Source organism: Streptomyces sp. NRRL F-5630 (assembly GCF_000719475.1).
Taxonomy (GTDB): domain Bacteria; phylum Actinomycetota; class Actinomycetes; order Streptomycetales; family Streptomycetaceae; genus Streptomyces.
In genome coordinates this window covers 1-83,861 of sequence record NZ_JOGO01000033.1, presented here as the reverse complement: position 1 = coordinate 83,861, position 83,861 = coordinate 1, and the positions used below count along the sequence as shown (strand labels likewise).

Below are 83,861 nucleotides of genomic sequence, written 5' to 3'. Positions count from 1 at the left end.
GGAGAGTGGCGCCGTGTTGGTGGGTGGTGCGGGTGCGGGTGCCGGGGTGGTGGGCGGAGGGGACGCTGGTGTCGGGGCGGTCGGCGGCACGGGGGAGGGGGACGGTGCGGTGGGAAAACGTGTTGTCGCGCTGCTCGTCGAGGGGCTCGCGCCCGGGAGCGCGGGGGCGGCGGCGCGACGGCGGATCGCTCAGGCGCTGGCGGAGATCCCGGGCGACGCCGCGACGCGGGTCCTTGTCGGGCTCACGCGGGACGAGGACCGGGGGGTGGCGGTCACGGCGGCGTACGGGGTGGGGCGGCGGGGGGAGTGAGGGGGATGACCGGTCGGGGAGGAGCGGGGCCCTTGGCCGCCGGGGGCGGCGACGGGGTGACCGGGGACATGGAGTGCGGAGGCGGCGACGGGGAGGCAGGCCTCTCGCGCCAGGGGCAGGGGGCAGGGGGCTGCTCCACCGGGCCCGACGTGAGCGTCGAGCGGACAGCCCTCTCCCGCCCGGATGCGGCTCCCGAGGCCCGCAGCGAGTGGTGAGCGGACATCCCCCTCCCGCCCGGGGGGCGACCCCTATACCAGTCTCCCAAACCCCCACCCCCGCCCCCCGACCTCCCGCGACATCTGTGGATAACTTCGCCGAACCCGCTCAACCCCTCACCGGAACGAGTGAGAGGGTGCGCGCGTTCACGGAAGTTATCCACAGCCGCGACGAGGTGGGCGAGCGCCCGCTCATGCCCGCCGACGAACTACCGTCCGTCTCGCCGGCCGCGACGAGGCAGACGAGCGCCCGCTCACCCCGCCGACGGACTACCGTCCGCCCCGGCCACACCGGAGGACCGCCGCCCGTCTCGCCTCCCGCCGCCCGTCCCACCCCGCCGAGGGCGAGCAGCGCCACCCCTCCCCTCCCGTCGAGGGCTCACTCCCCGTCTCGCCACGGCCGAGGGGGAGCCGTGCCGCCCCTCGCGCCCCGCCCGAGGGGGAGCCGCACAGCCCCTCGCCCCCGCCCGAGGACTCGCCGCCCCCTCACCCCGCCGAGGGCTCGCCCCCCGCCCCGCCCCGGTCCGCGTACTCGAAAATGCTTCCGTCCTGGTGCAGCGCCACCAACGTGCGCCCCGCAGGTGAGCCGATCGGCCCGGCCAGCACGCGCCCGCCCGAGGCCAGCAGCGCGACCGCCGCCTCCTCCACGTCGGGAACGGCCAGCGTCGCCCGCACCTGCCGCAGCACCTCGATCTCGGCCGCCGGGCCGCTCATCAGCAGGAAGCAGCCCACGGCGGCCACCGAGACGTTCCCGCGGTCGAAACGCTCGGCGGGCCTGCCGACGAGCCGTTCGTAGAACGGGACGGTGCGGTCCAGGTCGTCGACACAGACACGGAGCGTGGTACCCAGAATCTCCATGGGCCTGAGCCTAGTTGGCCCGCCCGCGCGAGGTGATCGTTTCCGGCCGCGAAGCGCTCCGCCGGGCCCCGGCCGGCTCGCCGCGCTCGGTGTTCCGCGTCGCTTTCCCGGCCGAGGGGCGCTCGCCGTGCGCGATGGCGCCGCCCTTTCCATACTGGGGGAATTGGGGGAAACGGCCCCGGACACACGTTTGCCCGTCGTACCCCCGGGGACTCGAAGAGCCGCGCTCGTGCACGACTCGTGCACCCCGCGTACGAAAGCGTACGAAAGGAGTCACCATGCCGAGTGAAACCGGCACTGCCACGCCGCTCGACCCGGAGAACCTCGACGCCCTCGCGGAACTGGGTCAGCAGTTGCGGGTGGACTCGGTGCGCGCGACCGACGCCGCGGGGTCCGGGCACGCGACCTCGTCGATGTCCGCGGCGGACCTCGTCGCCGTGCTTTTCGCCCGGCACCTGCGCTACGACTTCGACGCCCCCGACCTGGCGACGAACGACCGCTTCGTGCTCTCCAAGGGCCACGCCTCACCGGTCCTCTACGCGGCCTTCAAGGCGGCCGGTGCGGTCAGCGACGCCGAACTGCTCACGTTCCGCAAGGAGGACAGCCGTCTCGACGGCCACCCCACCCCGCGCATCCCCTGGGTCGACGTCGCGACGGGCTCGCTCGGCCAGGGCCTCCCAGTCGGCGTGGGCCTCGCGCTCACCGCCCGTGACCTGGACCGCACCGACAGCAGGGTGTGGGTCCTGTGCGGGGACAGCGAGATCGCCGAGGGCTCCGTGTGGGAGGCGGCCGAGGCCGCGGGCGCCGCCCACCTCGACCACCTCACCGCGATCATCGATGTCAACCGCCTCGGCCAGCGCGGCCCCACGCGCCACGGCCACGACCTCGACTCCTACGCCCGCCGCTTCAGCGCCTTCGGCTGGCACACCATCGAGATCGACGGGCACGACGTCCACGAGATCGACGCCGCCTACCGCGAGGCCGAGTCCACACGCGGCGAGCCCACCGTGATCCTCGCCCGCACCATCAAGGGGCAGGGCGTCCGCGCCTCCGCCGACCACGAGGGCCTGCACGGCAAGCCGCTGAAGGACCCCGAGGGTGCCATCGCCGAACTCGGCGGCGTACGCGACATCCGGGTCTCCGTGCAGAAGCCGAAGGACTCCGCCGGGCAGCGCAATCCCGCCCCCGCCGCGCCCGCCCTGCCGCGCTGGGACAAGGGCGGCGACGAGGTCGCGACGCGCGACGCCTTCGGCAAGGCGCTCACCGCGCTCGGTACCGCCCGCCGCGACGTCGTCGTCCTCGACGGCGAGGTCGGCGACTCGACCCGCGCCGAGTTCTTCGCCAAGGAGCACCCCGAGCGGTACTTCGAGATGTACATCGCCGAGCAGCAGATGGTCGGCGCGGCCGTGGGTATGGCGGCGCGCGGGTGGCGGCCTTTCGCCGCGAGCTTCGCCGCCTTCCTCACCCGCGCCCACGACTTCATCCGCATGGCGGCCGTCAGCCAGGTCAGCCTCGCGCTGTGCGGCTCGCACTCCGGCGTCGCGATCGGCGAGGACGGACCCTCGCAGATGGGCGTCGAAGACCTCGCGATGATGCGTTCCGTGCACGGTTCGACGGTCCTCTACCCGGCCGACGCCAACGCCGCCGCGCACCTGACCGCCGCGATGGCCGACATCGAGGGCATCTCGTACCTGCGCACCACGCGCGGCGCCAGCCCGGTCCTCTACGGGCCCGACGAGGAGTTCCCGGTCGGCGGCTCCAAGACGCTCCGCTCGGGCAGTGAGGACCAGCTCACCGTCGTCGCCGCCGGCCAGACCCTCCACGAGGCCCTGGCCGCCGCCGACCGGCTCGCCGCCGAGGGCATCGCCGTACGGGTCATCGACCTCTACTCGGTCAAGCCCGTGGACCGCGAGACGCTGTGGAAGGCCGCCGAGGAGACCGGCTGCCTGCTCACCGTCGAGGACCACCACCCCGAGGGCGGCATCGGCGACGCCGTCGCGTCCGCCTTCGACGACGGCCGCCCCGCGCCGCGCCTGGTCCGCCTCGCGGTCCGCAACATGCCGGGCTCGGCGACCCCCGCCCAGAGCCTTGCGGCGGCGGGCATCGACGCGGACGCGATCACGGCGTCGGTGCGGATGCTCGTGAACTGAGGTCGTCGCGCGGGGCGCGGGGGCGGCACGGGAACGCGGCCGCCACCGCCCCGCCCCCGGGCCCGGACCGCTCGCCCGAGGACCGGACCGCCTGCCCCTCCCGCTCTCCGCGCCCCCGCCCGGACGGGTCCGCCCTCAGCGCCGCGCCGGCCGCCCCGGTCCCCGCCTCAGACCCGGCACAAGATCTCCCCGTGCAGCACCCCGAACCACGCGTCCGGGCTCCGGCCCCACTCCCGCCACGCCGCCGAGATCGCTTCCAGCCCGGCGGCGTCGGTGTGCCCGCCGCTCGTCGCGCGCTCCGCGTACGCCGAGGCCAGGGTGCGGTCCGCCCACAGGCCGCTCCACCACGCCACCTCGTCCGGCGCCGCGTAGCACCACGTGTCCGCCGTCGAGGTGACGTCGGTGAAGCCCGCCTCGTGCGCCCAGGCACGCAGCCGCCGTCCCGCGTCCGGCTCCCCGCCGTTGCCGCGCGCCACCCGCTCGTACACATCGAGCCAGTCGTCGAGCCCCGGCACCTCGGGGTACCACGTCATCGCCGCGTAGTCCGCGTCCCGTACCGCGACGAAGCCGCCCGGCTTCACGACCCGTCGCAGCTCCCGCAGGACGCCCACCGGATCGCCCACGTGCTGGAGGACCTGGTGCGCGTGCGCGACACAGAAGGTGTCGTCCGGGTACGCGAGCGCGTGCCCGTCCCCGGTCGTGAAGTCCACGTTGCCGAGCCCGCGCCGCTCCGCTTCGGCCGCGGCCTTCGCGAGCACCTCCTTTGAGGAGTCGATCCCGGTGACCCGGCCCTGCGGGACGAGCGCGGCGAGGTCGGCGGTGATCGTGCCGGGACCGCAGCCCAGGTCGAGGACGCGCATGTGCGGCTTGAGGTGCGGCAGCAGGTAGGCCGCCGAGTTCTCGGCGGTGCGCCACCTGTGCGAGCGCAGTACCGACTCGTGGTGGCCGTGCGTGTAGACGGCGGTTTCGGCGGTGGGCGTCTCAGCGGTTTCCGGCATGGCGGAACTCCTTCGGTCCCGGAGGATTCGGTGCGTTCACGCTACGCCGCATGTCGGTGAGTGAGACGGGCGTCTTGTGATACGAGACACGTTCCCTTCCGGGACCGCCGGGCCGCCCTCAGACCTCTATCGGCCGGTACACCGTCAACGCCTCGTGCAGCTTGTCCAGTTCGACCACGCTTCCCGCCTCCGCCACCTCGCCGTCGTGCGCCAGCGGCGTCCCCGGCTCGATGCCCGTGACACGGAGGCGGTGCAGACGACGGGCGGCGTGGAAGGGGGAACGGGTCAGGGGGCCCGCGAGGGCCGCGCCGAGCAGGCGGGCGGAGGGCCGGCCCCCGGCGCGTACCGTCCGGACGTCCAGGAGCCCGTCGGCCAGGTCCGTGCGGCGGCCCGCCGTGAGCCCGGGACGGCCGTACAGGCCGTTGCCGGCGAAGAGGAGCCACAGCGGTTCGCGGTGGCCGCCGATGTCCGCGAGGAGCGGGCGGTCGCGGCGCAGGACGTGCACGGCCGCCGCGACGTCGGCGAGCCGCCCGCCGAGCTTCCCCGACCACTTCTCGCGCTCCTGGACCAGCTCCGGGTACACGCCGAGGCTGAAGGTGTTGAGGAAGAGCCCTGAAACCCAGCCGCCCTCCGCCTCGCGGCACTCGGTGCGCCAGCGCCCCACGTCCACAAGGACCGCCTCACCCAGCTCCACGGCCCGGTAGGCGTCGCGCACATCCTCTATCCCCAGGTCGTACGCGAAGTGGTTGAGCGTCCCGCCGGGCAGGACGACGAGCGGGAGCTTGTGCCGCAGCGCGACCCCGGCGGCCGTGTTGACCGAACCGTCGCCGCCGCTGATCCCGAGCGCCTTCGCCCGCTTCGCGGCCTTCTCCAGCTCGTCCGCGAGCGCCGGGCCCTCGCACTCCACGACCTCCGCCTCGGGCAGCGCGTCGCGCAGGCTCCGTACGCGGTCGGGCGAGCCGGCGCGCGTGTTCACCACGACGACGAGCCCCGCCCCGCGCGGCAGCCGGGGCGCGCCCACCGTGAGGCGCGCGGGCAGCGGCATCTGGGAGCGTGTGGGCACCAGGCCCCGTACGGCGAGTGCCGCGCCGACACCGAGCGCGGCGCCCGCGAGGACGTCGCTCGGGTAGTGGACCCCGGTGTAGACGCGCGAGGCGGCGACGGAGAAGGCGACGGGGGCGACGAGCGCGCCGAGCGCCCGCGACTCCAGCGCCACCCCGGCGGCGAAGGCCGCGGCGGAGGCCGCGTGCCCCGAGGGGAACGAGGTCGTGACGGGCTGGCGCTTGAGCTGCCGTACGAGCGGCACCGCGTCGCGCAGCGGCCGGGCGCGGCGCACCGCGCGCTTGCCGATCGTGTTGACGGTCGCCGAGGCGAGCCCCAGCGAGACGAGGCCGCGCACGGCGGCGCGGCGGGCGCGCGGCGAGCGCGTCGCGTAGAGCCCGGCGCCCGCCGCGAACCACAGCACGCCGTGGTTGGCGGACCGGCTCAGCCGGGGGAGCACCTGCTCGGCGCCGGGCCAGCGGTGGCTCGCGGCGATGCGGAAGACGGTCGAGTCGAGCGAGGTGAGCCGGTCCCGCCAGGGCGATGAGGTGACGTCTGCGGTCATGGCGCACACGTACCCCGGCCGCCCCGCCTCACCCCTGACGACCTGCGCGCGGTGACCGAAATGGGTTTGCCCGGCACCCGGACGGACGCGGACAATGCCCGGCATGGGACATCTCGAAGCAGGGCACGTGGAGTACTTCCTTCCCGACGGGAGGCCGCTGCTCGGGGACGTGTCGTTCCGTATCGGCGAGGGCGTCGTCGCCGCGCTCGTGGGTCCCAACGGCGCGGGCAAGACGACGCTCCTGCGCCTGCTCTCCGGTGAACTCCAGCCGCACGGCGGCGCGGTCACGTCGAGCGGCGGCCTCGGCGTCATGCCGCAGTTCGTCGGCTCCGTCCGCGACGAGTCCACCGTGCGCGACCTGCTCGTCTCCGTGGCGCAGCCCCGGATCCGCGCGGCCGCGCGCGCCGTCGACAAGGCCGAGCACGCGATCATGACCGTCGACGACGAGGCCGCCCAGCTCGCCTACGCGCAGGCCCTGTCCGACTGGGCGGAGGCGCGGGGCTACGAGGCCGAGACCCTGTGGGACGTGTGCACGGTCGCGGCTCTCGGCATCCCGTACGAGCAGGCCCAGTGGCGTCAGGTGCGCACGCTCTCGGGCGGCGAGCAGAAGCGGCTCGTGCTCGAAGCGCTCCTGCGGGGTCCGGACGCCGTCCTCCTCCTCGACGAGCCGGACAACTACCTGGACGTCCCGGGCAAGCGGTGGCTGGAGGAACAGCTCGAACAGACCCGCAAGACCGTCCTCTTCGTGAGCCACGACCGCGAGCTCCTCAGCCGCTCGGCGCAGCGCATCATCAGCGTCGAGCCCGGCCCGGACGGCGCCGAGGTGTGGACGCACGGCACCGGTTTCGCGACCTACCACGAGGCGCGCAAGGAGCGCTTCGAGCGGTACGAGGAGCTGCGGCGCCGCTGGGACGAGAAGCACGCGCAGCTCAAGAAACTCGTCCTGGACATGCGCCAGTACGCCAAGAACAGCGACGCGATGGCCTCGCGCTACGCGGCGGCGCAGACGCGGCTGCGCAAGTTCGAGGAGGCGGGCCCGCCACCCGAGCCGCCGCGCAAGCAGGAGATCACGATGCGGCTGCGCGGCGGGCGCACCGGGGTGCGCTCCGTGACGTGCGAGAAGCTCGAACTCACGGGCCTCATGAAGCCCTTCGACCTGGAGGTGTTCTTCGGCGAGCGCGTCGCGGTGCTCGGCTCCAACGGCTCGGGCAAATCGCACTTCCTGCGCCTCCTCGCGGGCGAGGACGTCGCGCACACGGGCACCTGGAAGCTCGGCGCCCGCGTCGTCCCCGGGCACTTCGCCCAGACCCACGCGCACCCCGAGCTGGAGGGCCGCACGCCCCTCGACATCCTGTGGACCGAGCACGCGAAGGACCGGGGCGCCGCGATGTCGCGGCTGCGCCGCTACGAGCTGACGGGCCAGGCGGAACAGCGCTACGAACGCCTCTCCGGCGGCCAGCAGGCCCGTTTCCAGATCCTCCTGCTCGAACTGGAGGGCGCGACCGCGCTCCTCCTCGACGAGCCGACGGACAACCTGGACCTGGAGAGCGCCGAAGCACTCCAGGAGGGCCTGGAAGCCTTCGAGGGCACGGTCCTCGCCGTCACGCACGACCGCTGGTTCGCGCGCGCCTTCGACCGCTACCTCGTCTTCGGCGAGGACGGCCGCGTCCGCGAGACGCCCGAGCCGGTGTGGGACGAACGACGGGTGGCACGGGCCCGGTGAGATGACCGACCGCCGGGCTCGGGCGGTCCCGGCCGCTCCGGGCGGTCCGGCGGTGCGGCCCCCTCGGCGAGGCGGGACCTCGGCCCCTTCCGCCGGGCCCTCGCCCCGCGCGGCGCACGCGACAGCGACGCTCTCGCAGCGGATCTCGGCGCGCGCCCACCCTTCCCCGTGCGGACGGCCACCCCTTCGCGCCCGCACCCTGACCGGGGGCTGCTCGGCCCCTCGCCCGCCGCACGCGAGGAGGCGCTCACCGCTCCGGACCCCCTCGCGTTGCCGGACCCGCGCCGGGCGCCGAGCATGTTCGAAGCCGTCCCGCACGCGCCCTCGCCGGGGCGGAGCCGCCGCACGCCCCGGAGCCGGGGCACCGGCAGGACGGCACGGGAACGGGCACAGGCACGGACGCGGGAACCGGCACGGGCACCCGCGCCGTGAAGGGAGCGGAATGGACATGGGCCCCCGCGCGAGGTCGGCCGTGAGGTGCGGGGAGAGCGTGCCGCGTACCGGAGGGGTGCCGGGGGCGGGCCGTCCCGACGACGTGGCGCGAGCGGGCGCGGCGGCCCGGTGCTCCGCCGGGACGGGGCCGGGGCGCTCGGCACACGGGGCCGGGGCGCCGGCCGCGGAGCGCGGGGGCCGCGCATGAGCCCCGCGCCGCCGCGCCCCTCGCCATCGCAGGGCCGCCCGGCGGACCCCCCGGCGCCCGCGCCCCGGCCGCTCGGCGAGCGGCGCGTCTGGCCACGGGACTTCAGCGACCGTCTCAGTGCCCCGCTGCCCGGGCTCAGGGCGTACGCGCGTCTGCTCCGCGAGGGAGCGGTACGGCCCGGGCGCGAGGGGCTCGTGGACGTGCCGCGCATTCCGTGCGCGCCCGCCCCGCCGCCGGTGCCACGCCCCGGTGAGCTGGCCGTCACGTGGGCCGGGCACGCGAGCTTCGTCGTGCGGATCGGCGGGCTCACCGTGCTCACGGACCCCGTGTGGTCGCGGCGCATCCTCGGCACGCCCGCTCGCGTCACCCCCGTGGGCGTGCCCTGGGCCTCGCTCGGGCGGGTCGACGCGGTCGTCCTGAGCCACAACCACTACGACCACCTCGACGCCCCCACGCTGCGCCGCCTGCCCCGGAGCACCCCCGTCTTCTGCCCCGCCGGGCTCGCCCCGTGGTTCAGGCGGCGCCGCTTCACGCGGGTCACCGAGCTGGACTGGTGGGAGGCCGCCGTCCTGGACGGCGTCCGCTTCGACTGCGTACCGGCCCACCACTGGTCCAAGCGCGGGCTCGCCGACACCTGCCGCAGCCTGTGGTGCGGCTGGGTCCTCACCGCCCCCGACGAGGGCCCGCGCCTCTACTTCGCGGGCGACACGGGCTACGGCCCCGCCTTCGCCGACATCGGCCGCCGCCTGCCCGGCATCGACCTCGCGCTCCTCCCGGTCGGCGCCTACGATCCGCGCTGGTGCCTGGGGGACGTGCACTGCGACCCCGAGGAGGCGGTACGCGCGGCCGGCGACCTCGGTGCGGCCCGGATGGTCCCCATGCACTGGGGAACCTTCCTGCTCTCCTCCGAGCCCGTGCTCGAACCCCTCCTGCGCACCCGCGCCGCCTGGCACGCGGCCGGGCGGCCCCGCGAGGACCTGTGGGACCTGCCGGTGGGCGCCTCGCGCGTCCTGGAGCGCGGGCGACGCCCGGAGGAGGACACCCGCACAAGGTGAGCCGCCGCAGCGGTCGTTACGCTTTCGTAGCCTCGCGCCCGTACAACCGTGTGAAGACCCCGTGAGTCCCCTGTGTGTACCACGAGGACAGGGGAAGACCATCAATACCGCACGCCGTACGACTCTGGCTGTCGCCACCTCCGCCGCGCTGGCCCTCACCGGGCTCGCCGCCTGCGGCACCGTCGAGAACCTGAGCGCCGCGCAGAAGATCCGGAAGGCCACCGACAAGCTGGGCGAACAGCGCTCGCTCTCCGTCGAGTTCGGGCTCGACGCCGACCCCGGGGTGCTGCGGCGCGCGAGCGAGTCGGACGACCCGGAGGGCGCGCTCTCGCCCACGGCCGCCAAGGCGGTCGGCAAGCTGCGGGTCTCCTTCTCCGTGGAGGCGTCCAAGCCGCTCGCCAAGGCCGGGGAGAAGGACATCGAGGCCGTCGCCTTCTCGGTCGGCTCGGGCAAGGGCTCCGAACTGCTCGACGTGCGGATGGTCGACAAGACCCTCTACCTGAGGGCCGACCTCGACACGTTCGGCAAGACCTTCGACACGCCCATACCCGGTGCCGACGAGCTGCCCCCGGGGATGGGTGGCCTCAAGGACCTGTTCGCGGGCGAGTGGGTCAAGACGGACACCGCCACGCTGGAGGAGCTGGGGGCCGGCAAGGACGCCTCGGGGAAGAACTCCGGCGCCGACACCCTGGACAGCGAGACGCAGCGAAAGCTCAGGACCGACCTCAAGAGCATCCTCGCGCGCCGCGTCACCTTCACCGACAAGGGTGAGAAGGACGGCACCGACCACATCCTCGCCGAGGCCCCGGCCCGCGCCCTGCTGACCGACGTCTTCGGCGCGATCAAGGGCCTCTCCGACAAGATCCCCGCGTGGCGTGCCATGCCCACGGAGAAGGACCTCAAGGACGTCCCGAACAGCAAGCTCGGCGTCGACTTCGCGCTCAAGGACGGCACCCTCTCCGGGATCACCTTCGACGCCACCCAGCTCGCCGAGCCGGGCGACCCGGTCAAGAAGGGCGACAAGTTCGACGTCGTCCTGCGCTTCGACCAGCCCGGGAGGATCACGGCCCCCGCCGGGGCGAAGGAGCTGCCCAAGGGCACCGCCGACGCGCCCTTCGGCATCGACCCGGAGGCCCTGCTGGGCGGCGCCGCCGGGGGCTCGCCGTCGCAGGCGGACCTCGGCGCGGACGGCCCGCTCGACGAGGACGGTCTCCGGAACGACCCGGTCTTCCGCGAGGAGTTCGAGAAGCAGCTCCGCAAGGAGATGGACAAGCAGTTCGGGGCCGACTGGGAGAACGGCCCGATGGGCGACGAGATCGAGAAGCAGATCCAGGAGCAGCTGAAGCTCCAGTCCGGCGACGAGCCGGCCGCCAAGAGCTGAGGGCCCGCCAGGCGGGGGGCGGCCCGGGCGGTGAAGCCCCGGGCCGTCCCGCTCAGGCCCGCGCCCGCCCCTCCTCCGCCTCCCCCGTTCCCGGCCCGCCCTCGTCCTCCGCCTTCCGCTCCCCGCGCAACCGCCGCCACACCGGCGGCACCCCGCTGACCAGCAGTGTGAGCACGACCGCGGCGAGGACGCCCTGCCACGGCTCGGGGAAGAGGGAGCCGCCCAGGACACCGATGAGCTGGTAGGTCAGTGCCCAGGCGAGGCACGCCGGGGCGTTGCCGCGCACGAAGACGCGCAGCGGCATCTCCGCCATGAGGCACGCGAGCATGACCGGGATACGGCCGCCGGGCACGAGCCGCGACAGGACGAGCAGCGGGACACGGCGGTGCTCCAGGCCGCGCCGGGCCTGCGCCAGGCGGTCCGCCGGCGCCCGGTCGCGCAGGGCGTCGAGCCAGCGCGAGCCGTTCTTCGAGCGCATCCCGCGCTGCCCGAGCCAGTACAGGGCCACGTCCCCGAGGAATGCGGCGAGCCCGGCGGTCACGAAGACCAGGAGCAGGTCGAAGGGGTTGTGGTGGAGGGCGACCACCGACGTCGAGCTGACGAGCACGCCGGTGGGGATCACGGGGACGAGCGCGCCGAGCAGCACGAGGAGGAAGAGCGAGGGATAGCCCACCGCCTGCTGCGTCACCCCCGGCACCTTGTCCGCGACGCGCGCCGCCGCCTGCGAGAGCGCTCGCGCGCCCTCCCAGGCCGCGCCCCGCGCGTTCTCCGCGGCCAGGCCCCAGCCCGCCCCGCGCCCGGTCACCGCGCCACCCGCGGGCGCACGCTCTCGCCGTGCCCCAGCAGGTGCACCGCGACCTCGGGCGCGAGCTGTGCCGCCCGCCGTACGAAGTCGACGCCGGGGGAGTGGAACTCGTGCGGGCGCACCGCGTCGAGTCCGATCGGCCAGTACGTGCCGAAGTGCACGGGGACGGCGGCGCTCGGTCGCAGAGCGCTCAGCGCCTGCGCGGCCCGCTCCGGGTCGAGGTGCTCGTGCCCGAGCCCGGGCCCCCAGCCGCCCACCGGGAGCAGCGCGACGTCGACGGGGCCCGTCTCGTGCGCCATCCCGGAGAACAGCCCCGTGTCCCCGGCGAAGTAGGTACGGGCCGTGCCGCTGATGACGTACCCGAGCGCGGGCGCCCGGCGCGGGCCCACCGGGAAGCGCCGCCCGTCGTGCCGGGCGGGGACCGCGCGGATGTCGAGCCCGCCGATCCGCCGCTTGTCACCGGGGGCGACCTCGACGAGTTCGAGCCGCGCGAGCCGCCGCCCGAGCCCCCGCACCGCGCGCAGCGCGCCGCGCGGCAGCAGCACCACCGTGCCCGGCGCGAGGCGCGCGAGCGAGGGCACGTGCAGGTGATCGCTGTGCAGGTGCGAGACGAGGACCCCGTCCGCGCGCAGCGCGACCGGCGCGGGCAGCGCCCCCTGACGGCGGCGCAGGTGGGCGAGGCGCCGCACGAGCACCGGGTCGGTGAGGAGCCGTGTCCCCGCGTCCTCCACGGTGCAGGTCGCATGTCCCCACCAGGTGATCTCCACCGTCGCCGCTCCTCCTCGCCACCGCCGCGGGCCACTTCGCCGTCCGCGGGTTCCCGCTGAGCCTAAGGGCTCCAGTAGAGTCGGCCCTCATGCGGATACGTGCCCGTCCGGGCACTGTCCGTCGCGGAGGCCGGGCCACCGGCCCCGGAGCGGAACGGGGGAGTGCTGTGAACGGGCACCGCGCGGTGGCGATCGCCGCCCTCGTACCCCTGGAAGAACTCGATACGCAGCCGTACCTGGTCGACATCCGCAGCCAGTTCGCCCACTGCGCGCAGTGGGCCGCCGAGCACGGGCACACCCTCGTGCGGGAAGTGCTCGCGCACGGGCTCCCGCCCTCGCACGAGGCGCTGTGGGACCCGGTTGCCCGCGGTGAGGTGGACCTCTTCGTCGCCGCGGAGGCCGCGGCGCTCGCCGTGGCCATGCGCCCCGTGGAGGAGTTCCGGGCCCTGTGCGAGCTGCGGGGCGTCCCGCTCGCGTTCGCCGCGCTCCCCGAGCCCCGCTACGACGCCGCCCACAAGGCCCGCATCCACCGCAGGCTCTCCATGCCGACCGCCGGCTACGACGGCCGCTGACCCCGGCGGACGCTGCCGTTGAACCCCGGCGGACGCTGCCGCCGCCCCCTGGGGGCGCGGTGGGCCGACCGGGGCGCGGCGGGTGAACCCCCGGGCCGTGCGCGGGCGTCCTTCCGGGGCGGGGGCGGCTCCGTACCACCCCCCGCGGCCCGCGCCAGGCGCCGCCACCGGCAGGACCGGGCGCAAGGGGCGGTGTGCGAAGGTGGGGGGACGGTTCGCGGGCATTCCGCGCGGGCCGCGTGAGGAAAAGGTGAGCGGTGAACGAGGAGAGGTGGCGCGGGGCCGGGAGCGCCGTGTTGCGGATGTTCGCGGTCTGGGGGGTGAGCACCCTGACGATGCTGGCCCTCGCGGGGCTGCTGCCGGACTTCAAGCTCCAGTCGGCCGACGGGGACAGCGCGACGCGGATAGCCGTCACGGCCGCGCTCGGTGCCGGGGCCTTCGGGCTGCTCGGTGCCCTCGTGTGGCCGCTGCTCGTGCGCACGCTGCTGCTCGTGCCCGCCTTCGTCCTCGCGGTGCTCGTCTTCTTCCTCAACGGCTCGCTCCTCCTCCTCGCGCTGCGGCTCGTCCCGGTGAACAGGGGCGAGGTCAACCCCGAGACCGCCGTCGTGGTCGCCGCCGTCATGTCGGCCGTCGCCTCCGCGACCGGTGGCGCGCTCGCGGTACGGGACGACAACGCCTACCGGCGCCGCCTCCACCGCCTCGCCTACCGCCGCTACGGCCGTCCCAGCGGCACCCCCGCCCCGCCGGGCACCGTCTTCCTCCAGCTCGACGGCCTCGGCCACGACGTCCTCATGGACGCGGTCGGCAAGGGCGTCATGCCGACCGTCGCCGGTCTCCTCGGCGGCCTCCCGAGCCACCGCGTCACGCCGTGGCGCACCGACTGGTCGAGCCAGACGGGCGCGAGCCAGCTCGGCATCCTGCACGGCAGCAACTTCGACGTCCCCGCCTTCCGCTGGTACGAGAAGGAGACCCGCGAGGTCATCGTCTCGAACCGCCCGGCGAGCGCCGCCGAGCTGCAGCGCCGGGCCGTCGAGCGCACCGGCGACCCGGGCCTGCTGAGCCTGGACGGTGCCAGCCGCGGCAACCTCTTCGGCGGCGGAGCGGACCAGCTCGCGCTCGTCCTGTCCGTCGCGGTGCGGCGCGGCAAGGAGACCCGCTCGCGCGCCGGGTACTTCGCCTACTTCAGCGACCCCGCGAACGCGGTGCGCACGGTCCTGTCCTTCCTCGCCGAGGTCGGCCGCGAGATGTGCCAGTCGACCCGCGCCAGGCTGCGCCGCGAACGCCCCCGCATGGGGCGCGGCGGCCTCTACCCCTTCGTCCGCGCCTTCGCGACGGTCGTCGAGCGGGACGTCGTCGTCGCGGCCGTCATGGGCGACCTGCTCGCGGGCCGCACCGCCATCTACGCCGATCTCGTCGCCTACGACGAGGTCGCGCACCACTCGGGGCCGCGCAGCCGCGACGCCGAGCAGATCCTGCGCCGCCTCGACCGCTCCCTCGCGCTCGTCCTCAAGGTCGCCGAACTCGCCCCGCGCCCCTACCGGGTCGTCCTCCTGTCCGACCACGGCCAGAGCCCGGGCGAGACCTTCCGGATGCGGTACGGGCTCAGCCTCGGCGAGCTGGTCAGGGCGGGCTGCGGCCTGCCCGTGCCGCGCAAGGTGCGCCGTACGCACTCGGGCAACGAGGCCCGCGCCGCGGTACGCGCCGCGCTGCACCGCCCCGTCGAGGAACGCGCCGAGGAGCACCACGCCTCGCCGCGCCGCTCCGAGCCCGTCGTCCTCGCCTCGGGCAACCTCGGCCTCGTCTCCTTCCCCGACGTCCCGCACCGCATGACCCGGCAGGAGATCGAGCGCCGCCACCCCGCGCTGCTCTCGACCCTCGCGCACCACCCGGGGATCGGCTTCCTGCTCGTACGGGACGAGGAGCACGGCGGGGTCGTGCTCGGCGCGTACGGGGCCGAGGTGCGCCTCAAGGACCTCGGGGAGCACCCGACGGCCGAGGAGCTGGGCCCGCTGGCCCCCTTCGGGCCGGGCGCGGCCGAGGCCGTGCGGCGCACCGACACCTTCCCGCACTGCGCGGACATCATGGTCAACTCCTGGTACGACCCGGAGACCGGCGAAGTCCTCGCCTTCGAGGAGCAGATCGGCTCGCACGGCGGGCTCGGCGGCGACCAGTCCCGGCCCTTCCTGCTCTCGCCGCTCGCGCTGAGCGCTCCCGTCGCCGAGGGCGCGGAACTCGTCGGCGCGGAGCGGGTGCACGACGTCCTGCGACGCTGGCTGCGCGAGAGCGACGGCCCGCGGGTCCCGCTGCCGAGCCGCCCCGCCGAGGCCGCTGCCGCACCCGTGCCGGTGCCGCCAACTCCGCCCGGCGCGGGCCGAATGTGATCGTATAGGCCACGGCCCGCCCCCGCCGGGGCGGACCGGCCCCGCCCGGGGGCCCTCGCCCGCGAGAGCCCCGGGGCCCTCGCTCGCGAAAGGACCGCACCGTGGCCACCATCCGTTCCGCGCACACCGTCTGGGAAGGCGACCTGCTCAAGGGCAGCGGCACCGTCACGCTCGACTCCTCCGGCATCGGCTCGACCCCCGTCTCCTGGGCCTCGCGCGCCGAGGAGCCGAACGGGAAGACCAGCCCGGAGGAGCTCATCGCCGCCGCGCACTCCTCGTGCTTCTCGATGGCGCTCTCCAACGGCCTCACCCAGGCCGGGCACGCGCCGACCCGCCTCATCACCTCGGCGGACGTCACCTTCCAGCCCGGCACGGGCATCACCGGCATCCACCTCACCGTCGAGGGCACCGTGCCCGGCATCGACGAGGCGGCCTTCACCGCCGCCGCCGAGGACGCCAAGGCGAACTGCCCGGTGAGCCAGGCCCTGACCGGCACCACCATCACCCTCTCGGCGAAGCTCTGCTGAACGGGCCTCACCCGCACGCCGCGCCCGGTCCCGGCCGCCCCCTTCGCAGCGGGCAGCCGGGACCGCCGCGTCACGCGCTGTTCAATGGTGCGTCCTCTGGCATCCCTGGTGCGCGGGAGCCGGACGGGTCAAGGTGGGGTGCGGCCCCATCCCCGGGGCCCTCCCGAGGAGGAGTTACGTGCCCCCACGCCCGACCCGCTCCAGACCCCTCAGCGTCCTCGCCCTGACGCTCGCTCTCCTCGGCACCGGCGCCGGTCTCGACAGCGCGTACGCGGCACAGCCCGCGCCCGCCGAGGCCCCGCCCGCCGGCGCCGGACCCGCCGCCCCGCCCGCCGCGAGCACGCTCGCCGCCCCGGGCGCGCCCGCTCCGCGCACCTACCCGGAGGGCGACGGGCTGGAGACCGCCCGCACGAGCCGCCCGCTCGCGCCGGGAGCCTCCCTCACCTCGTACGACCGCCTGGAGAGCGACAAGTGGCTGCGCGTCCACGAGGTCTCCGCGGACCTCGGCGCCTCCGTGCGCGCCCAGTACCTCAGCTCGGCGAAGGGCGTCTCCGCGCGCGAGCCCGTTTCCGCGCTCGCCGCAGGACAGGACCCGGGCAAGGGGCGGCGCACGGTCGCCGCTTTCAACGGCGACTTCTTCGACATCAACGAGACGGGCGCCCCCGAGGGCTCCGGGCTGCACGCGGGCTCGCTCCTCAACTCGCCGCAGCCGTCCCACACCCACGCGATCGGCTTCGACGCCGCGCAGGCGGGCCGCGTCCTCGACCTCTACTTCGACGGCACCCTGACGCTCCCTTCCGGTGACCGCCCGCTCGCCGCGCTCAACGCGGCCGACGTGCCCGGCGACGGCATCGGCGCCTACACGGCGGCGTGGGGCGAGGCCGACCGCGCCCTCACCGTCAACAGCGCCGCCGACAGCGCCGAGGTGACGGTCGTCAAGGGCCGTACGACGGACACCGCGCACCGGCCGGGCAAGGGCCGCCTGCCCGCCGGGGCGACCGTCCTCGTCGGCGCGGGCAAGGGCGCCGAGGCGCTGCGCGCACTGTCCGAGGGTGCGCCCGTGAGCTGGAGCTACCACCCGCGCACGGGCGACGGCTCCGCGCCGCCGCGCGAGGCGATCGGCGCCAACGAGTACCTCGTGACGGACGGCAGGCCCGTCGACCACACGGGTGAGGGCAACGACACGGCCGCGCCGCGCACCGCCGTGGGCTTCAGCCGCGACGGCCGCAGGCTGCACGTCGTCACCGTCGACGGCCGCCAGGCCGACAGCGGCGGCGTCACGCTCACCGAACTCGGCCTGATGCTGAAGAAGGCGGGCGCCTACAACGCCGTCAACCTCGACGGCGGCGGCTCCTCGACGCTCCTCACCCGCACCCCCGGCACCGACACGCTGCACCTCGGCAACCAGCCCTCCGACGGCGCCGAACGCCCCGTCCCGAACGGCCTCGTGCTCACCGCGCCGGACGGCTCCGGCCGCCTCACGGGCTACTGGGTGAGCACCGCGATGGACCCGCTCGGCGCCCCGACCGCCGACCCCGTCGCCGGCGGCCACCCCGACCGCGTGTTCCCGGGACTGCACCGCCGCCTGACCGCCGAGGGCCACGACGAGACGTACGGGCCCGCCAAGGGGACGCCCGTGTGGACGGTACGGGGCGGGGGCACCGTCGACCGCGACGGGCGCTACACCGCGCCCCGCGCGAGGGGCACCGCCGAGATCACCGCCCGCAGGGGCGGCGCGAAGGGCACCACGAAGCTCACCGTCCTCGGCCCCCTCGACCGGATCGAGACCGGCACCCGGCGCCTCTCGCTCCCCGACGCGACGGCGAGCGCCCGCTTCGGCGTCACCGGGCTCGACGCCGCGGGCCGCAGCGCCCCGGTCGAGCCCTCCGACGTCCGGCTCACCTACGACCCGGAACTCTTCACGATCACGGCCGACGCGGACGGCTTCACCGTCACGGCACGCGCGGAGGGCGCCGCCGGAACGGTCACCGCGACGGTCGCGGGGCACTCCACGGCCCTCGCCGTCTCCGCCGGGCTCACGGACCAGGCCCTCACCGGCTTCGACGACGCGGGCGACTGGACGTTCAGCCAGGCCCGCGCCGCCGGTTCGCTCGCCGCCGTCGCGGACAGCCACGACGGCACCGGACTGCGCATGACGTACGACTTCACGCGGTCGACCGCGACCCGCGCCGCGTACGCGACGCCTCCCACCACCCTCCCCGTCCCCGGCCAGCCGCAGGCGTTCACGCTGTGGCTCAAGGGCGACGGCCACGGCGCCTGGGCGACGCTCCACCTCAAGGACGCCACAGGGACGGACCAGTTGCTGCGCGGCCCGTACCTCGACTGGACCGGGTGGAAGAAGGTGACCTTCCCCGTCCCGCAGTCCGTCGCGTACCCCGTCTCCGTCGCCCGCTTCTACCTCGCCGAGACCGACGCGACGAAGCAGTACGAGGGCGAGGTCGAACTCGACGGCCTCACCGCGCAGGTGCCACCCGCCGTGGACCTCCCGGAGAGCGCCCGCCCCCACGACCCGCTGATCACGACCGCGCGCGACGTGCGGGGCAAGGACTGGCGGTTCGCCGTCATGTCCGACGCGCAGTTCGTCGCCAGGGACCCCGAGGGCGAGAACGCCGTGCAGGCGCGGCGCACACTGCGCGAGATCAGGGCCGCGAAGCCGGACTTCCTCGTCATCGACGGGGACCTCGTCGACGAGGGCTCGCCCGAGGACCTGGCCTTCGCGCACCGGATGCTGGACGAGGAACTGGGCGATGCCGTGCCCTGGCACTACGTCCCCGGCAACCACGAGGTGATGGGTGGCTCGATCGGCAACTTCACCGAGGAGTTCGGCGCGGCGGAGCAGACCTTCGACCACAAGGGCACCCGCTTCCTGACCCTCGACACCTCCCGGCTGGGGCTGCGCCTCTCCGGCTTCCCGCAGGTCGCGAGGCTCCGCGCCGCGCTCGACGCCGCCGCGAAGGACAGGACCGTCGACTCGGTCGTCGTCGTCGCGCACGTACCGCCGCGCGACCCGACCCCGCAGAAGGGCAGCCAGCTCGGCGACCGCAAGGAGGCCGCGCTCGTCGAGTCGTGGCTCGCGGACTTCCGGCGCACGAGCGGCAAGGGCGTCGCGTACGTGGCCGGGCACGTCGGCACCTTCGACGCCTCGCACGCCGAGGGGGTCCCGTACCTGGTCAACGGCAACTCGGGGAAGAACCCCGCGACGCCCGCCGACGAAGGCGGCTTCACCGGCTGGAGCCTCCTCGGCGTCGATCGCGCGGCGCGGCCCGGGGCCGCGCTGCCCGAGGGCTGGCTCGGCGTCCAGACGCGCCCGCACACCGACACCCTGCGCCTCGCCGCGCCCGCCCGCCTCGCGCCCGGCACGGACGCGGCCGTCACCGCGCGCCTCACCCAGGGCACGCGCGCGGTGCCGCTCGGCTGGCCGGTCAGCGCCGACTGGTCCGCATCCCGGGGCCTGCACCTCGGCCCGGCCCGCACGGCCGGGCCGCGCGACACCGCCGCGTACGACCCCGCGACAGGGCGGCTCACGGCCCTGCGGCCGGGGACCGTCACGCTGGCGGTGACGGTCTCGGGGGTCCGTGCGGAGGCCCGGGTCACCGTGAAGCGCTGAGCGCGCACCGCTCGCCATACCCCCCTGGGGAAATACCCCAGGGGGGTATGGTGTTCCCTGTCGTGGAAGCCGCTCCGGACGACGCACGAGAAGGGGGAGAACGATGGACCACGCGCACCACGAAGGCCCGCACGCCCCGCACGAGGGCCCCGCCGGCTGGTCCGGCACACCCTGGTCCCTGGCCGCGCAGGCCACTCTGCACTGCCTCACGGGGTGTGCCATCGGCGAGATCCTCGGCATGGTGATCGGGACCGCCGCCGGGCTCCACAACGGCGGGACCGTCGTCCTGTCGATCGTCCTCGCCTTCGCCTTCGGTTACGCGCTCACGATGCGCGGCGTCCTGCGCGCCGGACTGAGCCCGCGCGCCGCCCTCAAGGTCGCGCTCGCCGCCGACACGGTCTCGATCGCCGTCATGGAACTGATCGACAACACCGCGATGGTCGCGGTCCCGGGCGCGATGGACGCGGGCCTCGCCGACGCCCTCTTCTGGCTCTCCCCCGTTAGCCGCCGCGTCGCCCTGCTCAGGCCGCGCTCAGCAGGGCCCGTCGTCCTGCCACACACCCCACTCGCCCGTCGTGCCGGGCTTCTCGTTCGTCGTCCACCACTTCGCCTCCCACGTGTGCCCGTCCTGGGTGACCTTGTCGCCCTTGACGTACACGGCGCCGGCGCTCCAGGCGCCCGCGGTGCACTGGCCCGTACCGGGGTCGGTGGGCGGGTCGCTCGGGTCGGTCGGCGGGTTCGTGGGCGGGGTCGCGCCCGCGAACTTCACGGAGAACTTGGCGAAGTCCCACGCGGACTGCGGCACGCTGCTGCACGTGCCGCTCGTCCTGCCGCCGTTGTCGGCGGGGCTGCACTGCCGGTCGCGGTTGAGGGACCAGAAGGTGAAGCGGGCCATGCCGTGCGCGGTCGTGTAGTCCAGGACCGTCTGGAAGTCGGCCTGGCTGAAGTACTCGCCGGTGTCACTGCGGCCGTTCATGCCCGAGAAGCCCTCGTGCGCGTACGCCGTCGCCTCGCTCCACCCGAAGGTCGAGCGCAGCACGCCGTTGAAGGCGGTGAGCGCCGCGGTCTGCGAGGCCGCTCCGTTGAAGCCGCCGTCGAACGGCATGATCGAGAAGTTGTCGGGCGTGAAGCCCTGCGCCTTCGCCTCGTTGAGCATCTGCTTGCCGAACCAGCCGGTGCCGTCCGCCGTACCGGCCGTCGTCACCGACACGTACAGCCCCGGGTTGTTCTTCTGGAGGATCTTCGCCGCGCCGATCTCGCGCGCGATCGCCGCCGTGTTCTCGTACTCGGGCTCCTCCAGGTCGAAGTCGATGGCCTTGAGCTGGTACTTCGTGATGACCTGCTGGTACGCCGCCGCGGTCGACGCGGCATCCGAACAGGTCTGTCCCAGCTTGGTGCCGCCGTAGCCGCCGATCGAGACGGACACGTCGCCGCCCTTGGCGCGGATCGCGCTGATGACGGAGCCGACGGCGGTGTCCGAGGAGACCGGCGCGGTGCCGCCCCAGGTCGGGCTGCACCCGCCGCCGTCGGGCGCGAGGACGAACGCGAGCTGGAACGCCTTGAGCCTGGAGGCGTCCATGATCGCGGTGGCGCTGGGCGGGTCGTTGTCGAGCGGCATGAGATAGGGCGCGGCGGCGTACCACCGCTTGTCCAGGGTCGCGCTCTCGGCGCCGGAGGCCGAGGTGGGCAGCAGCGCGGTGAGTCCGGCGGCGGCGAGCGCGGAGGCGGCGGCGCCGCCCAGAAGGGCACGAAGACGTCTCACGGGGATCTCCCAGGGGGTGAAGAGGCGCCTCACTGTCCCGCCGGGTGCCGCACACGTCAATGGATTGGACTAGACCAAAAGAAAGTCTTGACCCGGGCCCCCGAACGGCCCGGCTCACCCGGCGGCCCCGCGTGCCCGCCCGCCCGCGCGCGCGGACCGGCCGGTAACCTGAGCCGGCATCAACCGGCCCGTCCCCGGCCGCACGTACCTCCCGAGGAGCAGCCTTGCCCGCCGCCGCCCGCCCGCTGCCCGCCGCCGAGATCGGCACCGCCCTCGCCACCCTGCCCGGCTGGAGCAGCGAGGACGACCGCCTCACCCGCCTCTACCGGCTCCCCAACCACCTCGCCGCGGCCGCCTTCGTCCTCCACATCGCCTCCGTCCAGGAGGACATGGACCACCACGCCGACCTCACCCTCGGCTACAACACCGTCGAGGTGGCCACCCACACCCACAGCGCGGGCGGGAAGATCACCGCGCTCGACGTCACCCTCGCGCGCCGTGTCGAGGACCTCTCCGCCGCCCACGGGGTACGGGGCTGAGGATGCTCGACCACGAGGACGAGGCCGCCCGTCGCGATGAGAGCGGAGGCGGGCTCCCGCGCGCCCGCGCCGCCGCGCAGGCGCTCGCGGGACTCCTGCCCCGCCGCACCCGTACCGTCGTCGACCTCGCCTGCGGCACCGGGATCGTCGGTGGCTGCTTGCGCGAGGCCGGGTACACCGTGCTCGGCGTGGACCTCTCGGCCGGGACGCCCCGCACCGCGGCCGGACGCCTGGACGCGGCCGTGCGCGCCGACGCGCGCGCTCTGCCGCTCGCCTCGGGCAGCGCCGAGGCGGTCACCGCCGTGTGGCTCCTCGACCGCGTCGACGACGCCGCGCCCCTCGTCGCCGAGGTCGCCCGCGTCCTGCGACCCGGCGGGCTGTTCGTGACGACCGTCGACAAGTCGGCCGCGCAGGCGCGCGGCAGCGACATGGACGCGCTGCTCGACCCCTACCGCCCCGTCGAACTCCCGGACGGCGCGGGCCGGGTGACCGCGCTCGCCGCCGCGCACGATCTGCGCCCGCACGGCTCGGCCCGCTTCACCGGGCACGGCCAGGGCCGCAGCCCCCGCGAGGTCGCCGCCCGCGTGCGCGAGGGCGGCCCGTACGCGGCGGGCGGCGAGGACCTGGCCCGCCGCCTCGAAGCGCTGCCCCGCCCGGACGAGCCGCGCCAGGACCCGGCGTACACCCTGCTCGCCCTGCGGAAGCGCAACCGGGGATGAGACGCGCGGCCCCACCCGGCGGAGCGGGACTTCTTCCCGTGTGACGGAGGGGACGCCCGGCGTGCGCCGCGCGTCCCCTCCGTGTCGCCTTCCCCGGGAAACGGGGTCAGTTCACCTCGTCCGGGTGGCTGCCGAGCCGGTGCTCCTCGTTGAGGGCGCGGATCGCCGCCATGTCCTCCTCGTCCAGCTCGAAGGAGAACACGTCGATGTTCTCCTTGATGCGGGAGGGGGTCACGGACTTGGGGATGACCACGTTGCCGAGCTGGACGTGCCAGCGCAGCACGACCTGCGCCGGGGTGCGGCCGTGCTTCTGGGCGATCGCCACGAGCGCGGGCACCTCCAGGAGGCCCTTGCCCTGGCCCAGCGGCGACCACGCCTCGGTCGCGATGCCCTGCTCGCCGTGGAAGGCGCGCGACTCACTCTGCTGGAGATGCGGGTGCAGCTCGATCTGGTTGACCGCGGGGATCACCGAGGTCTCCTCAAGCAGCCGCCGCAGGTGCGCGGGCGTGAAGTTCGAGACGCCTATCGCGCGGGTGCGGCCGTCGGCGAGAAGCTTCTCGAAGGCGCGCCACGTGTCGACGTAGCGGTCCTTCGACGGGCACGGCCAGTGGATCAGGTACAGGTCCACGTAGTCGAGACCGAGCTTGTCGAGCGAGGCGTCGAAGGCACGCAGCGTCGTGTCGTACCCCTGCTCCTCGTTCCACAGCTTCGTCGTCACGAACAGCTCCTCGCGGGGGAGCCCGGAGGCCGCGAGGGCCTTGCCCGTACCGCGTTCGTTGCCGTAGATCGCGGCCGTGTCGATCGAGCGGTAGCCCGCGTCGAGCGCGAGCCCGACGGCGGTCGTCGCCTCCTCGTCGGGCACTTGCCACACACCGAAGCCGAGCTGCGGCATCTCGACGCCGTTGTTCAGGACGATCGGGGGAACCACCTTGTGCGCACTCACTGCTTCTGTTGATCCTTAAGCGTTCACAGGCCGGTACGGGGACGGGCCGGCACCGCGCCGTCCGCCCCGACCGGCCCTGCCGGACGTACTCACCGACCTTAACGACGCGCGCGCGGGCACGTGTTCCCGGGGCGGCGGGCACGGTGTCCCCCCGGAGCGGAGTGCGGGCTGCTCCCGGGGCGGAGTGCGCGCTGTTCCCTCGCGCGGCGGGGCCTGGCTCAGCTCCGGTACAACGCCGCGATCTCGTGCGCGTACGCCTCCTCGATCGCCTTGCGCTTGAGCTTGAGCGAGGGCGTGAGCAGCCCCTGCTCCTCGGTGAAGGGGCGGGCCAGGATGCGGAAGGTACGGATCGACTCGGCCTGCGAGACGCGCGTGTTCGCCGCGACGACCGCGCGGCGCACCTCCCGCTCCAGCTCCGGATCGCGCACCATGGCCGCCGGTTCGCGGACCGGCTCCCCGCGCATCTTCAGCCAGTGCGTCACGGCCTCCGCGTCGAGCGTGACGAGCGCGGAGATGTACGGGCGGTCGTTGCCGAGCACGACGCACTGGGCCACGAGCGGGTGCTCGCGCACCCGGTCCTCCAGCGGCGCGGGGGAGACGCTCTTGCCGCCCGAGGTCACGAGGATCTCCTTCTTGCGGCCGGTGATGGTGAGGTAGCCGTCCTCGTCGAGGCGCCCGATGTCGCCCGTCGCGAGCCAGCCCTCGCGCAGCGCCGTGTGCCCGCTGCGGGGCGTGTTGAGGTAGCACTGGAAGACGTGCTCCCCGCGCAGCCACACCTCGCCGTCCTCCGCGATGCGGACCGCCGTCCCCGGCAGCGGCTGTCCCACCGTGCCGAAGCGGGCCCGGCCGGGCGGGTTCGCCGTCGCCGCCGCGCTCGACTCGGTGAGCCCGTACCCCTCGTACACCGTCAGCCCCGCGCCTGAGAAGAACAGCCCGAGCCTGCGGTTCATCGCCGAGCCGCCCGACATCGCGTACCGCAAGCGGCCGCCGAGCACCGCACGCAGCCGCGCGTACACGAGCTTGTCGTAGAGCTGGTGCTGCATCCGCAGCTGAGCCCCCGGCCCCGCGCCCCGCCCCAGCGCCCGCTGCTCGCGCGCCTCCGCGTACCGCACCGCGACGTCGACCGCCTTCGCGAAGACGCCGCCGCGCCCCTCCGCCTCCGCCCTGCGCGCCGCCGAGCGGTAGATCTTCTCGAAGATGTACGGGACCGCGAGGACGAAGGTGGGCCGGAAGGCGGCCATCTCGGGAAGGAGCGCGTCCGCGCTGAGCCGCGGTTGATGCCCGAAGCGCACCCGCCCCCGCACCGCGGCGACCTCCACGACGCGCCCGAAGACGTGCGCGAGGGGCAGGAACAGCAGCGTCGACGCCTCCTCGCCCCGGTGCGGCGTGAAGACCTCCTGCCACCCGCCGAGCAGGGTGTCGGACTCGAACATGAAGTTGCCGTGGGTCAGGACGCAGCCCTTGGGGCGGCCCGTCGTGCCCGAGGTGTAGATGACCGAGGCCACCGAATCGGGGGTGACCGCCCTGCGGTGGCGGTGCACCACCTCGTCCGCGATGCCCGCGCCCACCGCCATCAGCTCCCGCTCAGCGCCCGCGTCGAACTGCCACAGGCGCCGCAGGTGGGGGAGCCGGTCGACGACCGAACCGACCGTCATCGCGTGGTCCTCGTGCTCCACGAACACGGCGGTGGCCTGCGCGTCGTGGAGCATCCAGTACACCTGCTCCGCCGACGACGTCGGGTACACGGGCACGACCTGCGCGCCCACCGCCCACAGCGCGAAGTCGAGCAGCGTCCACTCGTACCGCGTCGGCGCCATCAGCGCGACCCGGTCCCCGAAACGGATGCCCTCGGCGAGCAGCCCCTTCGCGACCGCGAGTACCTGGTCGCGGAAACCGGCCGCCGTCACGTCCTGCCAGCGCCCGCCGCTCTTGCGGGCGAGCACGACCCGGTCCGGGTCCTCGATCGCATGGTCGAAGACGCAGTCGGCGAGGCCGCCCACCGGCCGCGCCCGGGTCAGCGGGGGCTGACTGAACTCGCGCAAAGCTGCTCCTCGGGGCGCCGCGCAACCCCGCGCCGGGCTGGCGCGGGTGCGGCGCCGAGACGCTACCGCAGGTAAGGGCGACCAGGGGAGCCCTCGCGCGACGCCTGGCCCGCCCGCATATGCCCCGAATCCGCCCGCGAACCCGCTCCAACCGGGGCGCAGCGGGGCAGGTGGTGAGGAGAATCACGGAGGATCGCCGACGGAGGAGTGAGTACCGCGCGGCCCTCCTCCACGGAATCTTCCCCGAAGCGGCACGGGCTTCCGCGGGTGAGACGGCGTCAGGTGGGCAGGGGACCGCCGACGGCCTGAGGAGCCGGCCCCTCGCGGCGCCGTGCCGCCCGCTTCCGTTCCCCTCCTGGCCGTGACGCCCCGGTCCGCCGCTCCCTCACCCGCCGTCCCCTCGGCCGCCGCGCAACCGGTCCCCGCTCGCCAGGATCGCCTCCGCGAGGGCCCGCCCCGGCTCCCGCGCCTCGGCGCGGCGGTCGTCGTGGACCAGGACGAAATCGACGTCACCGAGGGCCGGGAGACCCGCCCGCTCGGGGACCCTGACCAGGCCCGGCGGGATCAGGCCCCGCGCGTGCGGCATGACCCCGAGGCCCGCGCGGGCCGCCGCGACGAGCCCGTTGAGACTGCCGCTCGTGCATGCGACGCGGTACGCGCGGCCCTCGCGCTCCAGGACGCGCAGCGCCCGGTCGCGGGTGATGCCGGGCGGCGGGTACACGATGAGCGGGAGCGGTCGCTCCGGATCGAGCCGCAAGCGTTCGCCGCCGATCCACACGAGCGTGTCCCGCCACACCAGCACCCCGTGCGTCTCCTCCGCCCGCCGCTTGGCGAGCACGAGGTCCAGGCGCCCTTCGGCGAGCCGCTTATGGAGCGTCCCCGACAGCTCCACGGTCAGCTCCAGGTCCACTTCCGGGTGCGCCCGCCGGAAGGACTCCAGGATCTCCGGGAGCCGGGTCAGGACGAAGTCCTCGGAGGCCCCGAAGCGCAGCCGACCGCGCAGCCGCGTCCCCGCGAAGTGCGCCGCCGCCTGCTCCTGCACCGCGAGGAGGCGCCGCGCGAAGCCGAGCATCGCCTCGCCGTCCTCGGTGAGCGCGACCGAGTGCGTGTCCCGGCCGAAGAGCGGCCTCCCGGTCTGCTCCTCCAGGCGCCGTACGTGCTGGCTCACCGTGGACTGCCGCACCCCGAGCCGCTGCGCGGCCCGCGTGAAGCTCAGCGTCTGCGCCACGGTGAGGAAGGTGCGCAGGTGGGAGGGGTCGTACACGGTGGGGGAGTGTAGTCCCGGCCATCGCGCCGCGCGATAGCAGTCAGAGCGGTGTACGGGGTTCCCGATCAGCGACCGGGTGCGGCACGATCGATGGCGCCCCCACGCTTCTCCGCACGCCCCCGAGGACGGCCCCGCCATGAAACGCCCGCGGCTCCCGCTGGACCCGTACATCCTGTCGCTTCTCGGCACCGTCCTGCTCGCCGCGCTGCTCCCCGCGCGCGGCGGCGTCGCGAGCGGCGCGGCGGGCGCGTCGACGGCCGCCGTGGCACTGCTCTTCTTCCTGTACGGGGCGCGCCTGTCCACCGCCGAGGCGCTCGACGGGCTGCGGCACTGGCGGCTGCACGTCACCGTCCTGGCCGCGACGTTCCTCGTCTTCCCGCTGCTCGGCCTCGCCGCCTACGCCCTGCGCCCCTGGCTCCTGAGCCCCGGCCTGTTCACCGGCTTCCTCTTCCTCACTCTCGTGCCCTCGACGATCCAGTCCTCGATCGCCTTCACCTCGCTCGCGCGCGGCAACGTGCCCGCCGCGATCTGCGCGGGCTCCTTCTCCTCGCTCTTCGGCATCGTCCTCACCCCGCTGCTCGCCGCCGCGCTCCTCGGCGACAGCGGCGGCTTCTCGGCGGGCTCGCTCGGCAAGATCGTCGTGCAGCTCCTCCTGCCGTTCCTCGCCGGCCAGTTCCTGCGCCGCTGGGTGGGCGGCTTCCTGACCCGGCACAAGAAGGTGCTCGGGTACGTGGACCGCGGCTCGATCCTCCTGGTGGTCTACACGGCGTTCAGCGAGGGCATGGTGCGAGGCATCTGGCACCAGGTCACCGTCCCGCGCCTCCTCGCCCTGCTCCTCGCCGAGTCGGCTCTCCTCGCCGCGATGCTCGGCCTGACGTGGTGGGGCGCGGGGCGCCTCGGCTTTCCCCGGGCCGACCGCGTCGCGATCCAGTTCGCGGGCTCGAAGAAGTCCCTCGCCTCGGGCCTGCCCATGGCGAGCGTCCTGTTCGGCGCCCACGCCTCGCTGGCGGTGCTGCCGCTGATGGTGTTCCACCAGATGCAGCTCATGGTGTGCGCGGTGATCGCGCGCAGGCGGGCCGCGGAGGGAGCCCCCACGGAGCCTGCCGAGGCGGCCGCCGTGACGGGGAGCGGGCGGGGCTGAATAGGGTGGGGACACGTCCCCCGCAGCGCCGCCTTCCCGGAGACCGCACCTCATGGATTCCGTGCCTGTGGACCCGCTGGTCCGCCGCCACCGCCTCGCCCTCAACCTGTGCTTCGCGATCCCCGGTGTCTCGCTCGCCACCTGGGTCACCCGCACCCCCGACGTGCGCGACAGCCTCGGCGCCTCGACCGCCGAGATGGGACTCGTGCTCTTCGGCATGTCGATCGGCTCGATGCTCGGCATTCTCGCCGCGGGCGGTCTGGTGGCCCGCCGCGCGACCCGCCCCGTCATCATCGCGGGCATGGCGCTGGTGCTGGCGGGCGTCGGTGTGGTGGCACTCGGCACGGGGGTGTCGGCGGCGCTCCTCGTGGCCTGCGGCCTCCTGCTCATCGGCGCGGGGGCGGGGCTCTCGGAGGTGGCGAGCAACGTCGCGGGGGTGCACGTGGAGCGGCAGATGGGCCGCCCGGTCCTGCCCGCGATGCACGGCTGCTACAGCCTCGGCACGGTGGTCGGCGCGGGGCTCGGCGTGGCCGGGGCGGCGGTCGGCTTCCCCGTGCCGTGGCACCTGGCCCTCGTCCTCCTCCTCATGACCGCCCTCTTCGCGTACGCGATCCCGGGGCTGCGGCCCGGCATCGGCGGTACGCGCACGGGCGAGGCTACTGCGGTGCGGGAACGCCGCCTGTACCTCGACCCGCGACTGCTCCTGATCGGCGGCCTCGTCTTCGGCATGACCCTCGCGGAGGGCGCCGCGACGGACTGGCTGCCGCTTCTCATGGTCGACGGCCACGACATGCCCCCGGGGCTCGGCTCGCTCGTCTACACGGGCTTCGCGGCGACGATGGCCGCGGGACGCTTCGCCGGAGGGCCGGTGGTGACCCGCTTCGGCCGCGCGAAGGTGCTGGGCGTCGGAGCGCTCCTCACGGCGGTGGGCATCGCCCTGGTCTCCTTCGTGGACAACCCGGCACTGGCGGGCTGCGCGGTCCTGCTCTGGGGCCTCGGCACCTCCCTGGGCTTCCCCCTGGCCCTCTCGGCGGCGGGCGAATCGGGCCCGGACACGGCGGGCCGAGTAGCCCTCACCTCCCGCATCGGCTATGTGGCCCTCCTGGCGGGCCCGCCGTGCCTCGGCTTCCTGGGCGACCACAACGGCCTCCGCGCGGCGATGCTCCCGGTCCTGGCCCTGACGCTCATGTCAGCGGCCTTCTCCCCGGCGACGTCGCCCCGCCCGAGGAAGGCGATCCCGGGGCCACGCCCGCAGCAGGCCAGGGCGGACGAGGAACGGGCGAGCTGAGGGGCGGGGGAGGAGCCCCGGGGGCACCGCTGGGGCGCGAGCGCGTGGCGCAGGCGGCACGCGGGACTCGCGCAGGTCCGCCCTCGTCGGCCGAGACTCCCGCGCACGCCGTCCGTTCGCCGGTTGACAGCGGCCACCGCGGCCGGACTGACGGGCACCCGCGGGTGTTCGTCGCGCGCGCTGCCCCTGATCCGGCGATCCGGGGCAGCGCACGGCGCTCACCCGATCCGGGGCAGGGCACGGCGCTCACACCTCCGCCTGTTCCAGCACCAGCCTTTCCTCTCCCGCGTACACGTTCATCGACTCCCCGCGCAGGAACCCCACCAGCGTCATCCCCGTCTCCGCCGCCAGGTCCACCGCCAGGGAGGACGGGGCCGAGACCGCTGCCAGGACCGGGATGCCCGCCATCACCGCCTTCTGGGCGAGTTCGAAGGAGGCGCGGCCCGAGACCAGGAGGATCGTGCGGCTCAGGGGGAGACGGCCGTCGGTGAGGGCGCGGCCCACGAGTTTGTCGACCGCGTTGTGGCGGCCGACGTCCTCGCGGACATCGAGGAGTTCCCCCGCTTCGGAGAAGAGCGCCGCCGCGTGGAGGCCGCCCGTGCGGTCGAAGACGCGCTGAGCGGCGCGCAGGCGGTCGGGGAGCGCGGAGAGGAGAGCGGGGGTGAGGCGCAGGGGCGGGGTGTCGGCGAGGGGGAAGTGGGTCGTCGTGCGGACGGCGTCCAGGCTCGCCTTTCCGCACAGACCGCACGACGAGGACGTGTAGACGTTCCGTTCGAGGGTGAAGTCGGGGAGGGCCACGCCCTCGGCGAGCCGCACGTCCACGACGTTGTACGTGTTCGAGCCGTCGTCGGTCGCCCCGCCGCAGTACACGATCGACCGCACGTCGTCGGCGGAGGAAAGGACGCCCTCGCTCACGAGGAAGCCGGCGGCGAGCGCGAAGTCGTCGCCCGGGGTGCGCATCGTGATGGCGAGCGGCTTGCCGGCGAGCCGGATCTCGAGGGGCTCCTCGGCGACGAGCGTGTCGGGACGCGCCGAGACCACGCCTTCCCGTACGCGGGTGACCCGCCGCCGTTCCGTCACACGTCCCATGAGCGGCCCGCCCTTTCCCGTCCGTACCGGTTCGCCACGACGCCGCCTGCCCCTCAAGGGCGACGGCACGCCGGTACGAGCCTGCCACGGCCCTCGGGACGACGGTACGGGGAGGGGGCCGGTCGGCGACGGTCCGCTCCCCGTGTCCCTCCTGCGGAGACGCCCGGCGCAGCGTGTTTCGCGGTGCGGTGCGAGGCGATGCGGTGCGCGCGAGGGCGGCGGCGCCGAGCCGGGCGGACCCTCGGCCCGCCGCAGGGTGCCGACGCGCGCCGGGGAGTCGGGTGCGGGCGGGGACACGCGGTACCTCCCCGGCGACACCGGCTGACCGCACTCGGGGTGCTCCCGCGCTCGGGTGCTCCCGCACTCCTTGGCGCCCCCTGTTCACCCCGCACGCCCCTGGCGCCTCCTGGTTCTGGGTGAACTCTCCAAGCCCGTTGCCCGAATCCTGTCGCTTTACCCATCTCCGTACCCGTCGGTAGGTGATCACGCTGGAGCAATCCGTCTCACGACAGCGGAACACGGCTACGGAGGGCAAGACCCCCATGAACGGTTCACGGATCGTCGCGCTCGGTCACTACCAGCCGGGCCGGGTGCTCACCAACGAGGACCTCGCCGGCATGGTCGACACCAACGACGCGTGGATCAGGTCCCGCGTCGGCATCAGGACCCGGCACATCGCCGGTGACGACGAACCGGTCGACGAGCTGGCCGCCTACGCGGGTGCCAAGGCGCTCGCCGCCGCCGGGCTCGCCCCCAACGCCGTCGACATGGTGATCGTCGCGACCTCCACCGCCGTCGACCGCTCGCCCAACACCGCCGCCCGCGTCGCCGCGCGGCTCGGGATGCCCTCACCCGCCGTGCTCGACGTCAATGTCGTCTGCGCGGGCTTCACGCACGCCCTCGCCCTCGCCGACGCCACCGTCCGCGCGGGCAGCGCCCGGCAGGCCCTCGTCATCGGCGCCGACAAGATGTCCGCCGTCACCGACTGGACCGACCGCAGCTCGTGCGTCCTCGTCGGCGACGGAGCGGGCGCCGCCGTCGTCGAGGCGACCGCGGAGGACGAGGAGCCGGGGATCGGCCCCGTGCTGTGGGGCTCGAACCCGGCGATGGGCAACGCGGTACGCATCGAGGGCACCCCGGCGCGCTTCGCGCAGGAGGGGCAGACCGTCTACCGCTGGGCCACCACCCAGCTGCCCGCCATCGCCCGGCAGGTCTGCGAGCGCGCCGGGCTCACCCCCGAGGACCTCGCGGGCGTCGTGCTCCACCAGGCCAATCTGCGCATCGTGGAACCCGTCGTGCGGCGCCTCGGCGCCGTCAACGCCGTGATCGCCAAGGACGTGGTGGACTCGGGCAACACCTCGGCCGCGAGCATCCCGCTCGCCTTCTCCAAGCTCGTCGAGCGCGGCGAACTGAGCAGCGGCGACCCCGTCCTCCTCTTCGGCTTCGGCGGAAACCTCTCGTACGGGGGCCAGGTCGTCCGCTGCCCCTGAACCCCCACCCATCGGGGCGAATCACCCGCCCCTCCCGTTCCTCGACCCCCGCTCCCCGTCCCTTTGTCCTGTGCCGGGAGAAAGTAGGGGCCAATTCCCGCGCAAGTCCTTCCCCTTCCCGAACCCCACTGCTACGTTCCACGTCGAAAGCGCGAACGCCCGTGAGCGCGAAAACGCCGCGACCCGCCGCAAGCGGGCCGCGGCGGCGGGCGGGGGCGAGGGAATCGGACGGCCGGTGAGGCGGGGAGGGGCGCGTGAGACGCATGACAGCACGACCCGCCAACACGCATCAGGCACGCTTACTGCGACTGCTGCGCGACGGGGGCCCCAACTCCCGCGCCCAGCTCGGTGACCAGGTCGACCTCTCGCGGTCCAAGCTGGCCGTCGAGGTGGACCGGCTCCTGGAGACCGGGCTCGTCGTGGCCGACGGGCTCGCCGCCTCCCGGGGCGGCCGGCGCTCGCACAACATCCGGCTCGCGCCCGGACTCCGCTTCCTCGGCGTCGACATCGGGGCCACCTCGATCGACGTCGCCGTGACCAACGCCGAGCTGGAGATCCTGGGGCACATCACGCACCCCATGGACGTCCGCGAGGGACCGGTCGCGGTCTTCGAGCAAGTCCTCGCCATGGCGGCGAAGTTGCGGGCATCGGGCTTCGCCGACGGTTTCGACGGCGCCGGCATCGGCGTGCCGGGACCGGTCCGCTTCCCCGAGGGCGTGCCCGTCGCGCCACCGATCATGCCCGGCTGGGACGGCTACCCCGTCCGCGAGGTCCTGAGCCAGGAACTCGGCTGCCCCGTCATGGTCGACAACGACGTGAACCTCATGGCGCTCGGCGAGCAGCATGCCGGAGTCGCCCGCTCCGCCGGTGACTTCCTGTGCGTCAAGATCGGCACGGGTATCGGGTGCGGGATCGTCGTCGGCGGCGAGGTCTACCGGGGCACCACAGGCAGCGCGGGCGACATAGGGCACATCCAGGTCGAGCCCGAGGGCAGGCCCTGCGCCTGCGGCAACCGAGGCTGCCTGGAAGCTCACTTCAGCGGTGCGGCGCTCGCCCGCGACGCGGAGGACGCGGCCCGCGACGGCCGCTCGCCCGTGCTCGCCGAACGCCTCCACACGCAGGGCGCGCTCAGCGCGGCCGACGTGGCGGCGGCAGCGGCGGCGGGCGACACCGCGGCCCTCGACCTCATCCGCTCCGGAGGCGACCACACCGGACAGGTGATCGCCTCGCTCGTCAGCTTCTTCAACCCGGGACTCGTGGTGATCGGCGGCGGGGTCACCGGCCTCGGCCACACCCTGCTCGCCGCCATCAGGACCCAGGTCTACCGCCAGTCCCTGCCCCTCGCCACGGGCAACCTGCCCATCGTCCTGGGCGAGTTGGGCCCGGCCTCCGGAGTCATCGGCGGCGCCCGCCTCATCAGCGACCACCTCTTCTCCCCGGCCTGACCCCGAAAGGGCCGGCACCTCAGGTACAGCGCCACCCGCACCACCGCCCGACTCGCACCACTGCCCGAGCCGCACCACTCGCACGACTCGCACGTCCGCCCGAGCCGCACGACTCTCCCGACTCGCACCACTCGCCCGACTCGCACCACCGCCCGAGCCGCGCCGTCATCAGCCACGCCCGAAAACAGCCGCACTCCCGACCCGCCGCACCACGCGTTCACCACCCGCACCGAGAAGACGGCCCCTCCGGCACCCGGGGAGCGGGGCGTGGGGCGGAGCACCGCGCGACGGGTCCGGGGGACACCCCCGCGCGCGGCAGCCCGCACCACGCCACGCCCACAGCGCACCCGTATTCCCGAGGGGACCCTCGCTATGGCACCAGCGCACCACCACTCGGAAGAGAGCCCGCCGCAGGCGAGCCTCCTCACGATGACCGGCATCACCAAAGCCTTTCCCGGCGTCCGCGCCCTCGACGGCGTCGACCTCGACGTGCGCCCGGGGGAGGTGCACTGCCTGCTCGGCCAGAACGGCGCCGGGAAGTCCACCCTCATCAAGGTGCTCGCGGGCGCCCACCAGCCCGACGAGGGCACCATCGTCTGGCGCGGCGAGGAAGTGACCCTCAAGTCCCCCAGCGCCGCCATGGCGTTGGGAATCGCCACGATCTACCAGGAACTCGACCTCGTCGAGCACCTCTCGGTGGCCGAGAACATCTTCCTCGGCCACGAGCGCACCAGCGCCGGTTTCGTGGTGCGTCCCGGCTCCGCCCGTGCCGAGGCGAGCACACTCCTCGCCCGCCTCGGCCACCCCGAGATCGACCCGGGCGTCCTCGTCGGCAAGCTCTCCGCCGCGCACCAGCAGATCGTCTCGATGGCCCGCGCGCTCTCGCACGACGTACGGCTCATCGTCATGGACGAGCCCTCGGCCGCGCTCGACCCGGACGAGGTCGAGAACCTCTTCCGCATCGTCGCCGACCTCACCTCCGACGGCGTCGCCGTCGTCTACATCTCGCACCGCCTGGAAGAGATCCGCCGCATCGGCGACCGGGTCACCGTCCTCAAGGACGGCCGCGCGGTCGCGGGCGGGCTGCCCGCCGAGTCCACGCCGACGAGCGAGGTCGTCTCGCTCATGACGGGCCGCAAGGTCGAGTACGTCTTCCCCGCGCGCCCCACCGAGGCGCCGGGTGCCACCGTGCTCAAGGTCGAGAACCTCAGCAGGGACGGGGAGTTCGCCCCCGTCGACTTCGAGGTGCGAGCCGGGGAGATCGTCGGCCTCGCGGGTCTCGTCGGCTCGGGACGCTCGGAGATCCTGGAGACGGTGTACGGGGCGCGCAAGCCCACGAGCGGGACCGTCACCGTGGACGGGCAGGCCCTGCGCCCGGGCAGCGTGCGCTCCGCCGTCCGCGCCGGGATCGGGCTCGCGCCCGAGGAGCGCAAGGCACAGGCCCTCCTCGGCCTCGAATCCGTCACGCGCAACGTCTCGATCTCGACGCTCTCGCGCTTCTCGAAGGGCGGCTGGATCGAGCGCGGCAAGGAGCGCGCGGCGGCCCGCGCCGCCACCCGCGAACTGTCGCTGCGCCCCGACAACCCCGACGCGCAGGTGCGCACCCTCTCCGGAGGCAATCAGCAGAAGGCCGTCCTGGCACGCTGGTTGCTGCGCGGCTGCAAGGTGCTGCTGCTCGACGAGCCGACGCGCGGCGTCGACGTCGGAGCGCGCGCCGAGCTGTACGCCGTCATCCGCAGGCTCGCCGACGACGGTCTCGCCGTCCTGCTCGTCTCCAGCGAGGTCCCCGAGGTCCTGGGGCTCGCCGACCGTGTCCTCGTCCTGCGCGAAGGCACCGTGGTGCACACGGCGCCCGCCCAGGAACTCGACGAATCCCGCGTACTCGACCTCGTCATGGAAGGGAGCCCGGCGTCATGACGCAGCCCGCCTCACCCGCGCGCGAAGACGGCACGGGAACCGCCGCCGCACCGCCCGAGAAGTCCCCGGGGACGGCCCCGAAGCCCGTCCCCGCCAAGCGCCTGGTCCGCTGGGACGGGCGCACGCTCACGCTCGTCGGCGTCCTCGTGGCGCTCGCCCTGGTGGGCGCCATCACCAAGCCGGACCAGTTCATCGCGACCTCGAACCTCCAGCTGATCCTGACCCAGTCCTCGGTCATCGGGGTCGTCGTGGTCGGGGTCACCTTCGTCATCATCTCCGGCGGCATCGACCTCTCGGTCGGCGCGATCGTCGCGCTGGCCTCGGTGTGGGCGACGACCGTCGCGACGCAGGAGTACGGCTTCTGGGGCATCCTGTTCACCGCGCTCCTCGTCGGGCTCGCCTGCGGGCTCATCAACGGGGTGCTCGTCGCGTACGGGCGGCTCGTCCCGTTCATCGCGACGCTCGCGATGCTCGCCTCGGCGCGCGGGCTCGCCCTCCAGATCACCGACGGCCAGACGCAGATCGTCTCCGTGAAGTCCGTGCTCGACCTCGGCCGGCGCGAGAACTACGTGCTCGGCATCCCGCCCCTCGTGATCGTCTTCCTCGCCGTCGTGGTCGTGGGCTGGCTCCTTCTGAACCGCACGACCTTCGGGCGGCGCAGCGTCGCGGTCGGTTCCAACCCCGAGGCGGCCCGCCTCGCCGGGATCGACGTCCGCCGCCAGCGCCTCTACCTCTACCTGCTCTCGGGACTGTGCTGCGGCATCGCCGCCTTCCTGCTCGTCGTCCTGGTGGGCTCCGGCCAGAGCACCAACGGCAACCTGTACGAACTCGACGCCATCGCCGCCGCGATCATCGGCGGCACCCTGCTCAGCGGCGGGCGCGGCACGATCGTCGGCTCCGTGCTCGGCGTGCTGATCTTCACCACGATCAACAACATCTTCGCGCTCAACAACCTCCAGACGGACGTCCAGCAGATCGCCAAGGGCGCCATCATCGTCATCGCCGTCCTCGTCCAGCGCCGCGACGCCCGCGACACCTGACCGCGCGGCCCCACGCCGCCGCACCCCCCGCACACGCATCCCCGCACCACTCCACCGCCCTCGCAGTACACGCCCTACGGGAAGGGTCACCGCCATGTCACACGCCACGAGCCGCAGAGGACTCCTCTTCGGTGGTGTCGCGGTCGGCGCGACCGCGCTGCTCGCCGCCTGCACCAGCAACGAGCCGGCCGAGGCCAAGGAGGAGAAGACCGACGCGGCCCCGGCCGCCGAGGAGTCGGGCAAGCACGTCACGATCGGCTTCGCGGGGCCCCAGGCCGACCACGGCTGGCTCAACGCCATCAACGTCCAGGCCACCGAGCGGGCGAAGAAGTACTCCGACATCACCTTCGAGAAGACCGAGGGCTCCAACGACACGGCCACCCAGATCGGCCAGATCGACACCCTCATCAACAAGAAGGTCGACGTCCTCGTCATCCTCCCCGCCGACGGCAAGGCCCTCACGCAGGCCGGGCTCAAGGCGATGCGCGCCGGAATCCCCGTGGTCAACCTGGACCGCATCTTCGACACCCCGCAGGCGTACCGCTGCTGGGTCGGCGGCGACAACTACGGGATGGGCCTCAACGCCGGGCGCTGGATCGGCGAGCAGCTCAAGGACAAGAAGAACGCTAAAGTCATCGAACTCGCGGGCACCGACAGCCTGGAGCTGACCCGGCAGCGCACCAAGGGCTTCGACGACGCCCTGAAGAACTACCCGAACATCAAGAAGGTCGCCCGCCAGGCCGCCGAGTTCACCGTCGAGTCGGGCCAGTCCAAGATGGCCCAGCTCCTGCAGGCGCAGAAGTCCTTCGACGCCTGCTGGAACCACGACGACGACCAGGGCGTCGGCGCCCTCCAGGCCATCGAGCAGGCGGGCCGCGACGGCTTCATCATGGTCGGCGGCGCCGGTGCCCGCTCCGCGATGGACCACATCAAGGCGGACGACGGCGTGCTCAAGGCCACCGTTCTCTACCCGCCGACGATGGCGGCCTCCGCGATCGACCTCGCCCGCGCCCTCGGCCAGGGCAAGGGCGTCTCCGGCCTCTCCGAGGCCGAGATCCCGACCCAGCTGACCCTCTACTCGGCCGTGGTCGACAAGACCAACATCGACCAGTACCTGTCGACCGGCTTCAAGTAGGCCCGCGCGGCAGCAGGGGGGTTGACCCCGGCGGGGCCGGCCCCCCACTCGTATCTCGCCAAGGAGGAATGACCGGATGAGCACTACGGAGCACGAGGACGAGTCGGCCGCGAGCCCGCCGCGCCTCGGCGTGGGGATGGTCGGATACGCCTTCATGGGCGCCGCGCACTCCCAGGGCTGGCGCACCGCGGGGCGGGTCTTCGCGCTCCCGCTGCGGCCCGAACTGGCCGCCCTGTGCGGGCGCGACGCGGCGGCCGTGACGGAGGCGGCCCGGCAACTGGGCTGGGCGGCGGCCGAGACGGACTGGCGGGCGCTGATCGCCCGTGAGGACGTCGACCTCGTCGACATCTGCACCCCGGGCGACAGCCACGCCGAGATCGCCATCGCGGCCCTGGAGGCCGGCAAGCACGTGCTGTGCGAGAAGCCGCTCGCGAACACGGTCGCCGAGGCCGAGGCCATGGTCGAGGCGGCCCGCGCGGCCCGCGCGCGCGGACAGCTCGCGATGATCGGCTTCAACTACCGCCGCGTGCCCGCCGCCGCCTTCGCCCGGCAGCTCGTCGCCGAAGGCCGCCTCGGCACGCTGCGGCACGTCCGCGTCACCTACCTCCAGGACTGGCTGACCGACCCCGCGTCCCCGCTCACCTGGCGCCTGGACAAGAGCAAGGCCGGTTCCGGCGCGCTCGGCGACCTCGGCGCGCACATCGTGGACCTCGCGCAGTACCTCACGGGCGAACCACTCGTCGGCGTCTCCGCGCTCACGGAGACCTTCACGACCGAGCGCCCCGTCCCCGAGGGGGCCGGAGCGTGGCTCGGCAGCACGGGCCAGGGCGGGCGCCTCGGCCCGGTCACCGTGGACGACGCGGCCCTCTTCATCGGCCGCACGGCCTCGGGCGCCCTCGCCTCCTTCGAGGCGACCCGCGTCGCCGCGGGCCGCAAGAACGCGCTGACGCTCGAACTCAACGGCTCCAAGGGCTCGCTCTCCTTCGACCTGGAGCGGCTCAACGAGCTGTCCTTCCACGACCACACCGAGCCGGCCCCGACGAGCGGCTTCCGCCGCATCCTCGTCACCGAGCCGGAACACCCCTACCTGCACGCCTGGTGGCCGCCGGGCCACGGCCTCGGCTACGAACACACCTTCGTCCACCAGGCGCGCGACCTCGTGCACGCCCTCGCCACCGGCGAGCAGCCGGAGCCCACCTTCGAGGACGGGCTCCAGGTGCAGCGGGTGCTGGCCGCGGTGGAGGAGAGCGCCGCGAAGAACTCCGTCTACACCCCCGTGCCCCAGCAGACCTCCTGAGAAAGGGCCTCGCATGTCACGTGACTACACACTCTTCACCGGCCAGTGGGCGGACCTGCCTCTGGAGAAGGTCTGCGAACTGGCTCGGGACTTCGGTTACGACGGTCTCGAACTCGCCTGCTGGGGAGACCACTTCGAGGTCGACAAGGCGCTGAACGACCCGGGCTACATCCCCTCGCGCAAGGCACTGCTCGACAAGTACGGGCTGAAGGTGTTCGCCGTCTCGAACCACATGTCCGGGCAGGGCGTGTGCGACCACCCCATCGACGAACGGCACCAGAACATCCTGCCCGCCCGCGTATGGGGCGACGGCGAGCCGGAGGGCGTGCGGCAGCGCGCGGCCGAGGAGATGAAGAACACCGCGCGGGCCGCCGCCGCGCTCGGCGTGGACACCGTCATCGGCTTCACGGGCTCCTCGATCTGGCACCTCGTCGCGATGTTCCCGCCCGTCCCCGAAGGCATGATCGACCGCGGCTACGAGGACTTCGCCGCGCGCTGGAACCCGATCCTGGACGTCTTCGACCAGGAGGGCGTGCGCTTCGCCCACGAGGTGCACCCGAGCGAGATCGCGTACGACTACTGGACGACCGTGCGCGCCCTGGAGGCCGTCGACCACCGTCCGGCCTTCGGCCTCAACTTCGACCCGAGCCACTTCGTCTGGCAGGACCTCGACCCGGTCGGCTTCCTCTACGACTTCCGCGACCGGATCTACCACGTGGACTGCAAGGAGGCCCGCAAGCGCCTCGACGGGCGCAACGGCCGCCTCGGCTCGCACCTGCCCTGGGGCGACCCGCGCAGGGGCTGGGACTTCGTCTCCGCCGGGCGCGGCGACGTGCCCTGGGAGGACGTCTTCCGGATGCTCGGCGCCATCGGCTACGAGGGCCCCGTGTCGGTCGAGTGGGAGGACGCCGGGATGGACCGGCTCCAGGGCGCCCCCGAGGCGCTGGCCCGGATGCGCTCGTACGACTACGAGCGGCCCACCGCCTCCTTCGACGCGGCCTTCAGCACCAAGGACTGACTCCGGCGCACCCGCTTCCGGTGCCCCCGCGCCTCCCGGCCGGGCGACCCGGAGCGGTGCGCCCGGTGCCCCCGGCCCGTGGCCCCGACCGCCACGGGCCGGTCAGGGCTGCCCGCCCGCGCCTTTGTCCTCCGGCGGGAAAAAGACGAACTCGCCTGTGTCCAAGGGCTATGCCGCGCGGACAAAGCTCCACTACCGTCCCTGAACGTGTACAGGATCTCGCGGTACACACGGCACCACCACACGGCACCACCGCACAGCACCACCCCGCACCACGGCACCACGGCAGTACGCACCACGCACCACGCAGCACGCCCCGGACGACGGCGCGCCCGGGGCCACCCGCCCGTACGACCGGCCCCCTGTGGAGGCACTCTCGTGCACAGGAAACGCCAGGGATTCCGAAGAGGTCTCGCGCTCTTCACCGGAACCCTGCTCACCGCCGCATCCCTCACCCTCGTCGCACAGCCCGCGGGCGCCGACGAGCCCGAGACCCCCGAGTTCCAGCAGGTGACCCTCGCCAAGGGTGCCGCGGAGACCGGGGAGCCCATGTCCCTCGCGGTCCTCCCCGACCGCAGCGTCCTGCACACCTCGCGGGACGGCACCCTGCGCCTGACCGACAAGAACGGCATCACCAAGGTGGCCGGCAAGCTCGACGTGTACTCGCACGACGAGGAAGGTCTCCAGGGCGTCGGCATCGACCCGGACTTCGCCGAGAACCGCGCGATCTACCTGTACTACGCGCCGCCGCTCGACACCCCGGCCGGGGACGCCCCCGAGAACGGCACCGCCGCCGACTTCGAGCCCTTCGACGGCGTCAACCAGCTCTCGCGCTTCACGCTCGCCGAGGACGGCACCCTCGACAAGGCGAGCGAGAAGAAGGTCCTCGACGTCAAGACCTCGCGCGGCACCTGCTGCCACGTCGGCGGTGACATCGACTTCGACGCCGACGGCAACCTGTACCTGTCGACGGGCGACGACACCAACCCCTTCGCCTCCGACGGCTACACCCCGATCGACGAGCGCGCGAGCCGCAACCCGGCCTTCGACGCCCAGCGTTCGGCGAGCAACACCAACGACCTGCGCGGCAAGATCCTCCGCATCAAGGTCCACGAGGACGGCAGCTACGACATCCCCGAGGGCAACCTCTTCGCCCCCGGCACCGACAAGGCCCGCCCCGAGATCTACGCGATGGGCTTCCGCAACCCCTTCCGGCTCAATGTCGACAAGGAGACCGGCATCGTCTACGTCGGCGACTACGGTCCCGACGCCGGTGCCGCCTCGCCGAGCCGGGGCCCGGCCGGACAGGTCGAGTTCGCCCGCGTGACGAAGGCGGGCAACTTCGGCTGGCCGTACTGCACGGGCAAGAACGACGCCTACAACGACTACGACTTCGCCACCGGGCAGTCCGGCGCCACCTTCGACTGCGCCGCGCCGAAGAACGACTCGCCGAACAACACCGGGCTCACCGACCTGCCGCCCGCACAGGAGGCGTGGATCCCCTACGACGGCGGCTCCGTGCCCGAGTTCGGCACCGGCTCCGAGTCCCCGATGGGCGGCCCGGTCTACCGCTACGACGAGAACCTCGACTCGCCGGTGAAGTTCCCCGAGGAGTACGACGGGGACTTCTTCGCGGGTGAGTTCGGCCGGCAGTGGATCAAGCGCATCGAGCAGGACGCCGACGGCACGGTCCAGTCGATCAACGACTTCCCGTGGTCGGGTACGCAGGTCATGGACATGGCCTTCGGCCCCGACGGCGCCCTCTACGTCCTCGACTACGGCCTCTCCTGGTTCGGCGGCGACGAGAACTCGGCGCTCTACCGCATCGAGAACGTCACCGACGGACGCGCCCCGGTCGTGGAGGCGAGCGCGAACAAGACCTCCGGCCAGTCCCCGCTGCGCGTCGCCTTCTCGGCGAAGGGCAGCGACGGGGACGGCGACGAGATCAGCTACAGCTGGGACTTCGGCGACGGCTCCAAGAAGGTCGCCGGCGCCGAAGCCGCCCACACCTACCGTACGGACGGCACCTACACGGCCGTCGTGACCGCGACCGACTCCACCGGCCTCACCGCGACCGCGAGCGTCCAGGTCGTCGTCGGCAACACCGCCCCGACCGTCAAGCTGGAGGCCCCGGCGGACGGCGCGCTCTTCAAGTTCGGTGACAAGATCCCGTTCAAGGTGACCGTCACCGACCCCGAGGACGGCACGATCGACTGCTCCAAGGTCACCGTCCGCTACATCCTCGGCCACGACAGCCACGGCCACCCGATCACCTCGGCGACCGGCTGCGAGGGAACCATCACGGCGCCCGCCGACGCCGAGCACGACCCCAACGCCAACATCTTCGGCGTCATCGACGCGGAGTACACGGACAACGGGGGCGGCGGCCAGGCCAAGCTGACCGGGCACGCCCAGGTCCAGCTCCAGCCCAGGCACCGCCAGGCCGAGCACTTCAACACCTCCTCCGGCGTCAAGGTCTACGACAAGGGGCAGGCCAACGGCGGCAGGTCGGTCGGGGACATCGACGACGGCGACTGGATCGCCTTCAGCCCGTACAACCTGACCGGCTCCAAGAAGCTCACCGCGCGCGTCGCCTCGGCCGGTGCCGGCGGCTACCTCGAAGTCCGCACGGGCTCGCCCACGGGCACCCTCCTCGGCTCCACCTCGGTGCCGAAGACCGGCGGCTGGGAGACCTTCCAGAACGTCGACGTCAAGCTCGCCCAGGTGCCCAAGAAGAGCACCTCGCTCTACCTCGTCTTCAAGGGAGCCACCGGGCAGGGCTCGCTCTTCGACATCGACGACTTCGAGATCACCTCGGACACGGCAGTCAAGGGCAGCAAGCGGCTCCTGGTCTTCTCCAAGACCGCGGGCTTCCGCCACGACTCGATCCCCGAGGGCGTCAAGGCGCTCAAGGAACTCGGCGCCGGGTCCGGCATCACCGTCGACGCGACCGAGGAGGCCGGGCAGTTCACCAAGAACAACCTCGCCAAGTACGACGCGGTCGCCTTCCTCTCGACGACCGGTGACGTCCTCGACGCGGACCAGCAGGCTGCCTTCGAGGCGTACGTCAAGGGCGGGGGCGGCTACATGGGCGTCCACGCCGCGGCCGACACCGAGTACGACTGGAAGTTCTACGGCGGCCTCGTCGGCGCCTACTTCGACTCGCACCCGCAGATCCAGGAGGCGACCGTCCGCGCGGAGGGCCACGACCACCCCGCGACCGAGAGCCTCAAGGACGCCTGGCAGCACACGGACGAGTGGTACAACTACCGCACCAACCCGCGCTCCCAGGCCAAGGTCCTCGCCACCGTGGACGAGACCAGCTACAGCGGCGGCAACATGAAGGGCGACCACCCGATCGCCTGGTGCCAGCCCTACGAGGGCGGTCGCTCCTTCTACACCGGCCTCGGCCACACCAAGGAGTCCTACGCCGAAGCCGACTTCCGCGCCCACCTGCTCGGCGGCATGAAGTACGCCACCGGCCAGGTCAAGGCGAACTGCAAGCCGAACAAGGACTACCGCCCGCTCTTCAACGGCCAGTCCCTGGACGGCTGGAAGCAGGCCGGCCCCGGGAAGTTCTCGATCTCCGACGGCGCCCTGCACTCCGAGGGCGGCATGGGCCTGCTGTGGTACCAGGCCAAGGAGTTCAAGAGCTACTCCCTCAAGCTCGACTGGCGGATGCGGGGTGACGACAACTCCGGTGTCTTCATCGGCTTCCCCGCCTCGGACGACCCCTGGTCGGCCGTGGACAAGGGCTACGAGGTCCAGATCGACGCCACCGACGCGGACGACCGCACCACCGGCTCGATCTACACCTTCAAGTCCGCCAACCTCAAGCTCCGCGACCAGGCACTGCGCCCGCCGGGCCAGTGGAACTCCTACGAGGTCAAGGTCCAGGGCGAGCGCGTCCAGGTGTACCTGAACGGCACGAAGATCAACGACTTCACCAACAAGGACCCCGAGCGCTCCCTCAAGGACGGCTACATCGGCATCCAGAACCACAGCGACGCCGACCACGTGTCCTTCCGGAACATCCAGATCAAGGAACTCCCCTGAGTACGGGCGGGACGCCGGGCCCCCGGGCGCGGCGTCCCGCCCGCCCCTGAGACGGCGGTGGGCGGGGGACGCCGGACCCCCGCCCACCGCTCCCCCCGGCCGCACCATCCCGGCACCCGCAGGTTCGTATGACAGGAGGCTGCCCATGTCCACCGAACCGACCTCCACCCCCACCCCTTCCCCCGCGAAGACCCGTACCGGCGTCTGGCTCGTCGGTGCCCGCGGCTCCGTCGCCACCACCACCGTCACCGGTGCCGCCGCCGTCGCCGCCGGGCTCCACCCGGCCACCGGCATGGTCACCGAGACCCCGGCCTTCGCCGACGCCGGCCTTCCCCCGCTCTCCGCGCTCGTCTTCGGCGGCCACGACACCACCGCGTGCCCGCTGCCCAAGCGCGCCGAGCAACTCGCCGCCGCCGGGGTCCTCCCGCACGGCCTGCCCACCGCGCTCGCCGCCGAACTCGCCGCCGCCGACGAGGAGATCAGGCCCGGCGGCCCCGGACCCGGCGACACACGCGGCGACGAGGAGCTGATCGCCGCCTTCGCCGCCGACCTCACCGGCTTCCGCACCCGGCACGACCTCGCCCGCGTCGTCGTCGTCAACGTCGCCTCGACCGAGCCCGCTCCCGGAGCGGGCGACGCGCGCCTGCCCGCGAGTTCCCTCTACGCCGCCGCCGCGCTCGCCGCAGGCTGCCCCTACGTCAACTTCACCCCGTCGACCGGCCTGCACCACCCCGCGCTCGCCGCGCGCGCGGCGGCCTGCGGCCTCCCGTACGCGGGCCGCGACGGCAAGACCGGGCAGACGCTGCTCCGCTCCGTCCTCGCCCCCATGTTCCACCAGCGCGCCCTCGCCGTACGCGCCTGGTCGGGAAGCAACCTCCTCGGCGGCGGCGACGGCGCCGCCCTCGCCGACCCGGCCGCGGCGGCGGCGAAGAACGCGGGCAAGGAACGCGTACTCGCCGACACACTCGGCACCGCCCCCGAGGGCGAGGTGCACATCGACGACGTCCCCGCGATGGGCGACTTCAAGACCGCCTGGGACCACATCGCCTTCGACGGCTTCCTCGGCACCCGCATGATCCTCCAGACCATCTGGCAGGGCGTCGACTCCTCCCTCGCCGCGCCCCTCGTCCTCGACCTCGCCAGGCTCCTCGCCCGCGCGCACGAGAGCGGCCTCACCGGGCCGCGCCCCGAACTCGGCTTCTTCTTCAAGGACCCGGACGGCGGCTCCTCCTCGCTCGCCGAGCAGTACACCGCACTCCTCGCCTTCGCCGGACGGCTGGGGGAGACCCGGTGACCCCGGCGCTCGTCCCGCCCCCCGCCCCCGCGCCCGGCACCCGGGCCCGGCTCGGCGCCTGGGCCGAACTCCTGCGCGTCTCGGCGCTGTTCACCGTCCCGGGCGACGCGCTCGCGGGCGCCGCCGCGAGCGGCGCTGGCAGGCCCCGGACGACCGCGCTCGCCGTCGGCTGCTCGCTGTGCCTCTACGAGGCCGGCATGGCGCTCAACGACTGGGCCGACCGTGCCGAGGACGCCGCCGAGCGCCCCCACCGCCCGCTGCCCTCGGGCCGGATCACGGCGCCCGCCGCGCTCCTCGCCGCGAGCGCGCTCACCGCCGCTGGACTCGCCCTCGCCGCCCGCGCCGGCCGCCCCGCGCTCCTCGTCGCGGGTGCCCTCGCCGGCACCGTGTGGGCCTACGACCTGCGGCTCAAGCACACCCCGTGGGGCCCCCTCGCCATGGGCGCGGCCCGTGGACTCGATGTGCTCCTCGGCGCGGCCGCCCAGCCCGGAGGCCGCACACGCGCCGCCCTCGCGGCGGCGGGCACCCTCACCGCCCACACCACCGCCGTGACCGCCGTCTCGCGCCACGAGGTGCGTGGCGGCTCCACCGGCGCCCCGCTCGCGGCACTCGCGGCGAGCACGGCGCTCGGCGCGGCGCTGATACGGGGCGCGCTCGGCCGCACGAGGAGCACCCCGCGTACGGGGCACAGCGCCCCCGTACCCCCCGCACCCCCGGCGGGCCGGGTGGCAGCAGCCGCCCCCGGCCCGCCGGGCTCCCTCCTCGCCGCCGCGCTCGCCACCGGGTACGCGGTGAGCGCGGGCCGCCCGTTCCTGCACGCCGCGCTCAACCCCTCGCCGCAGCTCACCGGGCGCGCCGTCGGCGGCGGCATCCGCGCCATGATCCCGCTGCAAGGCGCCCTCGCGGCCCGTACCGGAGCCCTCGGCACGGCGCTCGCGACCGCCGCGCTCGCGCCTCTCGCCAAGGCCCTCTCCAGGCGGGTGAACCCGACATGAGCACCCCCCGATTCGGCTACGGCACCAACGGCCTCACCGACCTGCGCCTGCCCGACGCCCTGCGCCTGCTCGCCGACCTCGGCTACGACGGCGTCGGCCTCACCCTCGACCACATGCACCTCGATCCGCTCGCAGAGGACCTGCCCGCCCGCACCGCCCGCGTCGGCGCGCTGCTCGCGGAACTGGACCTCTCCGTCACGGTCGAGACCGGCGCCCGCTACGTCCTCGACCCGCGCGCCAAGCACGGGCCCTCGCTGCTCGACCCCGACCCGGACCGCCGCGCGCTGCGCACCGGACTGCTCCTGACCGCCGTCCGCGTGGCCGCCGACCTCGGCGCGCACGCCGTGCACTGCTTCAGCGGCGTCCTCCCCGAGGGCCAGGACGAAGGGGCGGCCTGGGACCGGCTGCTCGGCGCGCTCGCCCCCGTGCTCGACGCGGCCGGAGCCGCCGGGGTACCCCTCGCCATCGAGCCCGAGCCCGGTCACCTCGTCGGCGACCTCGCGGGCTTCCACCGCCTGCGCGGCCTCCTCGGGGACCCGGCCCCGCTCGGTCTCACCCTCGACATCGGCCACTGCCAGTGCCTCGAACCGAAGTCGCCCGCCGACTGCGTCACCGAGGCCGCGCCCTGGCTCCGGCACGTGCAGATCGAGGACATGCGCAGGGGCGTCCACGAGCACCTGCCCTTCGGGGACGGCGAGATCGACTTCCCGCCCGTGCTCGCCGCCCTCGAAGCCACCGGCTACCAGGGCCTGACCGTCGTCGAACTGCCCCGTCACTCCCACGCCGGTCCCCATCAGGCCGCGCGCTCCCTGCCGTTCCTGCGCGACGCCGCCCGCCGTGCCGCCGAAGGCGCGGGAGCCGCCGCCGGGGCACAGGCCGGCGACGTGGCCGAAGGAGGTGTCCCCGCATGAGCGCCGACACGTGGCTCACCACCGCACTCGACGAGGTCGCGGACCCCGCGGCGACCGGCCCCGGGGGGCTCCCGCTGTGGGAGGTCAGGCTCGCCGAGGCCGGGCGCGCCTGCGGTCCCGGGCGCGCCGACGAGGCCCGCACGGCGCTGCTGCGCGCGGCCCGTCCCGACACCGCCGCGCTCGCCCGCGTCTACCGGCACGGCACGGGAGCCGAACGCCGCGCCGTCCTCACCGTCCTCGACGCGCTCGTCCCCGACGACTCCGCGCTCCCGCTCGTCGAGGACGCCCTGCGCACCAACGACACGCACCTCGTCGCCGCCGCGCTCGGCCCCTACGCCGCCCGGCACCTCGACGCGCACGCCTGGCGCCACGCGGTCCTGAAGTGCCTCTTCACCGGCGTTCCCGTCGCCGCTGTGCACGGCCTCGCGCACCGCGCCCGCGGCGACGCGGAACTCGTCCGGATGCTCGGCGACTTCGCCGCGGAGCGCACCGCCGCCGGGCGCACCGTGCCCAAGGACCTGCGCACCGTGCTCGCGCACGCCGCCACCCCCACCGAAGGCGCCCCCGAGGGCGTGCCCGCAGGCGTCCTGCGAGGCGAGGAGGAGAACTGATGCGCATCTTCGACCCCCACATCCACATGACCTCGCGCACCACCGACGACTACGAGGCGATGCACGCGGCCGGTGTCCGCGCCGTCGTCGAACCCGCCTTCTGGCTCGGCCAGCCCCGCACCAGTCCCGAGAGCTTCTACGACTACTTCGACGCCCTCCTCGGCTGGGAGCCCTTCCGCGCCGCGCAGTACGGCATCGCGCACCACTGCACCCTCGCCCTCAACCCCAAGGAGGCCGGGGACCCGCGCTGCACGCCCGTGCTCGACGCCCTGCCCCGCTACCTCCTCAAGGACCACGTCGTCGCCGTCGGCGAGACCGGCTACGACTCCATGACGCCCGCCGAGGACCACGCCCTCGCCCACCAGCTGACGCTGGCCCACGAGTTCGGCCTCCCCGCGCTCGTCCACACCCCGCACCGCGACAAGCTCGCCGGACTGCGCCGCACGATCGACGTCGTCCGCGAGTCCCCGCTCGCCGCGGACCGCGTCCTGCTCGACCACCTCAACGAGACCACCGTCAAGGAGGCCAAGGACTCGGGCGCCTGGACCGGCTTCTCGATCTACCCCGACACCAAGATGGACCCGCACCGCATGGTCGCGATCCTCCAGGAGTACGGGACGGACAAGGTGCTCGTGAACTCGGCGGCCGACTGGGGCCGGAGCGACCCGCTGCTCACGCGGACGACGGGTGAGGCGATGCTCGCCGCCGGTTTCACCGAGGACGACGTCGACCAGGTCCTGTGGCGCAACCCCGTGGCCTTCTACGGCCTCTCCGGCCGTCTCGACCTCGACCGCGAGGCCCCCGGGGCGCTCCACGAGGGCAACTCCATCCTGCGCGGGGGTGAGTGAGGTGCGCTTCCGCCACCCGGACGGCTCGGTGCTCCACCTCTCGTACTGCACCAACGTCCACCCCGCCGAGACCCTCGACGGCGTCCGCGCGCAACTGCGCGACCACTGCGAGCCCGTACGCCGCCTCCTCGGCCGCGACCGGCTCGGCATCGGCCTGTGGCTCGCCCGCGACGCCGCCAAGTCCCTCATCACCGACCCCGTCGCGCTCCGCGCCCTGCGCGCCGACCTCGACGCGCGCGGCCTCGAAGTCGTCACGCTCAACGGCTTCCCCTACCGGGGCTTCGGCTCCGACGAGGTCAAGTACCGCGTCTACAAACCCGACTGGGCCGATCCGCAGCGCCTGGAGCACACCACCGACCTCGCCCGCCTCCTCGCCGGGCTCCTCCCCGACGACATGCCCGAGGGCTCCATCTCGACACTTCCCCTGGCCTGGCGCACCGCGTACGACGCGGACGCCGCGCGCGCCGCGCGCACCGCGCTCACCACCCTCGCCCAGCGGCTCGACGCCCTGGAGGAGACCACCGGGCGCTCCCTGCGCGTCGGCCTGGAACCCGAACCGGGCTGCACCGTCGAGACCACCGCCGACGCGATCGCCCCGCTCACCGAGATCGCCCGCGACCGCATCGGCATCTGCGTCGACACGTGCCACCTCGCCACCTCCTTCGAGGACCCCGCGACCGCCCTCGACGCCCTCGAAGCCGCCGGGGTCCCCGTCGTCAAGACCCAGCTCAGCGCCGCGCTGCACGCCGAGCACCCCGACCGCCCCGAGGTGCGCGAAGCCCTCGGCGCCTTCGCCGAACCCCGCTTCCTCCACCAGACCCGCACCCTCACCCCCGCCGGACTGCGCGGCACCGACGACCTCGGCGAGGCCCTCGGCGGCGACCGCCTCCCGTCCGCCCAGCCCTGGCGCGCCCACTTCCACGTCCCCCTCCACGCCCCGCCCGCGGCGCCCCTCACCTCCACGCTCGACGTCCTGCGCGACTGCCTGCGCACCCTCGTCGGCGGCGCGCACCCGCGCACCCACCACCTGGAGGTCGAGACGTACACCTGGCAGGCCCTCCCCGAGGGCCTGCGCCCCCGCAGCCGCGCCCAGCTCGCGGACGGCATCGCCAGGGAACTCGTCCTCGCTCGCGACCTGTTGACGGACCTGGGCCTCAAGGAGCTGCCGTGACACCCGAACCCATGACACCCGGACCCGCGACACCCGGACCCGCGACACCCGGACCGGCCGGCCCGGGGCCGACGCCCCTCCTCGTCCTGGACGTCGTCGGCCTCACCCCCCGCCTCCTCGCCCACATGCCCCGCCTCGCCGCCCTCGGCGACTCCGGGAGTCGTGCCCCGCTCGGCACCGTCCTGCCCGCCGTCACCTGCGCCGCCCAGTCCACCTTCCTCACCGGCACCCTCCCCGCCGAGCACGGCATCGTCGGCAACGGCTGGTACTTCCGCGAACTCGGCGACGTCCTCCTGTGGCGCCAGCACAACGGCCTCGTCGCGGGCGACAAGCTGTGGGACGCCGCACGCCGCGCGCACCCCGGCTACACGGTCGCCAACATCTGCTGGTGGTACGCGATGGGGGCCGACACCGACTGGACGGTCACCCCGCGCCCCGTCTACTACGCCGACGGCCGCAAGGAACCCGACTGCTACATCCGGCCCCCGGACCTCCACGACGAACTGACCGAAAAGCTGGGCACGTTCCCCCTCTTCAAGTTCTGGGGGCCGGGCGCCGACCTGGACTCCTCACGCTGGATCATCGACGCGACCCGCCACCTCCTCGCCACCCGCAAGCCGGACCTGGCCCTCGCCTACGTCCCCCACCTGGACTACGACCTCCAGCGCTTCGGCCCCGACGACCCGCGTTCCCACGCCGCCGCCGCCGCGCTCGACATCGCGCTCGCGCCGCTGATCGAGGACGCCCGCCGCGAGGGCCGCACCGTCGTCGTGCTCTCCGAGTACGGCATCACGAAGGCCGACCGGCCCGTGCACCTCAACCGCGCCCTGCGCGAGGCGGGGCTCCTGGAGGTGCACACCCAGGACGGCATGGAGTACCTCGACCCGATGGCCTCGCGGGCCTTCGCCGTCGCGGACCACCAGATCGCGCACATCTACGTGCGCAGGCCCGAGGACCTGGACGCCGCCCGCGCCGCGCTCGCCGGTATCGAGGGCATCGGCGAACTCCTCGACGACGAGGGCAAGAAGGCGCACGGGATCGATCACGCCCGCTCCGGCGAACTCGTCGCCGTCGCGGCGCCGGGCCACTGGTTCACCTACTACTACTGGCTCGACGACGCCCGCGCCCCCGACTTCGCCCAGCTCGTCGAGATCCACCGCAAGCCGGGCTACGACCCCGTCGAACTCTTCATGGACCCCGAGGACCCCTACGTCCGCCTCAAGGCGGCGGGCGCGCTCGCGCGCAAGAAGCTCGGGATGCGCTACCGCATGGCGGTCGTCCCGCTCGACGCCTCGCCCGTCCAGGGCAGCCACGGACGGCTGCCCGAGAACGACGACGAGGGCCCGGTCCTGCTCAGCTCCGACCCGACGGCGGCCACCGGGCGTCTCGCCGCGACCGACGTCAAGCCGCTCCTCCTCAGACTCGCCGGTCTGGACGGGTCCTGACCCCGCCCGCTCCGGCGCCCCCGCACCACCACGTCACCCTTCTTCCTCCCAGGGAGCCACGCATGAGCCGCAAGAAGACAGTGGACGAGGAACTCTCCGCCCGCCTCAGCAGAAGAGGGATGCTCGGCGTCGGCGCCGGTCTCGGCGCCGCGGCCTTCCTCGGCCTGGGCGCCGGGCAGGCCGCCGCGCACGGCGGCGGCCACGGCAAGGGACACGGGCACGGGCACGGCGGTGTCCCCGCCCTCCCCAAGGGCCGGCTCGGCATCCAGCTCTACTCGCTGCGCGACAAGGTCGCCTCGCTCGGCTTCGCCAAGGTCTTCGACGAGCTGGAGCGCTTCGGCTACGACGAGGTCGAGTACGCGGGCTACACGCAGGGGACCGGTTCCCTCACCCTGCGCCAGCTCGCCCGCCTCGCCCGCGACCACGGCCTCAAGGGCATCGGCAGCCACGTCAACTACTACGACGACAACAACCCCAACGCGTACTCCTTCGCCCAGAACCTGGAGAAGGTGCTCGACGATGCCCAGACCCTCGGCCTGCCCCACATCGGGACCGCCTCGGGCCCCTTCCGCTACGGCGACACCGTCGACGCCTGGAAGCGCGCCGCCGCCGACTTCAACAAGTACGGCGCCGCCGCCCGCCGTCGCGGAATGAAGTTCTACCAGCACAACCACGGCGACGAGTTCCGCTTCGCCTCCGACCAGCCGCACGTGCGTCTCTACGACGTGCTGCTCGCCGAGACCGACCCCGACCTCGTCTTCCTGGAGATGGACATCTACTGGGCCTACACCGGCCAGTTCCGCTTCTCCAAGACCCCCGACGGCAAGCCCGCCCCCTTCGAGCCGCTCGACTACGTCCTCAAGCACCCCCACCGCTACCCGCTCTTCCACGTGAAGGACGGCACCCGCGACGAGCTGGCCGCCGACGGGTACGACATGACCGACGTCGGTGACGGAGACATCGACTACCTGAGCTTCCTCACCGCCGTGAACCACCGCACCCATGACGCCCGCCGCGCGCACCACTGGCAGGTCGAGCACGACAACCCCGTGGACTCCTTCCGCTTCGCCCAGAAGTCCTCCGCGCACCTGCACTCCCTGCGCGAGAAGAAGCACCGCTGACCTGCGGCCGGGGCGACCGCGAGGCCGCCCCGGCCACCCCGCTGACCACGTCTTATGGAGGTGAAGAGCACCCTGGGGACCTGGTAGAGTTATCCATGTCGCCGGGGGAAACGCCGGGAAAACGACAGACACCTTGTCCGGGTGGCGGAATGGCAGACGCGCTAGCTTGAGGTGCTAGTGCCCTTTATCGGGCGTGGGGGTTCAAGTCCCCCCTCGGACACAGAGCGAGGCCCCTCCGGGAGAGATCCCGGAGGGGCCTTTCGCGTGTGCGCGGGTGGTGGCGTCGCGAGCGCGCGTGCGGTTCCGGTGGTACGGGGCGCGCCCCGTCGGCCCGGGTACGGGGGCGGGGCCGTGGGCCGGCCGGGACCGCCCCCGTACCCCGGGTCACTCCGGGGCCGTCAGCCGCAGTTCTCCGCCCGTCCAGCGGCGGCGGAGCCAGCGGTCGTGGCTCGCGAGGACGATCGCCCCCGGGCCCGGGCCGAGTGCTTCCTCCAGTTCGTCGCACAGGGCGGGGGAGAGGTGGTTGGTCGGCTCGTCGAGGAGCAGGAGGCCCGGCGGGTTCGCGACGAGGAGGGCGAGGGCGAGGCGGCGGCGCTGCCCCGCCGACAGGCGCGCGACGGGGGTGTCCAGGTCGCGCGCCGCGAAGAGGCCGAGCGCCGTGAGCGGGACGCGTTACGCGCGCGCCGCGCCCAGGCGGCGTGCCCAGAACTCCGCCGCCGTGCGCTCGCCCTCCGCGAAGACCGTGTCCTGCGGCAGAAGGCCCACCGTGAGCCCCTCGGCGGCCTCGGCCGTGCCCTCGTGCGCCAGGTAACCGGCGAGGACCGCGAGGAGCGTGGACTTGCCCGCGCCGTTCGGGCCCGAGACGAGCAGGCGCTCCTCCGGTGCCACGTCGAGCCGGTCGAGCACGAGTCTTCCGGGGACGCGGATGTCGCGCAGGGTCAGCAGCGTGCCCTCCGGGCCGGTCGCGAGGGCGAGGCCGCGCGCGGGCCTGAAGCGCAGGGGCGGCGGGGGAGCGGGGACCCGGGTGCGCTCCAGTTCGGCGAGGCGGCGGTGCGCGTCGCGCACGCGGCGCGAGATCTGGTGCTCGACGCGGTTGCCCCGGCGCCCGTACCCCATCTTCTCGTTGTCGGAGCGCCAGCGGTTCGGCGCGACGCGGTGCGCGGAGACCCCGGCCCGCTCGCGCAGTCGCCCCACCTCCTCCTGCTCCGCCGCGTACCGCTCCTCCCAGCGGGCCCGCGCCGCCGCGCGCACCGCGCGGTACTCCGTGTACGTACCGCCGTGCCGGACGGGGCCGCCCACGGCCGGGTCGAGGTCGAGCAGGTCCGTGCAGACCGCGTCGAGGAAGGCGCGGTCGTGGCTCGCGAGGACGACGGCGCCCGGCAGTTCGCGCAGGCGCGCCTCCAGGAAGGCCGCCGCCGCGTCGTCCAGGTGGTTGGTCGGCTCGTCGAGGAGCAGCGCGGTGGGGCGGCGCACGAGAAGCGCGGCGAGGGCGAGCCGGCCGCGCTGGCCGCCGGAGAGGGAACCGAGCGTCCGCGCGGGGGCGAGCCCGCCGAGGCCGAGGCCGTCGAGCGCCCGCGCCGCGCGGCGGTCGGCGTCCCACACCTCCCTGGCCTGCGCGCGGGCGAGCGTCCGCTCGTAGTCGGCGAGCAGCTCCGCGTACGCCGGGCTCTCCTCGGCGGTGTCCGCGAGCAGCGTGCCGAGCCGGTCGAGCGCGGCGAGGTCCGCACGGGCCTCGCGCAGGGCGGCCTCGACGACGTCCGCGAGCGTCTCCCGTGCCGTGAAGGTGAGTTCCTGGTGGAGGAAGCCGACGTCGGCGGGGCGCTCCACGGCGCCGGAGACCGGACGGTCGACGCCGCCGAGGAGGCGCAGCAGGGTCGATTTGCCCGCGCCGTTCTCGCCGATGACGCCGAGGCGGCGGCCGGGGGAGACGGTGAGCGAGACGCCGTCGAGGACACGACGGCCGCCGAGCACCTGGACGAGGTCACGGGCACGCAGGACGGGAGCGGGGGAGGGCACGGGGAACCACCAAAGGGGGCGCGGTACGGCGGGTGGGCAGGGCGGAACGGGCCACCCGGCCCGGCGCGTCCCGCGCCGCCGGTGGCCCCGGGGCTCCGGACTCATCCGGAGATGTCGTCGTCTCCCGCCACCACTCTCGCGACCTCCGTACGGATACGTGCCCGCGCAGCCTAACAAGCCGCGCCCGGCCCGCCCCGCTCCTTTTCGGCACCTCGGCGCTCGCCCCGCCTCGCGCCCGGTCCGGCACCGGTCGGGGGCCGTTCGGGCGGGCCGGCGGTGACGCCGGGCGGGGATTGCGGAGCGCCTCGGGAACCGGTCGGCCCTATGCCGCGCGCGGGCCTCTGCCGCCGTGTGCGTGGGCCGGTGCGTCCGCCGGGCGGGGCGCCGACGGGGGTGGGGCGGGGAGCGTCCCCCGGGTGAGCGGGAGCGGCTCCGCGGTGTGCGGCGGCGCGGGGATCGTCGTGCGCAGTGGGGCCGTGTCCCGCGCCGGGGGTACGGAGGCGGAGCCGCGTACGCCGGTCGAGGTGCCCTGCTGCCGCGCCGAGGCGCGGCTCAGGAGGACGACGCCCCACGCGGCGACGAGCGCTCCGCCCAGGGTGAGGCCGAGACCGGGGGCCCCGCCGCGCAGGCGCTCGCCGAGGAGGCTGAGACCGACGACCGCCGCCGCGACCGGGTTCGCGAGCGTCAGGACGGCGAGCGGGGCGCCGAGCCCGCCCCGGTAGGCGGTCTGGGCGAGGAGCAGCCCGCCCGCCGCGAAGGCGGCGACGAGCAGCGCCACCATCGCGGCCTGCCACAACGGCAGGCGCGGGCCGCCCGCGGAGACGGTGAGGGTCTGGGTGAGGGCCGAGGCGATCCCCGAGGCGAGGCCGGAGGCTGTCGCGTGGCGCAGGCCGGGGCGCCCGCCCCGGCGGGCGAGGAGGGCGAGGAGCGCGGAGGCCGCGCCCCCGACGAGGAGCGCCTCCGGGAGGGAGAGCGCGTCGTCGGGGGCTGGCCCGGAGGCCGTGAAGAGGAGGGCGGCGAGGCCGGCGAGGGTGAGCACGGTGCCCTGCCACTCGCGGCGTGCCACATGGCGTCCGGCGCGGTGCGCGCCGAGCGGGACGGCGGCGACGAGGGTCAGCGCGCCGAGCGGCTGGACGAGGGTGAGCGTCCCGTACCGCAGCGCGGCGACGTGCAGCAGCGCGCCGCCCGCGTTGAGCCCGACCGCCGCCCACCACGCGCTGTTGGCGAGCAGGCGCAGGCCGCCGCCGTGGCCCTGGGCGGCGGTGCGCGCCGCGAGGCGCTCCTGGGCGACGGCGGCGGTCGCGTAGGCGGTGGCCGAGATCAGCGAGAGCGCGACCGCGAGGAGGGTGGCGGTCATCGGCTCGCGCTGTGCGGGAGCAGCCGCCGCAGGGGCGGGCGGGGGACGGGGCGGACGCGTGAGAGGCGGGCCGAGGGACGCGGGACGACGAGCAGGGCGATGCCGAGGAGGACGGAGGCGACGAGCACGTCCATCCAGTAGTGGTTGGCGGTGCCGACGATCACCAGGAGCGTCGTCGCGGGGTGCAGCAGCCACAGCCAGCGGGTGCGGTGCCGCCCGGCGGCGATCAAGCCGATCGCGACCATGAGGGCCCAGCCGAAGTGCAGGGAGGGCATCGCGGCGAACTGGTTGGAGACCGAGTCGGCCTGCGGTGTCGAACCGTAGACCGAGGGCCCGTAGACGAGCCCGGTGTCCATGAGGTGGGTCGCGGCGAGCATCCGCGGGGGCGCGAGCGGGAAGAGGAGGTGCCCGGCGAGCGCGATGCCGGTCACGACCGCGAGGACGCGGCGCGACCACACGTAGTGCGCGGGCTTTTTCCAGTAGAGCCAGACCAGGAAGGCGAGCGTGAGCGGGAAGTGCACGGTCGCGTAGTACGTGTTCGCGACGTGCACGAGGCTGTCGCTGTGCAGGAGCAGCCCCTGTATGTCCGTCTCGCGCGGGAGGTGGAGATACCGCTCCAGATCCCATATGCGATCCGCGTTGCGGTATGCCTCCGCTATGTGGCCGTTCGCCAGCTTCCGCCCCAGTTTGTAGAGGAGGAAGAGTCCGGCGACGAGCAGCAGTTCGCGGACGAGGGGCGGTCGGGCAGTGGTGTCCGGCTCCCGTGTCGCGGACCTTGAACGGGCGGTACGCATGCCCGGGGCCCCTTTGACGTGACGACTTGGTGATGCGGTAGGGGCAGGGGTGACCCCTGGAGCCCAGCGGTACGCCAGTGTACCGGTACGACGTCGTATCGGTACACTTTCGTATCGGTACACGGGCGTACCGGTACGGTGACGTTTCGATACGCTAGCGTACCGGTACAGTGGCGTACCGGACGAGCGAGTTCTTCACTCGCCCCGCGGCATGCCGCCGCGCGACCGCCAGGAAGCCATGGACCGCCGCCGGAGGACGAGGAGAGCGCGATGACCGCCGAAGCCGTCTCAGTCACCGACGAGAACCCGGCCGCCTCGCGCCGGTCCAAGCTCACGCCCGAGCGCGAGCAGGAGTTCTACGAGGCCGTGCTCGACCAGATCAGGCGCTGCGGCTACGAGGCGCTGACGATGGAGGGCATCGCGCTGCGCACCCGGTGCAGCAAGTCCACGCTCTACCGGCAGTGGCGCACCAAGCAGCAGTTCGTCGCCGCCGCCCTGCGCGCCCACAGCAAGGAGCGCTTCAGCGGAATCGACACCGGGAGCCTGTCCGGCGACCTGCTCGCCGCGGCGCACGCGGCGGGGAGCGGCGGTTTCGGCGACACCCTGCTCGTCCAGGCGATGACTCAGGCGGCGCTCCACGACCCGGACCTGAAGAAGGTCCTGCGCGAGACGCTCGTGGACCCCGAACTCGCCGCGATCGGCGCGATGCTCGACCGCGGGGTCGCGCGCGGGGAGCTGCGCGCCGACCACCCCGCCCGCCCGTACGTCGCCTCCCAGCTCCTCGGCGTGCTGCGGATGCGGACCTTCATCGACGGCAAGCAGGCGGACACCGCCTACATGGAGCGCTTCGTGCGCGCGGTGCTGCTGCCCGTGCTCGGTCTGGAGGCCCCGGAGGCGGCGGGGGAGCGCGGAGAGGGCCGGACCCCCTAGAGACCGGCGGTCGTCGTACCGGCGGATGAAGGACGACGACGCGCCCGCGCCGCACCGTGGGGACGGGGGCGGCGCACCCGGGCCCGGTGTCCCTTCCCGTTGAGCGGTGGGAAGGGGCACCGGGCCCTTTTCCGCGGGTCGCGGGTGCCCGGTCGCGGTACCGAGGGCGCCGGTTGTACCTCGCGCGCGGAGGCGCGGTCGTACCTCGCGCGCGAGGCGCCCGCGCCTCAGGCGTTTCCGCCCGTGCCGCCGCCCGCGCCCCCGGCCTCGCCCGCCGTGATCCCGGCGAGGAGCCCGTCGAGCACCGAGAGCTTCGGGGCGTCGTCGCTGATGTCGAGCCCGACGCGCAGGACGACCATCCGCTTCGTGGTGGGCGAGGGGAAGGCGACGGTCTCGGCGTAGCCGTCCGGGCCCTTGCTCGTGACGACCTTCCAGCGCACGAGGTATCCCTCGCTGCCCGCGACCGTCACCTTCTTCGCCGCGTCCACGCTGTGCGAGGTGATGTCCCCGTACGCGCCGCCGCCGTAGGAGTCCTCGGCGTTCTTCGCGATATCGGCCTTCGCGACCTCCTCGGCGGTCCTCGCGGTGAGGCCGAGGGCGACGGCGGGCACCGACTGGACGCCGCCGTGCACGCAGCTGTCCTCGTCGCCCGCCGAGGGGTCGGGTACCGGGCAGGCGTAGGAACCGGCGTTGACGGAGGCGCCCGTGGTGAGGCTCTGGCCCTCCCAGCCCTTCGGCACCGGGATGCGCAGGCCGTTGACGCGGTCGGGCACCGCGCCCGAACGCACCGTCCCGCCGCCGCCGTTGCCATCGCCGTCATCCTGGCCGTCCCCGCCGCCCTCGCCGCGCTGACGCGGTTGCGCGGAGGGGGCGCCGTCCTCCGGCGCGCCGGGCTCGCGGGGCGCCGAGGCGGCCGGGCTCTTCCCGTCGTCGTCGCCGGCGACGAGCGCCCAGGTCCCGACGCCGAGCACGGCGAGCAGGACGACGCCGACCGCGATCCCCGCGATCCACCGGCCGCGCCCGCGCCGCGGTGCCGGAGGCGTGCCGTACGGGCCGTAGCCGCCGTAGGGACCGGAGGCCCCTGGCTGCGGCGCGCCGTACGGGCCGCTCGCGCCGTAGGGGGCGGCCGGGGGGTACGGGGGCTGGGGGCCGTACGGGAACGCCGTGCCGGGCGACCCGGCGGCGGGCGGGTTCTGCGGTGGCGGGTCCTGCGCGGCGCGCGGGTCCGGCGCGGTGGCCGGTGCCTCCTTGCTGAGGGACGGCGGACCGACGGGTATCCCCGTCGCGGCCGGGGCGGTGCCCGGGGGCTGTGCGGGCGCGGCCTGCCGGGTCCTCTCGGTCCAGGCCGTACCGTCCCACCAGCGCTCGCCGCGTGGGCCCTCGCCCGAGTGCCCGGGGTCGGGGTACCAGCCGGGAGGAGTCTGTGGGGTCATGCCGCTCACCCTAGAGCGTGGTGCTGAGAATCGGATGAGAGGCGGGCATGATAGCCGCAGGCCGGAGGGCCGTCTGACGGCATGTCATATTCGGGCCCCTGCGGCTAGGCTCGCCTTCGTGCGGACCGGGCCCGGCGGCCGAACTGCCGACCACCACCCGGTCCTGGCGACGGCGGACGGGCAGGGGAGCGGGCAGGATGACGGCGAACGTGCGGCAGGGTGCTCACGACCACGGCGACTCCCCGTGCGGCGAGGTGCCCACCGGCGGCGGTGCCCCGCAGGGCGGTGAGGCGCTGTGGGAGCGCGAGCGGGAACTGCGGCTCGTGGACGAGGCCATCGAGCGGCTCTGCGAGGACCGCGAGGGCGGCGGCAGCCTCCTCGTCTTCAGCGGTGTCGCCGGGATCGGCAAGACCCGGCTGCTCCAGGAGGTGCGCAGGCGCGCCACGGGGCGGGCCGCGGTGTGGAGCGCGCGTGGCGGGCAGACGGTCAGCTCGGTGCCCTTCAACCTCGTCCGGCAGCTGCTCCAGCACAGCCTGCTCGCGATGACCCCCGAGGAGGCCCGCGCCTACCTCGGCGAGCGCCACGACGTCGTGGGTCCCGCGCTGGGGATAGCGGACCCCGGCGGGCGCACCGCCGACCCGCGCGGCGTCATCGACTCGCTCGTCTCCGTCGTCACGCGGCTCGTCCAGGCCGACTGGCCCGTCGTCATCCTCGTCGACGACGTGCACTGGGCCGATCCGGAGACCCTCGACTGGCTCGCGGCCTTCGCCAAGACGCTGGACTCGACGAAGGTGCTGCTCGTCGTGGCGCTGCGCGAGGACGAGGCGACGGGGCGCGCGGCCCAGTACCTCAAGAGCCTCGTGGACCAGGCGCGCCCGGCGGGCAACAGGCTCCAGCCGCTCGGCCCCGTCGCCGCCGCCGAACTGACCCGCGCGACCTTCGGCTCGCTGGCGGAGGACGGCTTCTGCCGCGAGGTGTGGGCGGTGACCGGCGGCAACCCGTACGACACCGTCGAACTGCTCAGCAAGGCGCGCGAGAACGGTGTCCGGGCCGTCGAGTCCGAGGCCGGGCAGCTGCGCGGCCTCAACGCCGCCTCGCGCGGCACCGGGCTGGTCGAGCGGATCGAGGCGCTCGGCACCCGGGCCGTGAAGCTCGCCCGGTCCGCGGCCGTGCTCGGCACCGACATCACGCTCCCGCTCGCCGCCCGGCTCAGCGACGACATGCCGCTCGACGAGGCGGCGGCGCACCTCGCCAGGCTCCGTGCGGCGCGCGTCCTGACCGGCCCCGACGACGACCTCCAGTTCGTCCACCCGCTCATCGCCACGGCCGTCCACGAGTCGATGCTCCCCTTCCACCGCACGGCCCTGCACGGGCGGGCCGCCGAACTCGTCATGGAGTCGGGGCGCGGCCCCGCCGCCGCGTCGCGCCACCTGCTCCAGCTCGTCCCCGACGACGATCCGCGCGTCGTGGCGCAACTGCGCGCCGCGGCACGCGAACACCTCGCCGTGGGCGCGCCCGAGGCGGCCCGGCTCTGTCTGGAGCGCGCGCTGCTCGAACCGCCCGCGCCCGGCGTGCACGCGCAGGTCAGCTACGAGCTGGGCTGCGCGACGCTCCTCACCGACCCGGGGAGCACCGTGCGGCACCTGCGCGCGGCCCTCGAAGTGCCCGACGGTCTGCGGGGCACGACCAGGACCGACGCCGTCTGCCGCCTCTCGCAGGCGCTCGTCCACCTCGACCAGTTGCGCGAGGCCGTCGACGTCGTGGACCGCGAGGCGCTCCTGCTCGACGAGGGTCCCGACCGTATGCGGCTCCAGGGCATGCACTTCATGTGGGAGGGCATCTACGCGCGCGAGAGCAACGCGGAAGGGCGCTCGGCGCGGCTCGCCGCGCTCGCCGATCCGCTCACCGGGCGCGACACCTCCGAGCGGGCCCTGCTCATCCTGCGCGCCTTCGACGTCATGGCGCGCGGCGAGAACGCGGAGCACGCGGTGGAGTTGTGCGACCGCGCCCTCGTCAACGGCCAGCTCCCGCCCGGACTCGGCTGGACCGACACCGAGTGGAGCTTCGAACTGCTCGTCATGCTCGGCGGCGCGTACATCTTCTCGGACCGGCTCGACCGCGCGTCGAGCCTCTTCACCGAGGCGCTCGACGTCTACCGGCGACAGGGCTGGAGCGGCAACCACCTCGGGGTGGCGCAGGCGTTCGTCGGCTACGTGAAGCGGCGGCGCGGGCAGTTGCGCGACGCGCGGGGGATGCTCAGGGAGGCGCTGCGGATCGCCGACCGGGTGGGCTCGCGGATGCCGCTGCACTGGGACATCGTCTGCATGCTCGCGGACACGCTGCTCGCGCAGGGCGAGGTGCGCGAGGCCGAGGAGCTGATGGAGCAGTACGCGTTCCGCCCGCCCTACCCCGACGTCATCGTGCTGCCCGACGCCGCGGCGGTACGCGGGCGGCTGCTGCTCGCGCTCGGGCGCCGCAAGGAGGCGGTCGACGAACTGGAGGCCGGGCTCGTCTCGCTCACCGCGCGCGGCTGGCACAACACGGTGCTCGCACCCGTGCACGGCGAACTCGCCCTCGCCGTCGCGCCCGACGACCCGGACCGGGCCGCCTCGCTCGTCGCCACCGCGCGGGCGTCCGCCGAGCGCTTCGGCACCGACACGGCGGTCGGCGAGTCGCTGCGCCAGGCCGCCGCGGTGAGCGAGGGGCCGTACGCCGCCTCGCTCCTCGCCCGCGCGGTCACCTACCTCGAACACTCGCCCTGCTCCTACGAGCACGCCCGCGCCCGCGTCGAGTACGGGCTCGTCACGCGCTCCCGCAAGGAACTCGACCACGGCCTCACGCTCGCCAGGAGCTGCGGGGCCACGGGTCTCGCGCGACGCGCGGCGACCACGCTGGAGGAGGGCAGAGGGCTGTACTGAGAAGGCGGGGAAAGGCGGGGGAATCCCCCCTTCCGGGTGAAGCGGCGGCAAAGCGGTCAGCGGAAAACGAAGGGCTGGAATCCCCTGTTCCGGGAAACAGACGTACCGGACGCGCAGGTCACCGATTCATCAAAATGCCCGTCAACTTCCGGCCAGAACTAGGCATGTGACGATCTTGCGCCTACGGTGGTGCGGCGAGCGACGGCACGCCGCGTCGCGGTACGCAAGCACACCGAGGTTCAGGGACTTCCCACATGCTGATAGAGGTCGTGGCCGCAGCCGTCGTCGCGGGCGGGGCCACCGCTGCGGCGACCGGAGGCCCTCTCGTCGCGGCGCGCAGGCGCGCCAGACGAGCCGACGAGGACAGGCGCCAGGCGCACGAGGCACGGGACGCGGCGCTCGCCGCCGCCGGAGCCGCGCAGGCGGAGGCGGGCGCGGCGCGCACGGAGGCGCGTACCAGCCGCGAGGCGGTCGAGCGCGAGACGCGCCACCTGCTCGAACACCGCCTGCCCGCCCTCCTCTCGCACCTGCGCACCCCGCACGTCACCGTTCCCGGCCTGCTCACACCCGAACTCGTCGGCACCCCCATCGACCGGCTCCACCGCGCCCTCCTCGACGCCGTCGCCGAAGGCGTCGCCGCCGAGGGCGAACGGGTCGACGAGGCCGGACGGGCCGTCGTGCGCGGGGCGATGAGCCGCGTGCACGCGCTGCAACTGCGCCTCCAGGACGGCCTGAGCGAGATCCAGCGCCGCCACCCCGACGCCGAGCCCGCGCTCATGGCCGACGTCCTCGCGCTCGACATGCTCAACGAGCTGATCGGCCGCGCCGCGCAGACCCCGGCGCTCGCCACCGGCTCCACACCGATGCTCTTCCGCGACGACACGCACCTCGTGGACATCGCGGTGAGCGCCGCCAGCCGGGTCCGCGACTTCAAGGAGCGCGTCGGCGAACCCGTCAACCACCTCGCCCGCCCCGTCGGCGTCATGGCGCAGTCGGTCGAGCCCCTGCGCGCGGTCCTCGCCGAACTCCTCGCCAACGCCGTCCACTTCTCCCACGGCACGCTCAAGGTCGATGTCTCGCTGCACGAGACGCAGACCGGGGCGAGCATCATCGTCGAGGACGCGGGCGTCGGCCTCAACGCCGAGCAGTTCGCCCGCGCGGAGCGCCTGCTCAGCGGCGCGCACCCGGTGCGGCTCGTCGAACTCGGCGACCCGCCGCAGACCGGCTGGGCCGCGATCGGCGCGCTCGTGCGCCAGTACGGCTTCCAGGTCTCGCTGAAGAAGAGCAGTTACGGCGGCGTCGCCGCCGTCGTGAGCGTCCCCGCGGCCCTCCTCGTCGAGATGCCCGAGGGCCACGCCCCCTCCGTCCACGCCCCCGCGCCCGTGCGGAGCCCGGAACCGGCCGCGCCGCTGCCCGCCGGGGTGCGCAGCGTGCCCCGCGCCACCGAGACCGGTGACTCCACCGCGCTGCCGCGCCGCCGCCGCAAGACGCGCGAGCGCGCCCCGGGCCCGGCCCCCGTCGCGCCTGTCGCCGAACTCCCGCGCCTGGAGCCCCGCGAGGCCGAGGCGCGCTGGGGCGGCTGGCAGGCGGGCCGCGACAGGGGCCGCGAGGCCGTCGAGCGAGAGACCGCCGAGGCGGCGGCCGGCCCCGCCCGCGAGGACACCCGCTCGCCCCAGGACCCACCCCACAGCCGCCCGTCCGAGGACGTGCGGGCGGCAGGGCCCGGCAACACCCCCGTACCCCCCACGGACCGCGCACCGCACGAGGGGCCGCGCAGCAGCACCCCCCGGGCGGCCCCCGCGCAGCAGAGAGGACACGACCTGTGAACAGCCAGGGAACCCCGCCGGTGAAGGGCGCCCCGCTCGCCCGGAACCTGTCGTGGGTACTGGAGCCCCTGCTCGAACTCCCGCACGTGGAGGGCGGCGTCGTGTTCAGCAGGGACGGCCTCATCCTGGGCGCCGCACCCGGTATCGCGACCGAGGACGGCGAGGCGGTCGCCGCGGTCACGAGCTCGACGCTCGGCAGCGTCCGCGCGCTCGTGGACCGCGCGGCGCGGGGCAAGGACCGCACGATCGACGAGGTGGTCGTCTCGACTCCGCAGGGCCTCTACTACGTGGCGCCCGCGGGCGAGGGCGCGGGGCTCGTCCTGTGGGCGGCTCGGGAGGCCGACCTCGGGCGGATCGCGTACGAGGTACAGGTACAGGTGGGCAAGCTGGTCGCGGCGCTGAGCGAGGCCGCGAAGAGCAGGACCGCCGGCGCATGACGCCGCCTCGCAGGCGCCTCGTGCCGGACTACGTCGCGACCGCCGGGCTCGACGTGCCCCACCGGATCGGCGTGGAGCGCACGACGCTGCTGCACGCCGATCCCGGCGCCCGCGCCGAGGGGCTCGACGCGGCGGCGCGCCGGCTCCTCGCCCTCGTCGAGGAGGAGGGCACGCTCTCTGTCTACGAGTGCGCGGCGCAGCTCGGGCTGCCCTACGCCGTCGTCCGCATGATGGCCGCCGCGCTCGCCGCGAGCGGCGCCGTGGTGACCCGCGAGCCCCCGGCACCCGCCCAGCTCCCCGACCCCGCACTCCTGGAGGTGGTGCTCCATGGCCTCCGTGCCCTCTGACCTGGCCCCCGCGTCCGGCACTCCCGCCCCCGGCACCGCGGCCTCCGGCGGGCCGGCGCTCGAACTGCCGGTGCCCGTGAAGATCGTCGTCGCCGGGCCCTTCGCCGTGGGCAAGACGACCTTCGTCGCCGCCGCGTCGGAGACCGCGCCGCTCACCACCGAGGAAGTCCTCACGCAGGCCGGCGAGAGCGTCGACGACCTCAGCGGAGTACGCGGCAAGACGACGACGACCGTCGGCGTCGACTTCGGGCGCCTCACCCTGCGCGCGCCCGAGCCCTCCTCCCACCCGGGCGCGGTGCTCTACCTCTTCGGCGCGCCGGGGCAGGAACGGTTCCGGCTGCTGTGGGAGGAGCTGACGTACGGGGCGATGGGCGTCCTCGTCCTCGCCGACACGCGGCGCCTCGACGCGAGCTTCGACGTGCTCGACCTCGTGGAGCGGCGCGGCATCCCGTACGCCGTCGCGGTCAACCAGTTCGAGGACTCGCCCGCGCACGGCCCCGAGGCCCTGCGGGCCGCCCTCGACCTGGAGGAGTCCACGCCGCTCGCGGTGTGCGACGCGCGCGAACCGCGCTCGTCGAGGGACATGCTGATCATGCTCGTCGAGCACATCCGTGAGCTGGTGGAGAGTTGAGCAACCGTTACGTCCCGGGCGCCACGGCGCTCTACGAGCCCGAGTTCGCCGCCGACCCGCACGCCGCCTACGCGCGGATGCGCGCCCGGCACGGCGCGGTCGCCCCCGTCGAGATCGCCCCCGGCGTGGGCGCGCACCTCGTCCTCGACTACCGGGCCGCCTGGGAGATCCTCTCCGACCAGGACGGGCACTGGTCGAAGGACCCGCGCCCGTGGGAGGCGAGCCTGCCGCGCACCCCCGAGGCGCACGGCGTGCTCGGCATGATCGGCTACCGGCCCAACGCCCTCTTCACCGACGGCGAGGTCCACGACCGCTTCCGGCAGGCGGTCAGCGACTGCTTCCGGATGATCCAGCCGCACCGGCTGCGCGCGACCGTCACGGAGATCGCCGACGACCTCGTGCGCGAGTTCGCCACCGAGGGCCGCGCCGACCTCGTCGGGCAGTACGCGCGCCCGCTCATGGCGCGCGTCATCAACCGCCTGTACGGGCGCTCCGACGCCTCGGGCCGCGAGCTGGACCGCATCCTGACGACCCTCTCGAACGCGGTGGGCGCCGAGGCTGTCGCGGCGAACGAGGAGTTCGGCCGCTACATGAACGAACTCATCACGGCGAAGTACGAGAGCCCCGGGGACGACCTCCCCTCCTGGCTGATCGGGCACCCCGCCCAGCTCGCGCCCGAGGAGGTCGTGCAGCACGTCGTCCTCACCCTGGGCGCGGGCAACGAGCCCTCCGCGAACCTCATCAGCAACACCACGGCGCGGATGCTCACCGACGAGCGGTACTACTCCTCGCTCACGGACGGCGCGCTCTCCACCCGCGAGGCGCTCGCGGAGGTCCTGCGCACGGACCCGTCGATGGCGAACTACGGCCCGTACTTCGCGACACGGCCCGTCCACTTCCACGGGACGTGGATCCAGCCCGCCGAGCTGGTCCTCGTCTCGTACGCGGGCGCCGGGGCCGATCCCACCGGCCTGCCCGCGCACGCCGACGAGCGCTCGGACGGCGGCGCGCACCTCGGCTTCGGCGCGGGGGAGCACCGCTGCCCCGCCGCCGACCCGGCCCTGCTGATCGCGGCGACCGCCATCGACCGGCTGCTCACGCTGCTGCCCGGGCTGGAACTGGCGGTCCCCTTCGACGAACTGACCTGGCGCCCCGGGCCCTTCCACCGGGCTCTCGCGGCGCTTCCCGTCACCTTCCGGCCCGTCCGCCCCGATCAGCCAGGAGTCACCCCGTGGACCAGCTCCAAGCCGTCACTCTCGACCCCGTAGGCGCCGACATCCCGGCCGAGGCCGCCCGGCTGCGGGCGCGCGGCCCCGTCGTGGAGATCACGCTGCCCGGCGGCATCCCCGCCTTCGCGGTGACGCGGTACGAGAGCCTGCGCACCCTCATCCTGGACCCGCGCGTCAGCAAGGACCCCCGCAAGCACTGGGACCGCTGGCCCGAGGCCGCCGCCAACCCCGAGTGGGGCTGGATACTCGGCTGGGTCGGCGTCATCAACATGCTCAGCACGTACGGGGTCGACCACAGCCGGCTGCGCAAGCTCGTCGCGCCCTCCTTCACGCACCACCGCACCGAGCGGCTGCGGGGGAGGGTCGAGGAGATCGTCACACGCCTGCTTGACGAGATGGAGGCGGTGCCCGAGGGCGAGGTCGTCGATCTGCGCACCGCCTTCGCGCGGCGGCTGCCGATGGAGATCATCTGCGAGCTGTTCGGCGTGAGCGGCGCCCACAAGGCCGAACTGGTGACGCTGCTCGACGACTTCATGGACGTCTCGCGGCCCGTCGAGGAGGCCGCGGCGACGCTCGCCCGCCTCTACGCGGTGCTCGGCGAGCTCATCGGGACCAAGCGCGCCGCGCCCGGCGACGACCTCGCGAGCGACCTCGTCGCGGTGCGCGACACCGACGGCGACCGGCTCTCGGACGACGAGCTGCGCGACACGCTGCTCCTCGTCATCGGCGCCGGGGTCGAGACGACCGTCAACCTTATCGGCAACGCGGCCTTCGCGCTGCTCACCCACCCCGAGCAGCTCGCGCAGGTGCGGGCGGGCGAGCTGGCCTGGGAGAAGGTCATCGCCGAGACGCTGCGCTGGGCGCCGAGCATCGCCAACCTGCCGATGCGCTTCGCGATCGAGGACATCCAGGGCCCTGAGACGGGCGACGTCCTCATCCCCCGGGGCAGCGCGATCCTCACGACGTACGCGGCGGCCAACCACGATCCGGCGCACTACGGGCCCACCGCGCACCTCTTCGACGCGCACCGCGACTCCGGCGACCACCTCGCCTTCGGCATCGGCGCGCACCGCTGCATCGGCGCCCCGCTCGCCCACCTGGAGGCGGGCGTCGCGCTCCCCGCGCTCTTCGCCCGCTTCCCCGGCCTGCGTCTCGCTGACCCCGAGCCGCAGCAGGTGCCGACCTTCATCGCGCACGGCTGGGCTGAGCTGCCCGCCTACCGCACGGCCTGATACGTCACCGCCGCACGGGTCGGGGCCCCACACCCGGCTCGCGGGCCGCCGCCGGCCAGCCGCCGCGACCGCGCCGCACCGGGCCCGCTCGCCCGCCACCGGCTCCGCCCGATCACCCCGGCTCCCGGTCACCACCCCGTTCACCCGTCCCGCCGGGCTGCTCGCCCGGCCGTTCGGCCACGCCGCCCCGGCCCCCTCCTGCCGCCCGGGTTCAGCCCCGCTCGGGGTGCCGGTCCCCGTCCCCGACCGCCTGGGCGAGATCGGCCGCGAAACGCAGATGCGCCCGCGTGCCCGTCACGTCGAAGAGTCGCACGAGTACGTCGTCGAGCGGTCCGGCGAGCAGCAGGCGCCGGCCCGCCTGCTCGTGCAGGGTGTGCGCCCGCAGCAGCACCCCCAGCACCGTGGAGTCCGCGAAGGTCGTCCGCGAGAGGTCGAGCACGGTGAGCGGCTGCTCCGAGCCGAGCGCCGCGGTGAGCCCCCCGTCGAGGGCCTCCGCCGTGTCCAGGTCCGCCTCTCCCACCAGCCGCACCACCCGCGCCCCGGGAATGTCCGCGTGACTGACGGCTTCGTCCGGCATGGTGGCGCCCTTCCTGGTCACGTCGCGCGGGCTGCGCGGCGTTGGCAACTGTTGCCTCGCGGCAAACATTAGCCGAGCGTCGTGGAGCCCGGTAGCGGGTGCCCCCATGTCATCGTGAACCGCGCGGCCTCGGCTGACCAGGCGTCAGCCCCGGCCCCGCGCTCGTGACACTTGCCGTTTGACAACAGTGCGCCCGAGGAAACAATCTGAGCCCCGACAGGACCGCCCTGCCCGAACGGTGGCGTGCGGACCGAGGTGAACCGGAGGTCACAAGCGTGTACTGGTCCAGGGGGCCGTTCCCGCACGACGGGGGGCGGTGCTCAGGCGGTGTCGGCCGTCCCCTCCCGTGTGGGCCCCTCGCGCGAGGATCCCGCCTGCCGCTCCTCGCCCCGGTCGGCGGTGTCCCACGCGGCGGCGTCGAGGAAGCCGCCGAGTCCGCGCGCCAGCGCGTCCCGGTCGGCCTGCGGCATCCGCTCCAGGATCTCCAGGAGCGCGCTCTGCCGCCGTGCCCGCAGCTCGCCGAGATAGCGCGTCCCCGGCGGGGTGAGCCGCAGCTCCACCTCCCGGCGGCTCGCCCGGCTCGCCGCGCGCTCCACGTAGCCGAGCGCCTGGAGCCGGTCGCACAGACGGCTCACCGAGGACGGCGCGGCCCCCAGCTCCTCGCCGAGAGTGCGCAGGTTGATCCCGTCCTCGCGCTCCAGGATGTACAGCACGCGCAGTTGCGAGACTGAGACCGGAGCTGTCGGCGCCAGATCGCGGCCCTTGTGCCACATCACTTCCAGCAGCTCGATGACCTCCCCGGCCACGCGGGACGCGGCAGCCCGGTTCTCCTGGGTCGCCGTCTCAGCCCCCATGTCCTCGACTCTGACACTTCGCAAGGGTCCTGTCAGTCGCTGAGGCATGGTGGTCCGGCTTCCCTTCTCCCGATCTCCGAGACAGGTGGTACACGTACGGTGGACAGATTCGCGGCGGTGGAACGCGCTCTGCGCAAGGCCCCTCCCCACGCACTGCTCGGCGCGCTGCGCACGGCGCTCCGGGCCCGTTACGGGGCCGCGGGCGCGGATCTGCTCATGGCCGACTACGCCATGACCATACTCCAGCCCGTCGAACCCCCGGCGCTGCCGCCGGAGCCGCTGTCCGCCCATCTGGGAGCGCCCGGACGCGCCTTCGGGGCCCAGCAGCCGTACGCGGAGAACTCCGGCGAGCACACCCTCGTGCATGTGCCCGTCACCGTGCGTGGCGACCGGCTCGGCATCCTCACCGTACGGCTGCCCGCGGACGGCTACGACGAGGAAATGGCCGGGGAACTCGCAGAGATCGGCGAAGTGCTCGGGCACGAGATCCTCGTCGCCGAACGCGACACCGACCTCTACCAGCGGGCCCGCCGCGCCCGCCGCCTCACCCTCGCCGCCGAGCTCCAGTGGCAGCTGCTCCCCGGACGGTCCTGCACCCGCCCCGAGTACGCCCTCGGGGCCCAGCTGGAGCCCGCCTACGCGGTCCGCGGCGACAACTTCGACTGGTCGGGCTCGGCCGAGGCACTGCACCTCTCCGTCACCAACGGCACGGGCGAGGGCATCGAGGCCGCCCTCCTCACCAACCTCGCCGTCAACGCGCTGCGCAACGCGCGCCGCGCCGGGCTGAGCCTCGCCGACCAGGCGGCCCTCGCCGACCAGGCGATCTACGGCCACCACCAGGGCGTCACGCACCTGTCGACGCTGCTGCTCCGCTTCGAGCTCGCGACCGGCGAGGCCGAGGTCGTGGACGCGGGCTCGCCGCAACTGTGGCGCCAGCGCGACGGCGTCTCCGAGCAGATCGAGCTCGACGCGCAGCTCCCGCTCGGCATGTTCGAGGACACCGTCTACACCGCCCAGCGCTTCCGCGTCCTGCCGGGGGACCGGCTCTTCTTCTTCAGTGACGGCGTCTACGAGACGCTGTCGCCGGCCGGCGAACCGTACGGGAAGCGCGCGCTCGCCGCCGCGATGACCGGCACCCGCCTGCTGCCGCCCGCGCAGGTCCCGTACGCCGTGCTCAAGGAGCTCGCGGCGCACCGGGGCTCCCTCGCGCAGGAGGACGACGCCATGGTGCTGTGCATGGACTGGCACGGGCGGCAGGTGCAGCTGTAGGGCCGGACGGGCACAGCGGGGCGGTACGGGGGGCTCAGTCCCCGCCGAGCACCGCCCCGAGCTCGTACCGCACCGGCTCCTCGACCTGCCCGTACGTGCAGCTCTCCGGGGTGCGGTCCGGGCGCCAGCGGCGCCAGCGCGCGGTGTGCCGGAAACGGGCCCTGCCGGAGGCGGCGGAACCCTCCATGTGGTCGTACGCGACCTCGCAGACCCGCTCGGGCCGCAGCGGCACCCACGACAGGTCCTTCGTGCCCGTCCACCGGCTCGGCCCGCCCGGGAGGCGCCCCGCCTCCTGCGCCTCCGCCTCGGCCCAGTGCGCCCAGGGGTGCTCCCCGCCGTGCCCGCCCGAGTCCTTCGCTCCGGCCTTCGGCCCGTCCATCCGCAGGGGCTCCAGCTCCTCCATCAGCTCCGCGCGCCGCTTCATCGGGAAGGCCGCGCAGACGCCCACGTGCTGGAGCGCCCCCGCGTCGTCGTACAACCCGAGCAGCAGCGAGCCGACCACCGGGCCGCTCTTGTGGAAGCGCAGCCCGGCCACCACGCAGTCGGCCGTCCGCTCGTGCTTGACCTTGAACATGACGCGCTGGTTCTCGCGGTACGGCAGCTCCGGCGGCTTCGCGACGATCCCGTCCAGCCCGGCTCCCTCGAAGCGCCCGAACCACTCCTCGGCCACCGCACGGTCCCCCGTCGCGGGCGCGAGGTGCACCGGGGGAGCCACGTGGGCGAGCACCGCTTCGAGCCGTTCCCTGCGGGCGCGCTGCGGGCGGTCGACCCAGGACTCCTCGTCCAGCGCGAGCAGGTCGAAGGCGACGTAGGAGGACGGCGTCGTCTCCGCGAGCAGCCGCACCCGCGAGGCGGCCGGATGGATGCGCTCGCTCAGCGCGTCGAAGTCCAGCCGCCCCGCGCGCGCCACGACGATCTCCCCGTCCAGCACGCACCGCCCGGGCAACCGCTCCCGCAGCGCCTCGACCAGCTCGGGGAAGTACCGCCCGAGCGGCTTGCCCGTGCGGCTGCCCAGCTCCACCTCGTCCCCGTCCTTGAAGACGAGGCAGCGGAAGCCGTCCCACTTGGCCTCGTAGTGCATCCCGGGCGGGATCTCCGGGACGGCCTTCGCGAGCATCGGTCTCACCGGAGGCATGACAGGCAGACGCATGAGCCGATTGTGTGCCGGGACGACGGCCTTCCGCACTATGAGCACCGGTGGACACCGATATGCGGAGGTACGCGCCCCCGCCTACCGTGGCGCCATGGCGGACGAAGCGGAGGAGCTGACGGCGGGCGGGCGCACCGTGCGGATCAGCCACCCGGAGAAGATCTACTATCCGCGTCCCGGCTACACGAAGCGGGACGTCGCGGAGTACTACCTCACGGTGGGCGAGGGCATGACGCGTGCCCTGCGGGCGCGGCCCACCACGCTGGAGCGCTACCCGGAGGGCGTCGAGGGCGAGTCCTTCTTCCAGAAGCGCGCCCCCAAGAACCACCCCTCCTGGCTGCGCACCGCGCGGATCTCCTTCCCGAGCGGCCGGTACGCCGACGAGCTGTGCCCCGAGGAGCCCGCGGCGATCCTGTGGGCGGCGAACCTCGGCGGCCTCGTCTTCCACCCCTGGGCCGTCCGGGCCGACGACACCGACCACCCGGACGAACTGCGCCTCGACCTCGACCCGCAGCCCGGCACCGGCTTCGCCGAGGCCGTCGCGGTCGCCGTCGAGTTGCGCGGGCTCCTCGACGAGCTGGGCCTGCGCGGCTTCCCGAAGACCTCCGGCGGACGCGGGCTGCACGTCTTCGTGCCGATCGAGCCGCGCTGGGACTTCGCCGGGGTGCGCCGCGCCGCCATCGCCGTGGGGCGCGAGCTGGAACGCCGGATGCCGGGCAGGGTGACGACCCACTGGTGGAAGGAGGAGCGCGGCGAGCGGATCTTCCTCGACTACAACCAGAACGCCAGGGACCGCACCATCGCCGCCGCCTACTCGCTCCGCGCCCGCCCGCACGCCCCCGTCTCGGCGCCGCTCACGTGGGACGAGGTCCCCGACGCCGACCCGCGCGACTTCGACCTGCGCACGATGGTGGCCCGCTACCGCGAGCGCGGGGACGTGCACGCGGACATGGACGAACGCCGCTACTCGCTCGAACCGCTGCTCGATCTCGCGGCGCGCGACGAGAGCGAGGGACTCGGCGAGTTGCCGTACCCACCGGACTACCCGAAGATGCCGGGCGAGCCCTCGCGGGTGCAGCCGAGCCGCGCCAAGAAGGAGACGGACTGAGCCATGGCGGACCCCGGCAGCCCCGGCCCGCGGGGCAGCGCACCCGGCCCGGACGGGCACCCCCCGGGCCCTTCCGGCGCCCACCCCGACCACGCCCGCCGCCCCTCCGCCCGCGAGCGCTGGGCGGGCTTCCGCACCTCCGCGTACTGGCCCGCCGTCGTGCTGTGCCTCATCCTGGCCGCCGCCGCGGGGCTCTTCGCGGGCTCGTACACGTACCAGATGGCGAACCCGACACCCCGCCACGTGCCGGTCGCCGTCGTCGGCGAGCAGCGGTGGCCGCAGGGGCAGCGGTTCGTGGACGGCATGGAGCGCGCGCTCGACGCGGGCCTGAGCCTGCACTCGTACCGCGACTACGGGGAGGCGCGCGAGGCGATCGAGGAGCAGAAGGTCTTCGCGGTGCTGAGCCGCGAGGGCGAGCGCGCGCGGCTCGACCTCTCGGGCGCCTCGGGTGCCTCGGTCGCGCAACTGCTCGCCGAGGCCGCGCCGAAGGCCGGTGAGGAGACGGGGACGCCCGTCACCGTGCGGGACGTCAATCCGCTCCAGTCGGGGGACCCGCGCGGCCTCGCGCTCTTCTACATCTCGCTCGCCGCCGTCATCGTCGGCTTCGTCGGCGCCATCCAGCTCAGCGTGCACGCGCGGGGCCTGGACCCCCTGGAGCGGATCGCGTTCACGGCCGCGTACGCGCTGCTCGGCGGCTTCACGATCGCGGCCGTCGTGGACTGGTGGCTCGGCGCGCTGCACCTGCCGTTCACGCAGTCCTGGCTCATCCTCGCGTTCACGATGTTCACGTGCGGCATGGTCTTCACCATGTTCAATACCCTCGTCGGGCGCTGGGCGATGCTCCCGACGTGGGGCGTCATGGTGCTGCTCGGCAACCCGTCCTCCGGCGGGGCGGTCTCCTGGCCGCTGCTGCCCTCGGTCCTCGGGCACATCGGGCAGTGGCTGCCGCCGGGCGCCTCGGTCAACGCGCAGCACACCGCCGTGTACTTCCGCGGCCACCAGCACCTCTTCCCCTACCTGGTGCTCGCCGCCTGGGCCCTCGTCTCCTGCGCGGTCTTCTGGATCTGGCGCCACCGGCACCCGGGCGGGCGCGGCCAGGCCGGGGCTCACGCCGCCCGCACGGAGGGGAGCGGTGGCGGTGGGGGTGCCACCGCCACCGCTCCCGGCTGAACGCCCGCGCGGACTACAGCTCCTGGATCCGGACGTCCCGGTAGGAGATCACGTCGGACGTGCTGTGCACCTGGAGACCGATGTAGCCGGAGGCGTAGCGCCGCCCGTCGGTGCCCGGGTCACCGGACCGCGGCGGCTCGAAGAGCTGGCCGCCGGTGTTGTCGAACTCGTTGATCAGCACCCCGTTGCGGAAGATCTGGAAGTGCTGGTCGACGGCCCGGACCTCGTAGTCGTTCCAGGTCCCCTTCTCGGTGACCCCGGCGCCCGCGAGGCCGACCCGGTCGAAGCCGTACACGGACCCGGTCTTGTACATGTCCCCGGTGGGCGAGTCGAAGATCTGGATCTCGTGCCCGTAGTTGATCGCGACCCACTCGGGCCGCGACTCCTCCGGGTGGTCGTGGACGTTCGGGAAGCGGATGAAGACCCCGCCGTTGGCGTTCGTGGTGCCCGGCCCGTCGTCACGGAAGCGGAGCTTGAGCGAGAAGTCGTCGAACTTCCGCTCCGGGAACCACAGCATCCCCATGCCGTCGACATCGGTGGAGCTGGTGATCGAGCCGTCGTCGTTCAGCGTGAACTTGCCGCCGCCGACCTGCTCCCACCTGTCGAACTGGGCCCGCGAGCCGTCCATGAGGTCCTTGTAGCCGGTCGTCTGCCCCGGCTTGCCGATCCCGGACGCCTTGGCGGCCTGGTTGATCGCCTTGCGCTCGCGCTGGTCGATGACGTTCTCGGCACGCAACTGGTCGAGCACCTGCGTGACGTGCTTGAGGAACAGGGCGTTCGACGACCAGTCCTTCTCGTCCTCGATGCGCTCGTTGATCCGGCAGCGGTTCTCCGTGATGCGGTTGGGCACCCCGGTGTCGATCGTCCCGACGAAGACGGTCTTGCGCTCGTCGAACTCGGCGCAGCCCGGCGCGGGCACGCCGCCCCCGGCCGCGACGGTGAAGGCCACCTGGCGCGCCTCGGAGGTGTTGCCCGCCTTGTCGCTCGCGCGGTAGTCGACGGTGTGCCGGCCGACGCGGTCGATCACGACGGGCTTGCTGTAGGCGAGGTAGGGGCCCGCGTCGAGCGAGTACTCGATCTTGTCGACGCCCGACTCCTCGTCGGTCGCGCTCAGGGTGAGCTTCGCCGAGGCGAGGTAGGCGCCGTCCGAGTTCTTCGAACCGGTCACCTCCGCGCCGACCACGGGGGCCGTGGTGTCCTGGGCGGGCGGCTCGACGACGGTGAACGAGACGGTCTTCTCGGCCGCCGCGTTGCCCGCCTTGTCGGTGGCCCGGTAGCGCACCACCTGTTCGCCCGGCTCGTGGACCATGACGGGCCCGGTGTACTCCTGCCAGGCGCCGTCGGCACCGAGCGCGTACTCGACCTTGTTGACGCCCGAACCGGTGTCGGAGGCGGTGACGGTGACGGTCGCCATCCCGAGGTAGGCGCCGTTCTCGTCCTTCTCGCCCGTGACGGTCGCCGAGGTCTCGGGCGGGTCCTGGTCGTCGGTCGGCGGTCCCACGACGGTGAAGGAGACGGACTTCTCCTCGGCCGCGTTGCCCGCCTTGTCGGTCGCGCGGTAGCGCACGACGTGCTCACCGACCTGGTCGATGACGACCGGGGCGGTGTACGGCTGCCAGGCGCCGTCCGCGCCGATCGCGTACTCGACGGTGTCGACGCCCGTGCCCTCGTCGCTCGCCTCGATCGCGACGGACGCGGAGCCGACGTAGGCCCCGTCGGCGTTCTGGTCGCCGCTCACCTTCGCCGAGGTGGTGGGCGCGGTGGTGTCCTCGCCGCCCCCGCCGTCGGTCACCACGAGGGTGCCCTCCATCGAGAGGTGCCCCGGGATCGTGCAGTGGTAGCGGTACGTGCCCGGGCTGAGCACGACCTCGACGCTGTGCTTGCCGCCCTGGGCGTCCGAGGGGTTGGCGAGGATGTTGACGTTGACGTCGTTGTTGTAGTCGGGGCTGGAGACGTCGAAGGTCAGCGTGTGCGGCATCCCGGTGGTGTTGCCGGTGGCCGCGCTGTTCTCGAAGACGATCGTGGCGGGCCCCGCGACCGCCTTCTCGGGGGCGGAGACGTAGTGCGTGATGTCGTCGCCCGCGGTCCAGTTGAGCACCTGGGCCGCCTTGGGCGCGGCGTCCTTCTCCGGCTTCACGGTCTTCTGGGCGGCCGTGGCGGGGCCTCCCGTGGCGCTTGTCGCGCTCGTCGCGCTCAGTCCGAGGACGAGCCCGAACGCGGCGAGCAGGGTCAGCAGCAGCCGGGAAGCCCGGTGCCGCGCTCTCGTACGCCGTCGTGGTCGCACCGCTTACCTCCTCACGAGCTGGTCGGCGGCGGGGGTGGGGCCCCCGCCCTTGTAGGTCACGCGCCACAGCGCGGAGTGGCTGTCCGAGGTGAAGAAGCCGCGCCCGTAGTCGAGGACGTAGAGCGAGCCGTCCGGGGCGAACTTCCAGTCCATCAGGTTGCGGATGCCGTTCTCGCCGACCGGGACGATCTTCCGCAGCGACTCGGCGTGGATGGGCAGTCCGCCCTCGCCCTGCGTCTTCGGGTCCATGAGCACCGCGTGCCGGGGCTGGGTGTCGTCGTAGAAGTCACCGACGAACCACTTGCCGTCCCAGTACTGGGGCCACTTGACGGAGCTGGCGCTGTTCTCGTCGTACCGGTAGACCGGGCCGTTCATCGTCGCCTGGCCGCCGCCCTTGAGCCACGGCAGCTTGTACGTGGCCTCGCTCTGCTTGTACGAGGGCACCCCGGCCGCGTCGCGCGGGTAGTCCGGGCCACCGCCCTGCGGCGAGTACCAGATGTTGTTGCCGGTGACGGGCGGGAGGTTCACGAGCCCGTCGTTGTTCGGGGACTCGTTCTTCGGGTGGTCGCAGTCGTACCAGCCCAGCGGCTTGCTCGGGTCGGGCAGGTTGCGGTCGCGGTAGGGCTGCTTGTTGCCCATGCAGTACGGCCAGCCGCGGTTGCTCGCCTTGGTGATGACGGCGAAGGTGTCGTACTTGGCCGGGCCCCACGTCTCGCTCGGGGCGCCGGCGTCGGGGCCGACCCAGCCCGCGTAGAGGGTGTCGGTCTTCTTGTCGACCGAGATGCGCGCCGGGTTGCGGACACCCATCACGTAGATCTCACCGCGCGTCTTGCCGCCGCCCTCGGCGGTCTCCTTGCCGGTGAAGAGGTTCCCCTCGGGGATCGTGTAGGTGCCGTCCTGCTCCGGGTGGATGCGCAGGATCTTCCCGTTGAGGTTGTTCGTGTTGCCCGCGGTGCGGCGCGCGTCGGCGAAGGAGACGCCCTTGTAGTTGGGCTGGGGGTTGTTGCCGGAGTAACCGTCGCTGAACTGCGAGGAGTTGTTGTCACCCACGGCGATGTACAGGTTGTCGTGGGAGTCCCAGGCGAGACCGCCGCCCGCGTGGCAGCAGGAGTGGACCTGCACCGGCCAGGAGAGCAGGACCTTCTCCGAGGAGAGGTCCAGCTTGTTCGTCTTCTTGTTCAGCGTGAAGCGCGAGACCTGGCGGGTCGCCATCTGCTTGTCGCGGTCGAGCTTGGAGTGCGGCGTGTAGTGCAGGTACACCCAGCCGTTGTCCTCGAAGCGCGGGTCCAGCGCGATGCCGAGCAGCCCCTCCTCGACCTTGACCAGCTCGTCGCCCCCGCCCTTGTTGCCGAAGACGGAGAGCTTCCCGGCGAGCGTGACCTGCTTGGTCTTCGGGTCGTAGATGTGGATCTCGCCCTCGCCCTTGCCGACGTCGGGGTCGTTCCAGTCGGTCACGACGGGCTGGCTCCCGTCCTTGCCGCCGCGCCCGATGTAGAGCACGCGCCCGTCGGGGGCGGTGACGAGGCCGTGCGGCTCGCCGATCTGGTCGTTCTCGCCCGCCTTGTTCGGCTGCGTGAGCCGCTCGGCGACGTAGTTGGACTCGATCGTCGCCTTGCAGTCCGCCTGCACGAGACGCGTCGTCCACAGCAGGGCGCCGCGCAGGTGGGCGCGGAAGTCGGTCTCGGCGAAGCTGTCCGCCGTACCGCCCATCGCCGAGTAGAAGGACCGTCCGCCGTCGTAGTCGCGGCACCACGAGACCGGGTGGTCGGCGCCGTTGGCGCCTTCGCCCGGACTGTACGTGGACTCGCGGACCCGGGCGACGGTGTGCACCGTGCCGCTCGGGTTCTTCTGCCAGTTGAGCCACTTGTCGGGGTGCTTCCACTCCAGCGGCAGGTCCTTCGTCGCCGGGTGGAGGCGGTCGCCGACCTCGACGGTGGCGCGCTGGGCCTTCGCCCCGCTGCCCTCGACGGGCCGCGCCCCGATGAGACCGGTGTACCAGTCGGAGTACGGCTCGGTGCGGGCCGCGTCGTTCAGGCCGACGAAGCCGCCCCCGGCCTTGATGTACGCCTCCAGCCCGGCTTCCTGATCGGCGTCGAGGACGTCGCCGGGCCCGGTGAGGAACACGACGGCGTTGGTCTTGCCGAGCCTGGTCGCGTTGGTGAAGACCTTCGCCTTGTCGGTCGCCTCGACCGTGAAGCGCTGCCCGGCCGGGCCGGACTGGCCGATCTTCTCGATGGCCTCGATCCCCGCGTTGACCGCGGGGGACTCCGGGGCGGTGCTCCCGGTGTAGATGAGCACCTTCACCTCGTCCCCGCCGGGCGGCGAGGGCAGGGCGAGCGCGGCCTTGTCCGCGGCGCCGGCGGGCGGCCCGGTGAGCAGCCCGGTCGCGAGCGCGGCCGAGGCGAGCACCGCGGCGCCGGCGAGCCGTGCTCGCCGGCGGGCCCGGACGCGTGCGGGTGATGTTCTGGTGGCGCCGGTCCGTGTAGTTCCCGTGGGGGATGCGGAGTGTGTTCTCTCGGTACCGGACACCTGAGTCGATGTCCGTTGGTGCGGTGTGAACCGCATGTGGTCCTCCACCCTCGTCAGTCGCAGCAACAGCGCCGCCGAAGCTAGACCCCTTTGCCCGGGAGGCCAATACCTATGACCTGAATAGCACAAACTTTGTCCTCACTGTGGATAAACGAGGCCCGCGCGGCTACCGTGTGCCCGTCCCTGGGGCCCGTGGGGTCCGGCAAGTCCGCTCATCGGAAAAGGAGTTCGTGATGGCTTCGACGGACGAGGGCTCGGGAGGACGGCGCATCGGGAGGCGCTACCTGCTCGGCGGAGCAGCCGCGGCGGCCGGCCTCGGCGTGGTGGGCGCGAGTGCGACGAGCGGTACGGCGCAGGCGGCCGTGACGGCGCCGACCGCGCCCGCCGGGGGCGAGGTGCGCCGCATCACGATGTACGCGGAGCGCCTGGCGAACGGTCAGATGGGCTACGGCCTGGAGAAGGGCAAGGCGAGCGTCCCGGGGCCGCTCATCGAGCTCAACGAGGGCGACACGCTGCACATCGACTTCGAGAACACCATGGACGTCGACGCGAGCCTCCACGTCCACGGCCTGGACTACGAGATCACCAGCGACGGCACCCGCATGAGCGGCAGTCACGTCCCGCCCGGCGGCCACCGCACGTACACCTGGCGCACCCACACGCCCGGCCGGCGGGCTGACGGCACGTATCGCCCCGGCAGCGCGGGCTACTGGCACTACCACGACCACGTCGTCGGCACCGACCACGGCACCGGCGGCATCCGCAACGGGCTCTACGGGGGAGTGGTGGTGCGCCGCAAGGGCGATCTGCTCCCCGACCGCACGTACACGATCGTCTTCAACGACATGACGATCAACAACCTCAAGCAGGGACCCGACTTCGAGGCCGTCGTGGGGGAGCGCGTCGAGATCGTCATGATCACGCACGGCGAGTACTACCACACCTTCCACATGCACGGTCACCGCTGGGCGGACAACCGCACCGGCCTGCTCACGGGACCTGACGACCCCTCGGCCGTCATCGACAACAAGATCGTGGGCCCCGCCGACTCCTTCGGCTTCCAGGTCATCGCGGGCGAGGGCGTGGGCGCGGGGGCGTGGATGTACCACTGCCACGTCCAGTCGCACTCCGACATGGGCATGGCCGGGATGTTCCTCGTCGCGAAGGCGGACGGCACGGTGCCGGGGCACGAGGGCCACACGATGAAGAAGAGCGGCGCCACGGGCAAGGGGACGGCCACGGGCAAGGCAGCCGCCGGGGAGCACGCGGGGCACGGGGGCTGAGGGCGGCGGAGTGGGCGGCGGGCGGCGGGGCGTGCGGCCGGGCGGCGGCGGGTGGCCGGGTGGGGAGCCGGGGCCGGGCAGCGTTGTTGTCGCTGTCGCTGTCGCTGTCGCGGGAGGCGACGGTCCGCCTCGTCCCGCCTCTCCGGAGACGGCCGCGTCCCGGGGGAGGGGGACGCGGGGGCGGGTGACGGAGGGCGTACGGGGCGGTGCGGTGCGTGCGCGGGCGCCGTTCCTCCTCGTCGCGCGGCTCACCGGAGCCGGTGCCAGACTCGGAAGGGAGGGCGTCCGCCGTGCCCGTACCCCGTGGCGGCGGGCTCACGACGCGAGCGAGAGAAGTCCCGCCATGCTCAACAGCGCACACTACGCGGACGGCGAGCCCGTCTGGCTCGAACTGTCCACGCCCGACCTCGACCGGGCCGAGGAGTTCTACGGGGGGCTCTTCGGCTGGTCGCTCCGGCGCATGGGCCCGGACAAGGGGAACTACGGGCTGTTCACCCTGCACGACAAGACGGTCGCCGCCGTCATGCCGCAGCCGGCCGACAAGGTGCCGCCCGCCTGGACGATCTACTTCAAGACCCCCGACGCCGCGGCGACCGCGCGGTCCGTCGAGCAGCACGGCGGCACGGTAACGACCCCGGCCACGGACGTCATGGACCTCGGCAGGCTCGCCGCCTGCACCGACCCGCAGGGCGCCGCCTTCGCCGTCTGGGAGCCGGGCGCCAACAAGGGCCTCGGCCTCGTCACCGACACGAACGCCTTCTTCTGGGCCGAGCTGGAGAGCCCCGAGCCCCCCGCGGCGGTCACCTTCTACGGCCAGGTCTTCGGCTGGGAGACGACGACGATGCACATGGAGGGCGGCGACTACCTCATGCCGCACGCCTCCGGAGGCACCCCCGAGGACATGTTCGCCGGAGTCGCGCCGCTCGACGCCGCGACGAGCGGACGCGGACCGTACTGGCTCCCGTACTTCAACGTCGCCGACTGCGACGCGACGGCGGCGAAGGCGCTCGCGGGCGGCGCGAGCGCCGAGGTGGAGCCGCTCGACATCCCCGACGTGGGCCGCATGGCGCGCTTCACGGACCCGCACGGGGCCGTCTTCGCCGTGATGACGCCGAATCCGCGCGGCTGAGCGCGGGTCCGGGCTCCGGGACGGACGTCCCCGGATGCGCGGCGGGGGTATGCGTGGGGGCGCGGCTTCCGCGGGCGGGGGCGCGTGTGCGCGTGGCCTGGTCACCCGGTCCCGCGCCCTCTACCGTCCTGCCATGACCGCACCAGCCGCCGCGCCGCGCCCCCTCGCCCCCGCCGCCTTCGACCACAGGGACCCCGCCTTCCTCGCCGATCCCTACCCGGTCTACGCCGAACTGCGGGCGGCCGGCCGCGTCCTGCACTACGCGCCGAGCGGCCAGTGGCTCGTCCCGCACCACGCCGACGTCTCCGCGCTGCTGCGCGACCGTCGCCTCGGCCGGAGCTACCAGCACCGCTACACGCACGAGGAGTTCGGCCGCACCCCACCGCCGCGCGCGCACGCGCCCTTCCACGAGCTGAACGACCTCGGGATGCTCGAACTCGAACCCCCGGACCACACCCGCATCCGCCGCCTCGTCGCGCACGCCTTCACCCCGCGCACGGTCGAGGCGCTGCGCCCGTACGTGACCGGACTGGCCCGCGAACTCGCCGACGCGCTCGCCGAACGGGGCGGCGGCGACCTCCTCACCGAGGTCGCCGAGCCGCTGCCCGTCGCCGTCATCGCCGAACTGCTCGGCGTGCCGGAGGCCGATCGCCCGCTCCTGCGGCCCTGGTCGGCGGCGATCTGCGCGATGTACGAGCTGAACCCCTCGGAGGAGACGGCGCGACGCGCGGTCACCGCCTCGGCCGAGTTCTCCGCGTACCTGCGCGCCCTCATCGCCGACCGCGCGCGCCGCCCGGGCGAGGACCTCGTCTCCGCGCTCGTCGCCGCGCGCGAGGCGGGGGACCGGCTCAGCGAGGCGGAGATCGTCGCGACCTGCGCGCTGCTCCTCAACGCGGGGCACGAGGCCACCGTCGGCTCGACCGTCAACGGCTGGCACGCGCTGCTCACCCACCCCGGCCAGCTCGCCGCCCTCCGCGCCGACCCCGGCCTCGTCCCCTCCGCGGTGGAGGAACTGCTGCGTTACGACACGCCGTTGCAGCTCTTCGAACGCTGGGTGCTCGACGACATCGAGATCGACGGAGTCACGATCCCTCGCGGCGAGGAGCTGGCCCTCCTGTTCGGCTCGGCCAACCACGACCCGGCCGCCTTCGCCGCGCCGGACCGCCTCGACCTCGGCCGCTCCGTCAACCCGCACGTCTCCTTCAGCGCGGGCATCCACTACTGCGTCGGCGCCCCGCTCGCCCGCCTCGAACTCACCGCCTCGCTCGCGGCCCTGCTCGACCGGGTCCCCGGGCTCCACCTCGCGGGTGAGGCGCGACGGCGGCCGAACTTCGTGATGCGGGGATTCGCCGAGCTGCCGGTCGGGGTGTGAGGGAGAGGAGCCGGGCGGCGCGGGGGCCTGGAGGAGGGGTGGCGGGCGTGCGGAGGCGGCGTGCCCGGCGCCTGTCCAGCCTCGACACGCCGCCCGGCACTCGGCGTTGAACGCGCGTTGAGCGTTCGTCGATCGTTTGTTTCGGGCGGCACGGCACGATGCTCGTCATGAACGATCACGGGGACAGCACGAGCACGGGCGAGGAACCCGAGGACTGGCAGGGAGCGGCCCTGTGCGCGCAGATCGGCCCGGACTTCTTCTTTCCCGAGCCGGGCGGTTCGGTGCAGGACGCCAAGCGCGTCTGCCGTTCCTGCCCGAGCCGCCGCGCCTGCCTGGAACACGCCCTCGCCCGCGACGAGCGCTACGGGGTGTGGGGCGGCCTCTCGGAGAAGGAACGGGGACGGCTCCGGAGACTGCGGGCGTGAGGGCGGCGGCACGGGCGGGCGGGTGCCCGGCGGGCGCGGCCGGAGACGCTTCCGGCCGCCCCCGGGACTCGTACCGCCTCTACCGTCCGCTCAGCTCGCGGCCGCCTTGGCCGCCAGCCGGGCCTTCCGCGCCGCCAGCTTCTCGTCGAACGCGCTCGCCTTGTCATCGAGCGCGCCCATGAAGTACCCCAGCTCCTCCTGCGCCTTGAGCCCCTCGGGGCCGAGGCCGTCGCGGTCGAGGACCTTGAGGTAGCGCAGTACGGGCGAGAGCACGTCGTCGTGGTGGATGCGCAGGTTGTAGACCTCGCCGATCGCCATCTGCGCCGCCGCGCGGCCGAAGTTGGGGATGCCGTGGCCCGGCATCCGGAAGTCGACGACGACGTCGCGGATCGCCTGGAGCGCGAGGTCGGGCGCGAGGTCGAGCGAGGCGCGCAGCAGGTTGCGGTAGAAGACCATGTGCAGGTTCTCGTCCGTCGCGATGCGCGAGAGCATGCGGTCGCACACCGGGTCGCCCGACTGGTGGCCGGTGTTGCGGTGCGAGACGCGCGTGGCGAGTTCCTGGAAGGCCACGTACGCGACCGAGTGGAGCATCGAGTGCCGGTTGTCGGACTGGAAGCCGGCGCTCATGTGCTCCATGCGGAACCGTTCCAGCGCGTCCGGGTCCACGGCACGGCTCGCGAGCAGGTAGTCGCGCATCACGATCCCGTGCCGGGCCTCCTCGGCGGTCCAGCGGTGCACCCACGTGCCCCAGGCGCCGTCGCGGCCGAAGAGCGCGGCGATCTCGTGGTGGTAGCTCGGCAGGTTGTCCTCGGTCAGGAGGTTGACGACGAGAGCGGTCCTGCCGACGTCGGTGACCTTCGACTGCTCCGGCGCCCAGGGCTCCCCGTCCACGAAGAACTCGGGGAAGTTCCTGGCCTCGCCCCAGGGGACGTAGTGGTGCGGCATCCAGTCCTTCGTCACCGAGAGGTGCCGGTTCAGCTCCCGCTCCACCACCTCCTCCAGGGCGAACAGCAGACGGCGGTCGGTCCAGCCGAAGCTGAGGTCGTCGGGGGAGCGGCGCGGGGACACCAGACTCACGAATTCTCCTGGGGACGGAGGGGCGGGGAGCGGACGCAGGCGCGGCCGGAGTGCGCGGCGCGCACGGCTCTACCTACGGACCCGTAGGTTACGACACCGTAGGTTAATGAGATGTAAGTGCCCGGCGCGGGGATTGTGTGTGCGATGCACGCGAGCGGGGTATCCCTTACGGCCCGGCGGGCCTTCTTGCGTTCTAGTGGTTGTCGCAACACCCCAGTTCAGGGGATGCGATGGACTTCGAGGTCCGGAAGGTCCGCAAGGCTCATGGGCCTGTGAAGTTGCGG

At 73.7% G+C, this 83,861-nt stretch carries 62 protein-coding genes, 1 tRNA gene and 3 pseudogenes; 46 read left to right on the top strand and 20 right to left on the bottom strand.

Annotated features, from left to right (window positions below; translation table 11 throughout):
• A pseudogene (locus IF99_RS34935) lies at positions 1 to 310 on the top strand (MerR family transcriptional regulator); the annotation flags it as partial.
• A 701-nt stretch (positions 311 to 1,011) separates the two neighbouring features.
• Here the strand turns inward: IF99_RS34935 and IF99_RS0117060 are convergent.
• Positions 1,012 to 1,383 carry a VOC family protein gene (locus tag IF99_RS0117060; RefSeq protein WP_030997368.1) on the bottom strand — a complete coding sequence of 124 codons (372 nt, stop codon included), beginning with the start codon at positions 1,381 to 1,383 and terminating at the stop codon, positions 1,012 to 1,014.
• A gap of 278 nt (positions 1,384 to 1,661) precedes the next feature.
• On the opposite strand from IF99_RS0117060, the gene IF99_RS0117055 reads away from it, so the two are divergent.
• The gene (locus IF99_RS0117055; protein WP_030997367.1) at positions 1,662 to 3,533 is read left to right on the top strand and encodes a transketolase; all 1,872 of its coding nucleotides are present in this window, start codon (positions 1,662 to 1,664) and stop codon (positions 3,531 to 3,533) included.
• Between the two features lie 167 nt (positions 3,534 to 3,700).
• Here the strand turns inward: IF99_RS0117055 and IF99_RS0117050 are convergent, their stop codons facing one another.
• On the bottom strand, positions 3,701 to 4,531 hold the full coding sequence (locus IF99_RS0117050; RefSeq protein ID WP_030997366.1) for a methyltransferase domain-containing protein: 831 nt from the start codon (positions 4,529 to 4,531) through the stop codon (positions 3,701 to 3,703).
• A gap of 118 nt (positions 4,532 to 4,649) precedes the next feature.
• Positions 4,650 to 6,137, bottom strand: a complete 1,488-nt coding sequence (locus IF99_RS0117045) for a bifunctional phosphatase PAP2/diacylglycerol kinase family protein (RefSeq protein WP_030997365.1) — start codon at positions 6,135 to 6,137, stop codon at positions 4,650 to 4,652.
• A 103-nt stretch (positions 6,138 to 6,240) separates the two neighbouring features.
• Between IF99_RS0117045 and IF99_RS0117040 the strand changes: the two genes are divergently transcribed.
• The 3 genes from IF99_RS0117040 (at position 6,241) to IF99_RS0117030 (ending at position 10,936) form a co-directional block, all read left to right on the top strand.
• Complete coding sequence (locus tag IF99_RS0117040; RefSeq protein WP_030997364.1) at positions 6,241 to 7,860, top strand: ABC-F family ATP-binding cassette domain-containing protein; 1,620 nt, start codon at positions 6,241 to 6,243, stop codon at positions 7,858 to 7,860.
• A gap of 636 nt (positions 7,861 to 8,496) precedes the next feature.
• Complete coding sequence (locus IF99_RS0117035) at positions 8,497 to 9,555, top strand: MBL fold metallo-hydrolase (protein ID WP_037827061.1); 1,059 nt, start codon at positions 8,497 to 8,499, stop codon at positions 9,553 to 9,555.
• Positions 9,556 to 9,616: 61 nt separating this feature from the next.
• A complete protein-coding gene (locus tag IF99_RS0117030; RefSeq protein ID WP_030997362.1) occupies positions 9,617 to 10,936 on the top strand; it encodes a hypothetical protein in 1,320 nt (439 codons plus the stop codon).
• 52 nt (positions 10,937 to 10,988) lie between these two features.
• On the opposite strand, the gene IF99_RS0117025 is transcribed toward IF99_RS0117030, so the two are convergent.
• Together IF99_RS0117025 and IF99_RS0117020 are read right to left on the bottom strand one after the other, a co-directional pair.
• A complete protein-coding gene (locus IF99_RS0117025; protein WP_030997361.1) occupies positions 10,989 to 11,741 on the bottom strand; it encodes a VTT domain-containing protein in 753 nt (250 codons plus the stop codon).
• Complete coding sequence (locus IF99_RS0117020; RefSeq protein WP_030997360.1) at positions 11,738 to 12,508, bottom strand: MBL fold metallo-hydrolase; 771 nt, start codon at positions 12,506 to 12,508, stop codon at positions 11,738 to 11,740. Before IF99_RS0117020 ends, IF99_RS0117025 begins: the two co-directional genes overlap by 4 nt.
• 167 nt (positions 12,509 to 12,675) lie before the next feature.
• On the opposite strand from IF99_RS0117020, the gene IF99_RS0117015 reads away from it, so the two are divergent.
• The 5 genes and pseudogenes from IF99_RS0117015 to IF99_RS32390 all read left to right on the top strand — a co-directional run.
• Positions 12,676 to 13,080: a hypothetical protein gene (locus IF99_RS0117015; protein ID WP_030997359.1), complete on the top strand. Its 405-nt coding sequence runs from the start codon at positions 12,676 to 12,678 to the stop codon at positions 13,078 to 13,080.
• 257 nt (positions 13,081 to 13,337) lie between these two features.
• Positions 13,338 to 15,461, top strand: coding sequence for a phage holin family protein (locus IF99_RS0117010; protein WP_030997358.1), 2,124 nt, complete (start codon positions 13,338 to 13,340; stop codon positions 15,459 to 15,461).
• A gap of 101 nt (positions 15,462 to 15,562) precedes the next feature.
• Positions 15,563 to 15,988, top strand: a complete 426-nt coding sequence (locus IF99_RS0117005; protein WP_030997357.1) for an OsmC family peroxiredoxin — start codon at positions 15,563 to 15,565, stop codon at positions 15,986 to 15,988.
• Positions 15,989 to 16,166: 178 nt separating this feature from the next.
• Entirely contained in the window at positions 16,167 to 19,616 is a 3,450-nt protein-coding gene (locus IF99_RS0117000) for a phosphodiester glycosidase family protein (RefSeq protein WP_030997356.1), read from the top strand.
• A gap of 103 nt (positions 19,617 to 19,719) precedes the next feature.
• A pseudogene (locus tag IF99_RS32390) lies at positions 19,720 to 20,112 on the top strand (DUF4396 domain-containing protein); the annotation flags it as partial.
• 36 nt (positions 20,113 to 20,148) lie between these two features.
• Here IF99_RS32390 and IF99_RS0116990 read toward each other — a convergent pair.
• Entirely contained in the window at positions 20,149 to 21,378 is a 1,230-nt protein-coding gene (locus IF99_RS0116990) for a chitinase (RefSeq protein ID WP_030997354.1), read from the bottom strand.
• A 224-nt stretch (positions 21,379 to 21,602) separates the two neighbouring features.
• Between IF99_RS0116990 and IF99_RS0116985 the strand changes: the two genes are divergently transcribed.
• Together IF99_RS0116985 and IF99_RS0116980 are read left to right on the top strand one after the other, a co-directional pair.
• Positions 21,603 to 21,917, top strand: a complete 315-nt coding sequence (locus tag IF99_RS0116985) for a 4a-hydroxytetrahydrobiopterin dehydratase (protein WP_030997353.1) — start codon at positions 21,603 to 21,605, stop codon at positions 21,915 to 21,917.
• A gap of 2 nt (positions 21,918 to 21,919) precedes the next feature.
• The gene (locus IF99_RS0116980; RefSeq protein ID WP_030997352.1) at positions 21,920 to 22,636 is read left to right on the top strand and encodes a class I SAM-dependent DNA methyltransferase; all 717 of its coding nucleotides are present in this window, start codon (positions 21,920 to 21,922) and stop codon (positions 22,634 to 22,636) included.
• Positions 22,637 to 22,742: 106 nt separating this feature from the next.
• Here IF99_RS0116980 and IF99_RS0116975 read toward each other — a convergent pair whose 3' ends face one another.
• The 3 genes from IF99_RS0116975 to IF99_RS0116965 all read right to left on the bottom strand — a co-directional run bounded on the left by IF99_RS0116975 (position 22,743) and on the right by IF99_RS0116965 (position 26,885).
• Positions 22,743 to 23,579, bottom strand: coding sequence for an aldo/keto reductase (locus IF99_RS0116975; protein ID WP_030997351.1), 837 nt, complete (start codon positions 23,577 to 23,579; stop codon positions 22,743 to 22,745).
• 218 nt (positions 23,580 to 23,797) lie between these two features.
• Positions 23,798 to 25,621 carry an AMP-dependent synthetase/ligase gene (locus IF99_RS0116970; RefSeq protein WP_030997350.1) on the bottom strand — a complete coding sequence of 608 codons (1,824 nt, stop codon included), beginning with the start codon at positions 25,619 to 25,621 and terminating at the stop codon, positions 23,798 to 23,800.
• A 385-nt stretch (positions 25,622 to 26,006) separates the two neighbouring features.
• Complete coding sequence (locus IF99_RS0116965) at positions 26,007 to 26,885, bottom strand: LysR substrate-binding domain-containing protein (RefSeq protein WP_030997349.1); 879 nt, start codon at positions 26,883 to 26,885, stop codon at positions 26,007 to 26,009.
• Between the two features lie 139 nt (positions 26,886 to 27,024).
• Here IF99_RS0116965 and IF99_RS0116960 point away from each other — a divergent pair, with 139 nt between their 5' ends.
• Both IF99_RS0116960 and IF99_RS0116955 read left to right on the top strand, forming a co-directional pair.
• Positions 27,025 to 28,029: a bile acid:sodium symporter family protein gene (locus IF99_RS0116960; protein WP_030997348.1), complete on the top strand. Its 1,005-nt coding sequence runs from the start codon at positions 27,025 to 27,027 to the stop codon at positions 28,027 to 28,029.
• 52 nt (positions 28,030 to 28,081) lie between these two features.
• On the top strand, positions 28,082 to 29,317 hold the full coding sequence (locus IF99_RS0116955) for an MFS transporter (protein WP_030997347.1): 1,236 nt from the start codon (positions 28,082 to 28,084) through the stop codon (positions 29,315 to 29,317).
• 246 nt (positions 29,318 to 29,563) lie between these two features.
• Here IF99_RS0116955 and fdhD read toward each other — a convergent pair whose 3' ends face one another.
• A complete protein-coding gene (gene fdhD, locus IF99_RS0116950; protein ID WP_030997346.1) occupies positions 29,564 to 30,406 on the bottom strand; it encodes a formate dehydrogenase accessory sulfurtransferase FdhD in 843 nt (280 codons plus the stop codon).
• A gap of 542 nt (positions 30,407 to 30,948) precedes the next feature.
• On the opposite strand from fdhD, the gene IF99_RS0116945 reads away from it, so the two are divergent.
• From IF99_RS0116945 to IF99_RS0116865, 17 genes are all read left to right on the top strand, one after another.
• Positions 30,949 to 31,896, top strand: coding sequence for a beta-ketoacyl-ACP synthase III (locus IF99_RS0116945; protein WP_030997345.1), 948 nt, complete (start codon positions 30,949 to 30,951; stop codon positions 31,894 to 31,896).
• A 263-nt stretch (positions 31,897 to 32,159) separates the two neighbouring features.
• Entirely contained in the window at positions 32,160 to 33,341 is a 1,182-nt protein-coding gene (locus tag IF99_RS0116940) for an ROK family transcriptional regulator (RefSeq protein WP_030997344.1), read from the top strand.
• 429 nt (positions 33,342 to 33,770) lie between these two features.
• Entirely contained in the window at positions 33,771 to 35,258 is a 1,488-nt protein-coding gene (locus IF99_RS0116935; RefSeq protein ID WP_030997343.1) for a sugar ABC transporter ATP-binding protein, read from the top strand.
• Positions 35,255 to 36,298: an ABC transporter permease gene (locus IF99_RS0116930; RefSeq protein ID WP_030997342.1), complete on the top strand. Its 1,044-nt coding sequence runs from the start codon at positions 35,255 to 35,257 to the stop codon at positions 36,296 to 36,298. The genes IF99_RS0116935 and IF99_RS0116930 overlap by 4 nt, the downstream gene beginning before the upstream one ends.
• 94 nt (positions 36,299 to 36,392) lie before the next feature.
• On the top strand, positions 36,393 to 37,433 hold the full coding sequence (locus tag IF99_RS0116925; protein ID WP_030997341.1) for a substrate-binding domain-containing protein: 1,041 nt from the start codon (positions 36,393 to 36,395) through the stop codon (positions 37,431 to 37,433).
• Between the two features lie 76 nt (positions 37,434 to 37,509).
• The gene (locus tag IF99_RS0116920; protein ID WP_030997340.1) at positions 37,510 to 38,730 is read left to right on the top strand and encodes a Gfo/Idh/MocA family protein; all 1,221 of its coding nucleotides are present in this window, start codon (positions 37,510 to 37,512) and stop codon (positions 38,728 to 38,730) included.
• A gap of 13 nt (positions 38,731 to 38,743) precedes the next feature.
• Positions 38,744 to 39,748 carry a sugar phosphate isomerase/epimerase family protein gene (locus tag IF99_RS0116915; RefSeq protein WP_030997339.1) on the top strand — a complete coding sequence of 335 codons (1,005 nt, stop codon included), beginning with the start codon at positions 38,744 to 38,746 and terminating at the stop codon, positions 39,746 to 39,748.
• Positions 39,749 to 40,126: 378 nt separating this feature from the next.
• A complete protein-coding gene (locus tag IF99_RS0116910) occupies positions 40,127 to 43,804 on the top strand; it encodes a ThuA domain-containing protein (protein WP_030997338.1) in 3,678 nt (1,225 codons plus the stop codon).
• A 145-nt stretch (positions 43,805 to 43,949) separates the two neighbouring features.
• Positions 43,950 to 45,098 (top strand): inositol-3-phosphate synthase, encoded by a 1,149-nt coding sequence (locus IF99_RS0116905; protein ID WP_030997337.1) that lies wholly within the window; start codon positions 43,950 to 43,952, stop codon positions 45,096 to 45,098.
• Positions 45,095 to 46,093, top strand: a complete 999-nt coding sequence (locus IF99_RS0116900) for an SCO3242 family prenyltransferase (protein ID WP_078655120.1) — start codon at positions 45,095 to 45,097, stop codon at positions 46,091 to 46,093. Before IF99_RS0116905 ends, IF99_RS0116900 begins: the two co-directional genes overlap by 4 nt.
• On the top strand, positions 46,090 to 47,004 hold the full coding sequence (locus tag IF99_RS0116895; protein ID WP_030997335.1) for a sugar phosphate isomerase/epimerase family protein: 915 nt from the start codon (positions 46,090 to 46,092) through the stop codon (positions 47,002 to 47,004). The genes IF99_RS0116900 and IF99_RS0116895 overlap by 4 nt, the downstream gene beginning before the upstream one ends.
• Positions 47,001 to 47,615: an EboA domain-containing protein gene (locus IF99_RS0116890; RefSeq protein WP_030997334.1), complete on the top strand. Its 615-nt coding sequence runs from the start codon at positions 47,001 to 47,003 to the stop codon at positions 47,613 to 47,615. The genes IF99_RS0116895 and IF99_RS0116890 overlap by 4 nt, the downstream gene beginning before the upstream one ends.
• Entirely contained in the window at positions 47,615 to 48,463 is an 849-nt protein-coding gene (locus IF99_RS0116885) for a TatD family hydrolase (protein ID WP_030997333.1), read from the top strand. Before IF99_RS0116890 ends, IF99_RS0116885 begins: the two co-directional genes overlap by 1 nt.
• A 1-nt stretch (position 48,464) precedes the next feature.
• A complete protein-coding gene (gene eboE, locus IF99_RS0116880; protein ID WP_030997332.1) occupies positions 48,465 to 49,634 on the top strand; it encodes a metabolite traffic protein EboE in 1,170 nt (389 codons plus the stop codon).
• A gap of 11 nt (positions 49,635 to 49,645) precedes the next feature.
• On the top strand, positions 49,646 to 51,079 hold the full coding sequence (locus IF99_RS0116875; protein WP_051703532.1) for a nucleotide pyrophosphatase/phosphodiesterase family protein: 1,434 nt from the start codon (positions 49,646 to 49,648) through the stop codon (positions 51,077 to 51,079).
• Positions 51,080 to 51,141: 62 nt separating this feature from the next.
• Entirely contained in the window at positions 51,142 to 52,200 is a 1,059-nt protein-coding gene (locus tag IF99_RS0116870) for a sugar phosphate isomerase/epimerase family protein (protein ID WP_030997330.1), read from the top strand.
• Between the two features lie 135 nt (positions 52,201 to 52,335).
• Positions 52,336 to 52,420: transfer RNA gene (locus tag IF99_RS0116865), tRNA-Leu, on the top strand.
• Positions 52,421 to 52,584: 164 nt separating this feature from the next.
• Here the strand turns inward: IF99_RS0116865 and IF99_RS30840 are convergent.
• From IF99_RS30840 to IF99_RS0116850, 3 genes and pseudogenes are all read right to left on the bottom strand, one after another.
• A pseudogene (locus IF99_RS30840) lies at positions 52,585 to 54,216 on the bottom strand (ABC-F family ATP-binding cassette domain-containing protein).
• Positions 54,217 to 54,538: 322 nt separating this feature from the next.
• Positions 54,539 to 55,573, bottom strand: a complete 1,035-nt coding sequence (locus IF99_RS0116855; protein WP_030997329.1) for a membrane protein — start codon at positions 55,571 to 55,573, stop codon at positions 54,539 to 54,541.
• Positions 55,570 to 56,367 (bottom strand): phosphatase PAP2 family protein, encoded by a 798-nt coding sequence (locus IF99_RS0116850; RefSeq protein WP_030997327.1) that lies wholly within the window; start codon positions 56,365 to 56,367, stop codon positions 55,570 to 55,572. Before IF99_RS0116850 ends, IF99_RS0116855 begins: the two co-directional genes overlap by 4 nt.
• 270 nt (positions 56,368 to 56,637) lie before the next feature.
• Here IF99_RS0116850 and IF99_RS0116845 point away from each other — a divergent pair, with 270 nt between their 5' ends.
• Positions 56,638 to 57,297: a TetR/AcrR family transcriptional regulator gene (locus IF99_RS0116845; RefSeq protein ID WP_030997326.1), complete on the top strand. Its 660-nt coding sequence runs from the start codon at positions 56,638 to 56,640 to the stop codon at positions 57,295 to 57,297.
• 227 nt (positions 57,298 to 57,524) lie between these two features.
• On the opposite strand, the gene IF99_RS32385 is transcribed toward IF99_RS0116845, so the two are convergent.
• Positions 57,525 to 58,730, bottom strand: a complete 1,206-nt coding sequence (locus tag IF99_RS32385) for a DUF2510 domain-containing protein (protein ID WP_030997325.1) — start codon at positions 58,728 to 58,730, stop codon at positions 57,525 to 57,527.
• Positions 58,731 to 58,927: 197 nt separating this feature from the next.
• Here IF99_RS32385 and IF99_RS0116835 point away from each other — a divergent pair, with 197 nt between their 5' ends.
• From IF99_RS0116835 to IF99_RS0116805, 7 genes are all read left to right on the top strand, one after another.
• Complete coding sequence (locus IF99_RS0116835; protein ID WP_030997324.1) at positions 58,928 to 61,648, top strand: ATP-binding protein; 2,721 nt, start codon at positions 58,928 to 58,930, stop codon at positions 61,646 to 61,648.
• Positions 61,649 to 61,902: 254 nt separating this feature from the next.
• Positions 61,903 to 63,474 carry an ATP-binding protein gene (locus IF99_RS0116830; protein ID WP_030997323.1) on the top strand — a complete coding sequence of 524 codons (1,572 nt, stop codon included), beginning with the start codon at positions 61,903 to 61,905 and terminating at the stop codon, positions 63,472 to 63,474.
• The gene (locus IF99_RS0116825) at positions 63,471 to 63,911 is read left to right on the top strand and encodes a roadblock/LC7 domain-containing protein (protein WP_030997322.1); all 441 of its coding nucleotides are present in this window, start codon (positions 63,471 to 63,473) and stop codon (positions 63,909 to 63,911) included. The genes IF99_RS0116830 and IF99_RS0116825 overlap by 4 nt, the downstream gene beginning before the upstream one ends.
• On the top strand, positions 63,908 to 64,258 hold the full coding sequence (locus IF99_RS0116820; RefSeq protein ID WP_030997321.1) for a DUF742 domain-containing protein: 351 nt from the start codon (positions 63,908 to 63,910) through the stop codon (positions 64,256 to 64,258). The genes IF99_RS0116825 and IF99_RS0116820 overlap by 4 nt, the downstream gene beginning before the upstream one ends.
• Before the next feature lie 64 nt (positions 64,259 to 64,322).
• Positions 64,323 to 64,889, top strand: coding sequence for a GTP-binding protein (locus IF99_RS0116815; RefSeq protein ID WP_030997320.1), 567 nt, complete (start codon positions 64,323 to 64,325; stop codon positions 64,887 to 64,889).
• Entirely contained in the window at positions 64,886 to 66,157 is a 1,272-nt protein-coding gene (locus tag IF99_RS0116810; protein ID WP_030997319.1) for a cytochrome P450, read from the top strand. Before IF99_RS0116815 ends, IF99_RS0116810 begins: the two co-directional genes overlap by 4 nt.
• Positions 66,121 to 67,350, top strand: a complete 1,230-nt coding sequence (locus IF99_RS0116805) for a cytochrome P450 family protein (protein WP_030997318.1) — start codon at positions 66,121 to 66,123, stop codon at positions 67,348 to 67,350. Before IF99_RS0116810 ends, IF99_RS0116805 begins: the two co-directional genes overlap by 37 nt.
• Before the next feature lie 211 nt (positions 67,351 to 67,561).
• Here the strand turns inward: IF99_RS0116805 and IF99_RS0116800 are convergent, their stop codons facing one another.
• On the bottom strand, positions 67,562 to 67,927 hold the full coding sequence (locus IF99_RS0116800) for an STAS domain-containing protein (protein WP_030997317.1): 366 nt from the start codon (positions 67,925 to 67,927) through the stop codon (positions 67,562 to 67,564).
• A 320-nt stretch (positions 67,928 to 68,247) separates the two neighbouring features.
• Entirely contained in the window at positions 68,248 to 68,781 is a 534-nt protein-coding gene (locus IF99_RS0116795; protein ID WP_030997316.1) for a MarR family winged helix-turn-helix transcriptional regulator, read from the bottom strand.
• Positions 68,782 to 68,880: 99 nt separating this feature from the next.
• On the opposite strand from IF99_RS0116795, the gene IF99_RS0116790 reads away from it, so the two are divergent.
• A complete protein-coding gene (locus tag IF99_RS0116790; RefSeq protein WP_030997315.1) occupies positions 68,881 to 70,050 on the top strand; it encodes a PP2C family protein-serine/threonine phosphatase in 1,170 nt (389 codons plus the stop codon).
• Between the two features lie 34 nt (positions 70,051 to 70,084).
• Here the strand turns inward: IF99_RS0116790 and IF99_RS0116785 are convergent, their stop codons facing one another.
• Positions 70,085 to 71,200, bottom strand: coding sequence for an ATP-dependent DNA ligase (locus tag IF99_RS0116785; RefSeq protein ID WP_030997313.1), 1,116 nt, complete (start codon positions 71,198 to 71,200; stop codon positions 70,085 to 70,087).
• Between the two features lie 94 nt (positions 71,201 to 71,294).
• On the opposite strand from IF99_RS0116785, the gene ligD reads away from it, so the two are divergent.
• Entirely contained in the window at positions 71,295 to 72,308 is a 1,014-nt protein-coding gene (ligD, locus tag IF99_RS0116780; protein WP_030997312.1) for a non-homologous end-joining DNA ligase, read from the top strand.
• A gap of 3 nt (positions 72,309 to 72,311) precedes the next feature.
• On the top strand, positions 72,312 to 73,478 hold the full coding sequence (locus tag IF99_RS0116775; RefSeq protein WP_030997311.1) for a membrane protein: 1,167 nt from the start codon (positions 72,312 to 72,314) through the stop codon (positions 73,476 to 73,478).
• 13 nt (positions 73,479 to 73,491) lie between these two features.
• Here IF99_RS0116775 and IF99_RS0116770 read toward each other — a convergent pair whose 3' ends face one another.
• Both IF99_RS0116770 and IF99_RS0116765 read right to left on the bottom strand, forming a co-directional pair.
• Positions 73,492 to 75,762, bottom strand: coding sequence for an OmpL47-type beta-barrel domain-containing protein (locus IF99_RS0116770; protein ID WP_030997310.1), 2,271 nt, complete (start codon positions 75,760 to 75,762; stop codon positions 73,492 to 73,494).
• Between the two features lie 3 nt (positions 75,763 to 75,765).
• A complete protein-coding gene (locus IF99_RS0116765) occupies positions 75,766 to 78,327 on the bottom strand; it encodes a ThuA domain-containing protein (protein WP_420705678.1) in 2,562 nt (853 codons plus the stop codon).
• Positions 78,328 to 78,524: 197 nt separating this feature from the next.
• Between IF99_RS0116765 and IF99_RS0116760 the strand changes: the two genes are divergently transcribed.
• The 4 genes from IF99_RS0116760 (at position 78,525) to IF99_RS0116745 (ending at position 82,500) form a co-directional block, all read left to right on the top strand.
• Positions 78,525 to 79,574, top strand: a complete 1,050-nt coding sequence (locus IF99_RS0116760; RefSeq protein ID WP_037827060.1) for a multicopper oxidase domain-containing protein — start codon at positions 78,525 to 78,527, stop codon at positions 79,572 to 79,574.
• A 343-nt stretch (positions 79,575 to 79,917) separates the two neighbouring features.
• Positions 79,918 to 80,703 carry a VOC family protein gene (locus IF99_RS0116755; protein WP_030997307.1) on the top strand — a complete coding sequence of 262 codons (786 nt, stop codon included), beginning with the start codon at positions 79,918 to 79,920 and terminating at the stop codon, positions 80,701 to 80,703.
• Positions 80,704 to 80,836: 133 nt separating this feature from the next.
• Positions 80,837 to 82,075 (top strand): cytochrome P450, encoded by a 1,239-nt coding sequence (locus IF99_RS0116750; protein ID WP_030997306.1) that lies wholly within the window; start codon positions 80,837 to 80,839, stop codon positions 82,073 to 82,075.
• Positions 82,076 to 82,233: 158 nt separating this feature from the next.
• Positions 82,234 to 82,500, top strand: a complete 267-nt coding sequence (locus tag IF99_RS0116745) for a WhiB family transcriptional regulator (protein WP_030997305.1) — start codon at positions 82,234 to 82,236, stop codon at positions 82,498 to 82,500.
• 90 nt (positions 82,501 to 82,590) lie between these two features.
• On the opposite strand, the gene IF99_RS0116740 is transcribed toward IF99_RS0116745, so the two are convergent.
• Positions 82,591 to 83,568, bottom strand: coding sequence for an acyl-ACP desaturase (locus IF99_RS0116740; protein ID WP_107048970.1), 978 nt, complete (start codon positions 83,566 to 83,568; stop codon positions 82,591 to 82,593).
• Positions 83,569 to 83,861: the final 293 nt, after the last annotated feature.

Coding starts and splice junctions, on each gene's coding strand:
- ligD (WP_030997312.1), top strand. CDS start 71,295: ATGGCGGACGAAGCGGAGGAGCTGACGGCGGGCGGGCGCACCGTGCGG.
- IF99_RS0116760 (WP_037827060.1), top strand. CDS start 78,525: ATGGCTTCGACGGACGAGGGCTCGGGAGGACGGCGCATCGGGAGGCGC.
- IF99_RS0116845 (WP_030997326.1), top strand. CDS start 56,638: ATGACCGCCGAAGCCGTCTCAGTCACCGACGAGAACCCGGCCGCCTCG.
- IF99_RS0116850 (WP_030997327.1), bottom strand. CDS start 56,367: ATGCGTACCGCCCGTTCAAGGTCCGCGACACGGGAGCCGGACACCACT.
- IF99_RS0117050 (WP_030997366.1), bottom strand. CDS start 4,531: ATGCCGGAAACCGCTGAGACGCCCACCGCCGAAACCGCCGTCTACACG.
- IF99_RS0117035 (WP_037827061.1), top strand. CDS start 8,497: ATGAGCCCCGCGCCGCCGCGCCCCTCGCCATCGCAGGGCCGCCCGGCG.
- IF99_RS0116775 (WP_030997311.1), top strand. CDS start 72,312: ATGGCGGACCCCGGCAGCCCCGGCCCGCGGGGCAGCGCACCCGGCCCG.
- IF99_RS0116830 (WP_030997323.1), top strand. CDS start 61,903: ATGCTGATAGAGGTCGTGGCCGCAGCCGTCGTCGCGGGCGGGGCCACC.
- IF99_RS0116890 (WP_030997334.1), top strand. CDS start 47,001: ATGAGCGCCGACACGTGGCTCACCACCGCACTCGACGAGGTCGCGGAC.
- IF99_RS0116895 (WP_030997335.1), top strand. CDS start 46,090: ATGAGCACCCCCCGATTCGGCTACGGCACCAACGGCCTCACCGACCTG.
- IF99_RS0116940 (WP_030997344.1), top strand. CDS start 32,160: ATGACAGCACGACCCGCCAACACGCATCAGGCACGCTTACTGCGACTG.
- IF99_RS0116755 (WP_030997307.1), top strand. CDS start 79,918: ATGCTCAACAGCGCACACTACGCGGACGGCGAGCCCGTCTGGCTCGAA.
- IF99_RS0116785 (WP_030997313.1), bottom strand. CDS start 71,200: ATGCGTCTGCCTGTCATGCCTCCGGTGAGACCGATGCTCGCGAAGGCC.
- IF99_RS0116925 (WP_030997341.1), top strand. CDS start 36,393: ATGTCACACGCCACGAGCCGCAGAGGACTCCTCTTCGGTGGTGTCGCG.
- IF99_RS0117060 (WP_030997368.1), bottom strand. CDS start 1,383: ATGGAGATTCTGGGTACCACGCTCCGTGTCTGTGTCGACGACCTGGAC.
- IF99_RS0116820 (WP_030997321.1), top strand. CDS start 63,908: ATGACGCCGCCTCGCAGGCGCCTCGTGCCGGACTACGTCGCGACCGCC.
- IF99_RS0117055 (WP_030997367.1), top strand. CDS start 1,662: ATGCCGAGTGAAACCGGCACTGCCACGCCGCTCGACCCGGAGAACCTC.
- IF99_RS0116800 (WP_030997317.1), bottom strand. CDS start 67,927: ATGCCGGACGAAGCCGTCAGTCACGCGGACATTCCCGGGGCGCGGGTG.
- IF99_RS0116935 (WP_030997343.1), top strand. CDS start 33,771: ATGACCGGCATCACCAAAGCCTTTCCCGGCGTCCGCGCCCTCGACGGC.
- IF99_RS0116835 (WP_030997324.1), top strand. CDS start 58,928: ATGACGGCGAACGTGCGGCAGGGTGCTCACGACCACGGCGACTCCCCG.
- IF99_RS0116870 (WP_030997330.1), top strand. CDS start 51,142: ATGAGCCGCAAGAAGACAGTGGACGAGGAACTCTCCGCCCGCCTCAGC.
- IF99_RS0116930 (WP_030997342.1), top strand. CDS start 35,255: ATGACGCAGCCCGCCTCACCCGCGCGCGAAGACGGCACGGGAACCGCC.
- IF99_RS0116955 (WP_030997347.1), top strand. CDS start 28,082: ATGGATTCCGTGCCTGTGGACCCGCTGGTCCGCCGCCACCGCCTCGCC.
- IF99_RS0116745 (WP_030997305.1), top strand. CDS start 82,234: ATGCTCGTCATGAACGATCACGGGGACAGCACGAGCACGGGCGAGGAA.
- IF99_RS0116885 (WP_030997333.1), top strand. CDS start 47,615: ATGCGCATCTTCGACCCCCACATCCACATGACCTCGCGCACCACCGAC.
- IF99_RS0116875 (WP_051703532.1), top strand. CDS start 49,646: ATGACACCCGGACCCGCGACACCCGGACCCGCGACACCCGGACCGGCC.
- IF99_RS0117040 (WP_030997364.1), top strand. CDS start 6,241: ATGGGACATCTCGAAGCAGGGCACGTGGAGTACTTCCTTCCCGACGGG.
- IF99_RS0117045 (WP_030997365.1), bottom strand. CDS start 6,137: ATGACCGCAGACGTCACCTCATCGCCCTGGCGGGACCGGCTCACCTCG.
- IF99_RS0116945 (WP_030997345.1), top strand. CDS start 30,949: ATGAACGGTTCACGGATCGTCGCGCTCGGTCACTACCAGCCGGGCCGG.
- IF99_RS32385 (WP_030997325.1), bottom strand. CDS start 58,730: ATGACCCCACAGACTCCTCCCGGCTGGTACCCCGACCCCGGGCACTCG.
- IF99_RS0116905 (WP_030997337.1), top strand. CDS start 43,950: ATGTCCACCGAACCGACCTCCACCCCCACCCCTTCCCCCGCGAAGACC.
- IF99_RS0116980 (WP_030997352.1), top strand. CDS start 21,920: ATGCTCGACCACGAGGACGAGGCCGCCCGTCGCGATGAGAGCGGAGGC.
- IF99_RS0116855 (WP_030997329.1), bottom strand. CDS start 55,573: ATGACCGCCACCCTCCTCGCGGTCGCGCTCTCGCTGATCTCGGCCACC.
- IF99_RS0116765 (WP_420705678.1), bottom strand. CDS start 78,327: ATGCGGTTCACACCGCACCAACGGACATCGACTCAGGTGTCCGGTACC.
- IF99_RS0116960 (WP_030997348.1), top strand. CDS start 27,025: ATGAAACGCCCGCGGCTCCCGCTGGACCCGTACATCCTGTCGCTTCTC.
- IF99_RS0116750 (WP_030997306.1), top strand. CDS start 80,837: ATGACCGCACCAGCCGCCGCGCCGCGCCCCCTCGCCCCCGCCGCCTTC.
- fdhD (WP_030997346.1), bottom strand. CDS start 30,406: ATGGGACGTGTGACGGAACGGCGGCGGGTCACCCGCGTACGGGAAGGC.
- IF99_RS0116795 (WP_030997316.1), bottom strand. CDS start 68,781: ATGGGGGCTGAGACGGCGACCCAGGAGAACCGGGCTGCCGCGTCCCGC.
- IF99_RS0116915 (WP_030997339.1), top strand. CDS start 38,744: ATGTCACGTGACTACACACTCTTCACCGGCCAGTGGGCGGACCTGCCT.
- IF99_RS0116920 (WP_030997340.1), top strand. CDS start 37,510: ATGAGCACTACGGAGCACGAGGACGAGTCGGCCGCGAGCCCGCCGCGC.